Source organism: Nocardia sp. GP40 (assembly GCF_050434125.1).
GTDB lineage: Bacteria > Actinomycetota > Actinomycetes > Mycobacteriales > Mycobacteriaceae > Nocardia > Nocardia albiluteola.
This window is the reverse complement of the sequence record NZ_JBNPVW010000007.1, coordinates 113,065-228,407: the sequence shown is the minus strand read 5'-3', so window position 1 is coordinate 228,407 and position 115,343 is coordinate 113,065. Positions and strand designations below refer to the sequence as shown.

Annotated in this window: 103 protein-coding genes, 1 tRNA gene and 2 pseudogenes (2 of these 106 only partly in view); 60 read left to right on the top strand and 46 right to left on the bottom strand. The window is 65.2% G+C overall.

Annotation, left to right across the window (positions count from 1 at the left end; all coding sequences use genetic code 11):
- The 3 genes from ABH933_RS22780 to ABH933_RS22770 all read left to right on the top strand — a co-directional run.
- Positions 1-1,627 carry the end of a hypothetical protein gene (locus ABH933_RS22780; RefSeq protein ID WP_429419927.1) on the top strand. Its footprint begins 2,186 nt before the window's first position, so only the last 1,627 of its 3,813 coding nucleotides appear in the window; the start codon falls outside the window, past its left edge; the stop codon is at positions 1,625-1,627.
- Positions 1,624-2,829, top strand: coding sequence for a hypothetical protein (locus ABH933_RS22775; protein ID WP_429419929.1), 1,206 nt, complete (start codon positions 1,624-1,626; stop codon positions 2,827-2,829). Before ABH933_RS22780 ends, ABH933_RS22775 begins: the two co-directional genes overlap by 4 nt.
- A 308-nt stretch (positions 2,830-3,137) precedes the next feature.
- A complete protein-coding gene (locus ABH933_RS22770) occupies positions 3,138-3,506 on the top strand; it encodes a hypothetical protein (protein ID WP_429419931.1) in 369 nt (122 codons plus the stop codon).
- On the opposite strand, the gene ABH933_RS22765 is transcribed toward ABH933_RS22770, so the two are convergent.
- The 4 genes from ABH933_RS22765 to ABH933_RS22750 all read right to left on the bottom strand — a co-directional run bounded on the left by ABH933_RS22765 (position 3,500) and on the right by ABH933_RS22750 (position 13,555).
- Positions 3,500-4,810 carry a discoidin domain-containing protein gene (locus ABH933_RS22765; RefSeq protein ID WP_429419933.1) on the bottom strand — a complete coding sequence of 437 codons (1,311 nt, stop codon included), beginning with the start codon at positions 4,808-4,810 and terminating at the stop codon, positions 3,500-3,502. The genes ABH933_RS22770 and ABH933_RS22765 overlap by 7 nt on opposite strands.
- 318 nt (positions 4,811-5,128) lie before the next feature.
- Positions 5,129-8,572 (bottom strand): hypothetical protein, encoded by a 3,444-nt coding sequence (locus ABH933_RS22760; protein ID WP_429419935.1) that lies wholly within the window; start codon positions 8,570-8,572, stop codon positions 5,129-5,131.
- 29 nt (positions 8,573-8,601) lie between these two features.
- Entirely contained in the window at positions 8,602-10,710 is a 2,109-nt protein-coding gene (locus ABH933_RS22755; protein ID WP_429419937.1) for a hypothetical protein, read from the bottom strand.
- 19 nt (positions 10,711-10,729) lie between these two features.
- Complete coding sequence (locus ABH933_RS22750) at positions 10,730-13,555, bottom strand: DUF6603 domain-containing protein (protein WP_429419940.1); 2,826 nt, start codon at positions 13,553-13,555, stop codon at positions 10,730-10,732.
- Between the two features lie 444 nt (positions 13,556-13,999).
- Between ABH933_RS22750 and ABH933_RS22745 the strand changes: the two genes are divergently transcribed.
- Entirely contained in the window at positions 14,000-14,227 is a 228-nt protein-coding gene (locus tag ABH933_RS22745) for a hypothetical protein (protein WP_429419942.1), read from the top strand.
- Positions 14,224-14,442, top strand: coding sequence for a hypothetical protein (locus ABH933_RS22740; RefSeq protein ID WP_429419944.1), 219 nt, complete (start codon positions 14,224-14,226; stop codon positions 14,440-14,442). Before ABH933_RS22745 ends, ABH933_RS22740 begins: the two co-directional genes overlap by 4 nt.
- Positions 14,443-14,519: 77 nt before the next feature.
- Here ABH933_RS22740 and ABH933_RS22735 read toward each other — a convergent pair whose 3' ends face one another.
- Entirely contained in the window at positions 14,520-15,065 is a 546-nt protein-coding gene (locus tag ABH933_RS22735; RefSeq protein WP_429419946.1) for a hypothetical protein, read from the bottom strand.
- 233 nt (positions 15,066-15,298) lie between these two features.
- Between ABH933_RS22735 and ABH933_RS22730 the strand changes: the two genes are divergently transcribed.
- The gene (locus ABH933_RS22730; protein WP_429419948.1) at positions 15,299-15,985 is read left to right on the top strand and encodes a GntR family transcriptional regulator; all 687 of its coding nucleotides are present in this window, start codon (positions 15,299-15,301) and stop codon (positions 15,983-15,985) included.
- 82 nt (positions 15,986-16,067) lie between these two features.
- Here the strand turns inward: ABH933_RS22730 and ABH933_RS22725 are convergent, their stop codons facing one another.
- The 7 genes from ABH933_RS22725 to ABH933_RS22695 form a co-directional block, all read right to left on the bottom strand.
- Entirely contained in the window at positions 16,068-17,528 is a 1,461-nt protein-coding gene (locus ABH933_RS22725; protein ID WP_429419950.1) for an ABC transporter substrate-binding protein, read from the bottom strand.
- Positions 17,529-17,702: 174 nt separating this feature from the next.
- Positions 17,703-18,689, bottom strand: a complete 987-nt coding sequence (locus ABH933_RS22720) for an ABC transporter permease (RefSeq protein WP_429419952.1) — start codon at positions 18,687-18,689, stop codon at positions 17,703-17,705.
- Positions 18,686-19,552, bottom strand: coding sequence for an ABC transporter permease (locus ABH933_RS22715; protein WP_429419954.1), 867 nt, complete (start codon positions 19,550-19,552; stop codon positions 18,686-18,688). The genes ABH933_RS22720 and ABH933_RS22715 overlap by 4 nt, the downstream gene beginning before the upstream one ends.
- Positions 19,549-21,408, bottom strand: a complete 1,860-nt coding sequence (locus tag ABH933_RS22710) for an oligopeptide/dipeptide ABC transporter ATP-binding protein (protein ID WP_429419956.1) — start codon at positions 21,406-21,408, stop codon at positions 19,549-19,551. The genes ABH933_RS22715 and ABH933_RS22710 overlap by 4 nt, the downstream gene beginning before the upstream one ends.
- On the bottom strand, positions 21,395-22,303 hold the full coding sequence (locus tag ABH933_RS22705; RefSeq protein WP_429419958.1) for a polysaccharide deacetylase family protein: 909 nt from the start codon (positions 22,301-22,303) through the stop codon (positions 21,395-21,397). The genes ABH933_RS22710 and ABH933_RS22705 overlap by 14 nt, the downstream gene beginning before the upstream one ends.
- Positions 22,300-23,841, bottom strand: a complete 1,542-nt coding sequence (locus ABH933_RS22700) for an amidohydrolase family protein (protein ID WP_429419960.1) — start codon at positions 23,839-23,841, stop codon at positions 22,300-22,302. The genes ABH933_RS22705 and ABH933_RS22700 overlap by 4 nt, the downstream gene beginning before the upstream one ends.
- Complete coding sequence (locus tag ABH933_RS22695) at positions 23,838-24,551, bottom strand: aspartate/glutamate racemase family protein (RefSeq protein ID WP_429419962.1); 714 nt, start codon at positions 24,549-24,551, stop codon at positions 23,838-23,840. The genes ABH933_RS22700 and ABH933_RS22695 overlap by 4 nt, the downstream gene beginning before the upstream one ends.
- Before the next feature lie 404 nt (positions 24,552-24,955).
- On the opposite strand from ABH933_RS22695, the gene ABH933_RS22690 reads away from it, so the two are divergent.
- From ABH933_RS22690 to ABH933_RS22680, 3 genes are all read left to right on the top strand, one after another.
- Positions 24,956-25,240, top strand: a complete 285-nt coding sequence (locus ABH933_RS22690) for a hypothetical protein (RefSeq protein WP_429419964.1) — start codon at positions 24,956-24,958, stop codon at positions 25,238-25,240.
- Between the two features lie 77 nt (positions 25,241-25,317).
- Entirely contained in the window at positions 25,318-26,397 is a 1,080-nt protein-coding gene (locus ABH933_RS22685) for an NAD(P)H-dependent amine dehydrogenase family protein (protein ID WP_429419966.1), read from the top strand.
- Complete coding sequence (locus ABH933_RS22680; RefSeq protein WP_429419969.1) at positions 26,394-26,879, top strand: carboxymuconolactone decarboxylase family protein; 486 nt, start codon at positions 26,394-26,396, stop codon at positions 26,877-26,879. Before ABH933_RS22685 ends, ABH933_RS22680 begins: the two co-directional genes overlap by 4 nt.
- A gap of 821 nt (positions 26,880-27,700) precedes the next feature.
- Here the strand turns inward: ABH933_RS22680 and ABH933_RS22675 are convergent.
- Entirely contained in the window at positions 27,701-28,045 is a 345-nt protein-coding gene (locus ABH933_RS22675; RefSeq protein WP_429419971.1) for a VOC family protein, read from the bottom strand.
- A gap of 439 nt (positions 28,046-28,484) precedes the next feature.
- Between ABH933_RS22675 and ABH933_RS22670 the strand changes: the two genes are divergently transcribed.
- Together ABH933_RS22670 and ABH933_RS22665 are read left to right on the top strand one after the other, a co-directional pair.
- A complete protein-coding gene (locus ABH933_RS22670) occupies positions 28,485-29,927 on the top strand; it encodes a biotin carboxylase (protein WP_429455081.1) in 1,443 nt (480 codons plus the stop codon).
- Between the two features lie 359 nt (positions 29,928-30,286).
- Positions 30,287-31,132 (top strand): NmrA/HSCARG family protein, encoded by an 846-nt coding sequence (locus tag ABH933_RS22665; RefSeq protein ID WP_429419976.1) that lies wholly within the window; start codon positions 30,287-30,289, stop codon positions 31,130-31,132.
- A gap of 490 nt (positions 31,133-31,622) precedes the next feature.
- On the opposite strand, the gene ABH933_RS22660 is transcribed toward ABH933_RS22665, so the two are convergent.
- Both ABH933_RS22660 and ABH933_RS22655 read right to left on the bottom strand, forming a co-directional pair.
- Complete coding sequence (locus tag ABH933_RS22660; RefSeq protein WP_429419978.1) at positions 31,623-32,558, bottom strand: hypothetical protein; 936 nt, start codon at positions 32,556-32,558, stop codon at positions 31,623-31,625.
- 330 nt (positions 32,559-32,888) lie between these two features.
- Positions 32,889-34,082: a YncE family protein gene (locus tag ABH933_RS22655; protein ID WP_429419980.1), complete on the bottom strand. Its 1,194-nt coding sequence runs from the start codon at positions 34,080-34,082 to the stop codon at positions 32,889-32,891.
- A gap of 168 nt (positions 34,083-34,250) precedes the next feature.
- Here ABH933_RS22655 and ABH933_RS22650 point away from each other — a divergent pair.
- Positions 34,251-34,987, top strand: a pseudogene (locus ABH933_RS22650) (transposase); the annotation flags it as partial.
- Positions 34,988-35,172: 185 nt separating this feature from the next.
- On the opposite strand, the gene ABH933_RS22645 reads toward ABH933_RS22650, so the two are convergent.
- Both ABH933_RS22645 and ABH933_RS22640 read right to left on the bottom strand, forming a co-directional pair.
- Positions 35,173-36,516 carry an MFS transporter gene (locus ABH933_RS22645; protein WP_429419982.1) on the bottom strand — a complete coding sequence of 448 codons (1,344 nt, stop codon included), beginning with the start codon at positions 36,514-36,516 and terminating at the stop codon, positions 35,173-35,175.
- A 69-nt stretch (positions 36,517-36,585) separates the two neighbouring features.
- Positions 36,586-37,542, bottom strand: a complete 957-nt coding sequence (locus ABH933_RS22640; RefSeq protein ID WP_429419984.1) for an acetamidase/formamidase family protein — start codon at positions 37,540-37,542, stop codon at positions 36,586-36,588.
- A 141-nt stretch (positions 37,543-37,683) separates the two neighbouring features.
- Between ABH933_RS22640 and ABH933_RS22635 the strand changes: the two genes are divergently transcribed.
- A complete protein-coding gene (locus tag ABH933_RS22635) occupies positions 37,684-38,382 on the top strand; it encodes a TetR/AcrR family transcriptional regulator (protein ID WP_429420206.1) in 699 nt (232 codons plus the stop codon).
- Positions 38,383-38,482: 100 nt separating this feature from the next.
- On the opposite strand, the gene ABH933_RS22630 is transcribed toward ABH933_RS22635, so the two are convergent.
- Positions 38,483-39,220, bottom strand: a complete 738-nt coding sequence (locus tag ABH933_RS22630; protein WP_429455080.1) for an IclR family transcriptional regulator — start codon at positions 39,218-39,220, stop codon at positions 38,483-38,485.
- 92 nt (positions 39,221-39,312) lie between these two features.
- On the opposite strand from ABH933_RS22630, the gene ABH933_RS22625 reads away from it, so the two are divergent.
- The 11 genes and pseudogenes from ABH933_RS22625 to ABH933_RS22575 all read left to right on the top strand — a co-directional run bounded on the left by ABH933_RS22625 (position 39,313) and on the right by ABH933_RS22575 (position 51,175).
- Positions 39,313-40,479, top strand: a complete 1,167-nt coding sequence (locus tag ABH933_RS22625) for a pyridoxal-phosphate-dependent aminotransferase family protein (protein WP_429419987.1) — start codon at positions 39,313-39,315, stop codon at positions 40,477-40,479.
- 224 nt (positions 40,480-40,703) lie between these two features.
- On the top strand, positions 40,704-42,023 hold the full coding sequence (locus ABH933_RS22620; protein ID WP_429419989.1) for an MFS transporter: 1,320 nt from the start codon (positions 40,704-40,706) through the stop codon (positions 42,021-42,023).
- Positions 42,024-42,114: 91 nt separating this feature from the next.
- The gene (locus ABH933_RS22615) at positions 42,115-45,075 is read left to right on the top strand and encodes an FAD-binding and (Fe-S)-binding domain-containing protein (protein WP_429419991.1); all 2,961 of its coding nucleotides are present in this window, start codon (positions 42,115-42,117) and stop codon (positions 45,073-45,075) included.
- Between the two features lie 9 nt (positions 45,076-45,084).
- On the top strand, positions 45,085-45,837 hold the full coding sequence (locus tag ABH933_RS22610; RefSeq protein WP_429419992.1) for a fumarylacetoacetate hydrolase family protein: 753 nt from the start codon (positions 45,085-45,087) through the stop codon (positions 45,835-45,837).
- A 17-nt stretch (positions 45,838-45,854) separates the two neighbouring features.
- A complete protein-coding gene (locus ABH933_RS22605; protein ID WP_429419994.1) occupies positions 45,855-47,033 on the top strand; it encodes a CaiB/BaiF CoA transferase family protein in 1,179 nt (392 codons plus the stop codon).
- Between the two features lie 2 nt (positions 47,034-47,035).
- Complete coding sequence (locus ABH933_RS22600) at positions 47,036-47,836, top strand: enoyl-CoA hydratase/isomerase family protein (RefSeq protein WP_429419995.1); 801 nt, start codon at positions 47,036-47,038, stop codon at positions 47,834-47,836.
- A gap of 68 nt (positions 47,837-47,904) precedes the next feature.
- Entirely contained in the window at positions 47,905-48,354 is a 450-nt protein-coding gene (locus tag ABH933_RS22595; RefSeq protein ID WP_429419996.1) for a GlcG/HbpS family heme-binding protein, read from the top strand.
- 15 nt (positions 48,355-48,369) lie between these two features.
- Positions 48,370-48,681 (top strand): annotated as a pseudogene (locus ABH933_RS22590) (transposase); the annotation flags it as partial.
- A 372-nt stretch (positions 48,682-49,053) separates the two neighbouring features.
- Positions 49,054-49,578: a hypothetical protein gene (locus ABH933_RS22585; protein ID WP_429419998.1), complete on the top strand. Its 525-nt coding sequence runs from the start codon at positions 49,054-49,056 to the stop codon at positions 49,576-49,578.
- A 396-nt stretch (positions 49,579-49,974) separates the two neighbouring features.
- Positions 49,975-50,649 carry a site-specific integrase gene (locus tag ABH933_RS22580; RefSeq protein WP_429420000.1) on the top strand — a complete coding sequence of 225 codons (675 nt, stop codon included), beginning with the start codon at positions 49,975-49,977 and terminating at the stop codon, positions 50,647-50,649.
- A gap of 7 nt (positions 50,650-50,656) precedes the next feature.
- Positions 50,657-51,175: a hypothetical protein gene (locus ABH933_RS22575; protein ID WP_429420003.1), complete on the top strand. Its 519-nt coding sequence runs from the start codon at positions 50,657-50,659 to the stop codon at positions 51,173-51,175.
- Between the two features lie 127 nt (positions 51,176-51,302).
- Here the strand turns inward: ABH933_RS22575 and ABH933_RS22570 are convergent.
- From ABH933_RS22570 to ABH933_RS22560, 3 genes are all read right to left on the bottom strand, one after another.
- Positions 51,303-51,376 (bottom strand) — tRNA-Ile (locus ABH933_RS22570).
- Between the two features lie 174 nt (positions 51,377-51,550).
- A complete protein-coding gene (locus ABH933_RS22565) occupies positions 51,551-51,673 on the bottom strand; it encodes a hypothetical protein (protein WP_429420005.1) in 123 nt (40 codons plus the stop codon).
- Between the two features lie 272 nt (positions 51,674-51,945).
- Entirely contained in the window at positions 51,946-52,986 is a 1,041-nt protein-coding gene (locus ABH933_RS22560) for an epoxide hydrolase family protein (protein WP_429420007.1), read from the bottom strand.
- A gap of 37 nt (positions 52,987-53,023) precedes the next feature.
- Here ABH933_RS22560 and ABH933_RS22555 point away from each other — a divergent pair, with 37 nt between their 5' ends.
- Together ABH933_RS22555 and ABH933_RS22550 are read left to right on the top strand one after the other, a co-directional pair.
- On the top strand, positions 53,024-53,761 hold the full coding sequence (locus ABH933_RS22555; RefSeq protein WP_429420009.1) for a TetR/AcrR family transcriptional regulator: 738 nt from the start codon (positions 53,024-53,026) through the stop codon (positions 53,759-53,761).
- 500 nt (positions 53,762-54,261) lie between these two features.
- On the top strand, positions 54,262-54,561 hold the full coding sequence (locus ABH933_RS22550) for a hypothetical protein (protein WP_429420011.1): 300 nt from the start codon (positions 54,262-54,264) through the stop codon (positions 54,559-54,561).
- A gap of 291 nt (positions 54,562-54,852) precedes the next feature.
- On the opposite strand, the gene ABH933_RS22545 is transcribed toward ABH933_RS22550, so the two are convergent.
- Positions 54,853-55,626 carry a helix-turn-helix transcriptional regulator gene (locus ABH933_RS22545; protein ID WP_429420013.1) on the bottom strand — a complete coding sequence of 258 codons (774 nt, stop codon included), beginning with the start codon at positions 55,624-55,626 and terminating at the stop codon, positions 54,853-54,855.
- Positions 55,627-55,818: 192 nt separating this feature from the next.
- On the opposite strand from ABH933_RS22545, the gene ABH933_RS22540 reads away from it, so the two are divergent.
- Positions 55,819-56,598, top strand: a complete 780-nt coding sequence (locus tag ABH933_RS22540) for an ESX secretion-associated protein EspG (protein WP_429420015.1) — start codon at positions 55,819-55,821, stop codon at positions 56,596-56,598.
- A 36-nt stretch (positions 56,599-56,634) separates the two neighbouring features.
- On the opposite strand, the gene ABH933_RS22535 is transcribed toward ABH933_RS22540, so the two are convergent.
- The 5 genes from ABH933_RS22535 to ABH933_RS22515 form a co-directional block, all read right to left on the bottom strand.
- Complete coding sequence (locus tag ABH933_RS22535; RefSeq protein WP_429420017.1) at positions 56,635-58,704, bottom strand: PPE domain-containing protein; 2,070 nt, start codon at positions 58,702-58,704, stop codon at positions 56,635-56,637.
- 57 nt (positions 58,705-58,761) lie between these two features.
- Entirely contained in the window at positions 58,762-65,409 is a 6,648-nt protein-coding gene (locus ABH933_RS22530) for a toxin glutamine deamidase domain-containing protein (protein WP_429455079.1), read from the bottom strand.
- A gap of 61 nt (positions 65,410-65,470) precedes the next feature.
- Complete coding sequence (locus ABH933_RS22525) at positions 65,471-65,953, bottom strand: YbaB/EbfC family nucleoid-associated protein (RefSeq protein WP_429420021.1); 483 nt, start codon at positions 65,951-65,953, stop codon at positions 65,471-65,473.
- Positions 65,954-66,014: 61 nt separating this feature from the next.
- Positions 66,015-66,335, bottom strand: coding sequence for a hypothetical protein (locus tag ABH933_RS22520; RefSeq protein WP_215923805.1), 321 nt, complete (start codon positions 66,333-66,335; stop codon positions 66,015-66,017).
- A 211-nt stretch (positions 66,336-66,546) separates the two neighbouring features.
- Entirely contained in the window at positions 66,547-66,726 is a 180-nt protein-coding gene (locus ABH933_RS22515) for a hypothetical protein (RefSeq protein WP_429420023.1), read from the bottom strand.
- 173 nt (positions 66,727-66,899) lie between these two features.
- On the opposite strand from ABH933_RS22515, the gene ABH933_RS22510 reads away from it, so the two are divergent.
- Positions 66,900-67,145 (top strand): hypothetical protein, encoded by a 246-nt coding sequence (locus ABH933_RS22510; RefSeq protein WP_429420025.1) that lies wholly within the window; start codon positions 66,900-66,902, stop codon positions 67,143-67,145.
- 330 nt (positions 67,146-67,475) lie between these two features.
- On the opposite strand, the gene ABH933_RS22505 is transcribed toward ABH933_RS22510, so the two are convergent.
- Positions 67,476-68,498 (bottom strand): patatin-like phospholipase family protein, encoded by a 1,023-nt coding sequence (locus tag ABH933_RS22505; RefSeq protein WP_429420027.1) that lies wholly within the window; start codon positions 68,496-68,498, stop codon positions 67,476-67,478.
- Between the two features lie 430 nt (positions 68,499-68,928).
- Here ABH933_RS22505 and ABH933_RS22500 point away from each other — a divergent pair, with 430 nt between their 5' ends.
- Positions 68,929-69,534, top strand: coding sequence for a DUF6262 family protein (locus ABH933_RS22500; RefSeq protein WP_429420029.1), 606 nt, complete (start codon positions 68,929-68,931; stop codon positions 69,532-69,534).
- A gap of 97 nt (positions 69,535-69,631) precedes the next feature.
- The gene (locus tag ABH933_RS22495; protein WP_429420031.1) at positions 69,632-69,901 is read left to right on the top strand and encodes a hypothetical protein; all 270 of its coding nucleotides are present in this window, start codon (positions 69,632-69,634) and stop codon (positions 69,899-69,901) included.
- 240 nt (positions 69,902-70,141) lie between these two features.
- Here the strand turns inward: ABH933_RS22495 and ABH933_RS22490 are convergent, their stop codons facing one another.
- The 7 genes from ABH933_RS22490 to ABH933_RS22460 form a co-directional block, all read right to left on the bottom strand.
- Positions 70,142-70,441: a putative quinol monooxygenase gene (locus tag ABH933_RS22490; RefSeq protein WP_429420033.1), complete on the bottom strand. Its 300-nt coding sequence runs from the start codon at positions 70,439-70,441 to the stop codon at positions 70,142-70,144.
- 62 nt (positions 70,442-70,503) lie between these two features.
- Positions 70,504-71,085, bottom strand: coding sequence for a glycerol-3-phosphate responsive antiterminator (locus ABH933_RS22485; RefSeq protein ID WP_429420035.1), 582 nt, complete (start codon positions 71,083-71,085; stop codon positions 70,504-70,506).
- A 47-nt stretch (positions 71,086-71,132) separates the two neighbouring features.
- A complete protein-coding gene (locus ABH933_RS22480; RefSeq protein WP_429420037.1) occupies positions 71,133-72,656 on the bottom strand; it encodes an FAD-binding oxidoreductase in 1,524 nt (507 codons plus the stop codon).
- A 2-nt stretch (positions 72,657-72,658) separates the two neighbouring features.
- Positions 72,659-74,320 carry an FAD-dependent oxidoreductase gene (locus tag ABH933_RS22475; RefSeq protein WP_429420039.1) on the bottom strand — a complete coding sequence of 554 codons (1,662 nt, stop codon included), beginning with the start codon at positions 74,318-74,320 and terminating at the stop codon, positions 72,659-72,661.
- Between the two features lie 29 nt (positions 74,321-74,349).
- Positions 74,350-75,912 carry an FGGY family carbohydrate kinase gene (locus ABH933_RS22470; protein ID WP_429420041.1) on the bottom strand — a complete coding sequence of 521 codons (1,563 nt, stop codon included), beginning with the start codon at positions 75,910-75,912 and terminating at the stop codon, positions 74,350-74,352.
- Positions 75,909-77,369, bottom strand: coding sequence for an MFS transporter (locus tag ABH933_RS22465; protein WP_429420043.1), 1,461 nt, complete (start codon positions 77,367-77,369; stop codon positions 75,909-75,911). The genes ABH933_RS22470 and ABH933_RS22465 overlap by 4 nt, the downstream gene beginning before the upstream one ends.
- A 331-nt stretch (positions 77,370-77,700) precedes the next feature.
- Positions 77,701-78,111 carry a nuclear transport factor 2 family protein gene (locus ABH933_RS22460; protein ID WP_215923795.1) on the bottom strand — a complete coding sequence of 137 codons (411 nt, stop codon included), beginning with the start codon at positions 78,109-78,111 and terminating at the stop codon, positions 77,701-77,703.
- A 454-nt stretch (positions 78,112-78,565) separates the two neighbouring features.
- Between ABH933_RS22460 and ABH933_RS22455 the strand changes: the two genes are divergently transcribed.
- Positions 78,566-79,408 carry a DUF5995 family protein gene (locus tag ABH933_RS22455; protein WP_429420044.1) on the top strand — a complete coding sequence of 281 codons (843 nt, stop codon included), beginning with the start codon at positions 78,566-78,568 and terminating at the stop codon, positions 79,406-79,408.
- Between the two features lie 259 nt (positions 79,409-79,667).
- On the opposite strand, the gene ABH933_RS22450 is transcribed toward ABH933_RS22455, so the two are convergent.
- Positions 79,668-80,309 (bottom strand): TIGR03085 family metal-binding protein, encoded by a 642-nt coding sequence (locus tag ABH933_RS22450; RefSeq protein ID WP_429420045.1) that lies wholly within the window; start codon positions 80,307-80,309, stop codon positions 79,668-79,670.
- A 90-nt stretch (positions 80,310-80,399) separates the two neighbouring features.
- Complete coding sequence (locus tag ABH933_RS22445) at positions 80,400-80,804, bottom strand: hypothetical protein (protein ID WP_429420046.1); 405 nt, start codon at positions 80,802-80,804, stop codon at positions 80,400-80,402.
- Between the two features lie 166 nt (positions 80,805-80,970).
- Between ABH933_RS22445 and ABH933_RS22440 the strand changes: the two genes are divergently transcribed.
- Positions 80,971-81,915 carry an NADP-dependent oxidoreductase gene (locus ABH933_RS22440; RefSeq protein WP_429420047.1) on the top strand — a complete coding sequence of 315 codons (945 nt, stop codon included), beginning with the start codon at positions 80,971-80,973 and terminating at the stop codon, positions 81,913-81,915.
- A gap of 450 nt (positions 81,916-82,365) precedes the next feature.
- Here the strand turns inward: ABH933_RS22440 and katG are convergent, their stop codons facing one another.
- Together katG and ABH933_RS22430 are read right to left on the bottom strand one after the other, a co-directional pair.
- Positions 82,366-84,600 (bottom strand): catalase/peroxidase HPI, encoded by a 2,235-nt coding sequence (gene katG / locus ABH933_RS22435; RefSeq protein WP_429420048.1) that lies wholly within the window; start codon positions 84,598-84,600, stop codon positions 82,366-82,368.
- A gap of 39 nt (positions 84,601-84,639) precedes the next feature.
- A complete protein-coding gene (locus ABH933_RS22430; protein WP_429420049.1) occupies positions 84,640-85,083 on the bottom strand; it encodes a Fur family transcriptional regulator in 444 nt (147 codons plus the stop codon).
- A 233-nt stretch (positions 85,084-85,316) separates the two neighbouring features.
- Here ABH933_RS22430 and ABH933_RS22425 point away from each other — a divergent pair, with 233 nt between their 5' ends.
- The gene (locus ABH933_RS22425) at positions 85,317-85,604 is read left to right on the top strand and encodes an amphi-Trp domain-containing protein (RefSeq protein WP_429420208.1); all 288 of its coding nucleotides are present in this window, start codon (positions 85,317-85,319) and stop codon (positions 85,602-85,604) included.
- Between the two features lie 48 nt (positions 85,605-85,652).
- Here ABH933_RS22425 and ABH933_RS22420 read toward each other — a convergent pair whose 3' ends face one another.
- Positions 85,653-86,453, bottom strand: a complete 801-nt coding sequence (locus tag ABH933_RS22420) for a DUF2071 domain-containing protein (protein ID WP_429420050.1) — start codon at positions 86,451-86,453, stop codon at positions 85,653-85,655.
- An 11-nt stretch (positions 86,454-86,464) separates the two neighbouring features.
- Positions 86,465-86,803, bottom strand: a complete 339-nt coding sequence (locus tag ABH933_RS22415; protein ID WP_429420051.1) for a metalloregulator ArsR/SmtB family transcription factor — start codon at positions 86,801-86,803, stop codon at positions 86,465-86,467.
- Between the two features lie 677 nt (positions 86,804-87,480).
- Here ABH933_RS22415 and ABH933_RS22410 point away from each other — a divergent pair.
- The 5 genes from ABH933_RS22410 (at position 87,481) to ABH933_RS22390 (ending at position 90,864) form a co-directional block, all read left to right on the top strand.
- Entirely contained in the window at positions 87,481-87,738 is a 258-nt protein-coding gene (locus ABH933_RS22410; protein ID WP_429420052.1) for a hypothetical protein, read from the top strand.
- A 227-nt stretch (positions 87,739-87,965) separates the two neighbouring features.
- Positions 87,966-88,685, top strand: a complete 720-nt coding sequence (locus tag ABH933_RS22405) for a hypothetical protein (RefSeq protein WP_429455078.1) — start codon at positions 87,966-87,968, stop codon at positions 88,683-88,685.
- A gap of 362 nt (positions 88,686-89,047) precedes the next feature.
- On the top strand, positions 89,048-89,560 hold the full coding sequence (locus ABH933_RS22400; protein WP_429420054.1) for a hypothetical protein: 513 nt from the start codon (positions 89,048-89,050) through the stop codon (positions 89,558-89,560).
- A gap of 395 nt (positions 89,561-89,955) precedes the next feature.
- On the top strand, positions 89,956-90,312 hold the full coding sequence (locus tag ABH933_RS22395; protein WP_429420055.1) for a hypothetical protein: 357 nt from the start codon (positions 89,956-89,958) through the stop codon (positions 90,310-90,312).
- A gap of 15 nt (positions 90,313-90,327) precedes the next feature.
- Positions 90,328-90,864, top strand: coding sequence for a hypothetical protein (locus ABH933_RS22390; RefSeq protein ID WP_429420057.1), 537 nt, complete (start codon positions 90,328-90,330; stop codon positions 90,862-90,864).
- Between the two features lie 137 nt (positions 90,865-91,001).
- On the opposite strand, the gene ABH933_RS22385 is transcribed toward ABH933_RS22390, so the two are convergent.
- The gene (locus tag ABH933_RS22385; RefSeq protein WP_429420059.1) at positions 91,002-91,829 is read right to left on the bottom strand and encodes a Fic/DOC family protein; all 828 of its coding nucleotides are present in this window, start codon (positions 91,827-91,829) and stop codon (positions 91,002-91,004) included.
- A gap of 9 nt (positions 91,830-91,838) precedes the next feature.
- Positions 91,839-92,309 (bottom strand): hypothetical protein, encoded by a 471-nt coding sequence (locus ABH933_RS22380; RefSeq protein ID WP_429420061.1) that lies wholly within the window; start codon positions 92,307-92,309, stop codon positions 91,839-91,841.
- 431 nt (positions 92,310-92,740) lie between these two features.
- Between ABH933_RS22380 and ABH933_RS22375 the strand changes: the two genes are divergently transcribed.
- Both ABH933_RS22375 and ABH933_RS22370 read left to right on the top strand, forming a co-directional pair.
- Positions 92,741-93,187, top strand: a complete 447-nt coding sequence (locus ABH933_RS22375; RefSeq protein ID WP_429420063.1) for a hypothetical protein — start codon at positions 92,741-92,743, stop codon at positions 93,185-93,187.
- A gap of 1,133 nt (positions 93,188-94,320) precedes the next feature.
- Positions 94,321-94,965 carry a hypothetical protein gene (locus ABH933_RS22370; RefSeq protein WP_429420065.1) on the top strand — a complete coding sequence of 215 codons (645 nt, stop codon included), beginning with the start codon at positions 94,321-94,323 and terminating at the stop codon, positions 94,963-94,965.
- 175 nt (positions 94,966-95,140) lie between these two features.
- On the opposite strand, the gene ABH933_RS22365 is transcribed toward ABH933_RS22370, so the two are convergent.
- Both ABH933_RS22365 and ABH933_RS22360 read right to left on the bottom strand, forming a co-directional pair.
- Positions 95,141-95,941, bottom strand: coding sequence for a Fic/DOC family protein (locus tag ABH933_RS22365; protein WP_429420067.1), 801 nt, complete (start codon positions 95,939-95,941; stop codon positions 95,141-95,143).
- Complete coding sequence (locus ABH933_RS22360; protein ID WP_429420068.1) at positions 95,938-96,177, bottom strand: hypothetical protein; 240 nt, start codon at positions 96,175-96,177, stop codon at positions 95,938-95,940. The genes ABH933_RS22365 and ABH933_RS22360 overlap by 4 nt, the downstream gene beginning before the upstream one ends.
- A 126-nt stretch (positions 96,178-96,303) precedes the next feature.
- Here ABH933_RS22360 and ABH933_RS22355 point away from each other — a divergent pair, with 126 nt between their 5' ends.
- The 5 genes from ABH933_RS22355 (at position 96,304) to ABH933_RS22335 (ending at position 103,587) form a co-directional block, all read left to right on the top strand.
- Positions 96,304-96,708 (top strand): hypothetical protein, encoded by a 405-nt coding sequence (locus tag ABH933_RS22355; RefSeq protein WP_429420071.1) that lies wholly within the window; start codon positions 96,304-96,306, stop codon positions 96,706-96,708.
- A gap of 639 nt (positions 96,709-97,347) precedes the next feature.
- Positions 97,348-98,037, top strand: a complete 690-nt coding sequence (locus ABH933_RS22350; RefSeq protein WP_429420073.1) for a DUF3085 domain-containing protein — start codon at positions 97,348-97,350, stop codon at positions 98,035-98,037.
- 279 nt (positions 98,038-98,316) lie between these two features.
- Positions 98,317-99,696 (top strand): DUF3560 domain-containing protein, encoded by a 1,380-nt coding sequence (locus tag ABH933_RS22345; protein WP_429420075.1) that lies wholly within the window; start codon positions 98,317-98,319, stop codon positions 99,694-99,696.
- Positions 99,697-100,301: 605 nt separating this feature from the next.
- Positions 100,302-102,341: a tetratricopeptide repeat protein gene (locus ABH933_RS22340; protein WP_429420077.1), complete on the top strand. Its 2,040-nt coding sequence runs from the start codon at positions 100,302-100,304 to the stop codon at positions 102,339-102,341.
- A 289-nt stretch (positions 102,342-102,630) separates the two neighbouring features.
- Positions 102,631-103,587 carry a hypothetical protein gene (locus tag ABH933_RS22335; protein ID WP_429420079.1) on the top strand — a complete coding sequence of 319 codons (957 nt, stop codon included), beginning with the start codon at positions 102,631-102,633 and terminating at the stop codon, positions 103,585-103,587.
- On the opposite strand, the gene ABH933_RS22330 is transcribed toward ABH933_RS22335, so the two are convergent.
- Entirely contained in the window at positions 103,575-103,865 is a 291-nt protein-coding gene (locus ABH933_RS22330) for a hypothetical protein (RefSeq protein ID WP_429420081.1), read from the bottom strand. The genes ABH933_RS22335 and ABH933_RS22330 overlap by 13 nt on opposite strands.
- 57 nt (positions 103,866-103,922) lie before the next feature.
- Between ABH933_RS22330 and ABH933_RS22325 the strand changes: the two genes are divergently transcribed.
- The 15 genes from ABH933_RS22325 to ABH933_RS22255 form a co-directional block, all read left to right on the top strand.
- A complete protein-coding gene (locus tag ABH933_RS22325) occupies positions 103,923-104,576 on the top strand; it encodes a hypothetical protein (protein ID WP_429420083.1) in 654 nt (217 codons plus the stop codon).
- 269 nt (positions 104,577-104,845) lie between these two features.
- The gene (locus ABH933_RS22320; RefSeq protein WP_429420085.1) at positions 104,846-105,010 is read left to right on the top strand and encodes a hypothetical protein; all 165 of its coding nucleotides are present in this window, start codon (positions 104,846-104,848) and stop codon (positions 105,008-105,010) included.
- A 182-nt stretch (positions 105,011-105,192) separates the two neighbouring features.
- Complete coding sequence (locus ABH933_RS22315) at positions 105,193-105,522, top strand: hypothetical protein (protein ID WP_429420087.1); 330 nt, start codon at positions 105,193-105,195, stop codon at positions 105,520-105,522.
- Positions 105,523-106,103: 581 nt separating this feature from the next.
- A complete protein-coding gene (locus ABH933_RS22310; RefSeq protein ID WP_429420089.1) occupies positions 106,104-107,819 on the top strand; it encodes a DNA cytosine methyltransferase in 1,716 nt (571 codons plus the stop codon).
- A 381-nt stretch (positions 107,820-108,200) separates the two neighbouring features.
- Positions 108,201-108,440 carry a hypothetical protein gene (locus ABH933_RS22305; RefSeq protein ID WP_429420091.1) on the top strand — a complete coding sequence of 80 codons (240 nt, stop codon included), beginning with the start codon at positions 108,201-108,203 and terminating at the stop codon, positions 108,438-108,440.
- Between the two features lie 230 nt (positions 108,441-108,670).
- Positions 108,671-109,033: a hypothetical protein gene (locus ABH933_RS22300; RefSeq protein WP_429420094.1), complete on the top strand. Its 363-nt coding sequence runs from the start codon at positions 108,671-108,673 to the stop codon at positions 109,031-109,033.
- A gap of 95 nt (positions 109,034-109,128) precedes the next feature.
- Positions 109,129-109,959, top strand: a complete 831-nt coding sequence (locus tag ABH933_RS22295; RefSeq protein WP_429420096.1) for a hypothetical protein — start codon at positions 109,129-109,131, stop codon at positions 109,957-109,959.
- Positions 109,960-110,265: 306 nt separating this feature from the next.
- Positions 110,266-110,598, top strand: coding sequence for a hypothetical protein (locus ABH933_RS22290; RefSeq protein ID WP_429420098.1), 333 nt, complete (start codon positions 110,266-110,268; stop codon positions 110,596-110,598).
- Entirely contained in the window at positions 110,595-110,804 is a 210-nt protein-coding gene (locus tag ABH933_RS22285; protein WP_429420100.1) for a hypothetical protein, read from the top strand. Before ABH933_RS22290 ends, ABH933_RS22285 begins: the two co-directional genes overlap by 4 nt.
- Positions 110,805-111,270: 466 nt before the next feature.
- Positions 111,271-111,702 (top strand): hypothetical protein, encoded by a 432-nt coding sequence (locus ABH933_RS22280; protein ID WP_429420102.1) that lies wholly within the window; start codon positions 111,271-111,273, stop codon positions 111,700-111,702.
- 521 nt (positions 111,703-112,223) lie between these two features.
- On the top strand, positions 112,224-113,009 hold the full coding sequence (locus ABH933_RS22275; protein ID WP_429420104.1) for a methyltransferase: 786 nt from the start codon (positions 112,224-112,226) through the stop codon (positions 113,007-113,009).
- A gap of 61 nt (positions 113,010-113,070) precedes the next feature.
- Positions 113,071-113,595 (top strand): hypothetical protein, encoded by a 525-nt coding sequence (locus ABH933_RS22270; RefSeq protein ID WP_429420105.1) that lies wholly within the window; start codon positions 113,071-113,073, stop codon positions 113,593-113,595.
- Positions 113,596-113,853: 258 nt separating this feature from the next.
- Complete coding sequence (locus ABH933_RS22265; protein WP_429420108.1) at positions 113,854-114,105, top strand: hypothetical protein; 252 nt, start codon at positions 113,854-113,856, stop codon at positions 114,103-114,105.
- A gap of 44 nt (positions 114,106-114,149) precedes the next feature.
- Positions 114,150-114,836 (top strand): hypothetical protein, encoded by a 687-nt coding sequence (locus ABH933_RS22260; RefSeq protein WP_429420110.1) that lies wholly within the window; start codon positions 114,150-114,152, stop codon positions 114,834-114,836.
- A 267-nt stretch (positions 114,837-115,103) separates the two neighbouring features.
- Positions 115,104-115,343, top strand: the 5' portion of a protein-coding gene (locus ABH933_RS22255; RefSeq protein WP_429455077.1) for a hypothetical protein. It continues 231 nt past the right edge of the window; 240 of the gene's 471 nt are visible here — the first part of the coding sequence; the start codon lies at positions 115,104-115,106; its stop codon lies beyond the right edge, outside the window.

The following is a 115,343-nucleotide window of genomic DNA, read 5'->3' as shown; positions in this document are numbered from 1 at the left end:
GAAGTACGTGGCCGACCACGGCACCGCCGATCAGGCCGCCCGACTGGACGAATGGCTGGGCAATATCGGCGAGTGGAGTTTCCTGTCCCAGGAACTGAGCGGGTTCAACGAACTCCTCGCCGCACGCACCGGCCGCGCCTCGCGCCGCCCGACGCCGAACGACGAGGACTTCCCGCATATTGCGCGGCTTGCCGGATATTCGGATGCCGCAACCGCGGACGACCTGCCCGCTCGCTACCTCGACCGGGTCCGCAGCGTCCCGTATCTGCCCGCCGGAAGCGACGCGCAGTTCCAGGAGTTCCGGCAGGGGCAGATCTATCTGTCGCAGCTGTTCCTGTACGACAAGTTCGGGCGGATTCTCGATGTCGTCAACGCCAGTACGGAATACGGTGGGCTGCACGATTATCAGAACTTTCCGCTGGTCGTCGACAACGCCTTCACGACCGCGACATCGCTCGCTCCCAAGGTCGCGGCCGTGGCCCAATTGCCGCCGCGTCCACTGCAACCGGCGCGGCTGGACTTCGATCTTCTCGACGGCATGACCGCCCGCCGCATCGTCGGCACCGCGGCCGAGGCCAGCCCGATCGGCGGGTGGCTGCTGCCCAGCCATCTCGACCACAGCCTATTGCTCTACGACCCGACCGGCACTCTGCTGGGCACCTACCGGCTGGTCAGCACCCGTGACGGGCAGATCGGGCGGTGGGACCCGCCGCCTGAGGGCGCCATCACCGGCCTCGACCAGGTCGCGGCGCGGGCACCCGTCGTGGCCGGGCTGCTCGGCTCGGCTCAGCTCGCATCCCCCGCCAACTTCACGGCCTTCCTCGATGCGATCGACTCCACCCTGTGGACCACCGACCCGCTCGGTGCCCGCGCCGACAAGAACCTGTCGGTGCTGATCGGACGGCCGCTGGCGCTCGTCCCCGCACAACTGCGGCTGTCCCTGGACGGTCCCCCACTGTTCGACACCGGCTGGGCGGCGACGCTCGAACCGCCGCAGCCGCAGTTCACCACCCACGAGTTCGCGGTCCGGCTGGGTGATCGGGATGCCCGCGACGACGGCCTCGTCGGGTATTTCACGGGCAAGGACGGTGTATACCGATACGACCGGTTCCACAGTGTCACCGAACCCGACGATCAACAGGACTTCCTCACCCAGATCGGCCCACTCGGCCCTCGCGATACCCCGTCGGACGCCAGCTATCTCCAACTGACCTTCGCAGATCCGGCGCCGACCGAGGTGCTGCTGCTGATGGACCCGTATGCGGCCGTGCACGCCGTCACCGGCATCACACCCACCACCGAGGTCTCTGTCCCCGCCGCCCACCGCGACACCCCGCTCGCCCATATCGAGGCCCTTTTCCGTTTCGGTCCCATCCTCACCACCTGCCACGACCCGGACACCGGCGGCGGATCCATCGCCTTTCCGCAGCCCGCCGATAAGCAAGGCAGCTGGACCTGGTTGCGTCCCGCACTCGCGAATACCGCGTGGACCCCGTTCGCGCTGACACCGGCAGCACCGAACGCCCAGTTCCCGGACGACCCCTCGACACTCCAGGACGGCCTGCTCCGGTTCACCACCGATCTGGAAGAAACCCCGACCCCACCCGAGAGGAAGGCCCAACCATGACCGATCAGCCCCTGTTGAGTTTCCAGCCCTCGACCAGCCCCTCGCCACTGCAAGCGGGGACGGGGGACGCCCCCGCGCAGGCCCGTATCACCATCGCCGTCTCTCCCCTCAGCACACCGGTCTACTGCTCACAGATCCAGATCGCAGTTCCCTCCGAGCCGACAGACGGCAGTCCCTATTTCGTCAGCAAGCCGACGTGCTCGGTCACCCCTGCAGGCAAATGGAGCGTCCCCTTCTCCGCCGCGGTTGAGGAATTGGAGGCCGCCGGCGCCGGTCCCAAGCCGCCCTATCAGTTCACCCTCACGAACAATGCCTCGGATGACGATGACGATACCGACCTGCTGGATTATCCGATGAGCATCGTTCTCACCGGCTCCCTCGGTACCGATATCGGCACGCTCACCTGTACCATGGGCGAGAAATCGACCGTCGACAATGATAAGAACCACAAGCTCAAGACGAGCACTGTGCCCATCAAAGTCGAGGCACAGCAATTCTATCTGCGCAACTTCATGACGCACAGCCCCAGTAAAAATACTGTTCCGCAAACCCGATTCGCCGCCGGGGACTCCGTCGAATTCGCCTGGGAAAGCAACGGCACCTCGTTCACCCTGTACGACGGCGACGGCAGCGTCCTCTATCAGGGCACGAATACGCATGTCACCCTCCCCGAGAAGGGCATTGCCGAACACCAATTCGCCCTCACCAGCGACACCACATTCGTGCTCGTCGCCGAATACACCGCGGCGGGTTTCGAACCCACCTACCTGAATGCCCTGGTACCCGTCACCGTCACCAACCCGACCCTGGAAGCACTCACTGTCACAGGGCTGCTCACCGCTGGACAGGGAGAGGTCACCGGCATATTGAACGTTAAAACGGACATGACCGTCGGCGACGGTCTCACCGTCAATGGGACCTTGTACGCCTATCAAAGTGCATACATCAACGGCGCTCTCTTCGCCAATTCAGGCATTTCGTCGAATCTGGGCGCGGTCGAGATACGCGGCGGGCTCACAGTTGATGGTCAGGGCGTAGTCCGCCTCAACGATCCCGTCAGCATCAGGGGCGGAGGGGACGCCAGCCAGTACCTGTGGGTGTCTGCACGCGACGACCCGAACCAGGACAACCACTCGGTATTCGTCTGGCACAGCGACGGCAAGCCGTACCCGAGCACCTGGAAGATCGGACCCGATTACTGACATCGAGCCCTGACCGCTTTCTGCCGGGAGTGTCATCGCTGCTGGGCCGCCGCCGGCCCGAAACGGCACCGGCTGACGCGCGAGACCACCACAATCGAACGCTGGAATGCCGTGCACGAGGTGCTCGGCTCCGGTGCCGGCTGCTGGACTGCTCCCGCCGCCTGGGACGCGCGATGAGCGAGCGGCTGTCAGTTGTCCCCGGGCCCTCCACGATGATTCTTATCGAGTATCGACCGGCTTGATCCGCAATTGTGGTCCATGGTCCATGGGCCGCGGGATGGTTCGCCCATCAGTTGCACGGTGACGCCTTGGTCGCGGCCGATCTCGGCGTGGCCGGAGGTGGGGGTGAAGGTGATCGTCTTGGTGCTGGTGTTGTGGCGGGGGTCCAGCTGGGAAGGCTGATCTGGGCGGAGACGCTGGTGAGGTCCGATGTCAGGTCGGGCGAGTTGTTACCGGTGGCGACGGTGACGGTGACCTTGCGGCGTTCGATGGCTGATGCGCTGCGGCGGCTGCCGACCAGCATGAAATCGGCACGTTGTGGGTCGCCGCTCGACGGTGAGACGCGCACCGGGTCGGGATTGGTGTTCAGGTCGAAATGCAGTGGCGGGCTGTTGTTTACCGAGCCGTCGGCTGTCGTGACAGCAGTGTGGTATTGGGTGTTTCGAGATACTCAGTGATCGGTGATGCCGAGACGCGCGGTCACTGGGACGCCGAAGTCGGCGTCTGCCGCGGAGATTCGCAGCGGTGTGGCCCACGACACTTGGAACGATCGAATGGCCAGAAAGGGCGCAGAGCCCCAGAAGTACAGCTGGATGAAACGCACCTCCGGAGAGTCCCGTGCGGTGTAGTGAAACTCCCTCGTGCCTTTGTTGTACACAGTGGGGCTGGACCAGCCGACTCCGTCGACGGAGAATCTCAAGTCCCCTACCGGTGAGAAGTTTCCACCGCTCGTATCGCCGAAATAAATATCGACAGCAGAGATTCGCCGCGTCGTGCCGAAGTCGAAGGTTATATAGTCCGTCCAGTCGACTGCTGTTTTGCTCCGGTAGTAGGTTTCGAGATCCCCATCCAGCATGTTCTCCACCGGGAATTGCGGATCGGGATCTTTCGATGCCGACACTGTCGGGACGTCCGCGGTGGGCGCGCCCACGGTGAGCTCGTTGAGCGCCATGAGGTCACCGCGCACGATGAGGTTGCCGACCTCGAGGTCGGGTACACGCACGGTAACGGTGACGGACAGAGTTCGTTCGACTGTGTTGTTGCCGACCTGGACGGTCGCTCGCAGGTAGAACACGGTGGTGTGACCGAGGTCGTTGATCGGGTAGGTGGTCTTGTCCAAGACGTTGACGTCGGCGACGTCGTAGAGAAGCCGCAGCGAGGAGACGCCGCTGGCCTCCCAGTCGAGATTGACCGAGTCGCCGTTATCGATGATCAACTGGTCTGCCATGAAGTTGGCGAGATGGAAGCTCGGGGGGAATTTTCCGATGTCGAATATCGTGGTGCCGACGTCCCAGGGGTCGTCGTAGCCCGCTTCGCGCCATTCGAGGTCGATGCGTAGTGGTGCGCTGCCGATCTCGGTGTTGATTCGCATGCCCATCAGTTGCACGGTGACGCCTTGGTCGCGGCCGATTTCGGTGTGGCCGGAGGCGGGGGTGAAGGTGATGGTTTTGGTCGCGGTATTGGTGATCGGGGTCCAGCCGGGCAGGCTGATCTGGGCGGAGACACTGGCGAGATCCGGGGTCAGATCGGGTGAGTTGGTGCCGGTGGGGACAGTGATGGTGATTTTGCGGCACTCGATGGCGGTCCCGCTGCGGCGGCTGCCGACCATAACGAAGTCCGCGCGTCGCGGGTCCCCGGTGGAGGGTGAAATCCGCACCGGGTCGGGGTCGGTGTTGAGGTCGAAATGCAGTGGGGGACTGTTGCTCACCGAGCCGTCGGCGGCAGTGACGGTCGTGGCGGTGTACCGCGGGACGGTGGTCATCAGCGGGCTCCTCGCTCGTTGTGGTTCGGTTGCCGAATCGACCGCAGCGGAAGACGATCAGCGTTCGGTGATGCCACGATGTGCGGTCACTGGGACGCCGAAGTCGGCCGCAACGCGGGTGATCCGCAACGGCGGAAGTTGCGTCCGAACCATGAACGATCGAATGGCGATCGGCGCGTACTGGCCCGCCAGAGTCAACAAAACCTGCCTCGCCTGAAAACCTGCGGGCAATGACTTATGGTATTCGCGCTGACCGAGTGTTGTTTACCGCACCGTCGCTGGTCGCTGTGGTGGCGGTGTACTGCGTGATAGTGGTCATCAGCGCGCTCCTTGCTCGTTGTGGTTCCCGTTGCTGCGACTCCCCTGCGCGGCGTCTTCCAAAACGAGGTAGCCCGAACGGATCTCGGGATCGCTGCCGATCGGCAGGGATGCCGGGTCAGGGACGGTGATGGGTAGCGAGGTCCAGTCGGTGCCTGCCGGTTCGGTCCATGACCAGCTGCCGGTGGCGGTCGCGGGGTGCGGCAGGGTTGCGGCGCCGTGGTCGGTGGTGGCGATCAGTAGTGGTCCGGTGCGGAAGTTCACGGCCATGTTCGTCAGGGCCGCGTCGGTGAATCGTTGTGGGACGTATACCGATTCGACCGGGAGGATGTCGGTGGTGGCGTGTACGGCGGCGCGGGTGTCCATCAGCAGGGTGACCGTGGCGGTGCTGTCGCCGGCGAAGGCGAGTTTGAACCGGTCGCCGGTTCCGATGGCACGCAGGTAGCCGCCGTGCTGGCCGCTCGGTTCGAGGACGGTCTCGAAGTGGTCGTAGTCGTCGTTGAGGACGTAACCGACGAGCCCGTCGTCGGTCTGGCGTGCCTCGCCGAGGCGGACGATCCACCGGTAGTTCGGCATCTGCGGTTGCGTCTGCGGCGACTTGAGCACCTCCTGCCAGGTGACGTCCTTGCGTACCGCCCCGCACAGCTCGAGGTCCAGGCGGGCGCGGACCAAGGCCAGTGGACGGCCCACCAGGAAGGCCAAGCTCTGGTCCTCGGGCCCCTCCGGATCGATGACGGCCAGGGTGTCGTCGAGCAGGCCGCGCACTGCATCGAATACCGCAGGAGCTTTCTTGACGGCTCCGAGGTACCGATGAGCATGCGTGGACAGCCCGGCCAACTGGTCGAAGTCCTGCACCGGCGAGCCGGGTAGGGCGGTCCAGTGCACGATCCGTTGGCCGCCTCCGGTGAGCACCACTCGCAAATCGCCCAGTGCCCGGCCGTCGGGGTCGTAGCAGGCGATCGACCGGTCCAGTCTGTTGTGTACCAGCCACGCGCACACCGGGTTTGCGCCCGCGGTGAGTTCGACGTCCTGGTCGGTGTCGGCGGAGAGGAAGTCGAAACGCAGCCGAGCCGGTTGCAGCAGCCGCGGCCCGAGTTCCACGTATCGGTCCGTCTGGATCTCGCCGACGGCGTGATCGGGGGTCATCGATTCGGGTTTGATCAGCCGGTTGAAATGCAGCGGGTTGTCGATGAGGTTGACCGCACGGCCGAATCGGTCGACCACCGAGAGCCGGGTGAACATGAGGTGACCGGAACGCAATTCCTGGAAATCGGAGGGCTCCCAGTCGTCCCAGTCGAAGACCGGTTGCGGGCCGGGATCCGGTGACAGTCCCACACCGTCGCCGATCAGCTCGCCCAGCGCTCCGTCGGGCGCGGCGTTGACCCCGGCCAGACGCTGACCGACCGCCGCGCCCAGGCCGTCGAGACGCTGCGACAGCTGGTCCAGTCCGCGCAACTGTTCGCGCACACCCGCCAGCAGCGCTTCCGGCAGATCGGCCCGACCCGCCGCGTAGCTGTCGAGTTTGCCTTCCTGGTCGTACCCGCTGGTGGGGGCCAGCATCTGCCTGCCGCCCACGGTGATCGCGGGCTCCAACCGACCCTCGCCCTGCCAGCGGTAGCGATTGCGGTCGAAGCGCCACCGCTCGACGGTGCCTTCCACGAACGGAATGGCGGTGTATTCGGCCTCCCACATCAGGAATAGCGGCTGCCAGGGCTGACGCCACTGCTCGGTACCGTGCTCGGGCAGCGTGCCGGTTGCGCCGGCCAAACCCACCCCGAGCTCACGGGCCCGGTCGATGATGAAGAACTCCGTGACCAGTGCGCGCATCGGCCCCGGCAGGCCGGTGACGTTCACCTTGGCGACATCCGCGGCGACGGATGCCGCGGTGATCGAACCGATCCCGGTGACCAGACGCTCCTCGACCCGGCACGGCAAATCTGAACCTCTGGTCATCGGCGCGTTCAGGTTGGCGCCCTGCAGCATCAGCACCGGATCGGAATAGAGGTCGAACGGCTCCGCAGGGACCCGTTGCAGTTGCAGACCGGAACGCAATCCGTGCTCGGCGGCGTAGGCGCGGGCACGCGTGGCCAGCCCGTCAGCGTCGGTGGCCCAAGGGATTTCGGCGCGCTTCTCGTCGACCTCAGTGATCAGTGCGGTGACCTTGCCGGTCGCGGTGTTGAGTTCGCGCTCGATCCGCGAGGAGAAGAACTCGGGTTGCTTCTTCTCCCGCGACAGCGCCCACAGCACGAACAAGCGTTGCCGCGCGTCGGCCAGATCCCGCTCCAGCGCGTCGAGATCGCTTTGCGCACGGTTCAATTCGGCGACTACCTCCGCCGCGCGAACTTGCTCGTCGGCCCGCTCCGTGCGAGAGAGCGCGGCACGCACGTCGTCGGCACTGCGATCGAGCACCCGCCACCGGTAACCGCCCGGGGTCGGGCCGAAACCGGAATCGTGTGCGGCCCGCTCCGGGAACAGCTCGCCGTCGGCGCGGTCGTACTCGTTGAGCACCCCGAGTGCGAATGCGCTGTAGAGGCGAGCCTGTTCGGCGCCGAGCGCATTCGAACCGCCGGCTTGTTCCTGAAGTACCCCGGCGGCCTCTGCGGTGCTGTTGCCGATGGCCACCGCGATCTCGCGGGCAATCGGACTGTCGGACGGATAAACTCCGCCGTCCGGCCGCCAGTCGATGCCCAGCGCGCTACCGGAATACAGCGAGCGGCGGGGACCACCGAAGGTGGAAGCCAGCTGCCATTCCAGACGCCGCATCACCTCATTGAAGGGTTCATCGGCGTGCGGTCCCACGACGAGGATGTCTTTGGCAGGGTCGGAGTACCAGCCGACGACGTGATAGCTGAGCCGGTCGACACCATCGATGTCGCCGAGCGTGTCGTGCAACGAGAAGACGTTCGTGTTGTAGGGCTGGTAGACGGAGAAGGTCAGCAGGCCAGGACCCAGCGCCGTGAGGAACTGGCCGCCACCCGGTTCCTGCCAGCCGCTGCCCGCGCTCAGCTCGACCGCCCGCCCGATCTTGGTGGCAGTCGCGGCGTCGGCGTGCGGATCGAGGTAGGAGACCGTGCCCTCCCTTCGGTCCAGGAAGTCGCTCTGCACGATCCAGCAGCGCACACCCTGATTCGAGCGCCGGGTGACCAGCCACCGGTTGGGCACCAGCGGGAAGTCACCGATCTCACCGGTCTCCTCATCTTGATGGCCTTGGCGCAGCGCCTCGGGCAACTGCCACTGGAGATAGACACCGAGCCGGGACGCGTCACCGCCCCACATCTCGGTGCCGCTGAACGGTTGCGGCTCGGGTGCCTCGTTGTCGTTGACGAAGGGGACGAAGTTGGCGATCCAGCGTTGCATGACGTAGGTGCCGTCGGTGTCGCGGGTCTGCGCGTTGACCGCGAACGCCGCGACCTCCACGGGGACCACGAGAGTGTCGTTGGGCATGAATACCCCCTGGGGAGGACGGATTCGGCTCAGGGCCGGGAAAAGGTTTGCAACTGCGGGGCTTTGATCATCTGCAGGGCGAACTGGGCCGAGGAGAGTGTCGGAAGACCGTGTGCGGCAGCGAGTTCGGGCAGTAGCTTCGCCTGGATGTCCAATACATCCCCAGCGGCCCGCAGGAAGCGGCCGAAGCCGGCTGGAACCGGGAATTCGCCCATGGGGTAGCCGATTTGGCCGGTCAAGTGGCGCAGCTCGACGGTGCCGACATCACCGATACCGAAGTGCAGCCCCTGCGGCGGCTCGGCCAGCGTGAACCGATCGATCACGCTCGGGTACAGCAGCATCAGCACATCGCTGCCGAATAGCGTCCGATGGGTCGGTTCGACGGTCTCCTCGCCACGGAAGGCGGTGATGATGGTGCGCGGCCAGTTCGGGATCAGGGCGGATCGGATCAGCACAACGCACTTGGGCGGAGCCTGCACTTCGGCGGCAAGCGCGTTCAGGTCGGCATCCAGTGCGTGACCGACACCGACACTCAGTGCACCGTCCACGGCCGCCCGGACCCAGTCGGGGTCGATGTAGCCGAATCGGATGCTCTCCGGCGGCAGCATCCGCGGATCGGGCACGAGGTGGTCGAACGGCAGCATCTCCAGGACGGCAAGCCGATTCAGCCACTGCGCCACGGGATCCAGTTCCTCGGCGGTGGCCGCCCGGAGCACGTCCCGGGACTCGGCATCGGCCAGCGTCGCCCGCAGCCCGGATACCGACAGCGCCGACAATGTGCCGTTGCGTGGAGCCGCGCGGCGGGGCGCGACAGCGAGTTCGGCACCGCTGCGGGCGAGAGCACCCATGAGCCGGTCGGACAGTAGCTGGTCGAAGGCGTTGCGGGCCTGGTTGTCCCGCAACGAGCGGCCCGCTGCGGCGATACTGCGCCCGGAGACCGACTCCGGATGCGCGGCCATGCGCCGGGCGGCGCGGCGCGCGGCCTTGCGAAACTCCAGCAGCTGGTTGCGGAACGGAGCATCGGCCAGTGCGAGAGTGCGGCCGAGGCTGAACGCCGAGGCATACCCGGTATCGAAGATGCCCCACTGTTGCAGGTAGATCAGCGCTTCTCCACTGGATTCCAACCGGGGTGCGGCGGGGTCGGGCAATCGCCGTGCAGGTGCCGCGGTGAGCGGGCCACGGTAGAAGCCGAAACTGCGTTCGCCCGATTCCAGGCGCTGTGGCAGCACGGTCGCGCCGCCCTCGAGCCGCTGCCGCGTATCACCGTCGGCGCTGCCCGGTGACAGCGGAACCCGCAGTAGCAGATCAGGTTCCGCGGCCAGGTGCTGCACCAGATCGCCGAAGCCGATCCCGTTGTCGTACTGGGTCTCGAACGCCCAGGTGTGCAGCGACACCAGCCGCAGCCCTTCGGCCGGCGGCGCGGTGCCGCCCAGGTAGGGTTCGAAGCCTTCCATCGAAACCAGGTGCGCGACATGTCTTCCGCCCGCCGCAGACGGGAACCGGTTGGCGACGACGACAGCGTTGAGGTCGTCGAGGTCGGGCTCGGGATCCGTGCCGCGCACATGGTCGGCGTCCGGCGGGCCGCCCTCCCGCATGTGCGCGAGCAACGCCAGCTCGGCCATGGTCGGCCGGATCATGGCGAACACATTCGCGGGCACTTGGATTGTGCGACAGGACAGTTCGGCCTCACCCTCCTGCAGGTCGGCGGTCTCGATCGCCGGCGGCCTGCCCGGTCCGGCCTGCCCGCCGAGCAGAGTACCGACAGTGGAGACGGTGACCGCGCCGACCGCCTGCGGGTCCTGCGGCAGCTCACCTTCCCGGAACACCAGCAGGGCAATCCAGGGTGTACCGTCCGCGGCTCCTTTGAGCAGGCGTGACCACGGCAACGCGGCCAAATCGAAGGTGATGTGCGGCAGGATCTGATTGTATTTCCCGACCGCGCCGGGCACCGGATAACAGGCGTGGATCTCGGAGGCACCCAACGAGAAGCGCAGACCGTGCACATCGAAGGTCTGCTTGCGTTCGGACAGGGTGGCGATGGTGGCGATGTCCTGCTCGATCGTGATCCGGTAACGGCCCGCGTAGAGCGAGGGAATGCGATGGTCCAGGAATCGAGTGCGAGTGCTGACGGTGGGCATAGCGACATCCCCCTTGTTCTCAGCTGGCAGAGACCAGCATCGGCTCGGCGGTGAATGCGGTCTCGGCGAAGCGGGCGTATGCGGACAGGTCGTTGTCGAGTGCACCCAGGTGCACCCCCAACGTCTGAAGCTGCCCGGCCAGACGCTCGCGGGCGGTGCGCTGTGGGGCCTCGGCCACAGTGGTGGCGATGGTGCGGATGACGTTGACGTTGCTCGGACGCTGCGGAGTCGCCCCGACCGGACCTGCCGCCGGATCCAACGGCTGCGCGCCATCGGGAGCGACCGGATCGAAGGCGAGGGCCTTTTCGTCCATATAGCCGGTGGAGTTGCCGTACTTCGCCGCGGGAGAACTCAGTTCCACGCCGAGCAGCTGATTCTTCACCAGGTGCTGCTCACCGCTGGGTAGGCTGTTGGAGCTGCCGGTACCCCACAATTCGCTTGCCACGGTGGCAGTTCGGCGGCTGCGTGTCCAGGCATCGAGATTCACAGGCGCGCCGTCTCGAGTCAGCGATACCCGCTGGTTGCTGGTCAGGCTCTGCCGGGCCATCGGGCGAATATTCACCGCCGCACCGGATTCGGCAGCGGTGGTAGCAGCACCTAGGTACAGATTCGTGATCGGGACCGTGGTGTCGGAGCTGAAGGAGAATCCGTTGGCCGACACCTCCCAGTAGTCGTCGGCGCGCTGCATGCCGGGATGCTTCTCGACGAGCAACCCCGAACCGGGCAGGACACGAACGTTGTTCTCCGCGGGCGGCAGCATCGCGGCGAACCCGGGCCAGTCGAGCACCTTGTCCGCCGACCCGCGACCACTGCCGAAATTGATGGTGAAGGAGATGAACCACAGCTTCACCTTGGCTTGACCGCCCGTGGGCGGCCCCCAAATACCGAGTGCTACACCGACTTCGACCGTGATGGTGATCCGGACGAAGATGATCTTCACCGACGCCGAGACACCGATGCGCACTTGTAGTCCGACATCTACGTAGAACGGTTTCCATTGGATCAGCGCGTCTACCTTGGCGATACACCACGCGCGCACTATGCCCGAGTGGAACCGCACGTCCAGCGCACCACCGGCCATCGCGGCTGCCGGAGTGATCGCCAAGTATGCACTGCCGGAGATGGTTACGCTGCCGGTCAGATCCCAGTCGAATCCGAGCCGCGGCACCTGCGGATACCGTTCGGGCGCACGATAATTGGGATGGTAGCCGCCCACGGTGTAGACGAAGTCACCCGCGTGCGGGCTGTTACCGAACCAGGCCCGGAATGCGACACCGCCGCGCAGCCGGCAGTTGGGGTCGAGAAGGAACGAATCGTTCGTGAGTTGCGCGTCGAATGCCAGTTCGCCCTTACCCGGCGCGAGCACGGCGCGCAGATCGACACCGATCCGGGCGTACTTGCGGCTGCCTTCCTTGGGTAACTCGGCCTTCCCGGTTCCCAGCAGTGCCACGGTCAAATCCTGACCGGTCTGCACGATGGCCATTGCCCGGCCGGTAATCAGCTCGGCGATGGTGAAACCGAGTCCAGCCGCGACCCACAACTCGTCGTCGCGCGGAGTGACCCAAGCATCCGAACCCGCTGTCAGCGCCTTGAGAACCTGCACCGGATCCTCGTTCTCCGCACCGATCGCGCGGGGATCGTCCAGCGCCTTCAAGAATGGGAAGTCTCCGAGTTCGGAAATCTCGGGAAGCCGCATCCGGCTGTTCCAGCCGAGCCCGGCCGAAACGCCGGTCAACCGCAGCGCCGGAATGCCGATACCCGGATTGCCACCGATCCCGACATAACCGAAAAGTGAAGACTTGGCCGAGGATTGGGGCACCACATAGGCACCCATGCCGGTGCCGTACAACCCCTTGCCCCCACCACCGCCGAAGGAAAACATCAGCACACCGCCGATGATCGCCTGGTACGGGGCCTCGACAGGCAGCACCCCGAGTGCACCGGTGATGCGCACCGGAGTGAAGTCGTATTCGACGCTGACGACCGCGCCATCCTCACTGATATCCAAACCCCATCGGCCGTTCCCGCGTTCGATCGCGGCACGACTGCCCGCCAGCACGGCGAATCCGTCGGGGGTCGCCACGGCTCGCGCGCGTAGCTGCATATCGGGACTTCGTCCGGCCTGGCGCGATGCGGGCGCCGGCATCGGCCTGCCGAGACCGTCCACACGAGAAGGGTCGAGTGGAGTATCCGGTCGCGGCGGATCCAGCGCGATCAGCGTGCGGTGCGGGAGCAACGGATGCTCCGGCGGCAGTAGCCACATGCCGGCGGGCAGTCCCGTAGCGAACGGATCCGGAAGCTGACCCCTGCCGACCCCGTCGAGTCCGAATTCCTTTTCCCCCAGCAGATCCGGCGACAACGCGGTATCGGTGCACACGACCCGCCAGCCGTCGGCTTCAGCCATGAACACACGTGCGGTGTTCGCCAGCAGGGTTACCGTGCCCCGGGCGCAGGTGGCAGTGAGCGTCGCGCCGACGACTTCGTCGAGCAGCAACCGCACCCGCTCGAACGCCGGGCAGGGCAACACGGGCAGATCGAAACCCACACACCGGCCGAGCAACTCGGCACCCGCGCCGGGCGCAGGCAGCTCGACATCGACAGTCGCCACAGTGCTGTCCGCGGCGATGGTCAGCTGCACCGACGCGGGCACCTGCGTGGAGCGGAAACAGCCCGAGCCGGTCGCCGAGATTGTGCTGGACGTATCCGTCGGCGTGACCTGCAGGGTGCCGTCCGGAAACAGGACACGAAGCCCGTCGCCGAACCCGAGCATCTCGACCGGAATCTCCGCCGGCCGACCGGCGGACTCGTCGAGGATCTTTCGCAGAATATCGATTCGGACGGACACAAGCCCTCCTCCACGTCCCGTCCACGGTCCGGACGAGACAGCCGCCGTCAATGGTGAGCCGAAATATGTTCTGCCATAGTGAATTTGAGAACACCGGATCGCCGGAACCAACACCCGACCGGCGTGACTCGGCCTTGGATCGGTCTGCTATTTGGGGCTGGGTACAGATTTGCCATTCAGGCACGTGCGTTTGGACTATATCATGCGCCGGGCGGCCGTACGGTGGATGCCGTGTCGGCCAACCGATCCGGAGTGAGTTCGGGTGGAGACCCCGATGGTAAAGACACCGCCGCCGCTGTAGGCAAGATCGTTATGCGGGGGCGCGGCGAGTGTCGAGGTACTCGGCGACGGCGTCTTGGTTGGGGGCGGGGCAGTCGATGCGCCGGACATGCTCACAACCCTGTTCAAGGAGTCGGTCCGGCCGCTGAGCCTTGTGCAGTCCGGATGGCCTGGGTGGCCGCGGGGTGCGATGTGGAATTCGTGCGTGGTGTGCCGGCGGGTCGACGGGATGCCATCCTGGCAGGCTTCGCCGCCGACACCCTGCTCAACGACGTACGCCGTGAATTCGCCGGCACCGCATCGATCCGCGCCTGGGCGCGCCGCGAACTGGTCGACGACAAGGTCGCCATGGCTGTCGGGGGTGGGGGTAATACAGACAGACTGCGGCGGTGATCGTCGCTGAGAGCCGACAAACGGTGAGCGTCGCGGGTGCGCGGCTCGGCGGTGAACACCATTATTTCGAGATCGCCGTTGGGCGCCGCCAGCGCATTCGCATCCTGCTTGATGGCGCCGACCGCCAGATGATGGGTGATTCCGCAGGTGCCGCCGAGCTTGGTGGGGCCTGCGCTGGACCGCAGGTCATCGAATTGTCCATGCGCGCCGCGTAATTCGGCGGCAAGCTGTGTCGGTGCCGTGTCGCCGCCGACGGCCACGTCGGTAGCCACCGAATCGCTGAAACCACACGTCATGCCATCGCTGTCGGCCTGCGCGTGCCCACGGGCTTGATCCAGAGCGTCGGCCCTTCGGCTGTCGGGTGGTTCGGATTGATTAGCGTTAGGACCACAGGATGGCAAAGTCGCAGGTCAACGGCCTGCGGCTTTGTTGCATTCGGGTATTGATCCGAACCATTTCCGTGCTGGAGCGCACACAGCCGCGGCATACCGTGCATAAGCTTCCGGAAGGGCTCGCGGCTGTCGTTGCTCGCCGTCGATGGCGGAAGTCGGCGGTGGCACAACCGGCGCAGAGGGATATTGGGTCCGGGTTGTGGCTTGTCCGAAGGACCGGTTGCCGGGGTAGGGCCGGTCGCGCAGGAGTCAGTAGTCGTCCCCGATTGTCCTGCCGGGCTTGCCGTTTCACGCTCACGCTGGTCGGCGAGCATGCGTGCGTAGACGACGTTCGACAGCCGCCGTTTCAGCGCCCGGATCGCTTCCATCGAGGTCTTCCCGACGGCTTTCTTGCCGTCGTAGTAGGTGCGACCGGCGCCGGGATGGCGCAGTCGGACGGTGGCCATGGTGTGTAGGACCCGGTTGATCCGGCGGTTGCTGACGTTGCTTGTATGTCTGCTCGTCGAGGCCCGGCGGTCGCCCACCTTTCTGGACCCTCCGAAGGCAGGAACCCACCACGGAGAGGTCGAGACCGGTAAACCCCGGCTCGGCCTGCAGCCACCAGCTCCGGCCAGCAATAATGATGCCATCGAAGATGGATTCGCCGCCTTCCCTCGGCGACGTGGACTTAGGGGGCCCGATGGAGATATTCCAGCCGAACTCGAGCAGGCCCGAGTCGCTCTCACGCCAGATCTACGACCGGTTGCGTGAAGGCATCATCCGCGGCACGTATCCGCAAGGGACCAGACTCGCCGAGCAGCGCCTTGCCGAGGAACTCGCGGTTTCCCGAGTGCCACTCCGTGAGGCCGTACCGCTGCTGGAAGTCGATGGCTTCGTGCGGACGCTGCCCCGGCGCGGCGCCGCCGTGTCGACCTGGACCACCCGCTCGGCGCACGAGCTGTTCGATCTTCGGCTGTGTCTCGAGGTCGGTGCCGCTCGGTTCGCCGCACGCCAGATCGCCAGTGGCGCGTCGCCCGAGCTGCTGTACGCGGCACTGGTGCATTCCCGTGAGGGCGTCGCTACCGGTGACAACTACCGGATTGCCGAAGACAGCACGCTGTTCCATGAAGTGATCGTCGAGCTCACCGGAAACGCCTTGATGCGTTCGGTCATGCGTTCGGTGTCCGGACGGATGATGTGGCTGTTCTACCTGACCTCAGAACTCGACCCCGTCGATGCGCTTACCGGGCACGAAGACCTGCTGGACGCCATCAGCTCCGGCAACGAGCGATTGGCCGAGTCGGTCGCCTACACCCACATCGAGCGCGATCGCGCCGAATCCATGTCGGTCCTGGTGGAACGGTACGGCATTCGTGACATCGGCTGACCCGACCTCGCCTACGGGGTTACCAAGGGAATTACCCTGCCGTGGTGTGCCGCGCAGATGACACACCACGGTGGTCAATTGCTCACTTCTTGATACCGAGCAGGCTGAAATTCAGCTCGTTGGCACTGAGATTCTGTGACTCCGCAACACCGGACAGCCAGTTCATCGCGACAACCCAGTCCCGGTTATAGGACAGGTTCATGAAGCAACCGTTGGCGGAGTAACGCTCGCCTGCCTGTGCGTAGAGCTTCATATCATCCGACTTGACTGCTTGGTTCAGCTCCGCGTCGACCTCGGGAACATCGCACGAGAAGTAGTTGATCCCGCCGGACTTGTCCCAGAAGACATGCCCCCACATGTAGGGGTCACCACCGTCGGGCCCGTTGTTGCCATCGACGAAGGCGTCCGGACCTTTTGCCGGGTTCTGCGGCCAGGAGAATACCGTCGCCGTGTCATAGCCCTGCGCGGTTGCCTTGATGCCGTCGGTCTGCATTTGGGCGACCAGGAGCTCGGCTATGTTCTGGGCGTCCGGATTTCCGTTCGCATAACCGATCGTCATCGCCGTCCCCGGCGGCAGCGACTTGGCGTACGCAGCCAGCACCGACGGATCGTGGGTAATGTTCTGCTTGTCCGAGCCGTCGGGGATTGTGGCATTGGCGTACAACGAGGTCGCGGCCGTGGATCTTTTGCCGAGTACCTGCTGCACGAGTTTCTGCTGGTCCACCGATTGTAGGAAGGCCATTCGTGCCTTTTGTGTGCCGAAGAAATGTCCGCTCGGATTCAGCGTCAGCAGCGATGCCTGGAGGGTCGGCAGGAAATAGTTGGTCACATGCGGATTGGACTGATAATGCGACAAGCTTGCAGACGGTAGAGCCCCGGCGACCGCGGCCACATCGCCGTTGTCCAACGCCAGTTGCAGCTGGGCGGCGTCGTTGTACACCGGCAGATCGACCGTCGTGAACGGGGATTTCGGACCCCAGTACCCGGGGTACTGGGTCAATACGTACTTCGTTCCCGCCACCGCGGAGGTCAGCTGATAGGGACCGGTACCGAGATCGTGTGTCTCGAGGTATTTCTGGGCGTTATCGGCGCCGGCGTACTTTTGCAGACCGGTAGGCGACTCCATCTTCGGGCCGTACGGCGAGGCCAGGTAGCTCAGGAACGCCGCATTGGGCTGGTCGAGGGTGACGATCGCCGTATAGTCGTCCGGCGTCTGGACGTTCGTGACTCCGCTCACCATGTATGCCGCACCGCCTTTGACGGCCGCTCGGCGCTGAAAGGACGCCTTGATCGCCGCAGCAGTGAACGGTGTGCCGTCGTGGAAGGTGACGCCGTGCCGCAAATGGAACGTATACACCGTATTGTCCGGACTGACGGTCCACGATTCGGCCAGCCTGGGCGCGATCTTCACCTGGTCCGTGTTGTTCTGGTATTGCACCAGCCCCTCGTACACGTTGAGCATGATCGCATTGCCGTTATTGGCATAATAAATGTCAGGGTCCGGCGGTTGCCCGATATCGCCCAGTAGTCCGACGGTCAGCACGCCGTTGGTGGGCGGTTGGCTACCGGCTCCGGTGCTTCCACCGGAGCACGCCGAGATGCCGAGAACACCCGCGGCTGCCATCGCAGTCAGGGCGATACCTCGACGGAGTCGCTGTGTAGTCATAAAATTCCCTTCACGTACAACAAGGCTGAAATTCGACGTCGCCCACGTCGATCACACGGTCAAACGGGGATCGGCCAGTACCTGCAACACATCGACGACGGCGTTGACGACAATGCAGATGCCGCCGAGCAGAAGCGTTACTCCGGCGATCGCCGGGAAGTCCGATTGCGGAATGCTCTGCGCCAGGTAGTAGCCGATTCCTGGCCAGGTGAACATGTCCTCGACGACGATGACGCCGGCGAACATGAAACCTAATTGCAGGCCCGACATCGACAGCGCGGCGTTTATAGAATTTCGCATGATATGGCGGCAGAGAACGGCTAATTCGCGAAGACCCTTGGCCCGCGCGGTCCGCACATAGTCGGAGCCGTATGCCGCCTCCAGGCTGGAACGGAGAATGCGGCCGATACTCAGGGCCGGTACTACCGCCAGCGCGATTCCGGGCAGCAGCAGGTGTTGGAATCCCTGGGCGAACTCGCCGGTATTTCCGTGCAGCAGGCTGTCGATCAGCACGAACCCGGTGGGCGAGCTGCTGTCGACCCCGCGCCCGGTTTCCGGCAGCCAGTGCAGCCGACCGTAGAACAACACGATCCCGCCCAATCCGAGCAAGAACGCCGGCGCCGCCGCGCCCAGCAACAACACACTGCGGTAAACGCTCATCCCCGGCCAGCCCCGGACCGCCGACAGGGCGAACACCACAGCGAGGACCAGAGCCAGGATGAAGGAGAACAACACCAGTTCGGCAGTCGCAGGGAAAAACTGCGCCAGGTCGGTGACTACCGCCCGATGCGTTCGCAACGAAATTCCCAGGTCACCTCGCAGTGCATGCCACACGTAGTGGACATACTGCTGCGGCCACGGCCGGTCCAGTCCGAGATCGTGCCGGGCCGCGGCGACGACGGCCGGTGAGGCGTTGTCGCCCACGTACGCGCGAGCGGGGTCGCCCGGTGCGATCTGCTGCAACAGGAATACGAGGACGCTCAGGGCCAAGAGCAACACGACGGCCGCGGACGAACGCCGGACAACGAAACGGATCATCGGTCACCTGCCAAAAGGTTGCGTAATGCCTCGCCGCCGAGATTGGCGATCACGCTGAGCACCATGACCGCCACGGCGGGCACGACGGGAATCCACCACTGGTCCAGCACCAAGTGCAGATTTCGCTGCGCATCGGCGCCCAGCTCCGGCGCCGGCGCGGACTGGCCAAGCCCGAGAAACGACAGCCCGGCGAGCAGTACCACCACATTGCCGATGTCCAGGCTCGCGGTCACGATTGCCGTCGGAACAACGCCGGGCAGAATATGCCTGCCCACCAAGCGAATTCGGCCGACACCGGCGAGGCGTGCGGATTCCACGTGTGGCCGGGACGACAGCGACCGGACCTCGGCTCGAATGATGCGCGCATAGTAGGGCCACCAGACCACCGACACGCCGACCAGGGTGTGGATCAATCCCGGACCGAGCGCCGCGGTGACCGCGATGGCCACGAGTGGGCCGGGTAGCGCGAGGAACAGATCGGTGAGCCGCATCAACACCCCGTCGAGCCAGCCGCCGAACGCGCCCGCGGTGACCCCGACCATGCTGCCGATGACCAGCCCGATCACCACGATCGCCAGAGCGGAGAACCAGCTCGCTCGCATCCCGTACAAGGTGCGGCTGAGCAGATCGCGCCCCAGGTCGTCGGTGCCGAGCAGATGATGCGGGGACAGCGGCGGCAGGTTCAGATCGGCGACCGGCTGGATCGGATTGTCACTGGCCAGCACCGGCGCCAGGACGGCAACCACAGTAACGACTGCAACCAGGCCGATCATCGACCAACCACCCAGCCGGCGCCACGGCCGCACACCTGCCCCGAGGGCGGAAGCGCCCCGGCGCGACCGGACGGGTGCGAGGCTGATCATCGCGGCACCTCCACGCCGGACCGGTCTCCCGACGGGCCGTCGATGCGCGGGACCGCGTCGAGCAGCGCCTGGGTCCGTGCATGCGACGGTGCGGTGACGATCACCTCGGCGGTGCCGGTCTCGACGAGCCGGCCGTCGGCCATCACCGCGATCCGGTCTCCCATGAGGCGGGCGACCGCGAGATCGTGCGTGACGAAGACAACCGTCATCGACATCTCCCGCCGCATGTCGCGGATCAGGTTGAGCACGGTCGCGGCTAAGGAGGCGTCCAGCGCGCTGGTCGGCTCATCGCAGAGCAGGATGGTCGGCGGCACGATGACCGCGCGCGCCAGTGCCACCCGCTGGCGCTGGCCACCGGATAGTTCCGCCGGGCGGGCGGACTGCACTGCCGGTGGGAGTCCCAGCATGGCGATCACCCGCTCGGTTCGGGACGTGGACTCGGCCTGGCGCAAACCGAGCGGGCGCAGCCGCTCGCGCAGCAGCTCACCGACCGTCATCCACGGGGTGAGCGACGAAGCGGAGTCCTGGAACACCATCTGCACCGAGCTGTGGACCGATACCGTGCCCCGGGTCGCGGTCGTCAGCCCGGCGAGCACTCGCAGCAGTGTCGACTTTCCCGAGCCGCTCTCGCCGACGATCGACAACGCCTCGCCGGCCCGGACCTCGAGATCGACACCCCGCAGCGCCTGGTGGGTGTGGCGCGCGCCCGACCCGGATTTGGTGCGGAACTCGCAGACCAACCCCCGGACGTCGATCACGGTGTCGACCCGGTCGGCAACAGCGACCGGCGGTAGTCCGGCCCTGGCGGCCACACCCGGGGCCGGGACGACTACGTCATGCACGTCCGCGATCGGCCGCCAGCATGAGCGCACATGGCCGGCCACTCCGACCTGCTCCCACGGCGGCTGCTCCACGGTGCATCGTTCGACTCGCAGCGGGCAACGAGTGTGGTACGCGCAGCCGGTCGGCTGATCGGTCGCCTCGGTATCGCTGGGCAGCGCGGTCAGTGTCTGGTGACGCGGGGTTGTCATGGTCAGCCGGGAGCCGAGCAGGCCGGCGGTGTAGGGGTGTGACGGCTGCCGCAGCAGTTCGGCTGTCGGACCGACTTCGGCAAGTCGGCCTCGGTAGAGCACTGCGATGCGATCGGTGATCTGGGCAGCCACGGCGAGGTCGTGCGTGATGAACAGGATGGCGCAGCCGAATTGGTCCCGCAGGTCGCGCAGCAGCGCGAGCAGTTGCGCCTGCACAGTGACATCGAGTGCCGTGGTCGGCTCGTCGGCCACGATGAACCGAGGACGGCCGCCCAGTGCGATCGCCGCCATCACGCGCTGCCGCAGCCCGCCGGACAGTTCGTGCGGGAACACCCGCATCCGCCGGGCGGGCTCGGGGACCCCGACCGCGGTGAGCAGCGAGATCGCCTCGGCGCCGTCGCCGGTCACTTCACAGATCTGTTTGCCGATTCGCATCGTCGGGTTCAGCGATGTCATCGGGTCCTGAAAGATCATGCCCACCCGGTTGCGCCGCATCTCGCGCAGCTGCGCAGCGGATGCGTGCGGTATGTCCACTCCGGCCACCGTCACCTCTCCGCTGATCACGGGGCGTGAGGCAGACGGCAGCAACCCGAGCATCGTGAGCGCCAGCACGCTCTTGCCGCTGCCGGATTCCCCGACCAGACCCACGATTTCCCCGGGGCCGATGTCGAGATCGACCCCGCGTAGGACCGGCGTGCGAGCACCCCGTCGCCACAATGACACTGCCAGCCCGCGCATCGAGACGACCGCCGACGCAGCGGTATCACTGGGCCCGGGTGCTGCTGTCGTCTCGCCGATCGCTGTGGTGGAATCAGATGTGAGCACCGCTGGTCTCCTCGCCAGTAACGTGATCGGGTGGCACCATCGCCGCGTATGCGCGGTAGATGTGCCGGGGCTGGGTGAACCACACCTCGTCGCCCCGTGCGGCCAGATGGGCGAGCGCTCGCCCCAGCTGCCGCAATCGGAACGGGACGCCCGAAATGAACGAATGCACGACAATGCTCATGACCAACGGCTGGTCTTCGGAGGCAACAAGCAGTTCCTCGAACTCATCCACGATCATGTCGGCGAATTCCGCCGCCGACGCCTGCCGGGCGACAATGCTGCTGCTGTCGTTCAGTTCCAATCCGTAGGGAATCGCTAGCAGCGGGCCCGATGCCGAGTTCAGCCATATCGGCTGATCGTCGGCACGCAGGTCCAACAGGTATCGATAGCCGGTAGCTGCCAGCAGGTCGACGGTCCGGGAGCTGTGCGTCAGCCACGGGCTCGACCAGCCGCCGGGTCGAACTCCCTCCTCGGCGTGAATTCTGCCGGCGACCGCGGCAAGGTATTCTCGCTCAGCCGTCTCGTCCAACTCGGCGAGCGAGTCAGAATTCGTGACACCGTGGCCGACAATTTCGCCACCGGCCACCCGCACCGCATCGGTAACCGCTGGCGCGGTGTCGTACACCATCGTGTTGAGCAGGACCGTCGGCGGCAGCTCCAGATCGGTGAGCCGGTCGAGCAGCCGAAACGCACCGACCCGATTGCCGTAATCGCGCCACGACCGGTTGACCCGGTCCGGGTGCGGAACTCCCTGAATCAGGTCCTCGACATGGCCGTCACCGAAACGGTAGTCCTCGATACCCACCGCGATGTAAACGGCGAGTTTCCGGCCATTCGGCCACCGCCCGCGCGGGCCCTGACCGATCGAGGCATACCGGTACACATCGTGACTCACAGTGAATCTCCCACCCATCGGTTCATCCCGACATCGGTTGCGGCCGCACGCTTTACCATCTGCTCGTAGGCGGGCCGGAACCGACCGGCGTCGGCCTGCGCGGACGCCAGCACGGCCTTTTTCGCGGCATACAGCTCGCGGGCCTCATCCAGCAGGTTCTTCTCGTCGACAGTGACCACGCGACCGTCCTCGACCACGATGCGGCCGTTGACCATGGTCAGCCGGACGCTGTCTCCGGTTTCGCAATAGACGAGTTGCCCGCGGACGTCGTTCAGCGGTGTGAAAGCAGGGGCGTGCAGATCGAGCAGCACCAGGTCGGCCAGCATCCCCTCGGCGACGATACCGAGGTCGGCCTCGCGACCCATGGCTCGTGCACCGCCCGACCAGAGGCATTCCAGTACCTCGGCAGCCGATGGCCATTCCTCGCACCGGCGGCCGTTGATGTTGTGCACCAGGCCCGTCATGCGCACGACGCTCCACATGTCGACAGCGTCATTGCAGATCGCCTCGTCGACTCCGAGCCCGATCGGAATGCCCCGGCCGCGGATTGCGCGAAACGGCATGATCCCACTACCGAGCCGCAAGTTGCTGACCGGATTGTGCACGACCGTCGCGCCGGCCTCGGCAATCAGGTCGAGATCGGCATCGTCCACCCACACCGCGTGGATCACGTTCGTTCGTGCACTGAGCAATCCGAGGTCGGCGGTGTACCGCACCAGCGACCGGTCCGCGAACCGTGGCTGCTCGGCGGCGAGCACCCGTTGCGTCTTGGTTTCGAGCATGTGCGCGAACAATGGCACGCCGTACCGTTCGCTCAACTCGGCCAGCGCCGCGAAGTATTCGGGACTGACACGCTGCGGCGCGGAGATCGAGACTGCACCGGACAATCGGCCGTCGGCTGCGCCGTGCCAGGTGTCGAACAGGTGGGCATAGCAGTCCAGCAGATCGGCGCGAGTCATCGGGGCGGGTCTGGCCAGCAGGGATGCCAATTCCGCGTCGGCGATCTTCGTCAGGAACGGCAGCTTGTCGGCCTCGGGCAGCTCTGGCTGATCGAGCGCTACGACTGCCCGAATGCCTGCGTCGGCGTAGGCCGACAGCACTGCGTCGATGATCTCCGGCTCGGGGTAGGGCATCAGGAATGCGTCGTCCTGCACCGTCGTGGTGCCGCCACGCAGCATTTCCAGCGCGGCGAGCATCGTGCGCAGATATGCCTCGCGGGGCGTGGGGCGTAACGCTTCGTCGGCAGGCGACTCGTAGAGCATGAACAACTCCAACGGCAGACTCGGCAGGGCGCCCTTGAGATGGTTGGCCGGCGAGTGGAAGTGCGCGTTGATCAGGCCCGGTACCAAGAGGTGGTGGCCGTGGCCGGCGACGACTCGGGTTCCCGGCGGGGTGGGCACTGCGACGCCTATCGCGGCGATCCGCTGGCCGTCGACGAGCACATCGATCGGCCCGGTGACACCATCGGGTGCGCTGGCGTCGTACACCAGCACATCGGTGAACAACACTGCGGGAGAATCCGTCACACGGGGGGTCATGCGGTCGGCCCCTCATGCTTGGGCGCGGCATAGGTGCAGATCCGCGATGTTGTCAGGTCCTGCGCCAGCAGCCCCTCGACCATCGTCACCGCCGCCGCGACCCCATCGATAACTGGGACACCGAGCCGCGCGCGCAGTGGCGCGACCAGGTCGGCCAATCCGGCGCAGCCCAGGACGATCGCCTCGGCGTCGTCCTGGTCGATGGCGCGTTCCGCCTCGGCGGCAATGGATTCGAGCTCGTGCAACGAGCCCTCAGCTATCGCGGAGACCGGCACATCGATTGCCCGTATCGTGCAGCGGTGGGTCAGCCCGATCTCCCGCAGCACCCGGTCGGACATCTGCCGTGTGCGCCGAGGCAGCGTAACTATGGCGAATCTGGCAGCCACGAGCGCGGCCGTGCACAACGCCGCCTCGGTCATACCGACAACCGGTCCATGAGCGAGTTCGCGGGCCGCGGATAACCCGGTATCACCGAAGCAGGCGATCACGTAGCCGTCCACGCCGTTTCGTTCACCGATCCGGATCTGCTCGACGACGCCCAGTGCGCCCCATACTTCGTCGACACGGCTTTCGATCGACTCGACGCCTCGTACGGGGTTGGCGCCGACCAGCGTCGTCCCGTGCGCCGCCGCAGACTGCGCGGCAGTGACGACAGCACCGGTCATGATCTGCGTGGTGTTGGGATTGATCACCATGATGGTGCGAGTCATCCGCGATACTTCCTGGGTCATAGCACTGGGCGCGCGATCATCACGGCCGGTGAGTTTGGAGAGTGGAGCAACATCAACCCAAACGGTATACAGTTCGTGTTTCCGTGAGATGACAAAAAGTTGATTTCCCATGAAGTTGGCGTCGCTTGCTGGCGAGAATGGCGAAACAGTATGCAATATGGGTCGTGGCCGTCGGGCGACCACATCGCCAGCCGGTAGTGCGCGCCGAACCGGTTGGTTGCCTGGAATACCTCGCTGGGGACCGGCGACGTCGCGTAGTTTCACCCCGTCGAACACGAGGATGCCGATGCGCCGCTCGGCCTCCGACTCACGTCTGCTCACCCTCGGAATCTGTGGGATTCCCGGGCGGACCACGGGATACGCGGCCGGCATGGTGCGGGCGGTTGCGATCACTCACCACCAAATTAGTATCAATCCGCCCCGATGGCGTTTGTGCGGGCTGTGGTGGCGTCTATGGCGGCGGTGCCGTGGCCGGTGGGGGGCTGGGGGATACGGAAGACCGGGACGATGGTGTCGGGTCCGGCGATCTTGATTTCGGCGATCAAGGTTTCGATGAGCGCTTTGCGGGTTTGATCACTGCCGGTGGTGATGAGTGTGGTGATGTGATCGGCGATGTCGGTCAGGGTGGCGGGGTCGGGGAGCTGGTCCGCTACATCACCGCGAAATAGCCGCGCGAATTCGCTAGCCGCACTGCGGAATTCGGAGAATCGCAGTCACCGAACCAAGCGCTTGCTACGCTCACTCGATGATCCCCACGATTGTTTGGGGCACCGGCAATGTTGGCCGCGCGGCCATCCGTGCCGTCGACGCGCACCCGGCCCTGGAACTCACGGGCGTGGTCGTCCACAACCCGGATAAGGTCGGCCGTGATGCGGGTCGGCTCGCGGGACTCGACTACGACCTCGACGTCCCGGCGAGCGCCGATATCGATGCGGCCCTGGCGGGCGGCCCTCGGGCCGTGGTGTATGCGGCTTCGGGCGATATCCGTCCCGATGACGCGCTCGCCGACATCGTCCGGGCCATCGAGGCCGGCGCGGTCGTCGTCACCCCGGCGCTGTACGCGCTCTATGATCCACGCAGCGCCCCACCCGAAGTACGTGATCCGGTGCTGGCAGCCGTCGCGCGAGGCGGTGGGTCGTTGTTCGTCTCCGGTGTCGATCCCGGCTGGGGCAATGACGTGCTCCCGCTGCTGATGAGCGGACTCGGCAGCACCGTCGATGTGATCCGCTGCCAGGAGATCTTCGACTACACCACCTACGACCAGCCCGATTCGGTGCGCTTTCTGGTCGGTATGGGCCAGCCGATGGGCTACCTGCCGCCGATGGTGGCGCCCGGCGTCCCGACCATGGTGTGGGGCGGGCAGATTCGATTGATGGCGCGGACGCTGGGCGTCGAACTCGAGGAGATCCGTGAAACCCTGGACCGGCGCGCGCTCGACGCCACGGTGACTACCGAACGGATGGGGGAGTTCGCCGCGGGTACGCAGGGCGCGCTGCGCTTCGAGGTGCAGGGGATCGTCGCGGGCGAGGCATGCATCGTCATCGAGCACGTCACCCGGATCCACCCGTCCTGCGCGCCGGACTGGCCGACGGCACCGGACGGCGAGGGCGCGCATCGCGTGCTCATCGAGGGCCGCCCGCGCATCGAAATCACCATCGAGGCCACCGACGAGGACGGAAACCGTTCCGCAGGCGGCAATGCCACCGCGGTCGGCCGACTGGTGAACGCCATCGACTGGCTCGTCGACGCCGAACCCGGACTCTATGACGCGCTCGAAGTCCCACTGCGCCCCGCAGTCGGCAAGCTCGGAAGGAAACACCCATGATCATCGACATACCCGAGGGCAAGGATCCGATCGGTTACGTATGGGGCGAGATGGTGCCCGGCATCGGCCTCGCCGCCTCGAACTTCTCGCTGTCGGTGTATTCGCATTCCACCCTCGGACTGCGCGAATTCGAGGCGGCGCGATTGAAGATCGCCCAGGTCAACGGCTGCGTCTTCTGCCTGGACTGGCGCACCGAACGCGACGGCCAGAAGGTGGAGCCGGAGTTCGCGGACGCGGTCACCAACTGGCAGACCACCGAACTGTTCGACGAACGAACCCGGCTGGCCGCTGAATACGCCGAGCGCTACGCCACCGATCACCACAATCTCGATGACGAGTTCTGGGATCGGATGTGGGCGCACTACAGTCAGACCGAAATCGTCGAATTGAGCATGAGCATCGGGTCGTGGTTGGCCTTCGGGCGGCTGAATCACGTGCTCGGGGTGGATTCGGTATGTGTACTGCCCGGACATTCGTCATAGGCGAATGACTGACGCCGAGCATCGTGCGATCGAATGCCTCGATGACTGCGAGTCCGCAACCGGCCCCTCGGCGTGGCGCATGCGAGCGATCGAATTCCGCAGGTGCGCGAACGCATCCATGACATGGCCGAGGATGCGACCGAGGAAGGCACCGACCGGCGAACAGTCGCTGCGCGAATCTGCCAGCGGCGCTGACTATTTCAGTCCACTGGCGACCAGTAGATGCCGTCCGGGCGGTTAATATTCAGATGTTCAGGCCACGGACAGGAGACCGATGTCCTGTTCGCAGTCCAGGCAGGTCACGACTCCCTGAGCTTCCGGTATCGGCTTGCCAACTCCGCGCCTCGGTGCGTTCCTGCGGGCAAACCTTAACCTGTTCCTTGATCCACTCGCCGAGTTCTCAATGCCGAAGGTGCTGGGGCACATAGCCGTCACCACCTGCCTGGCTCGAATCCACTGCGTCGGACCATTGTTCGCCAATGCATCTGTCAACATCGCTCCAATGTTGACCCGCTCCGATCGGAGTGCTCAGGGATCAGCAGCGGCCCTGGCACCACTGGCTATTCCCCGGCCGCCGGGCCGGCCGGCCGATGCACCCGGAAACACTGTCCGCCACCTCGGCGTCCCCAACGTCGCAGCCCGCATGGCAGCGCTCCGCCAACGCGTCGTCTGGGCCAGTCAGGCCGTACATGCTCGAGCCCGCGCACTGGCTATAGCCGGAACAAGTGAGCGCTCATGCCGAATAGCGTATGACGTGGTGCGGGTCAGCAATCGCTGTCACCTTGTTTCGGCGCAACGGCTGCCGGTGTTTTCGGACGTTCTTATCGAGCGGGCGCTTCGGCGAGCGACAGACTGTTCCCGTCCGGGTCCAGGACTTCGACGTGGCGTACGCCGTTGCCGTAGGTCTCCACCGATTCGTGGTGGATGTCGTGCGTGGCAAGGCGGACCAGAATATCGTCGAGATCGGTCACCCCGAGCGTGACCATCGCCCCACCCACTCGCTCGGCCCGCACGTCTCGATCGTCCACCACGACCCATGCGTTCTCACCGACTTGCCACAGGTGTTCCTCGCCGATGACCTCGTCCGCCGGGCGCCCGAAGAACACCCTGTACCACTGCAATGCCTTGGTCCGATCGGCAACGCACATGATGCTGTACAAATCCATTCCGGCCACTCCCGTCGGTCGTTTCGAGGGTTGGACGACATCCGCGATCGAAACTCATCGAGCTGAGAAAGCAAGCTACGATGTCCGCGCATGCCGCTGATCGGGCGTTGTACCAGAACCACGCATCACTAGACGATTATGGTGCGTCCTGCTGTGCCCCAGTCGCGATTCCGCGTCGGCGCGGTTGCTCCTGGCATTTGTGGAATTGGCTACCTCGTTGGATCGCGCAGCGATCCATGCCGTCGTGCTACGGCGCATGACCCCCATATGGCAGCGCATATACCTGACGGTCTCGCTGATCGGCGTAATCACCACTGCGCACGTCAGCAGCCTCGTCCACATCGCCCGCGCAGATCGCTGCCCACCGAAAACTTTAGGCTGAGCACTAGATCGCACCCCTCGAATATCCTCTAATCTGCTGTAATCCGGCGGCGTCGACGTGCCCAGGCAACCGCGATATCAGCCGAAATCGCCAGATCACCGTGGACCCGTTTTCGTGTCCATACTGTCCCTGCCACCCGGCGGACGAACCTGCGACAGCAGCCGTCTACGCCCGCGGTCGTCCTTGCGCATCCCTCGTGGGTATCCCGCGCTCGCGGAACTTGTTCACACCAACGCCGTTCCGCTGTACTTCATCTCGCCGACCCCGTTCAACCTACTAGGCATCGACCGCTGGGTACTGAACTTCTTCTACCTGACGTACTTTGACTCTTTCGAGGGCGCACATCCGCGCGTGTTCGTGCCCCGGCGGCGCGACCGCAGGGATTTCGGGTGCATTGAGGACGTGTGCAACCACCTCCTTTACGATCCCGAGACACTCGAGTTCATCGCACACCGAGGGCCCGATGGCAAGGCATGCTTTGTGATGCTTGACGAGGAGACCCAGGCCCTCGCGCACAAGGCGGGGCTCGAGGTCATGCACCCGTCGGCGGCGCTGCGCCATCGCCTGGGCTCCAAGATCGTCATGACGCGCCTAGCCGAGGAGGCGGGCGTGCCGAGCGTGCCTAACGTGATCGGACGGGTCGGCTCCTACGACGAACTGCTGGCGCTCGCACAGGGCGCTGGGCTGGGAGATGACCTGGCCGCTTATGGCGACTCCGGCACGGAGACGTTCTTTCTGCGCGGCCAGCGCGACTGGGACCATTGGGCCGGTGACCTGGTCGAGCAGGAAGTCAAGGTCATGAAGCGCATCCGCAATGTCGAGGTGTGCCTCGAGGGCGCCGTGACCCGCCACGGCACCGTGGTCGGCACCGCGATGACGAGTCTCGTCGGTTATCCAGAGCTGACTCCGTACATGGGCGGCTGGTGCGGCAATGATATCTGGCGCGGGGTGCTGCCGCCCGGACAGACGCACACCGTGCGAGAGATGGTGCGAAAGCTCGGCGACGTCCTGCGCCGCGAGGGGTACTGCGGCTACTTCGAGGTGGACCTCTTGCACGACCTGGACTCGGACGAGTTCTACCTCGGCGAGGTGAACCCGCGCGTGAGCGGCGTAAGCACGATGACGAACTTGACCACCGAGGCCCACGCCGACATGCCGCTGTTCCTCTTCCACCTGCTCGAGTACATGGACGTGGAGTACGAGCTCGACGTCGAGGAGATCAACTCGCGCTGGGAGCGGGGCTATGGCGAGGACGAGGTCTGGGGTCAGCTGATGATCACAGAGACCTCGCCGGATCTCGAGCTGTTGACAGCGACCCCACGCACAGGTGTGTGGCACCTTGACGACGACGGGCGCATCTCCTTTGCGCGCTGGGGCAACGACTGGGACTCGCTGATCGACGAGTCCGAGGCCTTCTACATGCGTGTCGCGGCGCCGGGCGACTTACGCTGCAAGGGCGCCCAACTCGGCGTGCTCGTCACAAACCGTACCTGGTCGTAGTCAGCCGCTGTGGTGACAAGCGCGTTTGCGACGCCTCGCCGGCCTGGGCGGCTACGCGCATAGTGCTGCGCCGGAACAGGCTCCGAATCGCCCCGGGGAGCGCCCGGAAGCCATGAACCGCCGCCGCAACCGTGACCCGGCCGGATTGCGCAATTGTCAAATCCCGTGGATCAGAATCTTTTCAGGTCGCGTCAAAAAAGGATTGAAAACAACATATCGCGATGGCTACCGAAGTTGTCCATGTTCAATCCCCCTTGAATGGGCAAGGCTGCCAGCGAGGACCGGGCGGTAGCCGCCGCCATATCGGGTAAGTGGTCGGCGGATAAGCGTCCCCGTCCAGGTTTGCGATACCGTAAGCTATGACAAATCCTTCGGTTCTGGTGCTCGGGGCTACAGGAGGACAAGGCGGGGCTGTTGTCGATGCATTGCTGTCGCGTGGGGCGGCGGTGCGAGCTATGGTGCGTGATACCCGAAGTCCGCGCGCACAACGGCTCGGCGAGCGGGGTGTGGAGCTGGTGGGTGGATCGCTGGACGATCGGGCCGCGCTGGCGAGGGCGATGGCGAACGTCGCGGGCGTGTTCGCTGTGACCACGCCGTTCGAAGCGGGTGTGGATGCGGAGGTCCGGCAGGGACGGGCGATCATCGGCGCGGCCGGTGATGCGGGGGTGGCGCATCTGGTGTTCAGTTCGGTGGCCTCGGCGGATCAGAACACCACGATTCCGCATTTCGAGAGCAAGGCGGTGATCGAGCAGGAGCTCACCGCCAGCGGACTCCCGGCGACCGTTGTCGCACCGACGTACTTCTTCGACAATGCTCTCGGCGGCCGGCAAGAACTGCTCGAAGGTGTGCTGGAGCTGCCCTTGCCCGCCGATCGACCGCTACAGCAGTTGGCGCGAGAAGATTTGGGGCAGTTCGTCGCTCACGTTCTGGCCGAGCCGCAGAAGTATCTCGGCGAACGCATCGAGCTGGCCGGCGATGCCCCCACCCCAGCCGAGATGGCCGCCGCGATCGGCGATGCATTGGGGCGCCCCGTCATCCATCGGCAGACTCCACTCGACGCTATCGGCAACGCAGATATGCACGCCATGTGGACATTCCTCAACGGCAGTGGTTATCGCGTCGACATCGATACTCTGCATCGCACGAACCCCGAGATCGAGTGGACGTCGTTTCGTGACTGGACGCGACGAACCTTCACCCGCTGACGCCGGAACGTTCCTGCGACCCGAGAACTATGTCGGCGGGGGATAATGACGATTGACGCCGGATATCCCGTCCCGCATGCGGACGCCTTGTCCCTCAACCATAAAGCCGCGGGACGAGGTCTGAGTCCGGCGTCGCCGAGGTGGCGCTCGGCGCGGTAGGTCATGCGCCGACCGCGGCTTGGCCGGATCGACACTCCCCGCGGGCACGGTGGCATTCCCGCCGGGGTCGGGGACCTACGGCACCGCCGTCCGTTCTCTTGTGGCGATGTTGCTGGCGAGGGGTCCAGTGAGGAGAAAAGTCGCGTTAGCGATCTCTGACCAGTGCGGATTCGACAGTGCCGCAGGGTGATCAGCTGAACGACTGCGGCCGTTTGTCATATTGGACTGTGTGCCAACAACTTTGGATGCGTGCCCCAAATCGCGAAAAGTCTCGCTAACGAGTTACTGTTGGTGCCATCCCATATTTGACGTGCTCGTATGCCCCTGATGTTCAGGGATATGCGGGTGTCCGGCGGGTCCGGATGGCGGCGTAGTTGGCCCAGTCGGTCGCGAGGAGCGATGCGCGTTCGGCGGCGAATTTCGGGTTGCAACCGACGAGGACCGGTGCGGGGATCTCGCGCAGCAACTCGTTGAAGGCCGCGATCCGGCCGGTGCCGGTGATGCCCAGGCGGCGGAGACGTTCCCGGAGCCGAGTAGTGGTGATCGGACGGTTCGGCCGCTGCCCCGGGAGCAACCAGGGCGATGCGGGGTTGGCGGCGGTGCCCATGTTGCGGCGCTGGCTGATCAGTTCGGTGATGAGGCCGCCCAAGGGCTCGGGCATCGGCAGCTCTTCCGCGGCGATTCGCAGGAAGACCTGATCGTCGTGGGTGGTCACGTCGTCCAGCCGGATTTGTGTGATGCGGGTGGCGGGCTGGGCGTAGAGCAGGACCAGCAGGCCCGCGACGCGATCGATCGGTGGCAGGGTTTCGTCGGTGAACAGTTGCCGGACCAGGGCGATCCGCTCAGGTTGTGGTTGCGCGTCCGGCGTGACCGTTCTCGGCGGGTTCGGAATGTGCAGCTTCGGGCAGAGCCTTCGCCGGATCGCGAAGGTCATGAAGATGCGGGCCAGCAGGCGTGTTTTCGGACCGGAAGCGAACCAGTCGTCGATGTCGTGCTGTGTGCATTCGGCCAGTGTCTGTCCTTGCGACCGCAGCCATCCGAGGAAATCCTGTGCTGCCTTTGCTTGATTTCGGGCAGTGCTCCAGGCGGAGGGACGTAGGTTGCCGTTGTCGAGTTGCCGCAGGATCCGGTGGCGGTGGTGCCATTTGATGTAGGTGGCCAGCGCCTGGCGGTCCTCGGTCGCGTCGATCCGGCCAAGCAGGTCGGTGGTCCATTCGTCGAACTTCAGCAACTCTGGATTGCGTGGGGGCAGAAGGCCGGTCGCCATCAGGAGCTCTCGCAGATAGGTGACGCTGCTGGAGCGAGGAAGAGCCGAGAACGCCTCATGAGTCAGTGGCAGGTCGCCTGTCGCGAGGGCCCGTAGCCGGTCACCGACTCCCGGGTAGCGGAGCCATTTTTCGGTGCTGGCCGGGTTCTTCGACTCTCGCGGCCTCCCGGCATTCCATTCTCCTTACTGCCGACTTGCAGGAAACGGGATCACCGCGCTTCGAGGAAGTGCTGCACGTCTTCGAACGCCGCGTTCGAGAACGACGGTGAGGAGCAGTCCGTGGTGAACCGCTCCCGCACCGGGTCTGCGTTTGAAAGTGCGGCGCTACGGCTACAGTCCGAAGCGCATGACGCCTCCGGCGGCGGTCGCCGTCGGAGCCACCGGCACGAACACGTTTCCGGTGTTCGAGTCGACCGCGACGGAGTGCGCGTCGCTGACGGTGGGAAGGTTGGCGATCCAGGTATTCGTCCCGGCGTCGATGATGCCGAGAACCGGAGTGAACTTTGCGCCCTTCACGCCGGTCTGCGACGTGCCGTTCGCCGTCCAATTGCGCGATGCGGTGTAGTACCGGTTGAGCTTGGAGTCGTAGGCAACCTCATCCGACCCGCCGACCGAGGTAATCGTCTTGACGATCGAACCGTTGGTCGCGCTCACGATCAGGGTGATCTGCGGACTCCCCGCCGCCGCGTCGCAGCCCACGACCAGGTTCTCATTCGGCCCGAGAGCCATGCCCGTAGGGCCGCAGGCCCCCTCGGTGTAGGTCGCGCTGACCGTCGGCGTCCCAGCGACGACGCTGGCCGCCGAGATCACGTCGAGCTCACCGTGCGGGTTCGCCTGCGTGCCGTCGTTGTTGATGAAGAAGTTCTTCGTCCCGGGGTCGTACACACACTGCTCGAGACCTTTCGAGTCAGCGAAGGCATGTGTCGCTTTGACGGTATTGGTCGTCGTCGAGATCCAGGTCGTGTTCGGCGGTGAGTCTGCCGGGTTCGCGAACATCATCAGCTTGTCTGCCGGGTCGTAGCAGCCCTCGTCGGTGCGAAACCCGGCGCTCCCCGTCGTGATCGGCGCGGAGGTCGTCCCCGCGACCGGGTCGACTACCTTCACCGCGTTGATGTCGCCGACGTAGACGCCGCCCGGGGTGGACACGACACCGTCCGGCCCGGAAAGGTCGCTCGTCGCCTTCGCGCCCGTGAAGCCGGAAACTTGGTGCAGTGCAAACGAGGTCGTGTCGATGATGTCGAGCGCCGAGTTCGTGCGGTCGGCGAGGTAGTACTGGTGCGTTGCCGGGTCGACAGTGCCGATGTCGTAGGAAAACTTGCCGCCCGCCGGGAGATTCGGCAGCGGGATCATCTGCTTGAAGTGCACGTTGGGTGCCGCAACGCTGGGAACGGACGAGTGGGAATTGCTACAGGCGGCTGCTGACCCAAGCAGCAAGCAAGCAACGATTGGAAACCATCGACTGTGCATGTCGATTAACCTTTTTCGTGCAGACACGCGCGCCGAATGGGCCGTCACCATCGACACGTCGTGCCCACACCGTACCCGCACGCTGCCAGCGAAACAACAGATCCGCAAACCTGAACTATGTTGCGCTGGATGGCAGTAGCGCCACCCGACACGGTTGATCACGACGAGTGACTACCACCCCGCGACCGACCGCGCCACCGTCAGGACTTCAGTCCGCTGCCGCCGGCGACGTGGGGCATCACCACCACCGGCGCACCGGTGTTCGTCGGGCTGACACCTGGGTCGGGCGAATCGACCGACGCCTGGGCCGATTTCCTCGCCGACCTGACCGGCCGGGGCCTGGCGTGCCGCTGCTGATCGTCTCCGACGGCGCGAAGGGCCTGATCGCCGCGGTCGAGCAGATCTTCCCGGCCGCACTGCGTCAGCGGTGCCTGATTCATCGGCTTCGCAATGTCGTCGCGAAGATCCCGGCTGGGATGCAGGCCGAGATCCGCGACGGTTACTGGGCTTGTTTCGACACCGAGAACCTGAGCATCGAGCCCGGCCCGAAATTGGTCGAACTGATCGACACCCGCCTGTGCAAATTCGAAAAACGTTATGCCCGAGCCTATCCCACAGCGATGAAGATCCTGGCCACCGATCGGGAAGGGCTGACCTCCTACTTGCGGTTCCCCGCCGAGCACCACAACCGGGTCCGCCATTCCAACTTCATCGAGCGAACGTTCGGTGAAACACGCAGGCGCGCCAAGGTTATCGGCCGATTCCCCGGCGAGACCAGCTGCATCAGCATCGTGTGGGCCGTACTCGACCGCGCCTCACGCGGCTGGCGCGGGTTTGCCATGACCCCCGCCGGCCTGCGGCTGCTGCAGGACCTGCGCCGCAGCCTGCTCGAACCACCCCGCCAACTCCGGGCCCACCGATCGCCGACCGGCCCGGCCGAAACCGTCAGCGCCACCGCGTAACATCACACCGAAGCCGGACCCACGCTCACCGATTTGCACCGGACTTCGGACGGTCACCGACCAGAGATAATGACAAGGCAGGCACGGCAGCGGCTTCCAGCAACGATCTCGAGTGGTATCAACGATCATCACTGGCAGCCGTGCCGTGCCTGCGCCACAACACGCCGGAACCCCAGCTCACACAATCATTTCACGACTTCGCTGAGGTCCTGGGGGTTCAGCTTGGCTGCGTCGACGAGCGTGAGCTCCCTTGTCTCGGGCGCAAACCGCACGCATATTAGGGCACCCAGCAGTGTCAGAATGCCGCCGCTGAGCACGGTGATGCCGATGCCGTACCTGTTTTGCACGATCGGCACGAGAAACGTGCCGACAGTCGTGAAGGTGTTGACGAGCGCGAAGGACAGGCCGATGGCTGTGCCGCGGATCTCGGTGGGGAACATCTCCACCGGATACACCGCTTGCAGAATCTGCGTACCTCCGAGGAACACTGCATACATCGCGAACAGTGCAAGGGCGACCGAACCCGGGGAATTCGGGAAGATTCCCAGCAGCAGCAAGGGGATTCCCGAGAATGCGAAGCTACTGATAATCATGCGCCGCCGACTCATCCTGTTGACGAGGAGGACGGCGACTACCGTGCCGATGAGGAAAAGAACCGTCATGATCGCCGAGCCGATAACATCCATTCCTTTACCCAGGTGCAATGCACCAAGAATGGCCGGACCGAATCCGTAGATGGCGAACAGCGGGACCACCGAGCACGTCCACCAGACGAAGGTGAAGATCACTCGGCCCATATACCCCGAGCGAACCAAGGTGCGTAAGCTGGCCGTTCCATCTTCATCCTGGGGTAGTTCAGAGAGGGTGACACCGGCACCGAACACCTTGTGCATCACCGCCGTTGCCTCCTCGACGCGCCCCTTACTCACCAGCCAGCGCGGGGATTCCGGGGTGCCACGCCGGAGCACCAGGAACGCAATGCCGGGCACGGCGGCGCTGAGCACCATCCAGCGCCAGGCGCTGTCGCCAACGCTGTCAAGCATGATCGCACCGACGATGTAGGCGATCGCTGCGCCGACGAACCACATGACGCAGAAGAAGCCCAGCATGCGTCCACGGTGTTTGCGTGGAATAAATTCGCCGACAAGCGATTGTGCGACGGGCCAGTCGGCTCCGACAGCCACACCGATGAGCAGGCGCGCGATGATCAGCGCCACGAAGTTCGTAGCCCAAAACGACGCAATGGAACACACGATCGTCAGTCCGAGCACCAACGAGTACAGCGTTTGGCGTCCGAACTTGTCGGCCAGAAAACCACCGAAGTAGGCACCGGGCAGACCGCCGACCAGAGCCGATCCCACGACCAAACCCTGCTGCAGGGGGGACAAATTCAGCTGCGGCGCGATCTGAACCATCGCCGCGCCCGTTATCGACAGGATGTAGCCCTGCATGAAGGCGCCGCCGGACGCATACGCGGAAAGCCGTTTATGGAAAGACGATAGTGGTGCATCATCGAGAGAAGTCGTCACGGGTTATTGTCCTTGTTTACAGAAAGTTTTGAGATCGGTGCCGAGGCGGATTGGTTCCCTGCGGACAGGTCACTTGGTGTCGGTAAACACACCCAGAGGCATGGTCATGGCGACGTTCCATACGCCCGCGTCCACGATTTCAATAATGCGGAGATCGCCGGTCGCGCTGCAGAGGACGTAGGCGTCCTCGCGGGTGAGGCCGTGCGTGTCGACGAGCCAGTCGATCATCGCCCGGGTAGCGGTCATCGCAGCGTTCATGAGGTCGGAGTCGATGCCCGACGTGGCGTAGTAGCCCATCTCATCCTTTTTCGAGACGGCCGCTGGCGGCACGTGGAAGGACGGGACGGTGACCTTGCCCTTGTGCAGAGTGAACTTCAGCGACGCCTTCATGGGACACTCGATGGCGGTCACGCAGACCTCGCCGTCGCCTTGGGCTGCGTGCGGGTCTCCGCAGGAGAACATGCCGCCGTCGACCCAGACCGGTAGCCACAGAGTGGCACCTGCGGTGAGGTGTCGGTTGTCCATGTTGCCGCCACCACCGTGCGGAGGAAACGGAACTTGCCGGCCCGGGGTTCCGGGGTGAGTGCCCATGGTGCCTAGAAATGGCGTGATCGGGACTTCGACCCCGGGCGCGAAATTGATGTTGGGGCCGCCGGTGAGATCGAAGGTCTTGACGTAGCCCTCGGGGAAATCTTCGGGAAGCAATCCCATGCCCGGAAGGAAGGCAGCCCATCCCCAGTCACCCGCTTGAAGATCGAGGATCTCGATTTCGAGCATGTCGCCCGCGGTGGCGCCAGCGACATTGACCGGGCCGCACAAGTTGTAGATCGAGTCGAAGTCGAACTTCGCTTCCTCGAAGCGCGCACCGGGCCAGACCTGACCTTCGCCCGCGACCTTGATGTCAAAGTGCACGATGTCACCGGAATCGATGGTCAGCACCGGTTCCAGGTCGAGGTCCCACTCATGGTGGATTTTCGTGGGATCTGCGGTGTGTTCCCGAGCTGCTGTGTATTCCCGTGTTGCCATGCCCTCGCCCTTCGGACGCAACGTATTGGAGTCGGCATCGTGTACGCATGCACCGGGGCCTGCTGTGGATCTTCCACAGGAAGCCTCGGAGCGAGCTGCGATGATTTCGATGTATCTGATACATCACATGGCGAACAAGTGATGTATCAGTCAACATGTTGCACGTGCCGTTCTGCCCGTAGCAACGCACAAGGGCAAACTCACAGCGAGACGTCTAGTAATTATCTTTGTACCAACGACGGGTTGGAAACTGGAGAAATGACCCCGAGTCGAGCACGCGGTCGACCGCGCAGCGAGGAATGCCGCGACGCCATCCTGACAGCCGCCATGGAACTGATTCAGGAGGACGACCTGCGCAGGGCGTCGGTCGACCGGATCGCTGAACGCAGCGGGGTCAGCAAGGCGACCATCTATAAATGGTGGCCGAACAGAACCGCGGTGGCAGTCGACGCCTTCCTGCGTCAGATGATGGCGGACGCGCCCGTGCCCGATACCGGATCGGCGGCCGAAGACTTCCGCCTGACGTTGCGCGGCATGATGCGGTTTTACACCAGCGCATTTGGCGCGATCTACGCCCAACTCGTCGGTGAGGCGCAGTTCTACCCGGCCGAACGCGAGCGGATACGAACACACCAGGTGAACATCCGCCGAGCAGCCGTTAAGAAGATCTGGGACCGCGGTGTTGCGCGCGGTGAACTCGATCCGAACGTCGACCCCGAGGTGGCGCTGGATCTCATCTTCGGGGTGGCGATGTATCGGATGACGACCGGGCATGGAGGATTGACGCCCGCCGACGCCGACGCCATCGTGGCCACAGCAATGCGGGCACTGGCCAGCTGAGCAGTTGGAGCGCGCCGACGCACCGCAAGCCCCGAGGACGCGGGCGGGGCAGAGCGGAGCGCGCGGAACACCGTCGGAGCGGCTCTCGAAGTGACAGAACCTAGCCGAGCCGGGCGCTGAGACTGCTCGCCGCCTCACTCAACGCGGCACCGAAAGCGACTTCGGATTCATCGGTCAGGCGGCTGATCGGGACGTTCACACTGAGGCTTGCGATCGGCTGATCGTGGCTTCCCATGACGGCTGCTGCGACCGCGCCGACGTCGGGCCTCCATTCCCCGTGATTGACGGCGAACCCTCGTTCCCGGATCGCGGCCAGTTCGGCGCGCAGTTCGTCCGGGTCGGTGATCGTCGTGTCGGTGTAACGCGATAGCTCGTCCGTGAGCAGTTGTTTGATGACTTCGGGGCTGCTGTTCGCGAGTACCGCCTTGCCGTTGGCGGACGCATGCAGGGGGAGCGCGTGCCCCAGCGCCATACTCGTGCGCACCGGTTTGTCCGTTTCCAGCCGTTCGATCAGGACCATCTTGCCGTTCTCGGGAACCGTTAGGTGAATGGTCTCCTCGGTGTGTCGGCGCAGGTCCTCCATGATCGACAAGGCCGGACCGCGCAGGCTGAGATCCCCGCCGGCACGACCGCCGACCGCGAGTGCCTTGGTGGTCATCACCCACCGGGTAACCTCGCCCGAAGCGGGGCGAATCCACCCAGCTGCGTCGAGCGTGACCAGCGCACGCTGCACCGAACTCTTGGGCATGTCCAGTACGCGAGCTAACTCGCCGACGCCGATCGGCTGCCGTGATGCGACCTCTTCCAGCACGCGCAGTGCGTTCAGGACGTTTCGCAATGTCTTGACTCCTCGATCTTGCGTACCTACCATTGCCGGACCTTTTCACGGAACAGTGTGCCACCTCACGGCATAGATTGGAAATTGGTGTAGTGACCGCTCACAGTGGACGGCATTTCCTACAGATCCCCGGACCGACAAATGTCCCCGGCCGGGTGCTCAACGCCATCGCGCAACCGACCATCGACCACCGCGGACCCGACTTCGCCGACCTCACCCGGGACCTGTTGCAACGGGTCAAGCCGGTGTTCGGCACCAGTGGTCCGGTCGTCATCTATCCCTCTTCCGGCACCGGCGCGTGGGAAGCGGCGCTGGTCAACACCCTCTCGCCCGGCGATCGCGTGCTGGCATTCGAAACCGGTCATTTCTCCACCCTGTGGCGTGATATGGCGCAGCGCCTCGGGCTGGTCGTCGACTTCGTTCCCGGGGACTGGCGGCGGGGTGCCGACCCGGCGGCTGTCGCCGAACGGCTGTCCGCCGACACGGCACACAACATCGCGGCGGTGATGGTCGTCCACAACGAGACCTCGACCGGGGTCACCAGCCGGATACCGGAGATCCGGGCAGCCATCGACGAGGCGAATCATCCCGCGCTGCTGCTGGTCGACACGATCTCCTCGCTGGGGTCCATCGACTACCGGCATGAGGAGTGGGGCGTCGACGTGACGATCAGCTGCTCGCAGAAGGGGCTGATGTTGCCCCCGGGCCTGGGCTTCAACGCGATCAGCGAGAAAGCGCTCGCGGCCGCACCGAAGGCACGGCTGCCGAAGGCCTACTGGGACTGGGCGCCCATCCTCGAGGCCAACGAGCGCGGCTTCTACCCCTATACGCCGGCCACCAACCTGCTCTACGGTCTTCGGGAAGCGTTGCTCCTCCTTGACGAAGAGGGGCTGCCCAACGTGTTCGCACGGCACAACCGCCACGCCGCAGCGACCAGGGCGGCCGTCCGGGGCTGGGGCCTCGAGATCCTGTGCGCCGACGAGCGCGAGCACTCCAGTGTCCTGACCGCCGTTCTGCTGGGCGAGGAACACGATGCGGACAAGGTCCGTCAGATCATCCTGGACCGCTTCGACATGTCACTGGGTGCCGGCCTGAGCAAGCTCGCCGGGCGCGTATTCCGGATCGGCCACCTCGGCGACTTCAACGACTTGACGCTCGCCGGAACCCTCTCCGGCGTCCAGATGGGCCTCGAACTGGCCGGCGTGACCGTCGACCCCGCCGGCCTCCAAGCCGCACTCGAAGTCTTGCGTGCCGAATGACACCTCAGCGTGTTCCGAGCTTTCCTTCGAACCATTAACCATTCGCTCGGGACTCGGCGGATCACATCGTAAGCCCAGTATGAGGGCATGGGCATTACGACCGGCCGCATGGCAGATCCGCGAGGCCGGCGCTGGAATCCGGTGCCGGTCTTCTGCCCTCGACTCTCATTGCTCCAACACAAGCCGGCGCCGACCGCGTTGGCAACCTACAAGGAGGTAGGTCGTTGACCGAGCAGACTTCCCCTGTCCGGCGCCTGGCCCACATGAAGCGGTGGACCTATATCTTGCCGGTTATTGTCTTCATATACGTCATCTGTTATATCGACCGAACGAACATCAGTTTCGCGCTGCCCCACCTCAAGACCGCCATGCATCTCAGCGGGGCGCAACAGGGTCTCGCGAGCGGCATCTTCTTCTGGGGCTACCTGCTGCTGCAGATCCCCGGCGGATACATGGCAGAACGATGGAGCGCGAAACGATGGGTCGCGATCCTGATGGTGCTGTGGAGTGTCGCCGCGATATCCTCCGGCTTCACCCACACCTTCGGTGAACTCATCCTCACGCGTTTCCTGCTCGGGGTGGCCGAGGGTGGCGTGCAACCCGCGCTGATGACCACCATCCGGTCCTGGTTCCCGTTCGCCGAACGAAGCAGGGCATACGCGATCTTCAAGCTCTACACACCGATCGCGGCGATAATCGCCGCCCCGTTCTCCGGCATCATCCTGACCTACGGCGACTGGCGCTGGTTGTTCATCATCCAGGGTGGGGCTCCGCTGATCATCGGGATCATCGCCTGGCTGGCGGTGATCCGCGACACGCCCGCCAAAGCAGGCTGGCTGTCGGAGACCGAGCGCAAGTACATCGAGAATTCTCGTATCGAGGAAGGCGAGCCACTCAAGCCCCAAGGGACGTTCAAGGCCGCCTTCACGAGCGGGATCGTGTGGTATTTCGCCCTGATCTACACGTTGACGCAGACGGGCCTGCTCGGCCTCACGTTGTGGCTGCCGAGTGTGCTCAAGAAGGCTTTCCACACCGACATGCAGGTGGGTTTCGTCGCGATATTGCCCCAGATTGCCGCGGGTATCGCCATCATTCTCATCGGCCGATCGGCAGACCGCCGGGGCGGGCACGTCGCCCATATGTCGGTGGTTCTCGGTTGCGGGGCGGTGATTCTCGCCGGCGCGAGCCTGATCTCACCGCACCAGAAGTGGCTTGTGCTCGGGGCGATGATCCTCGGCACGGCGGCGTCGATCGCCTGGTACGGGCCGTTCTGGGCGACGGTCACCAAGCTCACCCCCCTGGCGGCCGCGGGCGCAGGGATCGGTCTGATCAACGGCGTCGGCAACCTGGGCAGCTTCGTCGGGCCTTACATCGGCGGATGGCTCAGCGACCTCAGCGGTGGGGGATACGCACTCACCCAGGTGTTCTTCGGTCTGGTCTTCGCCGCCGCGGCACTGCTTGTCCTGCCGTTACGTAAGAAGCTGCGGGCGCTGAACCTCGAACAGGCTCGAACGGAGGAAGCACAGGTGCCGGACCCCGCCTGACTCAGCTAGCCACCGCGGCGGCCGGCCGCCTGACCGATCGGCCGCCGCGGTGGCGCCTGTTGCGAATAACAACGACTCGAAAGGAATCGTGATGACCTCGCCGACGACTGACACAGCCGCGACCGATCGGTCAGCGGTCGCATCGCATCTGGAGCGTGCGCTCCGCGCGACGATGGACGGCGAGGTCGCCTTCGACGATTACAGCCGCCACATCTTCTCCCGCGATGCCAGCATGTACTCGATAACTCCGCTGGGCGTCGTGTTTCCACGGCACGCCGACGACGTCGCCGCGGCGGTGCGGGCCGCCGGTGAACTCGACGTGCCGATCGTGCCCCGGGGCGCAGGAACGAGCCTGGCCGGCCAGACCGTGGGACCGGGCCTGGTGCTCGACCTGTCGCGGCACCTGAACCGGATCGTGGAGATCGACCCGGTGGCCCGCACCGCGCTGGTGGAGGTCGGGGTGGTGCAGGATCAGCTCAATCAGGCCGTCGCCGCACACGGGCTGATGTTCGGCCCGGACACCTCAACCAGCAACCGGGCCACGATCGGCGGGATGATCGGCAACAATTCCGCGGGAAGCGGCTCCCTGACCTACGGCATGACGATCGATCACGTGCGGGCACTGGACGTGGTGCTCTCCGACGGCTCGCGCGCCCGGCTGGAACCCGTCGACGAGGCCGAGCGGAAACGCCGGGCGACGGCGCAGACGCTGGAGGGTCGGATCTACCAGGCACTCCCGGATCTTGTCGTCGCGAACGAGGAGATCATCAGGGCGGGGATGCCGGTGTTCTGGCGTCGCGCCGGCGGCTACCGGCTCGACCGGCTGGTGGGCTTCGGGGAAGACAACCCGTTCGATCTGGCCAAGTTCGTGGTGGGTGCGGAAGGCACCCTGGTGGTCGTCACCCACGCTCTGGTGGACCTGGTTCCCAAGCCCGCGCACACGGTGTACGCCGTCGGCCACTTCATCGACACCGCGAGCGCTATCGCGGCCACCACGGACGCGTTGAGCTGCGAACCCCACCAGGTCGAGCTGATGGACCACACGATCCTGGAATTGTCCCGGCAGAAGATCGAGTACGCCGAGCTCGGGAACATCCTCGTCGGCGACCCGGGTGCATTGCTGTTCGTCTCGTTCAGCGGTGACGACGAAGCGAGCCTGATCGCCAAGCTGGACCGGCTCGACGAGCTCTGGCGGCAGAACGGGCATGGGTATCACACACTGCGCGCGGTCACTCCCGCCGATCAAGGGGCGTTGCTGAAGGTCCGCAAATCCAGCTTGGGCCTGCTGATGGCCGCCGGCGAGGGCACTCGCCGCCCGCTCGCCTTCGTGGAGGACACCGCAGTCGATCCGGCTCACCTGGCCGAATACACCAAGCGGTTCAAGGAGATCCTCGACGACCACCAGCTGGAGGCGGGGTTCTACGGCCACTGCTCGGTGGGCTGCCTGCACATCCGCCCGTTCGTCGATCTGACCAAACCGGACGAAGTGGCCAAGATGCGCACAGTCGCCGAAGCGATCAAGGATCTCGTCGCTGAATACGGCGGGGTGAACTCCAGCGAACACGGAGACGGCCTCGCCCGCAGCGAGTTCAACCGGGAGATCTTCGGCGACCAACTATATGAGGTGATGCGCACGGTCAAGCGCATCTTCGACCCCGGCAACGGCATGAATCCGGGCAAGATCGTCGACGCGCCACCGATGACCGAGAACCTGCGCGACCGCGATGCGCTGCCGCCCGCCCCGCCACTGACGACGGCGCTGCAATTCGAGGTCGTCGGCGGCATGCGTGGCGCCGCGGATCGCTGCATGAACATCGGCCTGTGCCGGAAGTCCACCTCGGGCGTGATGTGCCCGTCCTATATCGCGACCAAGAACGAGGAGCACGCCACCCGCGGCCGGGCCAACGCGCTGGTGAAAGCACTGTCCGAACCGGACCCGCACGCCGCGCTGGGCGGCGAGCGGCTGCACGAGATCCTCGACCTGTGCCTGATGTGTAAGGCATGCAAGAGCGAGTGCCCGATGAGTGTGGACATGGCCTCGCTCAAGGCCGAGACGCTCGCGCATCACCACGAGATCCACGGTGTCCCGCTGCGCTCGCGTATCTTCGGCTCGATCCGCCTGCTCAACCGGATCGGCTCGGCGACCGCCCCGCTGTCGAACCTGCCGGGGCGGGCCGGCTTCGTGCGCCGGATCATGGACCGTGCTCTCGGCATCACGGCTGCCCGCCCACTGCCCGTTTTCCAGCGGGACAACCTGCCCCGCTGGTTCCGCCGCCACCGGCGGGCCGTGCCCCAGGTCCAAACGCCGTTGGGCACCGTCAACTGGCTCGCCGACTCGTTCACCACTTTCACCGAGCCGCACATTGGCAAGGCGGCCATCGAACTGCTGGAGCGCTCGGGCTGGCGGGTCGAACTCGCGAGTGGTGGCTGCTGCGGTCGGTCGAGCATGTCCAAGGGGCTGCTCGACGACGCGAAGAAGAAGGCGTCGGCGCTGGTCGGCTCGCTCGCGACGAACACAGACCCGGGCTCACCGATCGTCGGTTGCGAGCCGTCGTGCCTGTTTATGCTGCGGGACGAGCACGTCGCGCTGCTGCCCGGCTCGGAGTCGGTGCACGCGGTCGCGGGCCGGGTCAGGCAGGTGGAGGAGCTGCTCGTCGAAGCGATCGACGAGGGCCGGCTGACCTTGCGCGCGGATTCCCGGCTGGCGGGGCGGCGGATCGTGTTCCATGGCCATTGCCACCAGAAGGCCGAGGTCGGCACGACGGCCACGATGGCCTTGCTGCGCCGGATTCCGGGTGCGCATGTCGTGGAGATCGACTCCGGCTGCTGCGGGATGGCCGGCTCGTTCGGTTTCGAGTCGGAGCACTACGAGACGTCCATCACGGTCGGTGGAGACCGGCTTTTCCCGGCCCTCGCGGCGGAGCCGGAGGACACCATCGTGGCCGCGACCGGTGTGTCATGCCGGCAGCAGATCTTCCACGGAGCGGGCCGCACCGCGTGGCACCCGGTTGAGCTGGTGCGCGAGGCGCTGGCCGGCCCCGGCCGAGAATAGGAGACAGTCATGCGAATTGTTCGCTATTCGCTCGACGGACAGGCCAAGCGGGGCGTGGTTGTCGGGGATGTGGTGCACGAGTTTCCCGGCGGGAATGCCGAGCCGGGCGGGGTGGTGGGGAAACTGGCGGAGCTGGCGCTGCTCGCCCCGTGCGATCCTCGCACGATCGTCTGTGCCGGCAGCAACTACGCCGGTCAGATCGCCGAGAAGGGCAGGCCCTGGCCGCAGCGGCCACCACTGTTCTTGAAGGCCCCCAACGCGATCACCGGCCCTGACGCGGTGATATTGCGGCCTACCGAGGTCCGGCGCCTGGAGTACGAGGGTGAGCTGGCCGTCGTCATCGGCCGCACCGCCCGGGACGTGCCGGCCGATCGTGCCGCGGACTTCGTGCTGGGCTACACGTGCGCGAACGACGTCACCGCGCATGATTGGCGAGATGATGGCCAGTGGACTCGGGCGAAGAGCGCGGACACCTTCTGCCCACTGGGTCCGTGGATCGAGACAGACATAGCCGATCCGTCGGAGTTGCGGATCACCACCCGGCTCGGCGGCCGAGTCGTCCAAGATGGATCGACCTCGGACATGGTGTTCGGGGTAGGGGAGCTGCTGGCGTTCGTCACCCGATGGATCACTCTCGAACCTGGCGATGTGTTGCTGACCGGCAGTCCTGCCGGGGTAGGGCCGATGGTGCCCGGTGAGATCGTCGAGGTCGAAATCTCTGGTATCGGCACGCTTCGCAACACAGTGGCCGACCGGGGCTGAACATGGAGACGGAGGATATGTTGACGACAGCATCGAACCCACCCTTGACCGGCGTGACCGTGCTCGAGGTCGGCGCGTTTATGGCGGCCCCGTACGCAACGATGCAACTGGCCGACCTCGGTGCCCGCGTGATCAAGGTGGAGAACCCCGACGGTGGTGATCCCGTCCGCGCCACCGGGCCGTTCATCCGCGGGGAAAGCTCCCCGTTCCTGCGGCTGAACCGCAACAAGGAATCTGTCACGCTCGACCTCAAAGCCGAACACGACAATGCCGCGTTCCGGGAGCTCGTACGCGAGGCGGACGTCCTGGTCGAGAACCTCCGGCCAGGAGCGATGAGCCGGTTGGGACTCGACTATCCGATCCTGCGCGAGGAGAACCCGCGGCTGATCTATGCCTCGGCGTCGGGGTGGGGCCAGGACGGCCCGCTCGCCCACCTCCCTGGTCTGGACATCATGGCGCAGGCACGCAGTGGCCTGATGAGCATCACCGGGTTTCCCGATCACGACCCCGCCAAGGTCGGCGTCCCGATCTGTGACCTCGCCTGCGCCCTCTACATCGCCCTGGCAGTGACCGCGGCGTTGCGCGAGCGAGACCGGTCGGGGGAAGGGCAGCACATCGATGTCTCCCTGCTGGAATCGGGCGTCTCCCTTGCGATATGGGAAGCCGGCATGTATTTCGCCGACGGAACCGTCCCGCGCCCGCACGGATCCGCACATCAGAACAACGCGCCCTACCAGGCGGTGCGGACCGCTGACGGGCACGTCACCATCGGTGCGACCACGCCGAAGACCTGGTCGGCGTTCTGCCACACACTGGGTCTCGACGATCTGCTCTCCGACCCGCGATACGGTGATGCTTACGCCAGGCGGCAGTATCGCGAAGAGCTCATCGGGGCCATCGAAAGGATCACCACAACCCGGACGTCGCGGTCCATTGTGGACGACCTCGAGCTGGCGGGGGTGCCGTGCGCCCCGATCCTCGATTACGCACAGGTGTTCACCGACGAGACATTGCGACAACGGGATTTCTTCTGGGACGCACCACACCCCACGCTGGGCTCGGCCGAGCAGCTGGGGTCCCCGATGCGCTTCTCCCGCACCCCCGTGCGGCGGGCGCATGCCGGACCGCCACTGGGCGATTCGACCGCAACGGTCCGCGCGGAAATGGGCGACGTCGACCGAGAAGGCGACAAGTAGCGATGAGCACATCCGAAATCGAGATCGGCGCCGAAAACCACGTGCTCACCGTGACGTTCAACCGGCCGGATCAGCGGAACGCAATGACCTGGGCCATGTATGAGGCGCTCGAGCAAGCCTGCGACCAGGCCGACTCCGATAGCGCCATCCGGGTCATGGTCCTGCGCGGCGCCGGCGGTCGCGCATTCGTCGCCGGTACGGACATCAGCCAATTCACCCAGTTCTCCACGGGGCAGGATGGCGTGGACTACGAGCGCCGGGTGAGCGCGGTGCTCAACCGGCTGCAGGCGGTGAGGATCCCCACCGTCGCCTCGATCGACGGCTACTGCGTCGGAGGCGGTCTCGGCATCGCCTGCGCTGTCGACCTCCGGGTCGCGACACCCCGAGCGAAATTCGGAGTTCCGATCGCACGCACACTCGGGAATTGTGTCTCGACGGCCGCCCTCGACCTGCTCGTGCAGAACTTCGGTCACTCACGCACGACCGCGCTCCTGCTGACAGCCGAGTTGATGAGCGCCGAGGAGGCCCATTCGGCGGGATTCCTCGTGGCGCTGGCGGATGATGTGGAAAGAGCAACCGAAGCGATCACCGAACGCATCGTCGCACACGCGCCCTTGAGTATGTGGGCATCCAAAGAAGGGCTGCGCAGACTACACCGCAGCGGACGCGATGCCGACGTGACCGACATCGTCTCTCGCGTCTACGGCTCCGCCGACTTCCGGAACGCGGTCGAGGCGTTCGTGGCGAAACGAGCGCCGAGCTGGAATGGTCACGGCGACTGGACGACCGGCGAAGGCCCATAGTGCTGGCGGGTACGCGCGGATGCAAAGTCGGAATCAAATAGAGCGATCACTTTTGTTGGAGGTTAGTCATGCCCGTGAGACCGGTCACGTCGATCACGCTGGTTGACGCGCACGCCATCGTGGGCGCGGCGCTGGAGTACGCACACGGCAACGCGTTTCCCCCGATGACCATCGCGGTGCTGGATGCCGCAGGCCAACTCGTGAGCTTTGCCCGGGAAGACGGCTCGAGCCTCCTGCGCGAACACATCGCCCGAGGGAAGGCCCACGGGGCGTTGAACATGGGGGTCGGCAGCCGCAGTCTGGCCGCAATGGCGGCCGCTCGCCCCGCGTTTGTCGACTCCCTCATCGCACTCGCCGACGGCAATCTCGTGCCCGGCCCCGGCGGGGTGCTCGTCCACGACGAGCACGACCGCCTCATCGGCGCGGTTGGGGTGAGCGGCCACCTGCCCGATGACGACGAAGCATGCGCGATCCACGGCATCACCGCCGCTGGCCTGCGCGCAGATCCCGGCTGTTGATCCGCAATCTTCGCAAAGGAGCTGGTCGCGATTGCCGACGGCTATCGCGAATCGACCGAGTCGTGGGCGGATCTGCTGCGGGGTTGCCGCCGCCGCGGCATGACCGCCCCGGTGCTCGCGGTCGGTGACGGCGCGCTCGGATTCTGGAAAGCGCTGCGGGATGTGTTCCCGGAAACGGGAGAGCAGCGTTGCTGGTTTCACAAATCTGCGAATGTTCTTGCCGCGCTGCCGAAATCGGCGCATCGCGGCGACGAAGGAAATCTACAACGCTGAGGACATCGGCAAGCCCAACTCGCGGTCAAGGCGTTCGAAATCGACTACGGCGCATGCGAGACACGCCCTCGCGATGGATGGATCCCCTCTGCTCGTCGGATACGTCGCGTTCGTGAACACCGACATCTCGGGCAGCGACGGCACCGCCCATATAAACGACGCTGCATCTCGAACGGTCAGTATCCGCAACCAAACTCGTGTCCGCGCCTGACGTTCCGCGTGACAACCAAGCATGGACAGGACCTATCGCACTGTCCTACGACCAGGTGTGGGCGGTGTTGGCGCTGGCCATGACTGGATGCGCGGCCCGCCAGGTGGGTCAGCCCGCTCTACGAGGTAGCGGATGGCGTGGGATGTCGTGCCCTCGGCACCCCTCTCCAACGCTCGGCTATCCTGACCGACGGATAGATCATCAAGGTGGTTTGGATGCACAGCAGTAACGTCGATTTGGCCGTCCGGTGGTGGCAGTGGGCCATGTCGATCCCCAACGCCAAGAATCCGGTATGCGACGAGACCGGAATCCTTGCGGCCGAAGGCCAGCCCGACGATGTCTGGTTCCTCGCCGGAACTTTCGGTGGCGAGGTCAGCAGGTGCTGCTCCGTGCCCTCCGGTCGCCCGATCTTCTTTCCCGCCTTCAACATGTTCCAAAAGGTCCGGAAGTCGTTCCCGTTCGTCGGCGGCCGTGTTCCGGTGGCACCCACGGCAAGTGGTCATGCCGAGCTGAACGGTGTCTCCCTGCCGGTGCAGGAGGTGACCAACCGCATCCCGTTCTCTGTCAACGCGGCAGCCGGTGGCCCCTTCGGCGTGACCGGCTTGTTCAAGGCGACGGCCTGGGGCCTTTGGTGCAGGCTGGACGACCTGCAACCTGGTGATTACATCCTCACGTTCGGCGGTGAGTACGAGCCCGGTGGCTTCTGGGTCCAGGCTGCATATCAACTCGAGATCGTCTGAGTGGCTTGGGTTTGCTGTCAGTGAACTGCTTCGACGCTCAGGGCGGATGACGATCCGATTGCCGTGAAACGGTTCTCATCGCATGCAACTCATCCTACTTGACTGTCGTCAGCCAACACTCACAAGACAACCGCAACGAGTTCTGATGCTGCCGAGCGCTCGAGACACCGAAACTCGGTGCAGTGGAACGCAAGTGATCGAAGAACGCCTCCACTTCGGCGGGCTGCCACTGCCACGGATACTGATTCGAGAACACCGCCAACCGGCGCACTAGTGACAACCGCGGCTTGATCGTGGTGTCCCAGTTGAGGAATCGGGTGCGCTGCTGCCGCGCCCACCCTCCAGCATTTCCCTATTAGATGTGCGTGTTGATGCACGTCGAGAGGGAAGCGAAGCGTGGCGAGTTGGCGGGTGTTCTGGGTGCTGCAGGACGAGGTCCGGAGCGGAGTGCGGCGCAGGGGGTTGGCCAGGTGGGAGGATCTCCCGGCTCGTGAGAATCAGGTTGGGGTTCGGGCGGGGGATCCGATCTTTCTGGCTCCGGACTACACGGTGGACCCGGTGTTGGGTCTGTACGGGCAGTCGACGACGTTCCGCCGGTACACCGCCGAGACGCGGCGCAACTACGCAACCGATATCGCGCTGCTGCTGACCTTCCTGTCCCAGCGGGGCCGGCGATGGACCGAAGCGGTGTCCCGGGATCTGGAGGACTTCGAGCACTGGCGGCGGTTCGCCGAGACCAACCCGGGGCGGATCGGCGGCACCAAGTGGGATCGGGAGTTGGCCGCGTTCGCCAGCCTGTATCGGTGGGCGGTCGAGAGCGGCCACGTGCGTCGGAATCCGGTGGCGATGAAGCAAGTCGTCGGAACGGCAGCGACTCACGACCATAGCCCACTCGAGCGTCGCGACCGAGGCTGGAGCCGCCGCACTTCATGCCTATCTCGGCCCTCTCGTTGCGACCGGTGGACCTCTGCCCGCCACCGTCTACACGACCAGGATTGGGCTGGCCCGCACCTACATCGGCGGCATCACCGGAGCCTCGAAGGACCAGATCGACAAGTTCTGCGCCCGTGAGGGGTTGGTGGCCGCGGTGGCGCAGCGCCCCGGGCCTTGCCCGCTCGATGTTCCGGTGGCCGGCCGGATCGCCGGACGGCCGTGGAGGTCTTCGATCGACTTCAATGAAGCACCAATCCTGATGCGGCACTTGGTGACAGCCGCGTTCGTGGTCTGCGCCTACCTCACAGGCGCCCGTCCGGGTGAGGTCCTGGGCATGCGGTCTGGGTGCTGCCCCGACCCGGCACCCGATGCCGAGGGCAAGGTCGGCCGGCACTTGATCCGCGGCACCGTGTTCAAGAACGCCGTCGACGAGTACGGCAACCACGACTCCGCCGGAGTGGAACGCGACATGCCTTGGGTCGCGATTCGTCCTGTCGTCAACGCTATTCGCGTGCTGGAGCGAATGGTCCCGGAGGGAGCGCTGCTGTTCGACCACGACGTTCACGACATCATGTCACGGCCGGGCACCGGGTCGCTCAAGACAGCACTGCGAGAGGCGCTGGCGAACCCCAGCGCTGCAGTCATCCCGATTCGAGACCGATGATCATCCGAATCCGACAACTGACCGCGCCGACGGGCAGCCAGTCAGCCAACCACCGCACGACACGATTTCGGGATCCCGGAGGGATTCCGGCAAGCGTGGTCCCCGAGCTGGCATGCCCAATCCCGAGTACCCCCGGCGGGGCTTGAACCCACGACCTTGACGTTATAAGCGTCCTGCTCTAACCGGCTGAGCTACGGGGGCGTGTGCACGACGAAACCCCACCGGGCATCTCCGACGGATATCCACGGGACACGCCCTTTGGCCACCCCTCCGACGAATCGGGCTCAAGCTATCCACTTCAGCTCAGGCTGGCGGGAAGGGCACCAGTCCGAAGGCCACTGCCGCAGACTGGTTATAGAACCGGCCGTCAGGATCTCAACACGCTGACTTGACAGGGAACAGCATCCCCTCGAACACCGCCGTCGCAGGATCGAGATGCACCACCCCTGGTGCCAGCACCAGGTGCGCCGCGCCGGGCAGATCCGCCGCTCTCCCCATCCTCACCTCCGTTGCTTTTGATGCAACACTGTTGAGGCTGGATCTACTGAAGGCAAGAGCTGCAGGAACATTCGTCCGCCAATCCTGACACGGCATCTGTCCGATCTCGTTAAAACCGAGGCAGTCTCGCTGAGTTGAGGCATTTTGGGATTTGTCTCATGTAGTTGAGGCGCTGTGGCTGGTGCCGTGACCACGAACGTTCGGTGCCGGCTGCCACGCCATGGGCCGTGCCGGGCGTGCGGTGTTGCAGGTGGAACATCCGCAAGCTCCGTTCAGCCGCCCAGCTTGACCGCTCGGTGTATGTCACCGGCGTAGGCCTCGGGCTGTTCCCAGGCTGCGAAGTGGCCGCCGGCCCGGTGTTTCACATACTCGCAAACGTTCAGGAACGCCTCCGCGTAGCTTCGCGGCTCCGGTTTGATGTCGCGCGGGAACACCGACAGCACGGTCGGCGTGTCGATCCGGTCAGGGAGGGTGACCGGTTCGGCATAGGTGGCGAAAGAGGTGCCGATCGTGCCGGTGACCCAGTAGGCAGTGACCCAGGTGAGCAGTTCGTCCACAGTGAAGGCCGACTCGTCGGACCAGGACTCCAGTTTCTCCACGATCCACGCCGCGAGGCCAGCGGGTGAGTCGCCGAGGGCGGCAGCGAGCGTGTTCGGCCGCGTCGACTGCTCCGCGATGTACCCGCCCTCGGTCCGGAACCACTGCGCCGACCGGTCGAGGTAGGCCACCGCGTCGGGCGCGAGGTTCGACCGGTCTGCCCTGAGCGCATGCAGCGGGGCAATGTTCGTGAGGTGCAAGGCAGCCACCCGATCCGGGTGTTCGGCCGCGAGGACTTCCGCGACGGTGCCACCCACGTCGCCACCGGACACCGTGTACCGCGAGTAACCGAGCTCATCGAGAGCGGCTGCGACGATTCCGGCGATCCGGTTGACCGACATACCGGGCATGGTGAGCGGGGCCGCGAACGGGAAGCCCGGCAGCGCGGGAACCACCACGTGCAGGTCCGCGAGCAAAGGCAGGACGCGCTCGAACCGCAACACCGAGTCCGGCCAGCCATGCAGCAGCACGACAACTGGGACGCCAGGATCGGCGGATCGCTGGTGGATCACCCGCAGGTCGATGTCGCCTGTTTGCACTGTCTCCCAAGGGAACTCGTCGATGCGGCGCTCGTGCACGCCCCAGTCGTACCCGTTGGCCCAGCGTTCGAGCAGTTCGTCGAGGTGAGTGCCGGCGATGCCGCGCGTCCTGTCCTCACTCCACGGGGTTGTGACACGCCGCGTCCGCCGGAGTCGTTCCCGTATCTCGCCGTTCATGTGTATCAGCGTACACATCATGTGTATGCTCGTACACATGACATTGCGCGATGCGGCCGCCACCAGGCAGCGGATCCTGGAGCACGCGCAACGCCAGTTCGCCCAGCACGGGTACACGGCGATCACGGTTAAAGGTATAGCCGACGCGGCCGGGGTGTCGCCCAACCTCATCACCCGCTATTTCGGCGGCAAGGATGGCCTTTTCCTGGCGGCAACCCGGGTGGAGATCCCGGTCTCGAATTCCTTCGACGGGGACCGTTCCGCGCTGGGTTCGCGCCTGGCGGCGAGCATCGTCGCGCGCTGGTTCGGTGCACCAGGGGAGGATCCGCTGCTCGTGCTGCAACGCGCGTCCGGCGAACGCCCGGAGGCAGCGGAGGCGCTGGCCGCATTCCTCGACACGAACTCGCTGGAGCCGCTGCACCGCTACCTGCGCGACAGCGGCCTGGACGATGCGGATGCCCGCAGCCGAGCCGCAGCGATCGACGCTTTCGTGCTCGGCGTCTCGACCCGCCGCCGGGTCCTGCGTTCCGAACTCGGCGACCCCGCTGATCTCCAGGCCTGGCTGAGCGCCACCATCCAACGTCTCGCAGACGGGCGATGCACGACAGCAAGAAGTGCTGAAACTCCGCTTCCGGTCTACACCTGCGGTCCAATCATCGACACTTGCCCGACCGTCGCGATCACGGCGCTGGCACCCGAAATCCCGCACTCCGAGGTCGAACCGCCTGCCGCAGAGGACAACTCGCCGATGTCAGGTGAGCAGCCAGGAGAGTAAGCCGGTTCCTATGTACGCCCAGTGAGCTGGCCATCTGCGAGTAACTCCGGGAAGAACTGCACCACCATGCCGTCTACGGAGCCGCCGCCCAGACGATCATCCGACAGACAGGACCACACCAATCCGCCGATTTGCCTCATGCCCAATGAGACGAATCCGCCATTCGCCGTCTCGATATGTTGCGGCACCACAGGTCAACGCCAGTGGGGTGCCTCAACTTCGAAGAGACAGGACGGCATCACCTGATAGCATCTGAGCTGGGGATTCGACTCGTATCACTGAAGGTCGAATACCACAGCGGATTAGCCTGATGCTTTTGGACAACACGGTCGAGCTATTTCTCAAAATTGAATGCGACAAGCTCATCGCCGGAAATCAACTTGGCATCGAATTTCTCGACCACATCGAAGATTTGATTTGCGGAATCGGTCAACCCGCGCGACACGCAAGCCCTGGGCACCTTCGCTCAGCGGCTTACGATCGGCGCCGCGGTCAGTGCCGTGCTGGGCGCTGTCCTGGGCGCCGGCGTCGGTTGCCTGGCCGGCGCGGCGGTCGGGGCCGCGATCTCGAGCCCGGTCATCTTCCTGCTCGCGCCCTTCGTCGGTGCCGCCATCGCCGGCTGTGTCCTGGGCGCGGCCACCCTCGGCGCGGTCGGGTCCATGACCGGGCTCGTCGTGGCCGGTGGGCCCATCACCCTGTTCGCCGCCATCCAATACTTCTCCACCATCCTCGCGCCCTGCCCGCCCCAGCTCGCCTACTGCAAAGACCCCGCACAACAGCCGGTGACACCGGCCAAATAACCCACCCGCCTGCAAATCGGTGGGCCTGCTTCGGCAACGGCTGGTTCTGGTCCGCGAGTGGCGGGAACCGCGCGCGGGCCACGCCCGCGCCGACGCGGTGGCCGCCGGCCTACCTCGGCGGGCCTGGCAGGCGATCTCCGCCGGTGACGATGCTCGTTTGCACGCTGATCCAGCCGAACCGGCCCTGCACGAAGGACTTTGCGACCTGGACTCGGTCCAGGCGCCAGGGCTGGTGGCCGCCGTTCACGGAGCGTGTTCATCCTGGTGCACCGCGGCCGGCAGGAGGAGCCGCTACGACCGCGTCCCGCGCAGGCGAAGGGCAAGCTGCGTCCGGTTCCGGCAGCCGGTGGTCGAAAGAGCTAGGGTAAGATGCTTTTTCACCGTGTCGACACCGATGTGAAGTCGCTGGGCTATCTCGGCGTTGGTCAGGCCGTCGGCGACGAGTCCGGCCACCTCTGCTTGTCGTGGGGACAGGGCAACGGCCGGAGCGGCGGTGTTGTCCGCCGCGAGATGCAGATCCAGCAGACCGCCCAGATGACGCCCGATGAGCCGCGCCAGGGCCAGATCGCGGGGTCCGAACGCGCCCGACTCCGAATCGAGCACACCCATCGCAGCAACGGCACGGGAACTCCGCAACAGAATCACGATCTTGGCGTGCATGCTGTTGGCGAACAGGAATCTGTCCAGGTAGTTGCGCATATCGGGTCGGCTGGGGTGGGGAAACCAGTCCAGTGACGCCACGTCGTACCGAGCGAGAAAGCCGACGGACGGCGGCCGAGCGAATGGGTCGTATCGGTGCCAGTGTTCCAGGTACTGCGGGAGCAGACCGGCGACGCGGCCGTTGAGTATCGCGGTATCGTCGACGAAGCAGTCCTGCAACGTCTCGCCCATGAAGAACGTGGTCTCTCGATATCCCAGATAACGCGCCATGGCCTCCAGTGCGACGGCCCGCAGATCCCCGGCGGAGGGTGCGCGCTCGCAGTCTTCCAGCACGTGCAGGACGCCGTCCAGATCCCGGCTCGTGAGTGCCTGGGGCGGAGCGATCAGCGAGGGTGGCGGTGTCACTGGAGGAGGCTGCAACACGGTGGCAGTATCTCACCCACCTCCGTGTACCGCACCCGCGCTGGGCGAAATGTCTCTCGGCGCCGAGCCGAGTCGTGCGGAAACTGCGAAAATGCGTGTGCGATCCGACGAGTCGTGTGCCCACGCGATTCGTCGGATCCCCGCCATACGGATGAGGGATCGGAGCACAGCCGGATGGGTCGCGAGTGGAGCTTCACGGACTTCGGGTGGAATACGCTGTGGGACAGCGTGCATCACGACTGGCTGCCGGCGCCGCTGATATACACCGAGCGGATGACCGACGAGCACGAGTACCGGGCGGAGAAACGGCGGGTACTCGATCGGTTGTGCACCCTGAACGATTTGGAACTGCGGTCCATTGTCGATGCGCTCGGTGGGCCGGACATCCGGATCGAGGTCCAGGGTTACGACGGGCAGGATATGGAGGATCCGGAGGGCTGCATCCGGGTCCTGGGCGCGTGCCGGGCGGGTCTGGCCGCGGTCGTCGTTCAGCGCCCCGGCGAGACGATTTGGCACAGCGGCGGTTACGACCTCGCCGAATGCGAGGTGCCCGAGCTGGCCGCCGTCGTGGTCGCAGCGCTGCCGGAGATGCCGGCGGGCGAGTTGGGCGAGGTCGTCGTGCCGGGCGCCTCGGCCGAGGATGTCGACTACGAATACGGCCTGTCGCCGGTGTACATCGGGGACGACAGTGCCGCGCAACGGTATCGGGCGTTTACCCGCGCCGGATTCGACACCGTCGGCACGCTCGACATCGTGCAGGCCCGGTCGAAATTCGGGGTGCGCGGCACGACCCGGCACCGCCTGGAGTGGCGCGATCGACACGGCGACGGGCGGTATGCGATCCTGCCCGGCGATCCGGCGATCGCGAAGCCGGTGGACGCGCGTGGCCTGGTGGACCTGATCAACGATCGCATCGCCGCGATCGTCACGGCGATCCGCGACGAATCGCTCTGATCCACACGGTGATTACCGGAGCACGTGCGGCGACGATCAGACCGTGACCTGCCGCCCCTGTCCCTGATCGGGCCTGTGGACGCGAACCTTGGTCTTGCGCGATGAGACCGGCCGTTCCTGCGATTCGCCCTCGACGGTCCGCACGGTGACCGGTTGCTCAACCGGCTGGGCCTGCTCGGTTTCCGGATCGGCGGCGCCGACGATCGGGCGGGCCATATCGGGCGCGGTGCCGAATGCCTCGTCGAGATTGGCGGTCGAATCGAGGTATTTCGCGCGCTTGTGGGCCTTGTCGTTGTCCCTGTTCTGTCCGGCGCCACCCATACCGCCCATGGGCGAGCCTGCTGATGGCATGCTGCCGGCCGCCACGCCCGGCACCGCGACCGCTGGTGAGCCGGGGGCCGTAGGACCGATGAGACCAGCCCGGGGAAACAGGCGAGATTGCCCCTGATAGTCGCCCAGCGCCTGGCCCGCACCCGCTCCCATCCCACTGCCGGCGGATGCGGCCGCGGTGCCACCGAATTGCGCAGCGGCCTTATCGGCCAGGCCGGCGATGTCCGAGGGGTTCAGCGCCGATAGCGCATTCTGCGCCGCGGCCTGCTGTCCGGCGGCCAGCGCCTGCTGGGCGAGCTGCTGCCCGGCCTGCAATGCCTGCTGCAGTGCCGATAGACCGGTCTGCAAACCCTGCTGAAGAGCCTGTGCGGCCTGGGCCTGTTGCTGTGCGGCGGTCGATGCGTCCGAAGCGGCGGCGCCGGAGCCCACGGCGCGCCCCGGGCCGAAGCCGGACTGAGAACCTACACCGGAACCGGAACCCGAATGCGAACCCGCACCGAAACCGGACCCCGACACCGAGGCCGCACCAAAACCGGACCCCGAGTGAACACCCGCACCGGAACCAGTATCCGACTGCGAACCCGCACCGGCTCCCGAGTGAGATCCGGCGCCGGAACTCGAGCCGTTGTTCGCCGCCCCGTTGTTGCCGTTATTCGTGCCGCCGTTGTTATTACCCTTATTGTCGCCGTTCTGATTCTGGTTCTGGTTGTTTCCGTTGTTGTTCTTACTCTGCGGCGCGACGATGGTCGGCATATCTTTTCGCGACTTATCGTATTGGCTGGCATATGTGGACTGGTACCGATCCCGGTGGCTGTTGAGCGTCGCCGCGTCCATCGGATAGCTCTTGCCGTTCTGGGTGACGGTGGTTGAGGTCGGCATCGCGGCCTTCGCCTGAGCCAGCCAATCCTGCGCATACGCCAGATTATTCGCCACCAGCATGGCATGAGAGGCCAGATCGGCGAGGATGCACACCTCGTTGTAGACCGCCTCGTTCGCGGAACTCGCTCCGTATCCGAACCAGCTACCGGATTCCATTGCCTTCGAGATCTGCTGCGCCAGGGTGGTACGGGTACTGTTCAGCTGAAGGTGCAGGTGCGTCCAGTTGTTGGCGGCGGTATACACCTGCTTGTTGTCTATCGTCTGACCGAGTGTGACCAGCTGAAAGGCGGCCATGCTGCCGGGCTGATCTCCGGTCGCGAGCGCGGGAAGATTTTCGTACTCGACCGGGAAATTGAATTCCGGAACATTGAATCCCGGAACGTTTCCGGTTGTATTATTGTAGCGGCTCTGGCCGTATACCGGCAGGGAGCTCAGCGAGTCGGTATCTACGCCGTACTGCAGCGCGGCCGGTGTCGGGTTGTGCAGTTCTCCGGAGAGATTGGTGAAACTCGATGTCGATTCGTGGTCGGCCTTTGCATAGGTCGTGGCGGCCGAGATGAAGGTGTCACCCATATCGGTCAGAATCCTGGAGTGCACGTCCAGGGAGTCATTCATATTGCCGACCAGCTTGTTGAACGCAGCCTCCAGGAGATCGCCCGAATGATAGGGCAGCGTACCGAACGCGCCGTGGGGGATGGTCAGCAGCTTGGTCGAATTCTGTCGCAGCCCCTGCAGACTCTCGATCGCGGCGATACAGGCCTTGACACAGTCGGCGGCGATCGAGGGGTCGAATCCAAAAGAACCCTGGCCTGCCGATTTGCTCAGATTCGACCATTGCGTCTCCAGACTTCCCGGATCGCTGAGGTTCGGCTCGCCACTGTACGGTTGGCCACCCATGATGATCTCCTGCTGTTTCGGGCTGGGTTTGCTCGATCGAGAGCTCGTTCGGCGTTCCTATGGCGGGGGCGGCCTGGGGAACCGATCCGGCGGGCTCGTGAGATTGCCGTTCCGGTCGACGGATATGCCCGCGCGCGCCAGGGCGTCCCGCATCTCCTGTGGGATCTCCGCCCCGGCGCCACCGCCGAAGAGTCTGTTCAGATTGAGGGAGATGGTGGAGTCGCCGCCCACATCGGGAATTTTCAGCGCCCAATCCGGCGGCACCGCGATATGGTTCGCACCGAGTATGCCGGGCAGGGTTTTCTGAACCAGATTCTCGAGGACCGAATAACTCGCCATCAGCTGCAGGGAGTAATTGACGGCCCTCGTCGGCGCACCGTTGTCGGTACTGGTGAACACGATGTCCATAACGATCCTTGCCGTCAGTGGGACATCGGCGAGGGCGATATGGTTGAAGAATATTCTCGGGTTGACCCCCCAGTAGTTCTTGATCGTTACCTTGTCGACATCGTGCAGGTTCAGCGCGGGGTCGAAGGTGGCCGGATCCTGCTGTGACTCCGCCTCCGGCCAGAAGTTGACATGCTGTTCGATGAAGGCCGGGCCGGGAGTGAGAGGATTGATCTTGACGGCAAAGTAATCGCGCTGGTCCACATTCTGCTCGAATCGCCGGCCGCTCGCTTCCACGACCGCGGTATTAGCCGACGCCGAATAGCCCAGGCCGAAGTGTTCGTGCCAGAGCAGTTCGTGGTCGACCGGCGGCAACACATCGGAGAGCCCGTCCCAGACGCCGGACCCGAAGTAATATCTATTGGCCTCGTACGCGATCATGTCGGTCAGCCTGTTGAACCGCAGATAGCGGGTCCCGTTCCCGGCCTCCACAATATCCGCCCCGACCCGCATGGTCTTCGTGGCCGACTGAGAATCCACCACGCCGCTGCGCCACGCCGCCCGCTGCCACCAATGCTGTTCGGGCAGACTCGATCCGGTCTCGAGTTCATTGATCAACCTGTGGGCGTAGGCGGTCAGCCTGGGATCGGGAACATTCCGCGCGGCGAGATCGATCTGGCTGCGCGCCGCGTCGAGCGCGGCCCGCACCCGCTCGGGTGTCGATCCGGATTCATTGAGCACCGCGCGGACCGCGCTGATCGGCCTGCGGAGCTCCTCGGGAAGAATCGGGGACAGATTGCCGTTGCGCACCTGCTCGTCGAGCATCTGCCTGGTGAAATTCACCTGCATCCGATCGCTGCCGCTGACCGGCAATTCGAATCGGGCGATCACGCGGGCACTGCTCAGATCGACGGTGGCCCCGCTCTGGTCGTTGCCGAATCGCAGCAGGCTGTGGACGGCGATATTGGCCTGAACCCACTTCTCGTCGAGCCCGATCTTGTCCCCGATCAGCTGGGTACGCTGGTCCAGCAGTTCCTTCATCCGCTGGGCCACATCCGGATCGGCGCCGTTCCCGTGCTGCCGCAGGGCATCAATCTGCGCCTTGACCTGATCGAGTAGTGTCTGCACGCCCGCCCGCTGCCCTCGCAGGGCCCGCCGTTCGGCCTCCGCGCTCGCGACCTTGTCGTACAGGCCCGCCGCGGGACGCCCGGTCTGACGCAGGGCCTTGTTCACCGCCTGCTGCCGGTCGGCGACTCGCTTGCGGAGCTCGTCGAGGTCGGGGTCGGCCTGGTTGCGGAACTGCTGTTCGGCGTCCTGCGCCGCACGCACCCGGGCCGTGGGGTTCCGCACGTCCCGGTTTTCCGTGATCGCCCTGTCGAGTTCGTTCTGGGCGGCAAGGCGCTCGTCGGCGAGCGCCTGTTCCGTGGCGATGCGCCGATTGTCACGGAAGTTCAGCTCGTCCTGCTCCCGGTTCAGGATCACCTGCTGGCGAACGAGGTCTCGCGGATCGATGATCTTCGGAACCGCCTCGCGGACAGGCGGATTCGGCGAAATATCCGGCTGCTGCGGGGCATGCTGCTGTGACTGTTCCGGCGGCAGCATCATCTGCTGCATCTGCTGCCCACCCGCCATCTGGGCGGCTTCATCGCCGCCGCCCGGCTGCGGAGGCTTGATCTGGTCGACCGTGATCGGCCCCTGGGGGTTCGGGTTCGCGCCCTGCGGCCGCAGGCCCTGACCGTACGCGTTCGCGGTCTCGTCCTGTGTGCCTCCGGGCCGCGTGGGCAACTCGGCCGGATTCACAACCGGCGGAGTCTGATTCGAGTCCCCGGTCTCGAGCCGGACGAGCTTGACCGGGCGGATCCGGGACCGAGCCGGGACGTCGGATCCCGTGGGCCGCTGAGGGGTCTCGCCGGGTTTTTCCTGTGCAGGCGGCTGTTGGGGATGTGTCGGCTGAGCCGACTCATCGAAGTTCGGGTATGCGTTCGGCTGCAGAGGCTCCGTCGGTTGCCTGGAGATGTCGTCATCGCCGTGGTCGCCGACTGCTATCGGGGGCGAGCCGTTGTCGTTGCCGCCCGACCCACCCCCGGCCGGATTCACAACCGGCGGAGGCTGATTCGAGTCCCCGGTCTCGAGCGAGGTGAGCCTGAGCCTGACGGGACGGAGCCGGGGGCGGACGGGTCCGTCCGACCCGTCGGGCTGCCGGGATGTCCGCTGGGCGCCTTCGTCCGGATGTGCACCCGGCTTCGACGGACCTGGCGGGTCGACCGCAGCGGGCCGGGTCGCAGTGGCCTCGACGTCGTCGCCGTGGCCGTTCGGCGTGGTCGACAGGGAGAACGGTCTGTCGGGCTGCGATTCCGGAGGCGGCGTGGGCTGTTCGGCGTCGCCGTGCGGGGGTTGTGCCCGGCCGATATTCTCCGGTCCGTGCTCGCCGGAGGCGACCGAAAGGGGGCCGCCACCCCCCTCCGCGGGGGGCTCTACTCCTCGAATGTCCCCTGTTCCGGCCAGGTTCCGTTCGTTTGGGCCTGCCACTGCGCCCAGGCCGCCACGCTCGCCCCCGGTGGTGTCGCCGGTCGGCAGGCCAGGCTGGTCTTGGTGATCTCCAGGGGGTATTCCCTGGTCGGTTCCGGAGGTTGGGCCAGGGATTCGATCCGCACCTGGTATTCGATCGTCTTCGGATCCTCCCGCGTTCGCCGGATGATCACCCGGGACAGGTGCGGATAGATCTGCCGTCCCAGCAGGGGCCGGCCGATCCGGACCGACTCGTCGTACCGCTTCCCCGCCAGGTGTGGGGGCGTCGAGCTGGGAATCGTCGTGACCACCCCGGTTCGCCTGTCCACCAGGTAGCTGCCCAGGCCCAGGTGTTCCCTCCGGGCGATCTGCTCCGGGGACAGCGCCGCCTGGCACACCCAGCAGTGGTCGAAGGGGATCACCCGGAAGCGTCGGGTCGTTCCGAATGCCTGTGTCAGATAGTGATTGATCTGTTCCTCGGTGTTCAGTTCCGATGGCATCTGGGGTTCCTCCAGGCGGTTCGAATGCGACGTACTCCAGCGATACCGCTTCCTGCACCACATCTTCCGGGAGGCGGCGGGGGTCCGTGATGATCTCGCCCGACTGTGGATCGAACCACACCGGGCCCTGGGCGTCGTGTGGATAGACGAGGACGATGGCATGGCCACTGGTGACCATCGGTGTCCCGTCCGGGTTGAACAGCGGATTTTGCTCGGCGTCGTATACCTTCCACCCCCACACCACCAATGCGGCGGATCCCGGCCCTGCGTTCTCGATCCGAGCGCGCAGGGCATCGAATTGCTCGGGAATCGTCCTCGTGCCGTCGTCGAAGTTGTCCCACGGGCGATTGTCCATCCAGGGACCGATCTGCCGCCACTCGGCATCGCCCACGCCGGTGTACGTCATCCTGCCGTCGACCACGGTGGGTGCGCGGGGCACCGAGACCGTCGGGTCGCCGTAGAAGGTCGCCAGCGCGGAGAGGGAGGCTATGACACAGTTGTCGCGGCGACCGGGCGCGTCGAGACCGCCCGGATTGATGCGCCGCGTGTATTCCTCCGGGTTGACCCCGATCCGGAACCTGTTTTCTCCGGGCATCCGCAGGATGTCCTCGAGATCGTATTGGTTTCCGCGATCCTCCAGCTCGGCGTACCTGCCGAGGCGCTGGATGTGCTCCAGACCGCCGAGCATCGCGTCGGTGTTCGCCCTGCAGATGGCCCGGCTGAACTTGTAGAGGTCGTCCTCGCTCAGGCCGTGGCCGGATCCGGGCTCCAAACCCAGGTCCTGGTGCAGGCGCTGGGCGAGGTCGTCGACGGTGGTGCCCTCATGGAGGGTGCCGAATTCGCCGTTTTCGGTGAGGTACAGGCTCGCGGCGCCGCTGCCCTCGTCGGTGGCGGGGACCAGCTCGGCCAGGAACCGATCACCCGAGGGCAGTGTGTGGCCGCGATTGAACAAGGAGTCACCGGCGGACCGGAGTTTCTCCCACAGCCCCGCCTCCAGACGATCGCCGGTGGCGGGCTCGATGCTCGGATCCACGGCGACATCCACGGGGATACGGACGACGCTGAGCGGTCCGTCGGGGTGATCCGGATAGCGACGCCACTCATAGGCCCATCGTTGATCCGGGTCTGTTCGGACGGAAGCGATTTGCGGCGGATGCTCGCTCTCGTACCGATCGAGCGTTGCGAGGGTCCCGCGCGCACGCGCAATGGCGGCCCGATCCTGATCGGACGGCTGTTCCGCCGAATTCTCCGGTAACTGCTGCGGATTCTCCGGCGGTGTCGCCGAAAGGTCCTGGTGTGACGGGTCGTCGGATTCGACCGGGCTGCCGATCCGGAAACTCTTGTCGGCGGGATTCGCCTCGATCTCGGTTCCCGCGCGAGCCTGGATCTCGGACTGGGGTTTGGCATCGACGGCCCTCGGGGCGCCCCGATCATCGGCGGAGACGACGGCGCGGGTGGTGCGCTCGTTCGGGCTCTTGGAACCCACGGTCTCGGTACGGCCGTTGCGCGTCCCCTCCTTCGAGGCCGGAACCCGGTCGCTGGCCGGTACCTGAGATTTTCCCGTGTCCTGCGTTTTCTGCGGCGCCGCGGGAGCGGCGGCGCCCTGCGATTCCGTGCCGTTTCCGGTCGGCTGATCGATACCGGAAATCATGTCGGCGGCAACGGGATCCAGCGCGGGCGTGGACGGCTCCGGGACGGCCGTGGACCGATTCGCCACGGGGAGTGGCTCGAGATCGGTCTGCGGATCAGATGCTCCGCTGCCCCGGGCGCCGGTGATCGAGGCATCCGGGAGCACGCCGGCCGTCGTCGCGGAGGCCGGTACCGGCGTTGCTGTTTCGTCGGCCGTTGCGGGACCCGGTATCGGCGTGGCGGTTTCGTTCGTCGGTGCGGCAGAGATGGGCGAATCGCTCATAGGCGCTGGGATTTCCGATGCGGAATTGCCGGCGATCGAGGCAGCCGGTTGCGCCGGTTGCCCGGGGATCTCGTCCGATACGGGAGCGGTATCCGATGTCACCGGCCTCGATGTGACCGGGCTCGACCGCACCGGGCCCGGCGCCGCGGTCTTCACCGTCCCGGTACGAGGTTCCGCGGCGGCCTGCTCCGGGGGAGTGTTCTGATTCGCGTCGGAATCGACTGTGGGGAACTGACTTTCGCTGCGACCGATCACCGGTCCGCTGTCGTTGGCCGGTGTGGCCGTGCTGCCGCCGCTCTGCTCCGTGGCAGTCGGAGCGCTCGAATTATCGGTGGCGGAAGGAGGTTCGGCGATCTGCGTCGTGGTCGCAGGGGATTCGTTCGTCGATATGGTTTCGGGTTGGTCTGTCCGAGCAGGGATTCCATTCGGCGACGCCGAATCGGTGGTTATGGCATCGGTCAGCGCCGTACCGGTATCGGGTACCGGAACGTCCGGGGTGACGGTGGGCACGTCCGGTGCGGTCGTGGTGTCCGCCGTCACCCCCGGGGCGTGCTCCGGGAGGGCCGAATGCAGCCCGGTGCTCACCGCCAGGTTCAGGAACATATTGGTCGAGAACTCGGGCTTGTCCAGATGCCAGTCCCCGGTCGTGAGGCCACGCATGATGGTGGACTCCGCCTCGCCGGCCACGGTGGCGGCAACGAGTCCTCCTGTGCCCCCGGCGATTCCGATGAGCGCCTTCTGGCCGAACGACTTCAGAAGATCCTCGCCGACGGCCTTGCCGATCGGACCGGCGAGCATCTTTTCGAGCAGACTGCCGAATCCCTTGCCGAACAACCGGCCACCCAGCTCGCTTGCCGCCATATTGGCACCGGAGAAGGCGATCTCCCAGCCGTCGAGGCTCTTGATGTGCCCCTCATGCAGCTGTATCAGCTCGATGAACAACTCCTGCAGGATCCCGATCAGCGCCATCCGCAGCATGGCCCAGGCGAGCGGCAGGTCCGCCTGGCAGCCGGGGATGGCCGCCGATGCGAGCATCGCCACGGTCACCGCGGCGGCGACCAGGATCTGCAGCTTGCTGTGCTCGATGCTCGCACCGGTTCCGTCCGAATAGTCGCCGAGCTGGTCCATGAACCCGGACAGGGTGTCGAACGAGGAGTTGCCGGTGACGAATTGGTCCAGGGCCGCGACGATCGCGTCATGCCCCTTCCCCTCGGGATACGCCACGTCGACCGCGGACTTGGCGTCGGCGAGGTCGGTGTCGAGAGCCTTCAGATCACCGGCTGCCTGCTTCCACGCTGCGCCCAGGGCGAACAACGCATCCTCGTCGGCCTCGGGCCACGTGCCGCCGCCGAGCACGCCGATGATGCCAGCGGCCCAGTCCGGCAACATGATGCTCATGACCCCCCTCGATCCACGGCTCCACCGGGGTTACGGGTTACGGAACCGGTACGCGTCTGGTTCACCACTGCGAGTCGTTGACCTCGGATCGGTTGCCCCGCTGTCGATCCGCCTGCGGCGCCGTCCGCGACGGCGAGCCGGGCAGATCGGTCGGCGCCCTCGGGGCCGGCGGGAACATCGTGCGGATCTGATCGAAATCCGGTAGACCGGGCAGGATCTCGGAGAATCCGGGGAGGTCGCGGGCCAGGCTGGTGACGTCCGTGATCTCGGCCGATTCGCGGACCGCCGCGGCGGCCGCGTCCTGCGCCGCCACTCGCACCGCTGCCGCGATCTCGCCGTAGTCCAGATCGTCGACATCGTCCGCGAATTGGACGTCGATCACCACGCCGTCGGCGTTGACGGTCACCGAGACCCGGCCGTCGGCGGCCTCGGCCGTCACCATCAGCTGCTCTCGGCGCTCCCGCGCCCGCGCGGTGGCGGCGGCGTAATCCTGAACCGATTTCATCAGCTCGGCGACCTGAGCTTTCAATGCCTCATTGGCCATGGCATTCCTTCCGGCACACCGTCATTCGAGACCATATCGGCCTGCCGTCAGTATGGGTGGGTCAACCGGCGTTCTGGGCTTCCATCTTGTCGATGAGGTCGGCCGCCTGCGTGATATTATCCGCGTACTCGCTCAGCGTGGCGCCGGATTTGGAGAGTGCGCCTTCGAGATTCGCAGCGGTCTTGACGTAACCGCCCGTGCCGTTCTGTCCGTTGGCGAACTGAGTACCGGGATCGTCACTGCCCCAGTGGCTTGCACCCTCGTCGCCGGTCACGGCGCATATCAGCGTGTCGTATACGGATGTGACCTTGTCGGCCAGATCGCCGACTCGGTGGGCCGCCTCGCGCAGCGCGGCGGTGTCCACCTTCACGGTGTCGGACACGATGGCTCCCCATCATTTCATTCGTCATGGCGATCCAGCCGAGCCCGACGGCCCGCGGACAAGAACACCCACGAGATTACTGCGACCGCAGGCGGATTGATACGGCCCAAAGGTGGAATTCTCGGCTGTGTTCCCGGGGCCGAATTTTTCAGGGGCAAGTAGCTAGGATTCGGCCGCGCGAGCGTGACGGCTCTTATGCAGGGACTGTTGATCATGCCGCGGAGCGGTGGATCGAACGGTCGGGCTCGATACCGGTCACATAGAGCTCGAGCAGATGCTCGTGACTGGCCGAGCCGTGCCCGAGCCCGAGCAACGACGCATTACCCAGTGCAACGGCCCAGCGATCACGTTCGCGGGCCGATGGCGGTCGCGGCGGTATATCCATGTACATGCTGGTCCCGTTCCTGGACGCTGAGGCGAGACTCATTGTCGGGCAACATGTTCGGGAGGGGGTCCAAAGCTACCGATCGTCGGGGAACCGCCCCGCCCATGAAACTCAGGGCAATACTCCGAGCCCATCTGCTTCTAGAGTTCTGCTCAACATTGGAGACTCGGAGGAATGACATGAAATCGATTCTGCGGCAGCAACTCCCGCGCACACTTGCCGGCGCCCTGATCGTTGTCGCGCTCGGTGCGGGCACGGCGCAAGCCGCACCGCCCGCGCTCGGCCGCGCCCAGCCCGCCCCAGCCGCCGTTGCCGATACCGGGTCCGCCGGATCGGGATCGTCATCCGAGCTGAACATCCTGTCCCTGCTGGTGCTCTGCGCGCTGGGCATCGACCACTTCCCGGAATGCAACATGCAGGGATAGCCCGACCAGCCCGAACGGCCATGGCGATCCGCGCTATCGTGGCAGTCGGTCCAGGAAGGCGGAGACGTCCGCGACCCACCTCCCGGCCTGCTCGTCCTCGATTGCCCGCCCATGAAATTCGGGCCGATAAGCCCCTTATTATTCTGTGCCGCAGCGCGAAAGAGTGGACCGGTGATCGACACAACCTGTGACGACGAAGTCTCCCCCTCGAGATGGCCGAGCATCTGGGCGACGTCGCGCTCACGGTCCACCATCTGGATCCGAACCCGCCACGGGGCAACGGCGTCCGCGTCGTGCCTCCGGTGGAAGGCTCGGGCTCGCTGTCCGCAACTAGGTCGTCGGGGCCCGGAAGCGTTCGACGTAATGCGGCCAATTCCAGGTGGACAAGAACCGCTGTGCGGCTGCATAACCCTTCTGGTAGAGCGCTTCGATCTGTGGTTGCTTGATGTGGAAGTCGAGGACGCCGACGTCGGTCGAGTCCACCCGGATCGCGCGGGCGTCCACCCAGGGCTGGTTCAGATATGCCTGATCGTGGCCGACCAGCATGGTGGTGAGGACACTCTCGAACAGGTGCGCGCCCCCGCCCAGGCGAAGCAGACCGAGTTGCGGAATCACCTTGTCGTTGCCGGCGGGCAGATTGGGCAGCACGGTAACTCCGAAGGTAGGCCAACGGGGCGACAGGCCGTCGGTCCGATCCAGAGAATCGATCGGAAAGTTCGATAGGACACCACCATCCACCAAGGTCGACTTCACCCCGGCGGTACTGGTCAACGAGGCTGGTCTGAAGAAAAACGGAATCGCCATCGATGCGCGGACGGCATCGGCCACCGGTTGCGTGTCCGGGGCGAGACCGTAGACCCGGTCGTAGTCCCACGGCAGTCGCACGAGCTGGCCCGTCGTCACGTCGGTGACCGTGACCACCAGGGAGTATTGCTGTTGTTCGGGGAGGCTGTCGTCATCGATGTGCAGGTCCCCGAACGTGGTCACCCCCAGCTCGCTGAGCTTGTCGGCGATCCATTGGTGCGCGTAGTCGCCTCGGTAGATTCCGCTTCCGCGAAGCATCGCCCACGACGGCCCGACGATGGGGATGTCCTCGATGGGCCCAGGGTCGAGAAACTTGTCGTACTCGAGACTGAGCGCGAGGTTCTTCACCTCGGCACCCGTCAACCGTCTGCTCTTCGACGCTGCCGCGACGATGGCCCCGAATACCGCGCCGGCCGAAGTGCCGGACACCCGGCAGACCCGGTACCCGGCGTCGATCAGCGCGGCGACTGCCCCCACCAAGCCGATACCTTTCACGCCACCACCCGCGAGAACCAGGTCGGCGCGTAGATCCGACTCCGGCGTCGTCACGGGCGGGCTCCGAGGTCACGTTCGCCGTCGTCGCATCTGAATCTGTACACGTACATTGCCACTCCTCCAGCGTCGAAGGTCGCCGTTCGGGGGAATACTCCGCTCGTGTAATTCGTTCCCGATCTTCCCCTGCACGAAGACCGTGCGTGGGCGAATCGGGAAGTCGGTTCGATCCGGACGAGGTCGCGGCCGTCGTCACGACCTTCGCCACCGAGCCGATTCCGGCGCGGCGGCGGCCTGGTTCGGCGAAGCGGCGACCGCGCCCATCGTGTCCCCGCACCCCCACCCGCACCCGCATCGGCCTGTCCGCTCATCGACATTCCAGGATGTTCTGAGCTGCAACCGATTCCGTTCGCCGCGACGTGAGATCAGCGGCATGAGATCGCGGAGCGCTCTGCGCGCCGGTCGCCGACCGAAACCTCGCACAGCGATGCCTGCTGACCGCCTCGCCGAACACGCCCAGGCCCGCCATCGACGGACCCTGCAACGGGCACGGGACGCCCTCACCGAACTCGCCGCCGCCGGCACCCCGGTGACCGTCGCCGGACTGGCTGCGCACGCCGGAATCTCCCGGTCATGGCTCTACACCCAACCAGACCTACTCGAACAGGTCCGCCAACTCCAACAGCGCAGCCCCGACACCAGCCCAGCCCAGGCATCGACCCGCGCCAGCGATCAATCCCTGCGCCAGCGCCTAGCGCTGCACGGTGGCAGCCCCAAGCTCCGGACGGCTCCGGTCAGCTCGGTGCCGCAGGTTCCGGATCGAATGGTCAGCTTCCGCAGCCGATCTCGCCTCCTCCAGGGATGCCGCAGGTGCCTCACCCCGCCCCATGGGGCCAGCCCGGTGCGCAGCCGGATCAGGGAGGGGTCGCACCGGGCAGCCCGGCCCGAATCCGTCGGCGTGGCAGGGGAACCACGGGCCGGATCCGTTGCCCGGGTATCCTTCACCACCGCGGCATCCGGCCGGGTGGCCCGACCACCGGCTCCCGGCTACGCCTCCGAACGACTGGTCCGGATCGGCTGTGCCCCAGAGTGATTCGCCCGTGGGTCTGATGATCCGGGACGTGTTCGACAGCACGATGCGCAGGTCCCAATTCTTCGCCGGCTGACCGGCACTACCATGCGGAGGCATTGTGCTCGAACCACTCTCACCCGACCAACTGTGTCGCAACTTCGAACGGTTGCTGGCCTCGGTCGTCGATGGCGGCGCCCTGACCACCAGCAGCGGACTGGACGACGAGACCGAGCGCGCCCTCTGGGCGATCGCCGACGCCTATCCGCAGATCCCCGAGAATCTGGTGAGCGCGGCCCGCACCACGTTCGAGGCGCAGCTCGACGGCTCGCACGCCGCGGCCCGCCTGGCCGAGTTGACCCGCCGCATCGACGAGATCAACCGCCGGTAGGCCGAACGGGGCCGGGCATGATCAGGAGGTGGGGACGCCCCTCGGCCGCTGGAACCACGCCCGCGAAATAGGCTGGGACACCAGGACGATCATGGCGATGCCGACCAGGATTGCGCCGAGGCCGCCTCGACCGCCGCCGGATTGCCGGACCCGACCAGCGCGGTTGTAGCCAGGCCACTGAGTTCGACGGTGAGGGGCCTTCGTCGTTGGCGAGGAAGGCCCCACCACCGCCGGCGTTTACTACTCTGCGCCTGCGAAGGTGTCGACGGTGCGGCTGTCGAGCCGGGGGATGATCTGTCCCAGCCCGATGCGCTGGAAATGCTCCTGCTCGCGATGCGCCGCGAATCCGGCGACGTCGGTGTATCGCTCGAGGATCACGATGTGCGCGGGGTCGTCGACCTCCTGGAAGAATTCGTAGGAGAGGTTGGCCGCCTCGTCGCGGCTGGCCGCGGCCAGCTCGTGCAGGTGCTCGATCACGGCGTCGACGGAGTCCGGGCGCGCCCGGTAGTGCGCGATCACCTGGAAGTACTTCGCGGTCATGCTGCTCCTTGATGAAGATGGTGGTGGTTGTGCCGGACCGGCGCCGCCGCCTGGTGTCAGCATCAGCGGCCCGCCGCATCCCACAACGACGCCGCACTGGTCGAGACGGCGCGCGCACCCTCGCGCAGCGCCGCCGACACGTCGGCGACGCTGCGCACGAACCCGGCGGCGACGAACGGGCTGAGTCCTTCGATCTCCGGCGGTGTGAGATGGGAAAGCACCGGCCAGGGCATCGTCTGCACCAGGTGCGGTCGGTTCTGCCGCACGGAGTTGATGGCGCGCGGCAGGTTGGACCGATCCGTGACGAAGACCTTCTGCATGGTCACCATTCCCGCTGCCGTCGTGCGTTGGATCAGCGCGCCCTTGGTGCTGACGACGCCGGGTGCACCGATCGACTGCAGGTACTCCACGGCACCGCGGTCCTGCCCGAGGCCGGAGCAGGCATCGGCGTTGACGAAGGTGAACCGGCCAGCCTCCGACAACGCCTTGACCAGGCCCGCCAGCTCGTGCAGAGCCACATGCGCGAGGATGTTCACCCGACATTCGGACCGGAGGAACGCCGGGACCGACTCGGCGCCGAATACGGCGGCGATCACAGGGTTCCGGGTCAGCCACAGGTCGAGTTCGCCGGGTAGTGGGGGCATCGGTGTCGACCTTCTTTCGTACAAACCGTTCGGTTCGACTTACGGTACTAGAGACCCAGTTTGCCTGGGTTGAGCAAATTTTCGGGGTCGAGCGCGGACTTGACCGCCCGGAGCACCTCGAACCCGGCGCCCAGCGACCGCTCCATGTACGGCGAGCGCAGCAGACCGACGCCGTGGTGATGGCTGAGCGTGGCTCCATGCCGGAGGATTACCTCGTTGGCCGCATCCCATGCGGCCCGGTACCAGGCGGCTCGATCCGCGACCTCTACGCTGCCGCGCAGCGAGAAATACAGGCATGCGCTGTCGACGTAGGCGTGGGACTGGTGCGCCGAGCCGGCCAGCGTGCCGGGCACGGCGGCGATCGCGGCGACGACCTCGTCGTAGATCGCCGGCAGGTCCTTCCACTTGCCGATCATCTCCAGGGTGTCGGCGACGAACCCGGCACTGCGGGTGAAGCCCTCGGCGCTCTTGCCGGTCAGATACCTGGTGTCGAGCCAACGCTCGTAGATCGCGTCTCCGTCGAGTTCGGTCCCGGTATCGGCGCAGACCCGAGCGCTGATCTGCATTGTGGCGTCGACCAGCTCCCGGGTGCCCTCGTCTGCGACCAGCAGCACATTGGTGTCGGGCAGGCCGAACTGCACCCCGCTCTCGAGGGTGTCGTAGAGGCGCAGCGCGGCCGGGGTCGCGCCCTGCTGGACGATCTGGCGACAGGCCTCGAGCCCCTCGGCGAAACTGTGGAAGCCGTAGGCGTGCGCCCGCCCGTAGTCCGGCAGCCGGTGCACCTCGAGCCGGATCTTGGTGATCACCCCGAGGGTTCCCTCGGAGCCGATGAACAGCTGCAACAGGTCTGGACCGACCGCGGCACGGGCGCTGTTTCCGACGCTGACGAGCTCCCCGTTCGGCAGGACCACATCCAGGCCGTAGACCATGTCCTCGATCTTCCCGTACCGGGTCGAGAGCTGGCCGGCGCCGCGACAGGCCACCCACCCGCCGACGGTGCTGATCGCGTACGAGGAGGGCCAGTGCCCCATCGTCATCCCGTATTCGGATTGGATCTTCTGCTCGAAAAGATCGCCGAACATGCCCGGCTCGACCTCGACGATCTGGCTCTGCTCGTCGAAGCCGAGGAACCGGTTCAGTTCGCACACATCCAGCACGATGCCGCCGCGGATGGGCAGGGCCGCGCCGGTGACATTGCTACGGCCGGCCGAGACCGTCACGGGAATCGTTGCGGCAGCGGCTATCCGGATCACCTGCTGTACCTGCTCGGCGCTCGACACATGCGCTATCACCGCCGGCGGTGTGGCTGGGCGGCCGCCGGTCTCGGCGATCATTGTGCCGGCCCACCAGTCCCGGGTGCCCTCCTGCACCGCCGCCGGCTCGGTTTCGACTCGGTCGGCGACCGCGGTCAGGGCCTCGATGACGGTCTCCGGAACCGACACCGGGTCATCGGTGAAGCAGGGCTCCCCGTCGACCGGGCCGACGTGCTGCGCGAAGAGGGGCTGGGTGGGTGCGCCCACCGTGTAATTGCCCCGGTTGTATCCGCGCTTCAGTGCTTCCTTGCTGATCATGTCTACTTGTCTCCCATCAGGATTGCGCGTTCGTGTGCTGTCTGCAGTCGGTAGTGGGCGACCTGGTCGGCCACCTCCGAGCGGGGGAGGTCGAGCTCCTTCATCAGCAGCTCGCCGACCCGCTCAGCCGAGGCGGCTGAGGCGTCGCGGGCCATGATCCGCGCCCGCGTCCGACGCGAGAGGATGTCGTCGACGCTGCGGGCCAGCTCATGCCGTGCCGCGTAGACGACCTCGGCCTCCAGATAGGGGAGGCCCTCGACAATCGGGCGGCCCAGGGTGGGGTCCTGGGCAAGAATGTCGGTGACGAAACGGGCCTCGGTGCCGTAGCGTTCCCCCAGGTGGGAGGCGAGTCCCCCGGACGCGACGATCGCTTCCGGATCGTAACCTGCGGCGCCCAGCAGGTACGCCGACTTGGTGCGGCAGCGGCCCTTTCGCCCGAGTACGGCCTGTGCCGCGTCGACGGTCTGCTCCGCCATATGCCGAGCGGTGGTCAGCTTCCCGCCCACCACCGTGACCAGGCCGTCGGGATCGGTGCGGACCTCGTGATTTCGCTTGAGTTCCACCGTCTTTCCGCCCGGGGGCGCCACCAGCGGCCGGCACCCGGCGATACTGCCCAGCACGTCCTGCGGCTCGATGTCGATGTTGAGGGCGGTCCGCGCGCCGTCGAGCAGGAAGTCGCGTTCCTCGCGGGTGCAGTTGACGTCGTCGAGGTCGCCGCGGTAGTCCTCGTCTGTGGTCCCCAGGTAAGCCGTGTTGCCCCAACGGGTTATGGTGGCGCGACGGTTGCGGCCCGGGACCGGGATGGTGACGGTGCAGTCGTTGCGGATCTTCGACCAGGGCACCGCGATGTGCACCCCCTTGGCCGGGCGAATGTTGGGGACCTCGACGTCCTTGCCCGCCCCGCTCCAATCGCGCAGCCACACGCCGGTCGCGAGCACGACGACGCCGGCGCGGGCCCGGACCTGTCTGCTGCCCACCTCGGCGACGACGCCGCTGACCTTGCCGCCCTGGCGGGTCACCTCGGCGACCCGGGTTCCGTTGAGGACGGTGGCGCCGTGGAATGCCGCGGTGCGAGCCAGGGCCAGCGTCAGCCGCGCATCATCGGCGCGGGCGTCATAGTACAAAAAGCCGCCGTCGAGGTGCTCGGCCTTGAAAGTTGGGCAATGTGACAGCACTTCGTTCTTGGTCAGCTTCTGGTGCAAGATCCCCTCGCGCCAGCCACCGGCCAGGTCGTAGGTCCACAGCAGGCTCTCGAAACCCGCCGCGAGGCGGCGGTCGAAGACCCCGTTGTGCGAGAGCACCGGGAACAGGAACGGCAGCCGCTGGACCAGGTGCCGCGCGTTCTTGCGCAGGCGCTGCCGCTCGAGCAGCGAGTGCCGCACCAACGCCAGATTGCCCTGCTCGATATAGCGCAGTCCGCCGTGGATCATCTTGGAGGACTTCGATGATGTGCCGGAGGCGAAGTCGTCCTTCTCCAGCAGCGCCACCCGAAATCCGCGCAGCGCCGCGTCCATGGCCGTGTAGGCGCCGGTGACCCCGCCACCGACGACGATGATGTCGAAGTCTCCGCCGTCGAGGCGGGCAAGCTGTTCGGCGCGATCGAGCCGCAATGGCGCATCTGAGACCATCCGCGCCCGCGCCGACGCCGGCCTGCGCGCGGGCATGGATATCGAGCCTAGCGAAACCAATGTGTTCATCCTTCCGAAAGTTGTTTGTGGACAGGGTTGATGGCAGATTGCGGCGGTGCGTCCCCCGCCTCGACGAGCTCGAGTTCCGCGGCTATCCGTGCCTTCCACGCGGCCCGCCGGCTGCGTCGAGCGCTGTCGGCGGGCCGCGGTTCGAAGACCTCCGCCGCAGCGAGCGTGGACGCCGCCTCGGCCAGCGAATTCCACAGCAGTCCGTCGGCACCGGCCATGAACGCGGCCCCCCGAAGACTGGCCACGCCGGAGTCCGGCAGGCGTCGCATCGCGAGCCCGGTCAGGTCGGCCTGCATCTGGATGAGGGGATCGCTCGACGACAAGCCGCCGCCGACCACGATGTGCGTCACGTCGAGCCCCGCGACCTCCGCGTTGGCCTCCGCGGAGTCGGCCACGGATTGCGCGATACCCTCCAGAACCGCGTACGCCACCTCCGCGCGCGTGCTCGACATGGAGAACCCGGTCAGCGACGCCCTGACCCGTGATTCCACCACCGGTGTCCGAATCCCCGCCAGCGCCGGAACGAACACGATCCCATTCGACGTGGTGGTCGAGGCCGCGAGCTTGCTGATCGACTGCGCCGAATCGAACCAGCCCAGCGTGTTGCACACCCAGTCCAGGGCGGAGCCCGAGGTGGCGGTGAACGTCTCGACCGCATAGACGGTTTCCTGTTTTCTGCGCCACCCGGTGACCGTGAGCGTCCCGGGATGGAGCGCGGACCGGGCGGGCGGCTCGGTTCCGGTGATCAGGTCCACAAAGCTGCCCGTGCCGTGCACGCACATCGCCTGCCCCTGCTCCAGGCAGCCCAGGCCGACCGCGCCGGCGTGCTGGTCGCCCATGGCCGCGAGGATGGGTGCCGAGACGCCGATTGTGGCCGGGTCGGTGTGCCCCAGGCAGTCCGCGTCCTGCCGCAGCTCCGGCAAGAGCTCGAGCGGGAAGCCGAGCGCGGCGATCCAGTCCCGGTGGTAGGCGTGCTCGGCCAGCACGTATGCCCCTGCCGAGGTGACGTTGGTGGCGGTGGCCGCATAGGTGCGCTCGACTGCGAGATTCCACAGCAGCCAGGTCTCGATGGTTCCGAATCCGAGCCGACCCGCCTGGTGGGCTTGTGCCACCGCAGGATCTTCGCGCACCTTGTGCGCTGCCCACAGGTAGGGCGAACGCAGCCCGGTCGGGCGTCCTACCTCGGCCATGAGCGTGCTGTCCCACTCCGGGGCAAGGGCTGCGAGCTCGTCCGCGTGGCGGCAGTCCTGCCAGACCATCGCGGGAACCAGCGCCTGCCCGGTAACGGTGTCCCACAGCACGGCCGTCGCCCGTTGGGTGGCCAGTGCCACCGCTGCGATACTCGCGCCAGCCGCCTCTGCGCGGGCGACAACAGCCCTGCACACGTCGAGTGTCTTTTCCAGAATCTCGCCGGCGTCTTGTTCGACCACGCCGAATCTCGGTGTCGATACCGCGAGGCGGCGGTATTCCAGATCGTGCACGACACCGTCGGCGGTGACCCAGGCCGCGCGGGTTCCCGTTGTCCCCTCGTCGATTGCGAGGATAGCGGTCGAGCTCATACGCGAACCCCGTCCTGCACGGGCGCGGCGTCGGCGTCGGGCTCGCCGTCGCCGGATCCGGCGAACCCGGGCGCGTCCTGCTCTTCGTCAGGGTTGAATGCGGCTCGGGTCGGATCCCACGTGATCACGCAACACACGATGCACGCGAGCAACGGAACCACGGACAGGATCAGGAACGTCGGACCGAGCCCCAGATGCGAGCGCAGGATCGGGAAGATCAGCAGCCCGAGCGCGGCGCTGGCGCTTCCGATCGCACCGATCACTCCGTTGGCTCCGGCGCGGAGCTCACTGCGGAACGAGAGCGAGGACAGTGTCTTGCCGTTGGCGCCGGGGCCTGCCGAGTGGAACAGGATGAACAACGACGGGATGAGGAAGCCGAGCGCCAGCGGCAGATGCGCATGCCAGATACCCAAGATCACCAGCATGACGAATACCGCGCCGAACCCGAGCGCGGATGCTCGACGCAACCCGAGCCGCGCACCGATCTTCGGGGACAGGAAACCGCCGACAATTCCGAACACATTGAAGACGAGCGCACCGAGGGTCGCCACGGTAAAGCTGTGCCCGAAAAGCGCAAGGCCGATGATCGGCAGGTACCACCCGACGGCGAAGTACTGAATGGACTGACCCATCTGCACGGTGCTCGCCAAGAGCGTGCGGCGCAGATAGATCCCCCGGAATATCAGGGCCACGTTCGCCAAGCCCCCATCGGCCCGGTTGCGAATCGGGGTCCGATCACCCGCCGGCGCCGCCGTGAATTCCTCGCCGTAGATCTTGGTCATCGACTCGGCCGCCTGCTCCAGGCGTCCCTTGCGGGCAGCCCACATGGGGCTCTCGACCATGTATCGCGCCTGCGCGACCAGCAGCGCCAGCGCCACCACACCCGTCGAGCCGACCGCGTACCGCCAGATCGCCTGACCGACACCGAGATCGTAGAACCCGATCGCCAGAATCAGGTTGCTGGAGACCGCGGTGTACCAGACGCCCTGCCACGTGTTCAGCCGGCTCTTGAAGCGTGCCGGGGTGAATTCGGCCAGCAGCGCCATCGCAATAGCGAAGTCGATCCCGTAGGCGGCGCCGACGAAGAACCGCCCTAAGAGCACAACCTCGAAGCCCGGCGCAAAGGCGCAGCAGGCTGCGCCGATGACCGACAGGAACTTCGCCAGGATCAGCGGCCGCACTCGGCCTGACCGATCGGCCATCCAGCCACCGAGAGGATTGAAGACGACGGCGACCCACGATGCGAGTGAGGTCAGAATCGCTACCTGGGTGGCGTCGAGGTGCATGTCTTTCGTCATGGGGCCGAGTCCCGCGCTCAGCGCCGAGTTGCCGAACGCGTCGAGGAACAGCCCGCCTAGGGCCAGCCACCAGATGACGCTTGCGCGGCCCGCGATCCGAGGTTGTTCGTCGATATAGGACACGACGTCGTGAACGCCACGAAGTACTTTGCTAGACACGATGCCCGGCCTCTCTGCCGGGAGACCGTCCTGTCGCAGGCTATACCGCAAAAAGGGCAGAATGATGCCTCCAACAGGAGGTCTCCATTCTTACCCTGGTTGCTGAGATGCTAATCACACGAGGGTAGAGATTGCAAGGGCTTGCCCAGACTCGCCGCGCCGGGCGGGCAAGGATGGGGCCTGTGCTGACCCCCGATTTTTGCTGGTGAACGCTGACGGTTGATGCGAGATGTGACTATTAGAAGCTGGATTGATGCCCGGCCGTCTGCATTCGTTGCCCCGTTGGTGGCTGCCCGCCGTTGGGCGGGCAGTCGTTGTCCCGGGGATTCGATCACTCGGTCAGTGCGGCCAGCACCGCAGAGGTGTCGTGGTAGTACGGGCGAAACTCGGTGATCAAGCCGTCTCGGAAGCTGATCCATTGCAGTAGTGACGTTTTCACTGTTCGGCCGGTACATCGTGCGCGCAGCCGGCCGCGGCTGTAGACCACGACCCGATTCTGGTCGCTGAGGAACTGCTGTTCGTCGAACCACAGGCCGTCCCAGCTTTCGCCCATGGTGGCAATGAACTTCCGGAAGCCCTCGTGCCCACGCCATTCGCCGCCGTAGGGCAGGCTGGACGCCTGATACATGACGACGTCCGAGGCCAAGTGCGCGGCCATCTGCTCGAACTCGGCGCCCTCGGTGAGGTACGCGGCCTCGGCCGCATAGAAGGCCCGCAGAGTGGTCATCACATCGACTGTCATTCTCCCGATCCTCACAGCGACTGGTTCTCCACACTGGCGGGATTCTGACTTCGCGATTCGAGACCGGGTGTCGGTATCCGGATTCACGCTCATCGGCATGTGGGTGTGTTGAGTTGCTATGTGCCGGAGGCCATACAACCTTTGTCACTGGTGCGCCACGTGTTGCGCACTCTTGTTCTGAGGAAGCCGGAGGCAGGACGGCTCAGACGCCGGCGAGGTCGGGAAGTAGATGCCCGATGTCGGCGCGCAGCGTGGCTGGTTCGGTGAAATGGAAGGCGCTGCCGCCCCATTCGCGGAAGATCTGGCACGTGTCGGTGCAGTCGTCGATCAGGACGATGAGATCTAATTACTGCAACTGCGGTGAGGCCTGCAATCGCAACGACTGCAAGGAGGAATCCGGATGCGCCGGGTCGGGGTTGTGAGGCGGGTACTGGTTGGGTCGGCTTGTGCCGCTGTGGCGCTCGGAGTCGCACCGGCGGCAGCCGGGGCGTCGTCCGCCGCGACGGCGGGTTGTGGCAGCACGTTGTCCGAGCGCGAGGTGAATTCGATTGCCGCACTGTCCGATACCAGAACCTTGACCGGTTCGCCGATGCGGCGGTTGGAGGATGCTATCGAGCGGCATCACCGGATCACCGACATTCTGATGCGGCATCGGGATCGGCGGGGATTGTTCCTGATCGGGCTCGATCTGTCCGAACAGCGGGCCGTGATGCCGCTGCAGCGTGACCCTGCGGCGTTCGCCCATCCGGACTATGCGCACGCGGTGAGTCTAGAGCTCGCGCGGCGGATTCTGGTCAACTTCCATGGTGAGTTCGTGAGCGGTGCGGTGGAACCGCATTGGGCGCAGTATTTTTCGCTGGCGGCGGACTGTGGCGTCTCCGGTGCGCGGGTGGCAATGGCAGGGTACAACGCGCATCTCACGGTCGATCTGACGTATTCGGTCGCGGCAGTGGGCGCACGGCCGGAGGATGTGGGCGATCACTTCAAGATCGTGGACGGGATCGCCCGGGTCGGATCGCCGATCATCGATCGGACCAAGGCGGCATACGGCGTCGACATCGGGCCGCTGTGGCGGTTCTACTTCCTCGGCGAAGGATTGGATCGCCTTGTCGGACAGGGCGTTGCGACCGGCCCCATGCTGGAGGCCGCCGATGACGGCTACAACGTGACCGTCTTCGGAAACGGACTCGCGCTACAGAACCCCACGGTCCACGACGCCACAGTGGCCGAGATACGGACTCTGTACCAATCCAACGAAACTGCATTCGATGTGCTCGCGCGGCTCGGCGGTTTGTGAGTTGTCCTGCGCCCCGGAGTCCCGCTGACATTCCGGAGCAGTTGCGCCGCCCGGATCCGGGAGGCTATCCGCCACCGGGACGTCGCGATAAGAGGACCTCGTCCATGTGGCTCTGCGCCCACGATCTGAGGCCGCGAGTCCCCAGTGCCGCCTCGTGAGCCGATTCGTCTGTGAGCTGAGCGAGGGGTGGCACGCGCTCGATCCAGCTACCATTCGGCGACTTTAGTCATCCGTGGGATGCCGACGGTGTCTTTCGCGCCTACATGCCGAGGCGTGCACGCCGGACAGCCGCGACCGCGTCGGGGGGACCGGTGATTTCTACCTGTGCAGCGCTTTGACGGCCGAAGAGGTACAGCAGTAGCTCGCCGGGCAGTCCGGTGATGTGCGCTGTGGGTCTTCCTCGTCGGGCTCTGATGGTCTCGGTTGTGCCGGCCCAGGCGAGTTCAAGTCCTACGCCGTGTAGATGGCGGGCGAGTAACCATGGTGCGCGGCCGAGGTTGTGCCAGAGTGCGGCGTCCAGGGCGGGCGAGTTCGTGCGGGGGCCGTGGTCGTTGGCTCGGCGCACGTCCTCGTGGTGAACGAAGAACTCGTTGAGGTTGGGGACGCGGCGCACCCATCCGATGCGGAAGAATCCTGGTGGCGGTCCGGACCGGATGGTGGCCACCAGCGAGCGGAAGTCCTTGTGTGCCAGGGTCGTTCTTCGCCGTTCCGCGAATCGACCCCATGCGCCCGGGACGACGAGTCCAGGTCCGGCGAGTAGGTCGTGCTCGCGGAGCACGAGGTGTGCGGCGAGATCGTGCGTCGTCCACGGATCGAGAAGTGTCGGCGCCTCGGGGCCGAGTTCCTCGAGCAGGTCGGCGAGGCGTTCTCGCTCGACGGCGTCGAAGAGCGGATCTGCCATGCGCGGGAGTATAGCGAGCGCCGAGCCGATGAGCTTCGTTCTTCGATACGAGCAGTCGGGCAGGTCGACGCTTCTCCGGGCGCACCCGTTTCAACTGTGTCGACGGCAGTCCGGTGTGTCATGGACGCAGGGCGGTGTCGTTCCGAATCGCTCGCGGATCTCGGTGCAAGCCAGCATTATTCGTTCTGTGTGGTGATCGCTGAGTGCGGTGTGCAATGAAAATCTGATCAATGATCGGTCCGGTGGTGTGGCGAGATCCGCCAGCGCTTTTCGCACCGCCGTCGATATCTCGCGCGGTCGGGTGCGCCGGTGTTCGGCGGTGCGCACGACCTCGAGGGTTGCGGCCAGTCCGGCGACGTCGGGGGACCGCAACGCCGAGGAGAACACCGCCGGATACGCCGCCGACCGGAAATAGTCGACGAAATCCGGATCGTGCACGATGTGGCGCGCTGCTGACCCGCCGCGACATCGGGCGTCGTGCATTCCCCTGCTCATATGCGTCCCGACCTCTGCGGTCTCAACGCCAGGTGTTTCGCTCTCACCGCCAGGCGTTTCGCTGCCTGTCGGGCAGGACGACTCCGTACTAGCCTGAACGAGATCGTCTAGTTGTGGCTGACGCGTACATGCGACGTAGGCAAAGACCCTATCCAGGGAGGTACGGGTGAAGGCGATTGTGGTGACGGACAGGGCCGCGGGAACGGCGGGGATGACGCTGGCGGAGCGGCCCGAGCCGGACGTGGCGAGGCTCGCCGGTCTCGAGGGCGCGAGCTACGGTGACGTCGTCGTTGAAGTTCACGCGTCGGGATTCACCGGGAATGAGCTGGAGTGGCCCTCGACCTGGATCGATCGCCTCGGCCGTGACCGGACGCCGTCGATCCCCGGCCACGAGGTGGCCGGGGTGGTCACCGCTCTCAGCTATGGAACAACGGGATTCTCGGTGGGACAGCGGGTGTTCGGCCTTACGGACTGGACTCGCGACGGCACGCTGGCGGAGTATGTCGTCGTTGAGGCGCGCAACCTTGCGCCGCTGCCAGCTGACGTCGACTTCACAGTGGGCGCGAGCGTGGCGATGACGGGCCTGACCGCGTGGCAGGGGCTGTTCGAGCACGGCCATATCCGGGCGGGCCAGAGCGTCCTCGTGCATGGCGCGGCCGGCGCGGTCGGTTCGATGGCGATACAGCTCGCACGTGAGGCCGGCGTCTACGTCATCAGTACCGGACGCGCTGCCCATCGTCAGACGGCGCTCGATTTCGGCGCGCACGAGTTTGTCGACCTCGAGAACGACGCTATGGAAGGTGTCGGTGGAGTTGATCTGGTGTTCGATGTCTTCGGCGGCGACATCGGAAGGCGGTCCGCGGGTCTGGTTCGTTCCGGAGGAACACTCGTCAGCGTCGCCGGTCCGCCCGAGGCACGGCCGGCCGACGGCCTGGCGATCGACTTCGTTGTCGTGTCTGATCGAGCGCAATTGAGTGAGATCGCCCGGCGGGTGCGGGATGGACGTCTGCGGACGCATATCGGCCAAGTCGCGACTCTCGACGACGCGGTCGTTGCTTTCAACCCGACCGAGCGGATCGAGGGGAAGACGATCATCCGCGTTCGTCGGTGAGGACTCAGGGACAGCGGCGACCGCCTTTCCCACGCCAATACCGCATGCGCGATCCCAGGTCCCTTGCGGGAAGCCGGCAGCGGTGGCGAACTCGGGTTGAGCTGGTCGGCGCGGGCTTCGAGTACCTGAAGATCTTCCACAACCGCCGGCGCGCGAAGAGGCCACCGTTGCAGGACGCTGGCGACGCGCGACGAGTAGACCCGCGTGTCGGCAAACACCACCGGAACCACAGGTCATGATCAGCGCCCAGGAGCGTGGCGTGTTGTTCGGGGGCGATGGCCGATTACACGCCCGGTCGCGCCCCGCGTGAGCGCATCGGCGAGATCCGACAACGGCACGTCCGCGTCGCGGAGGCGCTCGTTTGGATGCGATGCGCCGGCGAGTGGCTCGCCGGGGCATCGCATGCGGTGACTGCCCGAACAATGCGGCGACTGCCCGAACAGGGTGGTGTTACCGGTGCAGGTCGAAGCGGTCGAGGTTCATGACCTTGGTCCAGGCGGCGGCGAAGTCGCGCACGAACTTTTCCCCGGCACGGTCGGTGGCGTACACCTCCGCGACCGCGCGCAGTTCCGAGTTGGAGCCGAAGACGAGGTCGACGCGGCTGCCGGTCCACTTCGCCTCGCCGCTCGCGCGGTCTTTACCGACGAATGTGCCATTGTCGGCCGCCGACGATTCCCATTTCGTGCGCATGTCGAGCAGGTTCACGAAGAAGTCGTTGGTGAGCGTCCCCGGCTTCGCGGTGAATACGCCCAGTGCCGACTGCTTGTGGTTCGCGTCGAGTGCTCGCAGGCCACCGACGAGGACGGTCATCTCGGGAGCGCTGAGTGTCAGCAGGTTCGCCTTGTCGAGCAGCAGGTACTCGGCCGGGAGCAGGGTGCCCTTGCCGACGTAGTTGCGGAAGCCGTCCGCGGCCGGTTCGAGCAGCGAGAACGACTCGATATCGGTTTGCTCCTGGGTAGCGTCGGTACGGCCCGGGGTGAACGGCACCGTGATGTCGAATCCGGCGTCCTTGGCGCCCTTCTCGACCGCCGCGACCCCGCCGAGCACGACCAGGTCCGCGAACGAAATCCGCACGTTCCCGGACTGCGCGGAGTTGAACGACTCCTGAATGCCCTCGAGCCTGCGTACCACCTGCGCCAGCTCGTCGGGTTCGTTGACCTCCCACCCGGCCTGCGGCTGCAACCGGATTCGGCCGCCATTGGCGCCACCGCGTTTGTCGCTGCCACGGAACGATGACGCCGCCGCCCACGCAGTTGAAACCAGCTGCGGCACAGTCAATCCCGAGGACAGGATACGGCCCTTCAGGTCGGTGATCTCCGCGAGACCGACCAATTCGTGATCGACCTCGGGAACCGGGTCCTGCCACAACAGGGTCTCGGCCGGGACGAGTGGCCCGAGGTAACGGGCCTTGGGGCCCATGTCGCGGTGGATCAGTTTGTACCAGGCCTTGGCGAACTCCTCGGCGAGTTCCTCGGGATGGTCGAGCCAGCGCCGGGTGATCTGCTCGTAGATCGGGTCGAGTCGCAGCGAGAGGTCGGTGGTCAGCATCGACGGGGTGCGCGTCCGCGTCCCACCCTGCGGGTCGGGCATGGTGTTGGCCCCGGCACCGTCCTTCGGGACATACTGCCAGGCCCCAGCCGGGCTTTTGGTTTTCTCCCACTCGTAGCCGTAGAGGATTTCCAGGAAGCTGTTGTCCCACTGCGTCGGTGTCGGCGTCCAGGTCACCTCGATACCGCTGGTGATAGCATCCGCGCCGACGCCGGTGCGGAAGCTGCTGCGCCAGCCCAGGCCCTGCTCCTCGAGCGGGGCAGCCTCTGGTTCGGGACCGACGAGATCGGCATCACCGGCGCCGTGGGTCTTGCCGAAGGTATGGCCGCCCACGATGAGCGCCGCGGTCTCGACGTCGTTCATAGCCATACGGCGGAAGGTCTCCCGGATGTCGACCGCCGCAGCCAACGGGTCCGGATTGCCGTTGGGCCCTTCGGGATTGACATAGATCAGGCCCATCTGCACTGCGGCCAGCGGGCTTTCCAGGTTTCGCTGGCCGGTGTAGCGTTCGTCGCCGAGCCAGGTGTGCTCGGGCCCCCAGTACACGTCCTGGTCGGGCTCCCACTGGTCGACGCGGCCGAAGCCGAAGCCGAAGGTCTTGAAGCCCATGGAGTCGAATGCCACGTTGCCGGCAAACACGATCAGGTCGGCCCACGACAGCGCCGGGCCGTACTTCTGCTTGATCGGCCACAGCAGGCGGCGGGCCTTGTCCAGGCTGGCGTTGTCGGGCCAGCTGTTGAGCGGTGCGAACCGCTGCATACCCGCGCCGGCGCCACCACGGCCGTCGTTGATGCGGTAGGTGCCCGCCGCATGCCAGGACATCCGGATGAACAGCGGCCCATAGTGGCCGAAGTCGGCCGGCCACCAGTCCTGCGAGGTGGTCATGAGTTCCTCGAGGTCGCGGCGGACCGCGTCCACATCGAGGGTGGCGAATTCCGTGGCGTAATCGAAGTCGGGGCCCATTGGGTTGGCGACCGCGGGATTCTGCGCCAGGATCCTCAGGTTGAGCTGGTTGGGCCACCACTCCCGGTTGCTGTTTCCGCCCTCGGCGGGGTAGTTGAGACTGCCGGCGATCGGGCAGCCGCTCACGCCGGGCTCGGTGCTGGCATCTCCAATGGGTGGGTGTTCCTCGGGCACGTCAATTCCTTTCGATAGCAAGCAAATTCGGGCTCTCGATCACGGATGATGTTGGGAGGAGGGAGAGTTCGAACAGGCAGGGCACAAACCCCAATAGACGACTTCGGCCTCGTCGATGACGAAACCGTGGCTGTCGGAGGCAGTCAGGCAGGGGATCTCGCCGACAGCGCAATCGACATCGACGATCACGCCGCATTCTCGGCAGACGGCGTGGTGATGGTTGTCGCCAACGCGCGTCTCGTAAAGCGCCACCGAGCCCGTCGGCTGGATGCGCCGCAGCAGACCCGCTGCGGCCAGGGCCCGCAGCACGTCGTAGACGGCCTGATGAGACACCGCTCCCAGCGCCTCGCGTACCAGCCCGATGATCGAATCCGTATCCGAGTGCGGCCTGCGATGCACCGCCGTGAGCACCGCTATCCGCGGTGCTGTGACCCGCAGCGCAGAGCTGCGCAGCATTGCCTCGAAGTCCGGGGTCGTGGACACACTCTGAAGTATGACCCATTCAACCAAGTGCAGAGGCAAGTTTCTAGCAAATCCACAGGAATCCAGCTAGCTCGATTTTGGGATCGGAATCGCAACGCCGGTGCGACCCTGGCAAACTGCCGGACGCGACGGATTGTTCGGCGGTGTTCGCATGCCGGAAGGCCCTTCGGTGCACGTGCCGCAGGTAGTTCGACCCTGGGCGCGACCGTGGCCTCGGGGGTGTGCTGGAGAGTATGTCGAAGCATCGGAAGACTTACCGGGATAATCGCACATTGACCCGGGCTGAGTTGGCTGCCGAACTGCGTCGCCTGGCCGACGACCTCGATGCTGGTGGGGAGCTGGGCTATGCCGGAATGGGCGGCGCCGTTAGCGTGCCCCCGCAGGTGATGCGGGAGCTGGAGATCGAACGCAGCAAGGACGGCACCGGCTGGAAGGTCGAGGTCGAATTCGCCTGGGCCGACCGACAGAGCGCGCTGGAAACGATTGCCACCCAGCCGGACCATTCCGCGCAGCCGCAGTAAACCCGCGCAGGGGCCGGGCTGCAGCCGTGGGGCCGGGCGCCTCGCTGATCAGCGGCCGCGGGCAAAGTCTCGGAATGAGCCCACAACCTCGCTCACCGCAGACGATCCAGGCCGCCTATTCCCTGCAGTCGCAGAGCCAGCAACGATTCGCAGTGGCGGAAGGGGGCGCCAGGTCACAGGCACCTCGCGCATCAGCAAGGCGCAGTCGGGCACCGCGCTGCCTGGCGGGAACCGGTCCCGGTCGTCGAAGACCGTGGACCGAATCGAGCAGACCTCGACCGGCTCGACGTGCCACGAGTCCGTTCGGAGTTCGAGCCCATCGAGGCATTGACCGCCACGCGTGGCCGAGAATCCGGCCGAGCCACGCCGAAAGAAGTCCGATGCCTGCGCCAGATCGGCGAACAGTTCGCTTCCCTGGAACCGCTCGACGGTCCGGACGTCCACACTCACCGAGATCGTCTCGTCCTGACTGGCGAAAGCCACATGCAGGTCCTGCGCCGTCTCCCGCACGTCGAACCGCGCCAAACTATGATCACCCGGAAACAGCCGCCCACCGGCAAGGACATTGATCACCGAGCCGCTGTCGCGACGCGAGATATACACCCCGGTCGAGCGTCCCTGCGGACCATCCCACTCAACCGCGATGCGATGCGCCGCGTTCTCGCTGCGCAGCCCGCCCCAGCCAGGCAGCCAACTAGGTCGGAACTGTCCGAGGCGGATCAGGCAGATGCCGGCGACCGCCCAACCGTCAACCAGTTGGGGTCGCATAGGCGGCGGCACCAAGCTCGCGGCTGCCTCAGGGGCGACTCGGTAGTTCACAAGAAGGCGTCGCTCGACGAGGCTGGACATCCGCGGAGGTCTCATCCGGCACCCCTGTTCTTCGTGGTTCGCAGTCTGCGCTGCTTGACGATGACCTGTTCCGGGCAGATCGCGCTCAGGAACCTGCCGACACACAACGCCAGTCGTTCCTCGACAAGCGAGTAGAAGATCCGATTGGCGACTCGTCGCTCTCGGACGAGCCCGGCTGCCTTGAGTACGGCCAGATGCCGGGAGATCGACGGACCACTGATCGGAAACCTCGCGGCGATATCACCCGCGGTCAACTCGCCCGAGCGCAGATCCTCCAGGATCTGCCGGCGCGTCGAGTCGGCCAGCGCGCGGAACACGCCAGCTTCCTCCTCAGGGTCGAGTTCGGTCATGTTTGCATTTTAGCACTATAGCTAAATAGCGAATAATCACAGGGTATTCCTGTCACGCACTGGTGGTGGCCGTTCCTGCCGGCGTCGTGATGTGTGAGTGGTATCGGCGGTGGGCGGGTCATGGGGGAGTGTGCTGGGATGGGCAGAGTGATTTCGGCTTGCCGTGACCGGACCCTGTGAATACAGCGCGCCTGCGCCGGGCTGGTCGCTGTCGGGGCGGTACATGTCTCGTGCGGGCATGGGCCGGGAGTTCGCGCTGAGCTTCCGGTATGGACCGTCCGACGATGCTGATTGTGGTGGTTGTGGTGGTCGCGGGGAGACGGCGCATGCGGTTGCGTACCCGCGATTGGCGCGACTCTCGAACCGCAAGGTCGCCCCACCCGCCACCGCGGAATGAATGCAGTCCTGATCACCCACTCGAACGGGCTGCTTGTGGGGGTTCAATACGCCTGTGGTCCATGGATACGACAAAAGCCGTTGCAGTGCAACGGCTTTCGTTTCTTACTGTGTCCGGAGGGGGATACATGCGCTAACCACACGCATTGACCTGCGTAGATAGGCGTACAGCCCTGGCCGATCGGCCGCGGCGCCGACCTGCCGGCCGGCCGGGCTGAAGCTGGCACAGCGGATCTTTTCCGGCCCGGTCCTGCCCGGCCGGCGGTGAACGGCCTGGACCGTTGGCCGCCCCGAGCTGCCGGTGGCGCAGCACCCAGCGAGTCCATGATCGCCGCGAGCCGGCTGCGCGGTATTCGCCACCCGGAAATTCACCGGGTGCCGCCAAACCTGCCCGCAAGACCAGCGACGGCACCCTGTGCAACGCATTCAACCCGCGCGCACGTACCGCGTTCAGTCGCACCAGCGAACGCGGCACCGAGGTCACCGGCTACATCGTCGCGATGGAGGAAGAAACCGACCTGGACTGCTATACCCGCTGATTAAGAGTCGGGCCACCTTGTCGCGCTGCTCATGGGGCATCTAGGACTCTGCACGATGCCCCGTGCACGCGGAAATGCACTCGGAAAATCGGATCGTTTCCCGCCTGCTCCCGCCGTGTTCCCGCAGCTAGCCAGCTGTTTCCCGATGCCAAGGCACCCGCGGTGCGTGCGGGCCAGGAGCGGCGGGGCCACTGGCTGAGCCCCGTTCTACGGCAGATCCTACGCGCGTGGCTTCCATGCGTCCGAGCAACGGCCGCGTTACCAGGATCGTCGAACCCCTGCCGCTCACTACTCGATTGGAAACTTTCCCGGTGCACACCATCGACATTGAGTCGATTACGGGCGAGCTCGGCACCTACGAGGTCACCTGGTGGATCGACGAATACGTGAACAACCCGTTCGATGAATACGACCACGTCACCTCTGTCGTGCTCGGTCCCCGTGATCGGCGCTCCCTCACCTACAGCTACGGCCCGATGGCCGAGAAGGTTTCCCGGATCCTCGCGGATGGAATCCATTCGGAGGCATCGGTAGTACGGTGGCTCGCCCTACGCGGATGCCGCGGCATACACACGCTGCACCACTCCGGGAACGATGGACGGATCGCCGCCGATCCACCGTTCACACCCGACACGGCCATGCAAAGTGATGCGCTGCGCGGCGTCGCGTTTATCGCCCCGGAATTCGTGTCCGAGGTAACCGATCCGGACCGCGTTGTCGGCGACGATATCCAAGAACTGTCGTATTGGGCCGAGGGTGATGCTTTCGGATACTCGGTCGCACGCCGGTCCGGCGAGATAGTAGGTTCCGGCGGCGGCTATTTCGGTTGGCTTGATACCAAGGACTCGATTCTGCGTGACGTTATTCTCGATGACGTCCAGGAGTACGAGAGTCATCTCATTCGACAAGCGCAGTTGTTCGGTGCCGGCTTCGTCGGCATCGTCTGACCGATGGTCGAGTGGCTCGTCTTATATCACCGATCACTGTCGCCGGATCTGTCACGTTCGTTCCGGCCGAACAAAAGGGGCGGAGAATTGCCTGTTCTATCTCTTCCGAAATCCATGGATGCCCATTGTGCGTATTCGGTAGCTCATGGCTGGATGGCCGTACCGGCTGTCGTGATCATCGATCGCGGACCGCTGGGGCCGATCGCCGCTTGCCAGGCGTGCGCGGAGTTTCATGAACGCGTGGTGAGTACCTCGTGAGCGTACGGTCCGCGTCGCTTTCGCCCGTACTCTCGCCGGCCACCGCAGCTCTGCTCGACGGGCGGCCGGATATGACTCGGTTTCCGCGCGGACGGGAGACCATCATGACCGGTGGACACATTGTCTGCGTCCACTGTGGCGGCGTCTCTACCGCTCGGCGACACGATTGCCCGTGGTGTCAGCAGTGTGGGTGCTATCTCACGCTCGATGCGGCGGCGGGCGAGTGGGTCAGCTTCGCCGAGAAGCTGTGGCGTGAGAACGAAGTACGCAACGCCCGGTGGTTCGACCAGGCCCGCACTAATCTCCGCCGCCAGCTCGACGACATCCGAGGCGTCGTTCCGGCCGGATGGACCATGCACGTCAACGACCCTGGCCGTGGTCTTGCGTGCATCGATATCGCACCGCCCGCCGACCGGATCGACGTCTCCGCTCGCGTGTATCCGCCGCACGACGGGCAGCCCGAGGGCTGGTATGTGCGCATCGACAACCGGACGCGGCACGTGGATTTTCCGTTGTATATCGCTGGCGGCGCACACGCCGCTTTCTTCACCACCGCCGCCATCGCCACACGCAGGGCCGTCCAGACGGTTCGCGGTGAACTCTATGCCTCCTACTGAGCAAGCATCGAGGATCAGGGGTTTCCTCCAGCTCATCCGCCGTGCGGAACGAGTCGGTGAGGGAGCCGATCACCTCGGCCAGGGTGCACTCGGGCTACGCCCAGGCCAGCCGTTCCGCTTGCTCGCCGGTGAGTAGCGAGCCCGCCCAGTCGCTGAGCCGGTTGTGCGGTGTCCTCGCAACATCAAGTGCAGGTTCGTCGTCGATCTTCGCGCAGGACCCCCGCCGTCCCGGCAGCTCTGGCAGGAGCCGCCGTGCCCAGCGCTGATACGGGACATGGGTCGGCGCCGCGCCGACAGCCCCCGCGGTCGATCCGCCCGAGCCGCCGACCCCGCACACGTCATTTCCGGGGAGGCTCGGATGCGTTGCAAGACAACAAGATAGGAGAACGCTCACCATGTTTTCGGACGACGACGATGGTCGGCCGGTCCACGACGAGCAATATCGGGCGTTACGCAAGCTCTATGCGCGGTTGCGTGCGCTCGGTTTCGCGGCAACGTTCGACCCCAACGAGCTCGAGCACTACTTCGAGCCGGTCATCGACATCACCGTCGCAGGCTATGCGTTGAGCATCGAGCAACACACCGGCGCGGATTTCGTTCACATCGAACGTCGCGTGCAGTCCAGCGATCAGAAGTGGTCGTGCATGGTCACGGTCGCCGAACGTCTGGACAACGACATGGTTCCCGCATTGCTGCTGGGTCTGCAGTACCCCTCGTTGGCCCACACACACGACGCCGATCCTCGCCAGTGAAAGCCCTTCAACGTTATGACTCCATCACTCGTCCACGAAGACCCCGCGGGAAGCTATTTCGATGTGTGGGGCCGACCGACCCCGCCCGGTGACTGGGCTTATGATCTCGATGATTTCGATATTCACTATGGTCCCGGGTGGTGGCCGTTCTACACCCGCTACAAGCCCTTCGCGAAGCCGGAGATCACCCGCCCTATCGGTGTCCGCCTCGCGCCGGACACCGAATACTATTCGTGGCGCAACGAATACGTGCTGCTGAGACCCGATCTGCGTAATCCGGTCGTGGTTACCGGCCTGCTGCGGTTGTTCGTACGCCGCCAAGGAGGCGGGGCGATCTGCGTGGATACCCGGATCACCGTCGATATGCGCGCGAAAGGCGTGCACATTCCCGCCGATTGTCCGCACGCGCTGCGTGATCAGGCGCAGACCAAGGGCGAGCGCATCCTGCGGTTCCTGCTTCACCACCGTGCCCGGCGCCGTGCTGGAGACACCCGCCCGGTCACTGCCTACGACAAGTGGATTGCCGCCTCCGATGGTGCCCCCGGACATTGACCGGCGGCTCCGTGAGCTGTCGCGCTGCTGTGCGCGGCGCAGCGACGGTTCTGCAAGATCCTTTGCTGATGGCAGGGCAGGTCGTTGTGGTAGTGGTGGTCGGCCAGCGTTCGGGAGTCGTGGCACAGGGATACCGGTCATTCGAGTTGTGTTTCCGGGGGCTCGGGTGACTGGTGTTGTGTCGGGCCCCCGATTAGGCCGATGAGGGTGTCCATGCCGTTTCCAGTTCCCGGCGCGAGTTGGCCTGGGGCAGTCAGGTGGGGCAGTGAGGTGGTCATTTCCAGTACCCGCCGCATCAACTCGGGCATGGTTTCATCGATCTGGGCGTTCTCGACCTTCTCCTCGATCATCCCGTCGAGCAAGGTGCGCAGTGGCTGGGGATCGGTGTTCGGACTCGCCCACACCAGCGTGGCGCGGCAGGCGTCGTTCCACCGGGCCGAACTGACCGCGCTGTAGTTGATCGTCCATCGGGCCGCATCGGAGAGTTGATCGAACAGCAGGCGAGTCGACCGGCCGTTGCCCTCCGGAAACGGGTGTGCCGCATTGAGCGCGGCCAACCCGCCGGCCGCCGCATCGCGAAACCTTTCGCGGTTCAGGTCCGCCCACGGACGGCTGGCCACGGCCTCGACGGCCTGGCGGGCGTAGGCATCCAGGTAGTGGCGCGGGCAGAAGGCCACATCCTGTTTGCCCATGTCGATGGTCCGGAACTGTCCGGCCCACTCGTAGATCCCGTGAAACAGGTGGGCGTGGATGGCTTTCCATTGCCCGACGTCGCCCGTGTGCGGGATCGCTGCGGAGCCGAGCCGAATCTCCAGTGTGCGCTGCATGGTCTGCCGGTACTCGATGAGCCGCAGGACGCGCTCGGTGGTGGCGCCGACCAGGTTGCGCATCATCGGCTCACCATCGTCACCCATGGTCATGTACGTCATCGCGTACGTGTCCTGCTGCCAGGAATCACCGACCATCGTTTGTCTCTAGCGGTCGTTCCATTCGACGCCGGTCTCCGTTTCCGGGGCCGATGACGCATATGGTGCAGTCGAGGTCGAGGGCGCGGCTACCGCCGGAGGAGCGTTCTGCTCGTGGTTCGAGGTCTGTGTGTATGCGCGTTTCTGGATGTCCACACCGGTTCGCATGAGCGCCTCCCACACCGACATCTCCTGCGGGGACCATGCCCGGCCGTTCTCGGCCGCGGCGGCGGCCATGCACCGCACGAACACCGCTGCTCCCAGGTCGAGCAGTACCGGCGGTAACCCCGCACGGGCGTGTGCTCGTCCCACTGCCGTGAATTCCGCCTCGAGCCGTCGAGTGTCGAGCGGGTCCGTGCTGGCGAGAGTAACCAGAATTCCGAGAAACTTCGCCGTCGACCGGATCCGCGCGGGAAGGTCGTACAGAAACGGGTGTGTTCCGGGACCGTCGGCGAATTGGGCGTAGATCGATTCGGCCACCGCTCGGCAGCGACCGGTGCCCACGGACACGGCACTGTGTCGCAGTAACGACACCTGGTGCTGCGTCAGAGCACCGAACGGCCGCTGTACCTCGGAGTGTGATTCTCCCGCCGAGGTCACAGCGCACGCCGGCTTTGTGCTGCCGCACCGGTGCCGGTCCGGGCAACTGCTTCGAATGTGTGAGAAATTCGGGTTACAGCCATGGATTCATGAAAACCCGAAGCGCTGTTATTGTCCATTCATCTGGACCACACCCTTTGTGGCCCCACTGCCAGTGGTGTTTCACGGAAGAAATTCCTATCGTGTCACCACTATCCGTGGCCCCACCAACAGTGGCTGTCGAAAGCATGGACATGCAGGCATTTATTGGTTGTGATTCTTGCAGGGCTGAATAAGCCACTGGAGAGAAATGGAGACACCCAATGAATTCGATGTCCAAAGTTGCGAGCGTGGTCGCGATTCCCCTGCTCGTGAGCGCTGTCGGCGCCGGGGCTGCGAGCGCGTCCCCAGCCATTCACGGACCGCAACCGGCCGTCGTAGCGGCCGCATCGGCTCCGATTCCACGCGCCCAGGACATCGCCGATCGCAACCCGGTGGACAACGGTGCCGCGATCGGGGCTGGTGTCGGTGCGATTCTGGCGATTCCGGGATTCGTCGGTGGCCTCGCCAGCGGTGCCTCGACCGGCGCCGCGATCGGTGGCGCTCTCGGTACTCTGCCGGTCGGCACGCTCACGGTGCCCGGCGCGGTCATCGGCGGCATCATCGGCGCACCCATCGGTGGCGTTCTCGGCGCGGCCGCCCCGATCATCGGTGGCGCGCTGCTGGGAGCCGCGACCGGATATGTTGCGCCGCAAAGCATTCCGCAGGTACTTCCGTAACCCGCACAACGCACGGGCATGGTGTCACCCATCATGCCCCCGCAGAAGGTGATCGCGGTACATCTCCCGTGTAGCACCCACCCACTCGGCGCGAGGACTCACCCGGTCCCCGCGCCGAGTCGCGTTGATACCCAGCTCAGCCGTCACCGTCTGTCCGCATCGACATCGTTCGATGCAGCCTTCTCGCCGTCTCCGCCAGAGATCATCGATCGTCGGCCCCCTGAGTCCTGCGGTACCTGTGTGCGCCCTGTCGCCAGTGTTGTTGCAGCAGTGCGCGGATTCGGCGTTGATCAGCCCAGACCTGCGGATCGTCGGAGTCGAGCCCAGCATCGGTCAAGGCCTGCCGATCAACCCAGTTCTCGTCCATGCTCTGGTTGGACGGCGCAGAATCCGCAGCGGTCGCATGAGGCGGTCCCGTTGTCCGGAAGTCGTCCCCCAGCCAACGGCCGTGGTCGTAGCACGCAGCCGGGTTCCGCCGGCCCAGGGCCCGTCGTTATGTCCAGGCGTGATCTACCGTGCGCGCGGTATGTTCGCACCGCAGCGTCGGCGACCGATCGGTACAGAGTTCCGCAGCGACCAGAAACGTTCTCGATGCCGGTGCGATGCTGATATCCGGCCTCCGCCCCCAATCTCGACGCCCCATCCCGGCTCACCGGTGCCAATGTCGCGATGCCAACTACAGTGAGCGCCAACAATTCCAGCTGAGACTGTCACACCGACAAGCGGCTCATCACGCCGGCCACCATTGCCGGCCCGGTCCGCGGTGTCGCCGCGCTGCCCATCGTTCTCCGCCTGCTGTTCTCACGGATTCACCTGTTGCGCAGCGGGTTACGGTGCCTCCCTCATCAAAGACGCTCAGGATCTCTAGTCCGATGCCACAACGGGCAGCTCGGCAACAAGCCGCACGCCATACACAACAGATCCGAGCGTGCAACGACACCGGGGTCACTTCACACCGCGGCTTGAGGTGGACTCCGGCGATCGCTCGGGCCGGTCGAGTCCGGACGCTCGACAACGATTCCGCGCCCGCGAGGCCAATTCACATCACCGGCAACGCCGCCGAGTGCGGCTGATCTACCAGGGCTGGGGGCCGGTCCCCCTGCATGCCCGCACTGATCGAGGAGAGCAAGTAGATGTCCAGCATCGAGGTGCCCGAGCCCGTCGTCGACCTCAGTGAGTCCGTCGAGGTGCCCCCGCTCGAATGGCATGCTGAGACCGATCCGGCCGAACTCACACGTTTGGAAGCGCTGCAATGGATTTCGGCCGAGTGGGGTGGGTTCTCTGTGCATGTCAAACAATCCGCGCTCGACGAAGACCGAGGCGAGATAACTCTGTTCATCTCCCATGATCATTACGACGACCCAGCGTGGCGCGACGCGGTCCCGTACGAGTCGGTGGAGATAGCGAAGGAGTCCGGGGTCGCGACGATCGTCGCTACGCTCGAGGGTGAGCTCACTCGTGTAGCCGTACGCGCGCGCATCCCGCACGACAGCAACCGGTTCCGATGGACGATCGTGACGTGCCCGATCGATGTACTCGGCAACTACGACGCCGAAGCCACCGCCATCTACCCGCGACTGCCCGAATATTCCGACGGCTCAGGCTCGGTCGGCTTCCGCAGCCCGGTGATCGTGGTCGATGGCTGCCCCGGGTTCGAGGCGGGGTGCTCGACCTGGTCGCACTGCGATGACGGCGAACTCGACCAGGCTCGCCACGAGCACTGGGACTGCGAACACGACTTGACCTGCGCCAACTACCCGAAAGACGATCACCAATGACCATGGGTTCAGTGCAACCCGTCGGTCGAAGCTCGTGGCGGCACACGGTTGGCGGCACAATGGTACAGCCGGGCGGCGCGGATCCCCTTCCTGCGCCGTTTCGGCATCCGCTTCCGGGCCCACACCTGTCGATCCACTGACCAACCGGCAGCGCTGTTGGGACGGGAGAAACAGGCTAGAACACGTCCGGGTCGGTGTCCCGGTCCAGGGGCACCTCATAGGTTTCGCTCATCGGTGCCGATCCCGGCACCTCATGTGAGGGCTCGGCGGGCCGAATGTTGGTCAATCCCAGCAATCGCCGCTGCGCGGGCGGCATGACACCGGTCTGCTGGACAGCCGGCACATCGGCGATTCCGACGATCCGATCGAACAGCTCCTCCAGGGGTGCGGGATTTATCTCCGGCCATCGTGCTCGTGTCGCATGGCAGGCTGCGTCCCACCGCTCGGCACCTTGCCGGTCGCTGACCTGGGAATAGTCGATCCTCCAGCGTGCGTGCTCGCTGAGCTGGTCCAGGAACACCCGCAGTGAGCGGCCGTTTCCTTCCCGGAACGGATGTGCCGCATTGAGTGCCGAGAACGACCAGGCCACGGCTTCGACGAACTCGTCCCGGCCCATCCTGTGCCACGGCATCCGAGCGGCGGTCGGGACGTGTTCGGCCAGATAGGGTTCCAGCTCGCCCGGTGCGGCGAATCCGGCGCCGTCCTTGGACATCCTGGTTGTCCGCAGTTGCCCCGCCCATTCGTAGATGTTGCCGAACTGGTGAGCGTGGATCGCCCGCCACTGGGCCAGATCTCCGGTCCGGGCGATAGCGGCGGCTCCGCTGCGGATTTCCTGAGTCCGCGCCATCACTTCGCGGAATTCGAGAACCCAGAGGTGATAGTCGTTGACCGCGCCGATCGTATTGCGCAACATCGGCCTGCCGTCGTCCCCGGTGGTTAGGTAGCTGTCCCACGCGGACGACTCCGGAGAGGTCATGCCTCGGCGGAACGATCTCCGCCGCGCGAATTCGCCACACGTTCAGCGGTGCGGCGACGGTACTCCGCCTCGGAGATGTCGCCGCACGCGAGAGCGACAAGGTCCACCGCGTCCTGCCGTGTCGGCTCCGCACCGGCCAGGGCCGTATCGGCCAGAGTGGCGACTACCGACTGCCTGACCGTCGCATCCAGGCCCGTGAAGACCTCCGGCCAGGCGTTTTCGAATCGAGATTCCATGTACACCAAGGATACTGATGGTCTCCACGGAACTACTCGTGTGCAGTCTGTCGATCGGCGACCTACCATGGGCCCAACGCCGGTCGGACTCTGACGACGCCGACAGCCCGGGCAATCAGGAGCACGATGAACCTCGACCACATCCGCCAGGTCGAACAGTACGTCGCCATCGCGGAGGCCGCGCTGCGTGAACTGTCGTCCGCGCAGAGCATCACCGACGCCGAGACGATCGTGTCCAAGTCACGAGAAGACGCCCTCATCGAGCATTTGAAGACCGCGAAGGCCGGTCTGGACCGCGCTCGCGACATGCTCGACGCCGCCGACCGCGACGGCGATCCGGACATGATCAGCCTGGTCCGCGGACATCTCGACCGCAAAACCCTCGAGTACAACGAACTGTATGCGACCGTGCGCAGAGAACTCGTCCAGCTGACGAAAGCCCGGCTCGATGCCCACGTGGACGTCGCTCTCAGGCGGCAGGTCCTCGACGCTGCCTGCGACGCCGCTGCCGAGTCGGCATCCCAACTCTGACTGTCTGCCGCGCGACGGCCAGCTTCGTGCCGTCGATGTGCGGCGCGCGACGACGCTCCTGCTCCGACGTCAGTACCACCACGCTCAATCAAATCCATTACCACCCATGTGATTCCGCTGCCCTCGCGCCACCGAGTACACCGTCGCTCCCTGCCTATCTGGATCCGCGTGGATCGATGGTCGACAGTCACACCATCATGAATTCTTTTGTGCTGCCGCCCCGCTCATAATCGAACGCTGCTCCGATCCAGTTGCGCCACGCACTGGTAGTGGGCACAGCATGGGCGAACAGTTCGTGGCGTTCGCTCACCCCACAGGAGGTCCGCACGGGCGGAAGCTGTTGCAGGACATGATGAATCAACACGAGGAGCGGTCGACTGGACCCGCAGGTGCCGCGGTGGTCGCGTTCTACCACATCGGTCCCCGAGGCCGAAGAACTGCTGATCTCCTGGCGGGATCTACTCCATCAGCCTGACGACGAACGTCCGGAAGGTGAACTCTTCACACCTCCGTTCGGCAGCTTGGCGTTGCCGCCGTCCTTGTCCGCGTGCTGACCGACGGCAGCCTTGCGCCACTCTCATCCATCCAGTCCAGCCCTCTTCTTCCGGGTCTTCACACGACCAGAATCGAGACGAGTACATGAGCGAGGACAGCATCGACATTAGCCCGCACCTGCCGCCGATTGCGCTCACCGACACCGCCCCGCGAGCCGACGGTCCCGCTTTCGAAATCTGGACCCCCGACCATGTCACCAAATTCGGCGTTGTCTACCAAGCCGATGGCCTGTGGATCGCGTCCGCCAATATCGAGTTCCCGCAACCCTTCCGGGCCCGCGATGACGCCATTGCAATGCTGGTCTTGTTCCGGGGAAAGTTCCCGACACCACCGAACCCCGACGACGAACCCGCAGACCTGGACATCACCGACAAGGGCCCCGTCGAGCTGCGATTTCCGTTGCGTCGAGTCCTCGACATCGCCGAACACACCGCCGCTGCCACCGACCACCGGCCGCTGTATGACCAGCGCCCGGTCCGGCCCGCGTTGTGGTGGGTCAAGGACGACGGCACCTACCTGATGAGCAATGCGGCGCGCACGGGCGACGACGCCATCCAGGTCGTGTACGCGGAAGGCTGGGGTCCCGGCACCGATCCCGCGTCGCTGCTGGGCGGTGACGATTTCGCCGAACTGTTCGATCTACACGAGCCGATGGACGGCAACACCGGCGACACGTTGCTCGACTTTCTTCGCAAAGCCGTCGACGACGGATACGTCCACGTGCTGCTCACCGTGACCGCCCGACAGGTCGCCTTCGCCGTCACACAGCCATAGCTCCACGCCACGCGCTGCCGCTCCTCGTGACCGCGCAGCCGTGACCGTCTGGATGCTCCTGCCGATCCGGCGACCCGCAGCCGGGGCCTGTATCGGACGCCGGCCGAGTCGTCGCCATCGACCCCGCTGCCACCGACAGCCAGCACGCCGCGCCGCCCATTCGCACGACCCAGGCCAGCCCGCAACCGGAATCGGCCTCTTCGAGCCTCGCCTGATGCCCCGTGTCCGGCGAGCTCTCTCATTCGTCGACCGCACCTTTCATTGGAAGGACGTAACCAGATGAGCCACATCATGATTCGCCACAACCGTCAACTCGGCACGCTTGTCTACGGCACCTACCGCGGCATGTCAGGCGTCGGGAAGGCACTCACCGAGTGGCCCTGCAACTTCCGCGGGTCGGAGAACCTTCCCGAGGATGACGAGTGGGGTGACCCGTACTGGTATCTGCCGCACTCGCGGCGCCGCCGCGCCGACACCTACAAGATCGACACTGCGGTCGAGCGGCTTCGCGAACTCGGCCACGAGATCGACGTCGAGATCGACGACACGACGCCGGCGGTCGACTTCGCCGGGTTCATGGAGGAAAAGCACGACCGGGCCGACGATCGGGCTGCCTATCAGCAGTACATGGCGCGGCGCGAGTTCTGGACTTCGGACAGCATCCGAGCGGCCAACCAGCGCACCTACGACATGCTCAACGGTCAGCCGATTCTCGTCGGCCATCATTCCGAGCATCGGCACCGGCGCTTGCTGGATCGGCTGTGGCAGCGTGAGGGCAAGGCATGGGCGCTCTACGACAAGGCCAAACATCGCATCGACCGTGCGGAGGCGGCAGCGAATTTTCGTGCCTACAAGGAGAACCCGGGCACCACCCAGCGCCGCATCCTCGGCATCGAAACCGATCTCCGCCGTATCGGCAAGGAACTGGAAGACCACGGCGACCGGTGGTCGGATCACTCTTTGGCGATCACGCGTGCCGAGATCGTGGAGAAGCTGGAGGAAATCGACTACTGGTGGCGGGTTCTCGACGAGGCGGGTGTGCACGTCTGGGGGCCGGACGATTTCGCGGTCGGCGACTTCGTTTCCTGGAGCCGTGATCGCTGGCACGAGGTTGCCCGCGTCAACCCGAAGTCGGTCAGTGTGGCCGGTCTCTACGACACCGTCGGCGGTCGAGTCCAAACCATGGCCGGGCTGACCCGCCGCAACGGCCGCCCGCAGCCGCTGCCGTATCACCAGGTGATCGGTCATCTCACCGCCGCGCAGGCCCGTGAGCAGTTCCCCGAATTGTTCGTAGCTCTCGATGCCGCGCCGGCCCGGCCGCGTCCAGGCAAGAAACGGGGCAGCGTCAAACTCCGCCATCATCGCGCCGCCGAGGGGGAACGCTGGGAGTGGCAGGTCGGCGATATCGAGTACCACGCGTTCTGGCGTCATCCGCAGAACTGGTGGCGCGGCGAGCGCGAGCCGGTGACCGAACCGGGCATCATCCACGTCACGGCGTATCGAGCCGGGAAAACACCCACTTTCGTGTCCCGCGGCGAACCTGTCGAGGTCGCAGTCTCCGAGGTCGCGATCGATGGTGACATCGCGTGGGTCGAGGAAGTCCACAACCAACTGCGCGACCACGTCCAAATCCATTACGCCAGTAGGGCCGCCGCCTGAGCAGTGGGGCCGGGCGATCCCGCACGCATCGCCTGGCCCGCTCGCCGATGCGGCCTCTCGACTGCACTTTCCTACGACATCCAGCTTCCGATTCAATCGTCAGGAGTTCGCCGTGGCGCACATCGGGCCCGTCATCGTCCGGCACACATCGGTTGGCGTCCACGTCCTGTGTCCCCTCGGACACCTCATCACCTCGTGGCAACGCGGACAGAGGAGAGTGGGCCGGGAGTCCTGATGGCCGTCGACGGTTGTATCGTCAGCGCGTGCGCAGGGTGGTCACGGTGGGGACCTGGACGCGGCGGCAGACCGTGTGGGCAGCAGTTCTCGTAGTCGGCGTCGCGGGTGCTGGGCTGGCGGGTCCGCTGGGTCAGAAATGGCTCACTCTCGCCGCGGCCATCGTCGCCGGTGTCGGTGCCGGCGTCAGTGTGTGGCTCGCTGTCGGGCGTGCCGGGGTAGAGAGTCGTCGTGAGCGGGCCGAGTTGGACCGGCGGCTGCGGACCCCGGTGGTCGCGGTCGCGGACGTGGATCCTTGTGCAATTGGGGTTGACCCTGCTGCCCGTACCGCGGTCAGCCGCGATCGGGTACCGGCCTATGTGGAGCGTGGGGTGGACGACACGTTGGTGGCTGCGGTCCACGACGCGGTGATCGGCAGCGGTGAGTGGCTGGTGGTGGTGGAGGGCCCGTCGAAGGTCGGCAAGTCCCGCACCCTGCTACACGCCCTGCAAACCTGCCATGACACCAGAACGCTGCCGTTGATCGCCCCGGTCGACACCAGGGACAAGGACAAAGTCGCACTCAGTTCGCTTCTCGAACCCGGACAACGCCTTCCCGCCCGCGGTCCGGCCGTGTTGTGGCTCGATGATCTCGAACCGTTCCTCGCCAACGGCTTGACCCTGCACACCCTGCGCGAATGGCGGGCCGAGGTCCCTGGACGGATCGTGGTCGCCACCCATGGTGGCAAAGGCCGCGACCTCGCCAGCGATACCAAGAACCTCACTCCCTTAGCAGGCGGAGTGCTCGCGCACGCGCGGCGAGTTACGCTGGCCCAGACGAGCGACACCGAACTTGAGGGGCTGAAAGAGCGGATACCACGCACTGATTTCGAGGAACTTCGCCGGTATGGGTTGGCGGCTTACCTGGTCGCCGGACCTGAACTGTGGGGCAGGTTGAACACCGAGATGGACCGGGCTCCAGAAGGAACGGCCATCGCGCGAGCGGTGATCGACTGGGCGCGCTGCGGGCGCACCGACCCCATTGACGAAACCATCCTGCGCCAAATCTGGACACTGTATCTGCCCAGCCGAATCACCCCCGACGACACCGCATTCGCCACGGGCCTCACCTGGGCGCTCGCGCCGGTCACGGGAACGATTGCGCTGGTGTACCGCGTCGACGGATACGAAGCCTTCGACTACGTCGTTCGGCTCGCCATCGAAGCGTCCGCATTCCCATCCCCACCGGATCCGGTGTGGGCCACCGCGATTGATACCGCCACCGATACACAAGCTGCCTATATCAGCCAAAGCGCCTACGGGCATGCACGATTGACCGACACGGAAGCCGCTTTGACCCGCGCACGTGAATCGTCAAACCCCGAAATCGCAGCCTCGGCCGGATACAACCTGGGCGTTGCTCTCCGACAGCTCGACCGTCCACAGGAGGCGTTGGCCGCCTACCAACGAGTCGTCGCCGACCACAGCGACAACCCCGCCCCCGTCGTCCGCGAACTGGTCGCGCGAGCACTGCTCAACCAAGGCCGTGTCCTCGGCCAGCTCGGTCACCTGCAAGAAGCGTCAGCCGCCTGTCAACGAGTTGTCACCGAGTACAGCAACGACCCCGACCTCCGCGCACAGCTAGCCGAAGCGCTGTTCGATCACGCCTGCGTCCTCGGCAGGCTCGGCCATCCTCAAAAAGCGCTGGCCAACTTCGAACGAGTCGTCATCGACTACGCCAACGCCCCCGATCTCCGTGAACGTCTCGCTCAGGCGCTGCTCGGTCAGGGCTACGCGCTCGGCCAACTCGGCCGCCTGCAAGAGGCGCTGGCTGCCTACCAACGAGTTGTCACCGACTACGCCAACGACCCCGATCTCCGCGAACTGGTCGCTCGCGCACTGTTCCAACAGGCCGTTGTCCTCGGCCAACTCGGCTGCCTTCAGGAGGCGCTGGCCGCCTACCAGCGTGTCGTCACCGACTACCGCCACGACCCCCATCTCGATCTCCGCGAACAACTCCATAGAGCGCTGCTCAGCAAAATGATCGCCCTCGGCCACCCCGACCGGGCCCCCGTCGAAAAACTCGTCGCCGCCGACTCCTACCTCCGCGAACTGGTCGCCGAAGCACTGCTCAACCAAGGTATCGTCTTCGGCCAGCTCGATCACCTGCAAGAAGCGTTGGCCGCCTACCAACGAGTCGTCACCGACTACGCTGCCGACCCTGATCCCACCTTTCGTGAGCTGGTCGCTCGCGCACTGTTCTACCAGGGCGTTGTCCTCGGCCACCTCGACCGCCCAAGGGAGGCGCTGGACACCTACGACCGAGTCGTCACCGATTACAGCACCGACCTCGGCTCGACCGTTCGTGAACTTGTAGCCGCGGCGGCATCTCACCTTTCCGAAGCACAGCCGGTCCATCAGGAATCGGACTGAAGCCGAAGCGATCGGAAAGTTCTGTTGTGGTCCAAGATGTTAGGAGCTGGTGTCGCCCCGAGGGCCATCTTCAGATGGCGCCTTGCTCCACAACATTTCGGAAACAGCCATCCGATACGTCAACGCCGCCAAGGCATTCCTTGAATCCATCGTCGGACAACACCAGTAGTTCGCAAATTCGCCGAGGTAACGACATCGCAGGAACAGACGATCCCAGCCAGCACATGGACTGTCGGCTCCGTCCGCTACGGTGTCGTCACCACAGAGGCTGAGAACACGGGGTGTACGGATGACCAACGTAACGCCTTACAAGCTGCGCAGAGCCATCGCTGAAGCCTTGTGGGAACAGATCAGCGCGCACCATCTAGCCGAGGTATGCGACGACCTTGGGATGCCGCCCTCGCAGGTCGACCTCGATCCGTTCAGCAGCAAACGCGCTTACGTCGACCATCGCCTCCAGGACAGCCCGCTTGCTGAGCTGGCCGGGATCGCTCGGCGGGTTGCCGCGGATTTCACCTCAGATCATGTGCAATCGCTTCTCGATGCCCTTGGGGCCCACGGTGTTTCCGGTGAACTGAAGAATCTTATTTTCGCGGCTGACGGCCCGAAGCCGCGTATCGTGCTTCGCGATGCGGTCAACAACATCCTCGACATCGTCGAGAATGAGCAGTACTGCCTCGTCTACAACCGACCTCTGACCGACCGCGGATTGACTTGGCGCGAACTGGTCGGATGGTGGGCCGAGCAGTATCCCGGTCCTGCAACTGAACGCGAGCACGCCCTCGGCCTCTATGACCGACTAGTCAAGAGCCTCGACAACAAGACCGAGAAAACCCTCTTTCGGGCATACAGCACGCTCTACGCCCGCCCCGATGGGTTTGATTTGCCCGCCCTCATTCCGCAGGTCTATCTGCACTATGACCCATACACCAAACGCCAGCTGGGCAATCGGCCGAATCAACTCGAACGCCAGCGCATGGATTTCCTTCTGTTGCTTCCGCACCGCCGACGAATCGTGATCGAGGTCGACGGCCGCCAGCACTATGCCAGCCGTGATGGCATAGCCGACCCCGCTCTCTACAGCACGATGGTGGCCGAAGATCGACGAATCAAGCTGGCCGGCTACGAAGTCTTCCGGTTCGGTGGTCACGAACTCACCCGCGACGCTGCCGAATCCGCTCGGTTGCTCGACACCTTCTTCCTAGATCTGCTCGACACATACGGTGCTCTACCTCAAGGCGAGTAGCTCGCCTCGCGTTCAACGCCGTCATCGCACGCTTGGACCGCGGGCAGACCGACATTCACTGTGCGACTGCCGATGTAGGAACGAAACCTGGCTGCTCGCCGTGGGCATGTCGTGACGAGGATGACGAACTCGGTGTCGCCGAGACCGAGCAGCTCATTCGCGAGGCCGCTGACACCGGCCAGTGAGTCGTCAGCAGTCAGATCCAAGGGGATGACCTTGTGCTGCATGAATTCTGCGGAGCCCACACGGTGAAGCCGAACACCGAGATCGGTGACCATCTTGCAGCGGTCTGTTCGTCGGGGGCCGTCACGACGGCCACTGGCGGTTCGGGGGCGGTGAATCCGTGGGCTCGGGTGGATTGGTCGGCGCCGTTGTATCTGTCGCCGCCGTCGACCGCTCCGATTCGTGCCGCGATGCGGTGTGGCGAGATAGCCGCCATCGTGACCCCGGCCGCGGGCAACGCCGTGCCCCAGGATGCTTTGTGGGCCGCGGACAACTCCGCGTATTCCGGTGCTTACCCGGGAGACGCACGGTATCTGGCCTGGCTCACCGGGCTGGCCGTCCACGCCGACCGCTGTTTGTGGGCCGTCGCGCCGGATGTCGTCGCTGATCATCTGGCGACCTGGGCGCGCTCGCGCGAGATCCTTCCGCGCATCCGCGAGTTGGGCCTGCCCGCAGCCTATGTCGCCCAGGACGGTATGGAGTACGACCACAGCGCCGATCTCTGGGATGCCTTCGACGTGCTGTTCATCGGAGGCAGCACGTCCTGGAAGCTCGGCACTGCCGCTGTCGAGCTGGCTCGCGTTGCTCTGGACCACGGTCACGCGGTCCACCTCGGGCGGGTCAATTCGCTGACCCGGCTCCGCTTCGCCGACCACATCGGCGCCTCCACCGCCGACGGCACATTCCTGACCTATGGTCCCGACAAACTGCTGCCCACCGTCCGTCACTGGATGCGCGACGTACGCGCCCAGCGCCCCCTGTTCTGACACCGCTCCCCGCCGCATCCACGCCAACCGCCGCAGCTCGGCGATCGGTCCGGGCTGCCCGGCCCGACCCCAGCCCGCTTCGCCATTCACATTTTTCCGGGCCGCCGAGTCGGCACGTGGTTTCCGCCATTTCCACCACGGAAGGTCAGCGATGACGATCACCTACACCGTCACTCCGGGTTTCTCCGGGAATCCCGGATATTCATCAGCTCGGTCTGGCACGCATTCAAGTCTTCGAGGTCCGCCCCGGGGATGGCGACCGAACCGACATGTACCTCTTCGAGTTCGCCGGGGTCTGCGTGCACATCCGTCAGCGCGGCGCAGACTCCGGCGGCGCGGACACCTTTGTCCACGTCGAGGACGACGACATCCCGGCCGACGCGCTTCCACTGGTCGTGTCGGTCAACAACGGACCCGAGATCCACTGCGGCTGATCGGCTGTTCAACCCACCGTCCCCGCGACTCTCGCCTTCAGTTCCCGAAAAGTGTTGCCACCTATCCACTTCTCCGAGGAGGTCCGGTGAACCATCCTCATCCAAACGACCGTGAATTCGCGACCATACTGGCCGCGTTGCGTCAATTCCAATGCACACCAGTTCATTCCAGCGAGCACTTCGTGGACACCGCACCCTTGTCCTCCGGCGAGATCGATGCCCTCTGCGAGTGGGTCAACTCGATCGACCCAACGGGTTGCCAGACAGAATCCGCCGACGCCGCGCGATCGCTGTGGCCGCGGTTCGCCACCGCCGGTGTCCAGCTGGAACGGATCATCGCCGCCATCTACGTGTGTGCCGACTGTTCGTGTCTGTTCGTCCCCGAGATCGACGCTGACACCATCTATCCCGACAGGGCCGTTCCCGTAGGCACGTCCGGTCACCCGGACACCGACCACGACTGCCGCTGTCACGCCCTGCCCTACCAGTGGGCACCAGCCCACGGACGCTAGAACCCGCCCGGACACCACTGCCATCCGTGCAGCACGCGATGACCATGAAGACCATCTGCCCATGCCGTCGGATCGGTCCGCGACGTTCCCGCCGCGTGTCGTTCGCACTTTCCCCGCCCGATGACATCCTCCCGCAGCACCCGGTTCCCGGCGTCGACACCCGATACCGACATCCAGACCTGGAATTTGCTGTGTCGCAATGATTCTCAGGACTGACGAGTTGACGGGCCGCCCGAATCGCCTGCATCTGCTGCGCATCGGCGAATTCATTACGCACCGACTCGCGTTCCCCGCGATCACGCATCAATGGTGCACGGCGCGCTCTCGGCCGTGGCACGACTGACTCGTTCGTCGCGCGCCTGCGGCACGTAAGTGGACATCCGTAGATCGAACACCGCCGCCGATCTCTTTCGCCCGGCTCGATTCCCTACCGCACTGCGCGGTCGTCTTCTGCCCACTGCGCGTGGGTCGTTCGCATTTCTCCCGGTCCTGCACGTCGCAATGCCGACAACCACCGGCGTGTGGATCGGACCTCCACAGCCTTCCGCCATCTTGGCGAATCATGAACGGACACAGTTTTAATGCTCGAACTCACGGATTGGTTTTGCGGTGCCGGTGGCTCTTCTCAGGGCGCGCACGCGGTGCCGGGCGTCGCGGTCACGCACGCGGCGAATCATTGGCAGCAAGCGATCGAGACCCACGCGAGAAATTTCCCGGAGACCGATCACTATCTCGGCGATATCCGCGACGAGCCGGTCGAGAGGTGGCCGGCCGCCGACTTGTTCTGGGCGTCTCCGGAATGCCCGCAATGGTCCTCCGCCCGCGGCAAACGCCGGGACTATCACAACACGATGCAGGGCGACCTGCTCGACCTCGAGCGCGATGAGGAAGCCGACCGCAGCCGGGCGCTGATGGAAGAGGTGCCCCGCTATCTGCGGGGCGTGATCGACCGCGGCCGTCGTGTCCGTGCCGGGGTCGTGGAAAACGTGGTCGAAGTGCGACAATGGGACCAGTGGGAGCGATGGATTGGTGAAATCCGGGCCTTGGGTTACAAAACAAAGCTCATCGCGATGAACTCCATGCACGCCCAGCCGGTCCGCACCCCGCCCGCACCGCAGAGCCGAGACCGGTTGTATCTGGCGTATTGGGACGCCACGATCGGCCGGGAACCGGACTGGGACAAGTGGTTACGGCCGCTGGCGTACTGCCCCAGCTGCGATGAATGGGTGCACGCGCTGCAGGTGTTCAAACAGCCCCACGCGGATATGGGCCGATACCGGCAGCAGTATCACTACCGGTGCCCACACACCCGGTGCCGCAACGCGATCCTCGAACCACCTGCGCTCCCGGCTGCGGCCGCAATCGATTGGAGCCTGGAGGGAACCCGCATCGGGGACCGGGCGAAACCGTTGGCGGACAAGACAATGCAACGAATCCAGGTCGGGTTGCGCCGCTACACGACCCAGATGCCAATGATGGTCCCCGCAGGCGGCACCTGGCGTGATCAAGCGATGCCGATCACCACGCCGATGAGTGCCCGCACCACCCGGGAAAACGACGGGCTCGCGATACCCGCGCCCTTCCTGGCACTGCTGCGCTCGGATCGCCCCCGCACCATAGGCCTGGACAATCCGCTGGCCACTATCGTCGCCGACGGCTCCAACCACGCGCTCGTCGTGCCGCCGCTGATCGTGCCGGCCGAAGGCCGCGACGGCAAAGAAGCCGTGCCCGCGACACTGCCGCTGCGCACACAGACCACTCGCGCGGAAACCGCCGTGGCGTTCGTCCCGTTCATCGCCGAGCTCCGCGGCGGCTCCTCCGACGCCAGGCCGGTCAGCGACGCGCTGGCCACGGTCACCGCCAGCGGAAACCACCACGGCCTGGTCACCCCCGACACGAACCCCGCTGGGGCGCTGTGGGATTCGATGCTGCTGCCCTACTACGGTCATAGCGCACCCAGACGAGTCGACGACCCGATGGGAACGGTGCCCACGCGCGACAAATACGCGCTCGTCGAGGCCATCTCCGAACTCGACATCGACGATGTCCGTTTCCGCATGCTCGAACCCCACGAGATCAGCAGTGCCATGGCGTTCGAATCCGGGTACGTGGTCCTGGGAAACAAACGTCAGCGTGTGCGACAGCTCGGCAACGCCGTCACCCCGCCGGTGGCCGAGGTTCTCATTTCCGCGCTCGTGGAAGCAATCACCGGCGAAGAACTCGATCGCTGGACCCTCACCCCAACCTCCCGCCAGCACAGTCCAGCACTGACCCAGCCGCTTCCGCTGGCCGCATAAATTATCCAGGGCAAGCGTGTTCCGCGTGCGCGTCGGGATCAACTGACCAACACCGCTTTTCATTGTGAATAGTCGTTCAACGGAACGACCGTCCCTCGTGGTCGTCCTGTCGCCAAATCTCGCGGGCCACTCCCGTTGCAGACGACCGAGTCTCGCCCCAGCCGAAGGCCGTGAGTCCTGACTCGTGGGCCGAACCAAGCCGCGACCGAGCCGACCTCAATCTTCGTGGAGGACAGTGTGAAACATTCTTTCCGACTCCGACTCCGACTGCGTTATCGGGCTGCACTGTATTGGCTCGACCACCTCGATCCACGGACCTGGCCAGCCAGTCTTCGGACCGCACGGTGGCGTCGGCGAGTCGATGCCGCACATATCGCCGCATTGCTGCATCCCTATCGCGGCGCGGACTCTGACAGCCTGCCCGCCATCGAGGTCGCGGGATCGTTGGTCTTCGTCTACCTCGACCACCGGTGCAAAGCACTGCGTGTGTCGGTGAATCTCGACACCGTGGCACCGTGGCTGCTCAACGATGCCGAGCGGGTGCCGATGCTGATCACCGTCAACGGGGACGAGGTCTTCTCGGCCGATTATCGGGAGCGATCCGCGATCTCACGACCATAACCCCGCCTGACCTGCTATCAGCGACACGAATCCACATTCGATGCCCTGGCTCGTGGCATCGATCGCTCGCCCGCGCCAAGGGCCGTGCCCTCTTCACCATTGGCGAGGTCGTCATCTCCGGCGCACCCGTCCTTCCGATCGTGCGGTCGGCGCCCCGCTCGCCTGCCCGGCTGTCTCCGGAAGCGATCTGTTCGAGCCTTACGCACGATCTCCGTCATCGAAGGAGCCTCATGACCGGTCCAGCCATCGACGACGAGCAGTCGTCGGTTCACCGGCGAGCGTTGCAGCTTCGTCGCCATCTGGTCGACCTCGACACTGCCGCCCAGATGCTGGATTTGGTTGATCCGGACCGTAATGCTCCCACCGATCCACCACCCGGGCTGCACGAGCTCGCCGCCGTGGCTGATCAAGCGTTCACCCAATACCTGATCGACCACCGTAACGTCCTGGGCCGCATGCGTTTCTGGGACGTGGATTATCAACTCATCGACCGAGATCCCCGCACGATACGCACGGTCACGTTCGACATCGGTGCGGCCCCAGCCGGCGGGAACGGTATGCCGACCACCGAAAAGCCTGACGTCGAACCGTAGGTGCCCGGGGCGGACAGTCGCAGTGAACAATTCGACCAGATCCGGCCCCGGGCACGATTCCTGTCGAGAGGCAGACTGTGAAGCGGATTGTCCAAATGTCCGGCGGCATAGGCTCCTTCGCCGCCGCTGTCCGTGTCGTGGAGCAATTCGGCACCGAGGACGTGCTGTTACTGTTCGCGGACACCCTGATCGAGGATCAGGATCTCCACCGCTTTCTGCGCGATGCCATTGATTACCTCGGTGTTCGGCTGGTCCGCGTGTGCGACGGCCGCACCCCGTGGCAGGTCTTCGCCGACGTACGGTGGATCGGGAATTCCCGTCTGGCGCCATGCTCGAAATGGCTCAAACAAATTCCCTGCCGCCGCTGGCTGGAAGAGAACGCCGACCCCGCCGACACGGTGTTATATGTAGGGCTGGACTGGACCGAGCGACACCGCGAACCTGGCGTTGTTCGTGGCTGGGCACCCTGGCGGGTCGAGTTCCCGATGGCCGAAGAGCCGTATCTGTCCAAGGAGCAGATGCTCGAGGACTGCCGCGCCCGTGGCCTGGTTCCTCCGCGGTTGTACCGGCTTGGCTTCCGCCACAACAACTGTGGCGGCACCTGTGTGCGAGCGGGTCAGAAACAGTGGCGCCACACCCTGCACGTATTTCCCGACCGCTACGCCGATGCCGAACGTCACGAAGCAGCGCTACGTCAGAAGCTCGGCGACAGGTCGATTCTCACTATCCAACGACGAGGGGTGAAGATTCCCCTTCCCCTGTCCGAGCTACGGCGCCAGGCGAGCCAACAGCCTTGTTGCGCCGTCGACCCCATCGGGCAGATCGCGCTGGATCTGGCACCAGCCTGCGATGGGGAACCGCTACTCGACGGCCTGAGCGCAGCCGACCTCCGAGAACTTCGTTGCGCCGCACACCCGCGAAGGTGACCGTGTCCGGCAAGCCGATATGGGCGGTTCAACTCAGCGGTGCAGCTTCTTCCGAGCCGAGCCGAGCCGAGCCGAGCCGAGCCGAGCCGCGTCCGCTGCCGGCGAAACCCCCCCAAGGAATCTCGTAAAAAACCATTTCCCCGGCACCGCCGCCACGATGGGACGCGCACCGGAGCCAGGTGCCGCCGGTCCCGGTCACCAGAGCAGGTCGGCCGGCTCCACGCCCACGCTCGCTGCTTTGCGCTGCAACCGTTGCACCGCAGAGGATCTCGGCTCCAACGCGGCAGCGAATGAAAGGACGCGGTGATGAGTGAGTACACCTTCGATGCCTACATGCTGGCCACCGTGAAGGTCCAGGCTGACACCTTCACGCACGCCCGCACCATGTTGCGTGGACTGGACGCGGTCGATTTCGACCTACCGGTGAATCTGAGCGGCCATGTCACGATGACCACGATCGAATTCCGAGGCGCGGCGGCCGCGTGGGCTCCCGAGGCGATGCCCGCTGTGCAGGCCGCAGCGGTTGAGGCGTACTACGCCACCACAGGCTTCGCGGAGCTGGAACGACTCGTGATCTCCAGCCCGCATCTGCCGCTGCTGTTCGAGGTTGCTCAGCGATCCCCGAAGGACACGACATGAGATCGGCGTTGGCGTTGGAGAACCTGATCGCGCGGTTACCCGTGATCTGTGTCGGGCTGGCCGGCATGGTGCGTGCGGTAGACGAGATCGCGCCACCGCCGGTGTGGGTCGACCACGACGGCACAGTACGTATCGAAGCAGACGGCTGGGGCACCATAGGGGAGGCCGCCGGCCAGCACGACCGCACTTGGATCCGGACACCGTGAACATCCACACCTGCCGTGCCCTGCGTTCGATGGTGCGGTCTGCGATCAAGGGATTTCCGCTGTGGTGATCGCGCCCAGCACTCGAGTGCACTACCACGGTGTAGGACGTCAACGAGCGTGATCCGAGCCGGGTGTTCGCCGGGCTCGACCTGCTCGCCGGAGCGGCCGCTGCCGGTCTGCGCACCTGGCTTTCATCAAGGCTCGCCGTCGCTGACCATCCCAACATCGTTTCGGGACGCTCTCCGGTGTGCGCTTCAGGGATACCGGTCTGACTGAACTCGCCAACTCTGTCACATCCTCTGCGCCGCAACATATCTCGACCATCCCCACGCTGTCCCGGCCGACGACACCTGCCCTGATCACGAACCTCGCACCCTGGTCAGGCCCGGGTGATTCGCCGTGTTGCCCCTGATCACCACTCGAGAGCGACTCAACGCCCACCCATTTCGCTGAAGGACCCCAGGACATGAACAACGACCTCGGCCCGGCATTCATCGCGACCTATTACCTGGTCACCGATCCATTCCAGGTGTACAAGTCGATCGGCACTGCCGAGTCCACGACCTACTTCGGCCGCTCCATGGCACTCGGGACCGTCTATCGAGAACTCATCGCGGCGCCCGGAGACGAGATTCACAACCTCCCGGGAGGTGTCTTCCTGATTACCCGCGGGGCGCGGGTCGGCGTCCCGATTCGGATCGCACTACCCGAGCGTCACATTTTCGAACACGGCAACGACCACCCCGAGCAGTGGCCGCTGTCCAAGCTCTTGCCGACACGCGAACCACGCTCTGTCGCCTACGCATCCCCACCCCGAACCCGGCCAGTGTCGCATCACCAGCTTCAGCAGATGAATGCCGTCCGGATCGGTCGAACCATCGACTGGCTGGCACCGTAGACGATGACGCACCACGCGATCGGGCGATCCCGGATCTTGCGAACGCGCACGAATGCCCTGCATCCGCGATCACGCCTCTACAGGCCACCGCGATGGCAGATAGGCCCATCGTTCCTCCACGGCTTGTACTGACTTGGCTTGCGTCGCAACACCTGTGGCGCACCTGCGTACGTTCCCGCCCCAACCGATAGCGCCCTGCACGGCACGTGTCCCAAACCTGTATCGAACGCGACGAAGGTGCACGGCGAGAACAGCTCGGCGACCGATCGGTTCTCACCGTCCATCGCGCGGCCGTGAAGGTCCTGGTGCCTCTCTCGGTAGCGGCCACGAGCCGAACAGACAACGCGCAGCTACTCCACCGCCTCCATCGGAACAACGGGACCGAATCACCGCCCCCCGGACCTCGCACGCCGTTTGTGCTCGGCGAAATGTCCGGGCCCGGCCGAATCGTGTGCAGACCATTCCGTCAACCCCCATAGCTGGAAAGGCGGTCGTCAATGGCCGTAAGAACATCAGTGCCCGTGCCCGAGTTCGCGCGGGAAATTCTGGCCGAGTCGCGTACCGAGGGGAACAAATTGTTTCTCCAGGCGCAGCTGACAGAGTCCGAGTACAAGAAAGTTAACAGGGTCATCGAGACCATGGGCGGCAAATGGAGCCGCCGAGAACGCGCCCACGTTTTCCCCGGCGACCCGGCCGAAGTCATCGCGGCAGCCGTGGCCAGCGGCGCAACCCCCAACACGGTGGGCAAGATCCTGGAGGCGTACTACGGCACACCCGAGCCGTTGGCTACACACATCGTTGCGGGCGAACACTCCGACATCGCCGATCTCGACGTGGGCGCGGAGGTCCTGGAGCCCTCCGCGGGCGAGGGGGCGTTGGTGAGGGCGATCCTGCACGCTAATCCGGACGTGCACGTCACCGCGGTGGAGTCCAATCCCGAACGCGCCGCCAAGATCGGGTCCGATCCGCGGGTGAGTGTGGTGGTGTCCAGCTTCGAGCAGTTCGCTGCGACCGCACCCGGGTCGTTCGCCGCGGTGGTGATGAATCCGCCGTTCGCGCTGCCACACCAGCCGACAGTGTGGATGGATCACCTCTACACCGCCTGGGACCTGCTGATCCCCGGCGGTCAACTCCTGGCGATCGCCCCCGGCGCCTACACCTGGCGACCCGAACGCAAATACCAGGCGATGCGCGATTTCATCGCTCCCCACGGGGACTACGAAGAATTGCCCGCCCGAGCCTTCGCCACGTCCGGCACCGGGGTCAACAGCGTATTCCTCCACGCCCGTCGCCCAACGGACCTATAGCAGCCCTTTTGGCGCACCGGTATGCCCCTGCCGGATTTCGAACCAACTCGGAAGGACGCAGGTGGATAAGAAATCATCGGCCGTCGAATTGATGGATTCCGACCACGCATGGGCCGCGGCCCTGGAGTTGCTTCTCCCGGCCCGCGATGCGGTTGTTCTCCAGGAAATCGCGGCGGCGATCACGCAATACCCGCAGGATGCCGGTGTTCTGATCGCTGCCGTCGACTTGTTGGGTCCCACGCATCCGTTGATGCGCAACAAGGACCTCTACCGGTCCCACTGTCGCGAGATCCTCGCGCGTGTCGTGGCCGGAACCGACACCCGCCCCGGCACCGCGGCGGAGGTCTGTGCGGTGTGCTCCGTGACGAGCCTGGCCGCTCCGTTTCGTGCCGCCGCGGTCGGGCTCTACCTGCGGATGTGGCATATGGCGGGGCTTGCTGAGATCGACGGTGTCACTGGCGATCTCGACTATTACGAGAACAGTGCCGGCTCCCGGATCGATGAGCTCGAGGCAATGACGCGCCGACGGCTGGCGGTCGCGACCCGGCGACTCCCGCCCTCGGATCGCCGAGGGAGATCCGGATGACCTACGACCGCCTCGACCTCGAGGGCCACCGCGCGTACGCGATTGCCTTGCACGACAAGGCTATAGCCCGCCGGGATCCCGCCGCGGGCCGCTGATCGGGCTGGCCGCCGATCCACCACCGCTGGCAGATTCATTGTGCCGGTGCGTCGTTCGCGCAGTGGACGGCGGAGCCGGCGCAGCGGTGATGCCGGGGAAACGGCGACGCCGGCGTGTCTCCGGCGCCTGTTTACGAATCCTGAGACCGGAATGGATGTACCAGTGAGTGTCGTTCAGATCAATGGGTGCGATCGGCTCGTCGACGAGGACGGGTTCTATCTCGAGTTGACAGATTTCGATGAGAGCCTGCTACTGCTACTGGTCGGAAATCCCGAGGATCCCACGGCTGGAATCGATCTGACACCGGCGGCAGCATGCGCCCTCGCTGTCGCACTGCACATCTGGGCCATCACTCGTGCAGCTGATACTCCGCGTACGGAGACTATCCACGGACTGGCTCACCCGCTCGGTTGAATACTGATCGGTCTCTCGATGTCTATCGTCCGGGTCTACCGACTATGTCGCCGCTTCGCCCCCATTCTCTGAAAGGAACGCATAGTTCGATGATTCATCCCGACCTGCTCGATGAGCGAATACAGAGAATTCTCACGGTCCTAGCCGCCTACCGTGGTGCCGATATGACCGCCGAAGACCAGTATCGCATCGACGACGCATACGACATGGATATCGTGCTGCAAACCCTTCGCGATGCCGGGCTTGTGTCGACCGATATCCACTTCCATGATGCCAGTGACGAGAATGGCACGTACGGCTATTTCACGAAAGATATCTCCACACCCCGAGGCGTTGTGACCGTCGCTTTCTCCGGTGTGGACGACGATCGGGAATTCAACAGTCCTCGCGACGATCAGGGCTACACCACCAGCGAACCCATCCGCACAGTGCTCGATTCGATTCTGCGCTGGCTCCACGACCACGATCAACTCGCCACCACGCGGATCACTGCCCTGCGCGATTCACCGCGGACGCGGCCGGAGTCCCCATCGACCGAGCCCGCCGACTGGGTATCAGTCGTCCCGCTGGGAGAACTCGTTTCCGCCGCCCGCGCTGGTATCGAACTTTTCGGTACCGTAGGCGACCAGTTCGACGTCTTGAGCAGTCGTCAGATCGATGCCCTCCAGCGCGTCGCCGAGGCGTATGCCACCGAGGACGACCACACTCCACAGGTCGCGATACACATCTAACGTGTCTCCCGATCGTCATACCGACCGGACCGGCTATCGACATCGTCCGCTATCGACACGCGCGTAGCCGCGAATACGTAGATACTTCTCGGACTTCTCTGCCGCCCACGATGATCACTCGTCTCAATTACCGCGCCTCTGCGGCATTGCAATGAACGATCCTGTGGCGCAGCGCGATATGCCGCGCCGTGCCGCGGCAATACCTTCGGGCGCCCGATCTTATCGCGGCGCCACGCCAACGACATCGAGGACGGGCGACACATTTCAATGGCTATCACTATTATCGGTATTGTTGCGATAGCTGGCATTATTCTGCTCACTTTCGCAATGCTTCATGTATCCCGCAGGCGCGCACCGTTGACAAAGGTGTATTCGTCCGAGATCGCCTATCTCGCGACTGTGGGACGTGATGCCGAAGTTACCAGTACCGGCGGTGGGTGCACAGCTCTGTGCGTGGTAGTCGATGATGCTCGAATTATGCTTGCCACGAACCGATGGGACGGTTCG

Coding starts and splice junctions, on each gene's coding strand:
- ABH933_RS22735 (WP_429419946.1), bottom strand. CDS start 15,065: ATGGCCACCGTCCGACTGCGCCATCCCGGCGCCGGTCGCACCTACTAC.
- ABH933_RS22560 (WP_429420007.1), bottom strand. CDS start 52,986: ATGAACGGCGAGATACGGGAACGACTCCGGCGGACGCGGCGTGTCACA.
- ABH933_RS22395 (WP_429420055.1), top strand. CDS start 89,956: ATGTTTTCGGACGACGACGATGGTCGGCCGGTCCACGACGAGCAATAT.
- ABH933_RS22715 (WP_429419954.1), bottom strand. CDS start 19,552: ATGATCAGCCTCGCACCCGTCCGGTCGCGCCGGGGCGCTTCCGCCCTC.
- ABH933_RS22290 (WP_429420098.1), top strand. CDS start 110,266: ATGAGTGAGTACACCTTCGATGCCTACATGCTGGCCACCGTGAAGGTC.
- ABH933_RS22425 (WP_429420208.1), top strand. CDS start 85,317: ATGTCGAAGCATCGGAAGACTTACCGGGATAATCGCACATTGACCCGG.
- ABH933_RS22500 (WP_429420029.1), top strand. CDS start 68,929: ATGCCTGCTGACCGCCTCGCCGAACACGCCCAGGCCCGCCATCGACGG.
- ABH933_RS22595 (WP_429419996.1), top strand. CDS start 47,905: ATGCCCGTGAGACCGGTCACGTCGATCACGCTGGTTGACGCGCACGCC.
- ABH933_RS22375 (WP_429420063.1), top strand. CDS start 92,741: ATGTCCAAAGTTGCGAGCGTGGTCGCGATTCCCCTGCTCGTGAGCGCT.
- ABH933_RS22335 (WP_429420079.1), top strand. CDS start 102,631: ATGACCAACGTAACGCCTTACAAGCTGCGCAGAGCCATCGCTGAAGCC.
- ABH933_RS22350 (WP_429420073.1), top strand. CDS start 97,348: ATGAGCGAGGACAGCATCGACATTAGCCCGCACCTGCCGCCGATTGCG.
- ABH933_RS22600 (WP_429419995.1), top strand. CDS start 47,036: ATGAGCACATCCGAAATCGAGATCGGCGCCGAAAACCACGTGCTCACC.
- ABH933_RS22680 (WP_429419969.1), top strand. CDS start 26,394: ATGATCATCGACATACCCGAGGGCAAGGATCCGATCGGTTACGTATGG.
- ABH933_RS22660 (WP_429419978.1), bottom strand. CDS start 32,558: ATGGCGACCGGCCTTCTGCCCCCACGCAATCCAGAGTTGCTGAAGTTC.
- ABH933_RS22755 (WP_429419937.1), bottom strand. CDS start 10,710: ATGCCCACCGTCAGCACTCGCACTCGATTCCTGGACCATCGCATTCCC.
- ABH933_RS22415 (WP_429420051.1), bottom strand. CDS start 86,803: ATGACCGAACTCGACCCTGAGGAGGAAGCTGGCGTGTTCCGCGCGCTG.
- ABH933_RS22400 (WP_429420054.1), top strand. CDS start 89,048: ATGACCGGTGGACACATTGTCTGCGTCCACTGTGGCGGCGTCTCTACC.
- ABH933_RS22585 (WP_429419998.1), top strand. CDS start 49,054: ATGCACAGCAGTAACGTCGATTTGGCCGTCCGGTGGTGGCAGTGGGCC.
- ABH933_RS22385 (WP_429420059.1), bottom strand. CDS start 91,829: ATGGTCGGTGATTCCTGGCAGCAGGACACGTACGCGATGACGTACATG.
- ABH933_RS22695 (WP_429419962.1), bottom strand. CDS start 24,551: ATGACTCGCACCATCATGGTGATCAATCCCAACACCACGCAGATCATG.
- ABH933_RS22635 (WP_429420206.1), top strand. CDS start 37,684: ATGTATCAGTCAACATGTTGCACGTGCCGTTCTGCCCGTAGCAACGCA.
- ABH933_RS22260 (WP_429420110.1), top strand. CDS start 114,150: ATGTCGCCGCTTCGCCCCCATTCTCTGAAAGGAACGCATAGTTCGATG.
- ABH933_RS22610 (WP_429419992.1), top strand. CDS start 45,085: ATGCGAATTGTTCGCTATTCGCTCGACGGACAGGCCAAGCGGGGCGTG.
- ABH933_RS22445 (WP_429420046.1), bottom strand. CDS start 80,804: ATGAGCAGGGGAATGCACGACGCCCGATGTCGCGGCGGGTCAGCAGCG.
- ABH933_RS22460 (WP_215923795.1), bottom strand. CDS start 78,111: ATGACAGTCGATGTGATGACCACTCTGCGGGCCTTCTATGCGGCCGAG.
- ABH933_RS22525 (WP_429420021.1), bottom strand. CDS start 65,953: ATGGCCAATGAGGCATTGAAAGCTCAGGTCGCCGAGCTGATGAAATCG.
- ABH933_RS22700 (WP_429419960.1), bottom strand. CDS start 23,841: ATGACCCCCCGTGTGACGGATTCTCCCGCAGTGTTGTTCACCGATGTG.
- ABH933_RS22640 (WP_429419984.1), bottom strand. CDS start 37,542: ATGGCAACACGGGAATACACAGCAGCTCGGGAACACACCGCAGATCCC.
- ABH933_RS22320 (WP_429420085.1), top strand. CDS start 104,846: ATGTACCTCTTCGAGTTCGCCGGGGTCTGCGTGCACATCCGTCAGCGC.
- ABH933_RS22475 (WP_429420039.1), bottom strand. CDS start 74,320: ATGCCCGCGCGCAGGCCGGCGTCGGCGCGGGCGCGGATGGTCTCAGAT.
- ABH933_RS22530 (WP_429455079.1), bottom strand. CDS start 65,409: ATGAGCATCATGTTGCCGGACTGGGCCGCTGGCATCATCGGCGTGCTC.
- ABH933_RS22345 (WP_429420075.1), top strand. CDS start 98,317: ATGAGCCACATCATGATTCGCCACAACCGTCAACTCGGCACGCTTGTC.
- ABH933_RS22605 (WP_429419994.1), top strand. CDS start 45,855: ATGTTGACGACAGCATCGAACCCACCCTTGACCGGCGTGACCGTGCTC.
- ABH933_RS22675 (WP_429419971.1), bottom strand. CDS start 28,045: ATGGATTTGTACAGCATCATGTGCGTTGCCGATCGGACCAAGGCATTG.
- ABH933_RS22665 (WP_429419976.1), top strand. CDS start 30,287: ATGACAAATCCTTCGGTTCTGGTGCTCGGGGCTACAGGAGGACAAGGC.
- ABH933_RS22480 (WP_429420037.1), bottom strand. CDS start 72,656: ATGATCAGCAAGGAAGCACTGAAGCGCGGATACAACCGGGGCAATTAC.
- ABH933_RS22295 (WP_429420096.1), top strand. CDS start 109,129: ATGTCCGGCGGCATAGGCTCCTTCGCCGCCGCTGTCCGTGTCGTGGAG.
- ABH933_RS22540 (WP_429420015.1), top strand. CDS start 55,819: ATGGGTCGCGAGTGGAGCTTCACGGACTTCGGGTGGAATACGCTGTGG.
- ABH933_RS22420 (WP_429420050.1), bottom strand. CDS start 86,453: ATGTCCAGCCTCGTCGAGCGACGCCTTCTTGTGAACTACCGAGTCGCC.
- ABH933_RS22485 (WP_429420035.1), bottom strand. CDS start 71,085: ATGCCCCCACTACCCGGCGAACTCGACCTGTGGCTGACCCGGAACCCT.
- ABH933_RS22360 (WP_429420068.1), bottom strand. CDS start 96,177: ATGGAATCTCGATTCGAAAACGCCTGGCCGGAGGTCTTCACGGGCCTG.
- ABH933_RS22330 (WP_429420081.1), bottom strand. CDS start 103,865: ATGGTCACCGATCTCGGTGTTCGGCTTCACCGTGTGGGCTCCGCAGAA.
- ABH933_RS22720 (WP_429419952.1), bottom strand. CDS start 18,689: ATGATCCGTTTCGTTGTCCGGCGTTCGTCCGCGGCCGTCGTGTTGCTC.
- ABH933_RS22765 (WP_429419933.1), bottom strand. CDS start 4,810: ATGACCACCGTCCCGCGGTACACCGCCACGACCGTCACTGCCGCCGAC.
- ABH933_RS22510 (WP_429420025.1), top strand. CDS start 66,900: ATGAAATCGATTCTGCGGCAGCAACTCCCGCGCACACTTGCCGGCGCC.
- ABH933_RS22515 (WP_429420023.1), bottom strand. CDS start 66,726: ATGTACATGGATATACCGCCGCGACCGCCATCGGCCCGCGAACGTGAT.
- ABH933_RS22760 (WP_429419935.1), bottom strand. CDS start 8,572: ATGCCCAACGACACTCTCGTGGTCCCCGTGGAGGTCGCGGCGTTCGCG.
- ABH933_RS22615 (WP_429419991.1), top strand. CDS start 42,115: ATGACCTCGCCGACGACTGACACAGCCGCGACCGATCGGTCAGCGGTC.
- ABH933_RS22555 (WP_429420009.1), top strand. CDS start 53,024: ATGACATTGCGCGATGCGGCCGCCACCAGGCAGCGGATCCTGGAGCAC.
- ABH933_RS22390 (WP_429420057.1), top strand. CDS start 90,328: ATGACTCCATCACTCGTCCACGAAGACCCCGCGGGAAGCTATTTCGAT.
- ABH933_RS22370 (WP_429420065.1), top strand. CDS start 94,321: ATGTCCAGCATCGAGGTGCCCGAGCCCGTCGTCGACCTCAGTGAGTCC.
- ABH933_RS22685 (WP_429419966.1), top strand. CDS start 25,318: ATGATCCCCACGATTGTTTGGGGCACCGGCAATGTTGGCCGCGCGGCC.
- ABH933_RS22310 (WP_429420089.1), top strand. CDS start 106,104: ATGCTCGAACTCACGGATTGGTTTTGCGGTGCCGGTGGCTCTTCTCAG.
- ABH933_RS22355 (WP_429420071.1), top strand. CDS start 96,304: ATGAACCTCGACCACATCCGCCAGGTCGAACAGTACGTCGCCATCGCG.
- ABH933_RS22490 (WP_429420033.1), bottom strand. CDS start 70,441: ATGACCGCGAAGTACTTCCAGGTGATCGCGCACTACCGGGCGCGCCCG.
- ABH933_RS22365 (WP_429420067.1), bottom strand. CDS start 95,941: ATGACCTCTCCGGAGTCGTCCGCGTGGGACAGCTACCTAACCACCGGG.
- ABH933_RS22745 (WP_429419942.1), top strand. CDS start 14,000: ATGGCCTGGGTGGCCGCGGGGTGCGATGTGGAATTCGTGCGTGGTGTG.
- ABH933_RS22300 (WP_429420094.1), top strand. CDS start 108,671: ATGACCGGTCCAGCCATCGACGACGAGCAGTCGTCGGTTCACCGGCGA.
- ABH933_RS22775 (WP_429419929.1), top strand. CDS start 1,624: ATGACCGATCAGCCCCTGTTGAGTTTCCAGCCCTCGACCAGCCCCTCG.
- ABH933_RS22280 (WP_429420102.1), top strand. CDS start 111,271: ATGAACAACGACCTCGGCCCGGCATTCATCGCGACCTATTACCTGGTC.
- ABH933_RS22450 (WP_429420045.1), bottom strand. CDS start 80,309: ATGGCAGATCCGCTCTTCGACGCCGTCGAGCGAGAACGCCTCGCCGAC.
- ABH933_RS22730 (WP_429419948.1), top strand. CDS start 15,299: ATGGAGATATTCCAGCCGAACTCGAGCAGGCCCGAGTCGCTCTCACGC.
- ABH933_RS22285 (WP_429420100.1), top strand. CDS start 110,595: ATGAGATCGGCGTTGGCGTTGGAGAACCTGATCGCGCGGTTACCCGTG.
- ABH933_RS22565 (WP_429420005.1), bottom strand. CDS start 51,673: ATGGGGAGAGCGGCGGATCTGCCCGGCGCGGCGCACCTGGTGCTGGCA.
- ABH933_RS22535 (WP_429420017.1), bottom strand. CDS start 58,704: ATGGGTGGCCAACCGTACAGTGGCGAGCCGAACCTCAGCGATCCGGGA.
- ABH933_RS22470 (WP_429420041.1), bottom strand. CDS start 75,912: ATGAGCTCGACCGCTATCCTCGCAATCGACGAGGGGACAACGGGAACC.